This window comes from Streptomyces sp. NBC_01116, assembly GCF_041435495.1.
Lineage (GTDB): Bacteria > Actinomycetota > Actinomycetes > Streptomycetales > Streptomycetaceae > Streptomyces.
In genome coordinates this window covers 7,552,886-7,666,369 of sequence record NZ_CP108644.1, presented here as the reverse complement: position 1 = coordinate 7,666,369, position 113,484 = coordinate 7,552,886, and the positions used below count along the sequence as shown (strand labels likewise).

Annotated in this window: 100 protein-coding genes and 2 pseudogenes (2 of these 102 only partly in view); 35 read left to right on the top strand and 67 right to left on the bottom strand. The window is 72.1% G+C overall.

Annotated features, from left to right (window positions below):
• From OG245_RS33620 to OG245_RS33560, 13 genes are all read right to left on the bottom strand, one after another.
• On the bottom strand, window positions 1-607 hold the 5' portion of the coding sequence (locus OG245_RS33620) for a 1-hydroxy-2-methyl-2-butenyl 4-diphosphate reductase (protein ID WP_371627108.1). 41 nt of this gene lie to the left of the window's left edge; only the first 607 of its 648 coding nucleotides appear in the window; it begins with the start codon at window positions 605-607; its stop codon lies beyond the left edge, outside the window.
• Window positions 607-2,607: a squalene--hopene cyclase gene (gene shc, locus OG245_RS33615; RefSeq protein WP_371627107.1), complete on the bottom strand. Its 2,001-nt coding sequence runs from the start codon at window positions 2,605-2,607 to the stop codon at window positions 607-609. Before shc ends, OG245_RS33620 begins: the two co-directional genes overlap by 1 nt.
• A 107-nt stretch (window positions 2,608-2,714) precedes the next feature.
• A complete protein-coding gene (locus OG245_RS33610) occupies window positions 2,715-3,818 on the bottom strand; it encodes a polyprenyl synthetase family protein (RefSeq protein ID WP_219613151.1) in 1,104 nt (367 codons plus the stop codon).
• On the bottom strand, window positions 3,815-5,200 hold the full coding sequence (gene hpnE / locus OG245_RS33605) for a hydroxysqualene dehydroxylase HpnE (RefSeq protein WP_371627106.1): 1,386 nt from the start codon (window positions 5,198-5,200) through the stop codon (window positions 3,815-3,817). Before hpnE ends, OG245_RS33610 begins: the two co-directional genes overlap by 4 nt.
• Window positions 5,201-5,318: 118 nt before the next feature.
• Window positions 5,319-6,239: a presqualene diphosphate synthase HpnD gene (gene hpnD / locus OG245_RS33600; protein WP_371628059.1), complete on the bottom strand. Its 921-nt coding sequence runs from the start codon at window positions 6,237-6,239 to the stop codon at window positions 5,319-5,321.
• 29 nt (window positions 6,240-6,268) lie between these two features.
• A complete protein-coding gene (hpnC, locus tag OG245_RS33595; protein ID WP_371627105.1) occupies window positions 6,269-7,180 on the bottom strand; it encodes a squalene synthase HpnC in 912 nt (303 codons plus the stop codon).
• Window positions 7,181-7,593: 413 nt separating this feature from the next.
• Window positions 7,594-8,379, bottom strand: coding sequence for an ABC transporter ATP-binding protein (locus OG245_RS33590; protein ID WP_371627104.1), 786 nt, complete (start codon window positions 8,377-8,379; stop codon window positions 7,594-7,596).
• Window positions 8,372-9,301 (bottom strand): ABC transporter permease, encoded by a 930-nt coding sequence (locus OG245_RS33585; RefSeq protein WP_371627103.1) that lies wholly within the window; start codon window positions 9,299-9,301, stop codon window positions 8,372-8,374. Before OG245_RS33585 ends, OG245_RS33590 begins: the two co-directional genes overlap by 8 nt.
• Window positions 9,302-9,402: 101 nt before the next feature.
• Window positions 9,403-10,275: a glycosyltransferase family 2 protein gene (locus tag OG245_RS33580; protein WP_371628058.1), complete on the bottom strand. Its 873-nt coding sequence runs from the start codon at window positions 10,273-10,275 to the stop codon at window positions 9,403-9,405.
• A gap of 8 nt (window positions 10,276-10,283) precedes the next feature.
• Complete coding sequence (locus OG245_RS33575) at window positions 10,284-11,063, bottom strand: CDP-alcohol phosphatidyltransferase family protein (protein WP_371627102.1); 780 nt, start codon at window positions 11,061-11,063, stop codon at window positions 10,284-10,286.
• Window positions 11,041-12,102 (bottom strand): iron-containing alcohol dehydrogenase family protein, encoded by a 1,062-nt coding sequence (locus OG245_RS33570; protein WP_361327158.1) that lies wholly within the window; start codon window positions 12,100-12,102, stop codon window positions 11,041-11,043. Before OG245_RS33570 ends, OG245_RS33575 begins: the two co-directional genes overlap by 23 nt.
• Window positions 12,090-12,827: a sugar phosphate nucleotidyltransferase gene (locus tag OG245_RS33565; protein WP_371627101.1), complete on the bottom strand. Its 738-nt coding sequence runs from the start codon at window positions 12,825-12,827 to the stop codon at window positions 12,090-12,092. The genes OG245_RS33570 and OG245_RS33565 overlap by 13 nt, the downstream gene beginning before the upstream one ends.
• Window positions 12,824-14,584: a DUF5941 domain-containing protein gene (locus OG245_RS33560; protein ID WP_371627100.1), complete on the bottom strand. Its 1,761-nt coding sequence runs from the start codon at window positions 14,582-14,584 to the stop codon at window positions 12,824-12,826. Before OG245_RS33560 ends, OG245_RS33565 begins: the two co-directional genes overlap by 4 nt.
• A gap of 315 nt (window positions 14,585-14,899) precedes the next feature.
• On the opposite strand from OG245_RS33560, the gene galE reads away from it, so the two are divergent.
• The 4 genes and pseudogenes from galE (at window position 14,900) to idi (ending at window position 18,552) form a co-directional block, all read left to right on the top strand.
• Window positions 14,900-15,877, top strand: coding sequence for a UDP-glucose 4-epimerase GalE (gene galE, locus OG245_RS33555; protein ID WP_371627099.1), 978 nt, complete (start codon window positions 14,900-14,902; stop codon window positions 15,875-15,877).
• A 180-nt stretch (window positions 15,878-16,057) separates the two neighbouring features.
• Complete coding sequence (locus OG245_RS33550; protein ID WP_371627098.1) at window positions 16,058-16,999, top strand: cation diffusion facilitator family transporter; 942 nt, start codon at window positions 16,058-16,060, stop codon at window positions 16,997-16,999.
• A 329-nt stretch (window positions 17,000-17,328) separates the two neighbouring features.
• Window positions 17,329-17,853 (top strand): annotated as a pseudogene (locus OG245_RS33545) (GNAT family N-acetyltransferase); the annotation flags it as partial.
• A 105-nt stretch (window positions 17,854-17,958) separates the two neighbouring features.
• A complete protein-coding gene (gene idi, locus OG245_RS33540) occupies window positions 17,959-18,552 on the top strand; it encodes an isopentenyl-diphosphate Delta-isomerase (protein ID WP_371627097.1) in 594 nt (197 codons plus the stop codon).
• A 27-nt stretch (window positions 18,553-18,579) separates the two neighbouring features.
• Here idi and OG245_RS33535 read toward each other — a convergent pair whose 3' ends face one another.
• Together OG245_RS33535 and OG245_RS33530 are read right to left on the bottom strand one after the other, a co-directional pair.
• Complete coding sequence (locus tag OG245_RS33535; RefSeq protein WP_371627096.1) at window positions 18,580-19,035, bottom strand: ATP-binding protein; 456 nt, start codon at window positions 19,033-19,035, stop codon at window positions 18,580-18,582.
• 146 nt (window positions 19,036-19,181) lie between these two features.
• The gene (locus OG245_RS33530; protein ID WP_371627095.1) at window positions 19,182-19,805 is read right to left on the bottom strand and encodes an HdeD family acid-resistance protein; all 624 of its coding nucleotides are present in this window, start codon (window positions 19,803-19,805) and stop codon (window positions 19,182-19,184) included.
• A gap of 80 nt (window positions 19,806-19,885) precedes the next feature.
• On the opposite strand from OG245_RS33530, the gene OG245_RS33525 reads away from it, so the two are divergent.
• Complete coding sequence (locus OG245_RS33525) at window positions 19,886-20,668, top strand: enoyl-CoA hydratase/isomerase family protein (RefSeq protein WP_371627094.1); 783 nt, start codon at window positions 19,886-19,888, stop codon at window positions 20,666-20,668.
• Here the strand turns inward: OG245_RS33525 and OG245_RS33520 are convergent.
• Window positions 20,658-21,293 (bottom strand): DJ-1/PfpI family protein, encoded by a 636-nt coding sequence (locus tag OG245_RS33520; protein ID WP_371627093.1) that lies wholly within the window; start codon window positions 21,291-21,293, stop codon window positions 20,658-20,660. The genes OG245_RS33525 and OG245_RS33520 overlap by 11 nt on opposite strands.
• Window positions 21,294-21,456: 163 nt before the next feature.
• Entirely contained in the window at window positions 21,457-22,428 is a 972-nt protein-coding gene (locus OG245_RS33515; protein WP_371627092.1) for a GlxA family transcriptional regulator, read from the bottom strand.
• 170 nt (window positions 22,429-22,598) lie between these two features.
• Between OG245_RS33515 and OG245_RS33510 the strand changes: the two genes are divergently transcribed.
• Window positions 22,599-23,468 carry a hypothetical protein gene (locus OG245_RS33510; RefSeq protein ID WP_371627091.1) on the top strand — a complete coding sequence of 290 codons (870 nt, stop codon included), beginning with the start codon at window positions 22,599-22,601 and terminating at the stop codon, window positions 23,466-23,468.
• 180 nt (window positions 23,469-23,648) lie between these two features.
• Window positions 23,649-26,105 (top strand): Tex family protein, encoded by a 2,457-nt coding sequence (locus OG245_RS33505; protein WP_371627090.1) that lies wholly within the window; start codon window positions 23,649-23,651, stop codon window positions 26,103-26,105.
• 56 nt (window positions 26,106-26,161) lie between these two features.
• Here the strand turns inward: OG245_RS33505 and OG245_RS33500 are convergent, their stop codons facing one another.
• Entirely contained in the window at window positions 26,162-27,799 is a 1,638-nt protein-coding gene (locus tag OG245_RS33500) for an ABC-F family ATP-binding cassette domain-containing protein (protein ID WP_371627089.1), read from the bottom strand.
• Between the two features lie 125 nt (window positions 27,800-27,924).
• Between OG245_RS33500 and OG245_RS33495 the strand changes: the two genes are divergently transcribed.
• Entirely contained in the window at window positions 27,925-28,848 is a 924-nt protein-coding gene (locus tag OG245_RS33495) for an FAD-dependent oxidoreductase (protein ID WP_371627088.1), read from the top strand.
• Window positions 28,849-29,010: 162 nt separating this feature from the next.
• On the opposite strand, the gene OG245_RS33490 is transcribed toward OG245_RS33495, so the two are convergent.
• Both OG245_RS33490 and OG245_RS33485 read right to left on the bottom strand, forming a co-directional pair.
• Window positions 29,011-30,777 (bottom strand): BCCT family transporter, encoded by a 1,767-nt coding sequence (locus OG245_RS33490; RefSeq protein ID WP_371627087.1) that lies wholly within the window; start codon window positions 30,775-30,777, stop codon window positions 29,011-29,013.
• Between the two features lie 73 nt (window positions 30,778-30,850).
• Window positions 30,851-32,236, bottom strand: a complete 1,386-nt coding sequence (locus OG245_RS33485) for a M14 family metallocarboxypeptidase (RefSeq protein ID WP_371627086.1) — start codon at window positions 32,234-32,236, stop codon at window positions 30,851-30,853.
• A 260-nt stretch (window positions 32,237-32,496) separates the two neighbouring features.
• On the opposite strand from OG245_RS33485, the gene OG245_RS33480 reads away from it, so the two are divergent.
• The gene (locus OG245_RS33480; protein WP_371627085.1) at window positions 32,497-34,056 is read left to right on the top strand and encodes a M1 family metallopeptidase; all 1,560 of its coding nucleotides are present in this window, start codon (window positions 32,497-32,499) and stop codon (window positions 34,054-34,056) included.
• Between the two features lie 30 nt (window positions 34,057-34,086).
• Here the strand turns inward: OG245_RS33480 and OG245_RS33475 are convergent, their stop codons facing one another.
• Together OG245_RS33475 and OG245_RS33470 are read right to left on the bottom strand one after the other, a co-directional pair.
• Window positions 34,087-34,986, bottom strand: a complete 900-nt coding sequence (locus OG245_RS33475; protein WP_371627084.1) for an oxygenase MpaB family protein — start codon at window positions 34,984-34,986, stop codon at window positions 34,087-34,089.
• A 119-nt stretch (window positions 34,987-35,105) separates the two neighbouring features.
• The gene (locus OG245_RS33470; protein ID WP_371627083.1) at window positions 35,106-35,582 is read right to left on the bottom strand and encodes a macro domain-containing protein; all 477 of its coding nucleotides are present in this window, start codon (window positions 35,580-35,582) and stop codon (window positions 35,106-35,108) included.
• A gap of 131 nt (window positions 35,583-35,713) precedes the next feature.
• On the opposite strand from OG245_RS33470, the gene OG245_RS33465 reads away from it, so the two are divergent.
• Complete coding sequence (locus tag OG245_RS33465) at window positions 35,714-36,445, top strand: MerR family transcriptional regulator (protein WP_371627082.1); 732 nt, start codon at window positions 35,714-35,716, stop codon at window positions 36,443-36,445.
• Between the two features lie 36 nt (window positions 36,446-36,481).
• On the opposite strand, the gene OG245_RS33460 is transcribed toward OG245_RS33465, so the two are convergent.
• Genes OG245_RS33460 through OG245_RS33445 form a run of 4 tightly spaced genes read right to left on the bottom strand, consistent with a single transcriptional unit; the run spans window position 36,482 to window position 42,260 of the window.
• On the bottom strand, window positions 36,482-38,653 hold the full coding sequence (locus OG245_RS33460; RefSeq protein WP_371627081.1) for a 3-hydroxyacyl-CoA dehydrogenase NAD-binding domain-containing protein: 2,172 nt from the start codon (window positions 38,651-38,653) through the stop codon (window positions 36,482-36,484).
• A gap of 46 nt (window positions 38,654-38,699) precedes the next feature.
• Window positions 38,700-39,914 carry an acetyl-CoA C-acetyltransferase gene (locus OG245_RS33455; RefSeq protein WP_371627080.1) on the bottom strand — a complete coding sequence of 405 codons (1,215 nt, stop codon included), beginning with the start codon at window positions 39,912-39,914 and terminating at the stop codon, window positions 38,700-38,702.
• A 46-nt stretch (window positions 39,915-39,960) separates the two neighbouring features.
• Entirely contained in the window at window positions 39,961-41,103 is a 1,143-nt protein-coding gene (locus OG245_RS33450) for an acyl-CoA dehydrogenase family protein (protein ID WP_371627079.1), read from the bottom strand.
• Between the two features lie 8 nt (window positions 41,104-41,111).
• A complete protein-coding gene (locus OG245_RS33445) occupies window positions 41,112-42,260 on the bottom strand; it encodes a CaiB/BaiF CoA transferase family protein (RefSeq protein ID WP_371627078.1) in 1,149 nt (382 codons plus the stop codon).
• 209 nt (window positions 42,261-42,469) lie between these two features.
• Here OG245_RS33445 and OG245_RS33440 point away from each other — a divergent pair, with 209 nt between their 5' ends.
• Window positions 42,470-43,660: a trans-acting enoyl reductase family protein gene (locus tag OG245_RS33440; RefSeq protein ID WP_371627077.1), complete on the top strand. Its 1,191-nt coding sequence runs from the start codon at window positions 42,470-42,472 to the stop codon at window positions 43,658-43,660.
• A gap of 28 nt (window positions 43,661-43,688) precedes the next feature.
• On the opposite strand, the gene mmpA is transcribed toward OG245_RS33440, so the two are convergent.
• Entirely contained in the window at window positions 43,689-43,832 is a 144-nt protein-coding gene (mmpA, locus tag OG245_RS33435; RefSeq protein ID WP_371627076.1) for a morphogenic membrane protein MmpA, read from the bottom strand.
• A gap of 122 nt (window positions 43,833-43,954) precedes the next feature.
• Window positions 43,955-44,647, bottom strand: a complete 693-nt coding sequence (locus tag OG245_RS33430) for an endonuclease V (RefSeq protein ID WP_371627075.1) — start codon at window positions 44,645-44,647, stop codon at window positions 43,955-43,957.
• A 96-nt stretch (window positions 44,648-44,743) separates the two neighbouring features.
• Here OG245_RS33430 and OG245_RS33425 point away from each other — a divergent pair, with 96 nt between their 5' ends.
• From OG245_RS33425 to OG245_RS33400, 6 genes and pseudogenes are all read left to right on the top strand, one after another.
• Complete coding sequence (locus tag OG245_RS33425; RefSeq protein ID WP_371627074.1) at window positions 44,744-45,040, top strand: YciI family protein; 297 nt, start codon at window positions 44,744-44,746, stop codon at window positions 45,038-45,040.
• A gap of 71 nt (window positions 45,041-45,111) precedes the next feature.
• Window positions 45,112-45,978, top strand: coding sequence for an alpha/beta fold hydrolase (locus OG245_RS33420; protein WP_371627073.1), 867 nt, complete (start codon window positions 45,112-45,114; stop codon window positions 45,976-45,978).
• Window positions 45,979-46,103: 125 nt separating this feature from the next.
• Complete coding sequence (locus OG245_RS33415; protein ID WP_371627072.1) at window positions 46,104-47,333, top strand: Rieske 2Fe-2S domain-containing protein; 1,230 nt, start codon at window positions 46,104-46,106, stop codon at window positions 47,331-47,333.
• A 133-nt stretch (window positions 47,334-47,466) separates the two neighbouring features.
• Window positions 47,467-47,874: a thiol-disulfide oxidoreductase DCC family protein gene (locus OG245_RS33410; protein WP_371627071.1), complete on the top strand. Its 408-nt coding sequence runs from the start codon at window positions 47,467-47,469 to the stop codon at window positions 47,872-47,874.
• 196 nt (window positions 47,875-48,070) lie between these two features.
• Window positions 48,071-48,487, top strand: a complete 417-nt coding sequence (locus OG245_RS33405; protein ID WP_371627070.1) for an SsgA family sporulation/cell division regulator — start codon at window positions 48,071-48,073, stop codon at window positions 48,485-48,487.
• Window positions 48,488-48,697: 210 nt separating this feature from the next.
• A pseudogene (locus OG245_RS33400) lies at window positions 48,698-49,318 on the top strand (ATP-binding cassette domain-containing protein); the annotation flags it as partial.
• A gap of 124 nt (window positions 49,319-49,442) precedes the next feature.
• Here the strand turns inward: OG245_RS33400 and OG245_RS33395 are convergent.
• Complete coding sequence (locus OG245_RS33395) at window positions 49,443-49,895, bottom strand: MarR family winged helix-turn-helix transcriptional regulator (RefSeq protein ID WP_371627069.1); 453 nt, start codon at window positions 49,893-49,895, stop codon at window positions 49,443-49,445.
• Between the two features lie 52 nt (window positions 49,896-49,947).
• Between OG245_RS33395 and OG245_RS33390 the strand changes: the two genes are divergently transcribed.
• From OG245_RS33390 to OG245_RS33380, 3 genes are all read left to right on the top strand, one after another.
• A complete protein-coding gene (locus OG245_RS33390) occupies window positions 49,948-50,355 on the top strand; it encodes a hypothetical protein (RefSeq protein ID WP_371627068.1) in 408 nt (135 codons plus the stop codon).
• Between the two features lie 76 nt (window positions 50,356-50,431).
• Window positions 50,432-52,813 carry an ATP-binding cassette domain-containing protein gene (locus tag OG245_RS33385; RefSeq protein WP_371627067.1) on the top strand — a complete coding sequence of 794 codons (2,382 nt, stop codon included), beginning with the start codon at window positions 50,432-50,434 and terminating at the stop codon, window positions 52,811-52,813.
• 210 nt (window positions 52,814-53,023) lie between these two features.
• The gene (locus OG245_RS33380) at window positions 53,024-53,998 is read left to right on the top strand and encodes an acyl-ACP desaturase (protein ID WP_371627066.1); all 975 of its coding nucleotides are present in this window, start codon (window positions 53,024-53,026) and stop codon (window positions 53,996-53,998) included.
• 83 nt (window positions 53,999-54,081) lie between these two features.
• Here the strand turns inward: OG245_RS33380 and OG245_RS33375 are convergent, their stop codons facing one another.
• From OG245_RS33375 to OG245_RS33330, 10 genes are all read right to left on the bottom strand, one after another.
• Complete coding sequence (locus OG245_RS33375) at window positions 54,082-57,462, bottom strand: hypothetical protein (RefSeq protein ID WP_371627065.1); 3,381 nt, start codon at window positions 57,460-57,462, stop codon at window positions 54,082-54,084.
• A gap of 158 nt (window positions 57,463-57,620) precedes the next feature.
• A complete protein-coding gene (locus tag OG245_RS33370; protein ID WP_371627064.1) occupies window positions 57,621-57,875 on the bottom strand; it encodes a WhiB family transcriptional regulator in 255 nt (84 codons plus the stop codon).
• Between the two features lie 117 nt (window positions 57,876-57,992).
• On the bottom strand, window positions 57,993-58,787 hold the full coding sequence (locus OG245_RS33365) for a VOC family protein (protein ID WP_371627063.1): 795 nt from the start codon (window positions 58,785-58,787) through the stop codon (window positions 57,993-57,995).
• Window positions 58,788-59,100: 313 nt separating this feature from the next.
• Entirely contained in the window at window positions 59,101-60,174 is a 1,074-nt protein-coding gene (locus OG245_RS33360; protein ID WP_371627062.1) for an LLM class flavin-dependent oxidoreductase, read from the bottom strand.
• Window positions 60,175-60,178: 4 nt separating this feature from the next.
• Window positions 60,179-61,072, bottom strand: a complete 894-nt coding sequence (locus OG245_RS33355; protein WP_371627061.1) for an ABC transporter substrate-binding protein — start codon at window positions 61,070-61,072, stop codon at window positions 60,179-60,181.
• Entirely contained in the window at window positions 61,073-61,855 is a 783-nt protein-coding gene (locus tag OG245_RS33350) for an ABC transporter ATP-binding protein (protein WP_371627060.1), read from the bottom strand. It abuts the gene before it with no gap.
• Window positions 61,852-62,736 carry an ABC transporter permease gene (locus tag OG245_RS33345; protein ID WP_371627059.1) on the bottom strand — a complete coding sequence of 295 codons (885 nt, stop codon included), beginning with the start codon at window positions 62,734-62,736 and terminating at the stop codon, window positions 61,852-61,854. Before OG245_RS33345 ends, OG245_RS33350 begins: the two co-directional genes overlap by 4 nt.
• Window positions 62,733-63,752 (bottom strand): NrtA/SsuA/CpmA family ABC transporter substrate-binding protein, encoded by a 1,020-nt coding sequence (locus OG245_RS33340; RefSeq protein ID WP_371627058.1) that lies wholly within the window; start codon window positions 63,750-63,752, stop codon window positions 62,733-62,735. The genes OG245_RS33345 and OG245_RS33340 overlap by 4 nt, the downstream gene beginning before the upstream one ends.
• Window positions 63,753-63,769: 17 nt before the next feature.
• Entirely contained in the window at window positions 63,770-64,792 is a 1,023-nt protein-coding gene (locus OG245_RS33335; RefSeq protein WP_371627057.1) for an ABC transporter substrate-binding protein, read from the bottom strand.
• A gap of 382 nt (window positions 64,793-65,174) precedes the next feature.
• Window positions 65,175-65,291: a putative leader peptide gene (locus tag OG245_RS33330; protein WP_371627056.1), complete on the bottom strand. Its 117-nt coding sequence runs from the start codon at window positions 65,289-65,291 to the stop codon at window positions 65,175-65,177.
• 202 nt (window positions 65,292-65,493) lie between these two features.
• On the opposite strand from OG245_RS33330, the gene OG245_RS33325 reads away from it, so the two are divergent.
• Complete coding sequence (locus OG245_RS33325) at window positions 65,494-66,279, top strand: IclR family transcriptional regulator (RefSeq protein ID WP_371627055.1); 786 nt, start codon at window positions 65,494-65,496, stop codon at window positions 66,277-66,279.
• A gap of 183 nt (window positions 66,280-66,462) precedes the next feature.
• Window positions 66,463-68,691, top strand: coding sequence for a DEAD/DEAH box helicase (locus tag OG245_RS33320; RefSeq protein ID WP_371627054.1), 2,229 nt, complete (start codon window positions 66,463-66,465; stop codon window positions 68,689-68,691).
• 74 nt (window positions 68,692-68,765) lie between these two features.
• Here OG245_RS33320 and OG245_RS33315 read toward each other — a convergent pair whose 3' ends face one another.
• Window positions 68,766-69,839 (bottom strand): multicopper oxidase domain-containing protein, encoded by a 1,074-nt coding sequence (locus OG245_RS33315; protein WP_371627053.1) that lies wholly within the window; start codon window positions 69,837-69,839, stop codon window positions 68,766-68,768.
• Between the two features lie 272 nt (window positions 69,840-70,111).
• Between OG245_RS33315 and OG245_RS33310 the strand changes: the two genes are divergently transcribed.
• Together OG245_RS33310 and OG245_RS33305 are read left to right on the top strand one after the other, a co-directional pair.
• Window positions 70,112-72,616, top strand: coding sequence for a ThuA domain-containing protein (locus tag OG245_RS33310; RefSeq protein ID WP_371627052.1), 2,505 nt, complete (start codon window positions 70,112-70,114; stop codon window positions 72,614-72,616).
• Window positions 72,617-72,666: 50 nt separating this feature from the next.
• Window positions 72,667-74,850 (top strand): OmpL47-type beta-barrel domain-containing protein, encoded by a 2,184-nt coding sequence (locus OG245_RS33305; protein ID WP_371628057.1) that lies wholly within the window; start codon window positions 72,667-72,669, stop codon window positions 74,848-74,850.
• Window positions 74,851-74,865: 15 nt separating this feature from the next.
• Here OG245_RS33305 and OG245_RS33300 read toward each other — a convergent pair whose 3' ends face one another.
• Window positions 74,866-75,933, bottom strand: a complete 1,068-nt coding sequence (locus OG245_RS33300; protein ID WP_371627051.1) for an ABC transporter permease — start codon at window positions 75,931-75,933, stop codon at window positions 74,866-74,868.
• Window positions 75,930-76,973, bottom strand: coding sequence for a non-homologous end-joining DNA ligase (gene ligD, locus OG245_RS33295; protein WP_371627050.1), 1,044 nt, complete (start codon window positions 76,971-76,973; stop codon window positions 75,930-75,932). The genes OG245_RS33300 and ligD overlap by 4 nt, the downstream gene beginning before the upstream one ends.
• 76 nt (window positions 76,974-77,049) lie before the next feature.
• On the opposite strand from ligD, the gene OG245_RS33290 reads away from it, so the two are divergent.
• On the top strand, window positions 77,050-78,111 hold the full coding sequence (locus OG245_RS33290; RefSeq protein WP_371627049.1) for an ATP-dependent DNA ligase: 1,062 nt from the start codon (window positions 77,050-77,052) through the stop codon (window positions 78,109-78,111).
• Window positions 78,112-78,245: 134 nt separating this feature from the next.
• Window positions 78,246-79,214, top strand: a complete 969-nt coding sequence (gene ppk2 / locus OG245_RS33285; RefSeq protein WP_371627048.1) for a polyphosphate kinase 2 — start codon at window positions 78,246-78,248, stop codon at window positions 79,212-79,214.
• A 136-nt stretch (window positions 79,215-79,350) separates the two neighbouring features.
• Here ppk2 and OG245_RS33280 read toward each other — a convergent pair whose 3' ends face one another.
• The 18 genes from OG245_RS33280 to OG245_RS33195 all read right to left on the bottom strand — a co-directional run bounded on the left by OG245_RS33280 (window position 79,351) and on the right by OG245_RS33195 (window position 98,216).
• Entirely contained in the window at window positions 79,351-80,076 is a 726-nt protein-coding gene (locus tag OG245_RS33280) for a hypothetical protein (protein ID WP_371627047.1), read from the bottom strand.
• A 185-nt stretch (window positions 80,077-80,261) separates the two neighbouring features.
• Window positions 80,262-81,536 carry a lytic transglycosylase domain-containing protein gene (locus tag OG245_RS33275; protein WP_371627046.1) on the bottom strand — a complete coding sequence of 425 codons (1,275 nt, stop codon included), beginning with the start codon at window positions 81,534-81,536 and terminating at the stop codon, window positions 80,262-80,264.
• A gap of 26 nt (window positions 81,537-81,562) precedes the next feature.
• A complete protein-coding gene (locus OG245_RS33270) occupies window positions 81,563-82,342 on the bottom strand; it encodes a hypothetical protein (RefSeq protein WP_371627045.1) in 780 nt (259 codons plus the stop codon).
• 56 nt (window positions 82,343-82,398) lie between these two features.
• Window positions 82,399-82,896, bottom strand: a complete 498-nt coding sequence (locus OG245_RS33265; protein WP_371628056.1) for a nuclear transport factor 2 family protein — start codon at window positions 82,894-82,896, stop codon at window positions 82,399-82,401.
• A 194-nt stretch (window positions 82,897-83,090) separates the two neighbouring features.
• Window positions 83,091-83,681 carry a hypothetical protein gene (locus tag OG245_RS33260; protein WP_371627044.1) on the bottom strand — a complete coding sequence of 197 codons (591 nt, stop codon included), beginning with the start codon at window positions 83,679-83,681 and terminating at the stop codon, window positions 83,091-83,093.
• A 23-nt stretch (window positions 83,682-83,704) separates the two neighbouring features.
• Complete coding sequence (locus OG245_RS33255) at window positions 83,705-84,226, bottom strand: hypothetical protein (RefSeq protein WP_371627043.1); 522 nt, start codon at window positions 84,224-84,226, stop codon at window positions 83,705-83,707.
• Complete coding sequence (locus OG245_RS33250) at window positions 84,223-85,458, bottom strand: MCE family protein (protein WP_371627042.1); 1,236 nt, start codon at window positions 85,456-85,458, stop codon at window positions 84,223-84,225. Before OG245_RS33250 ends, OG245_RS33255 begins: the two co-directional genes overlap by 4 nt.
• Window positions 85,455-86,711, bottom strand: coding sequence for an MCE family protein (locus OG245_RS33245; protein ID WP_371627041.1), 1,257 nt, complete (start codon window positions 86,709-86,711; stop codon window positions 85,455-85,457). The genes OG245_RS33250 and OG245_RS33245 overlap by 4 nt, the downstream gene beginning before the upstream one ends.
• Window positions 86,708-87,874, bottom strand: coding sequence for an MCE family protein (locus OG245_RS33240; protein WP_371627040.1), 1,167 nt, complete (start codon window positions 87,872-87,874; stop codon window positions 86,708-86,710). Before OG245_RS33240 ends, OG245_RS33245 begins: the two co-directional genes overlap by 4 nt.
• A 1-nt stretch (window position 87,875) precedes the next feature.
• A complete protein-coding gene (locus OG245_RS33235) occupies window positions 87,876-88,895 on the bottom strand; it encodes an MCE family protein (RefSeq protein WP_371627039.1) in 1,020 nt (339 codons plus the stop codon).
• Window positions 88,892-89,923: an MCE family protein gene (locus OG245_RS33230; protein WP_371627038.1), complete on the bottom strand. Its 1,032-nt coding sequence runs from the start codon at window positions 89,921-89,923 to the stop codon at window positions 88,892-88,894. The genes OG245_RS33235 and OG245_RS33230 overlap by 4 nt, the downstream gene beginning before the upstream one ends.
• Window positions 89,920-91,209, bottom strand: a complete 1,290-nt coding sequence (locus OG245_RS33225; protein ID WP_371627037.1) for an MCE family protein — start codon at window positions 91,207-91,209, stop codon at window positions 89,920-89,922. The genes OG245_RS33230 and OG245_RS33225 overlap by 4 nt, the downstream gene beginning before the upstream one ends.
• On the bottom strand, window positions 91,209-92,012 hold the full coding sequence (locus OG245_RS33220) for an MlaE family ABC transporter permease (protein WP_371627036.1): 804 nt from the start codon (window positions 92,010-92,012) through the stop codon (window positions 91,209-91,211). Before OG245_RS33220 ends, OG245_RS33225 begins: the two co-directional genes overlap by 1 nt.
• Window positions 92,013-92,015: 3 nt before the next feature.
• Window positions 92,016-92,891, bottom strand: coding sequence for an MlaE family ABC transporter permease (locus OG245_RS33215; RefSeq protein ID WP_371627035.1), 876 nt, complete (start codon window positions 92,889-92,891; stop codon window positions 92,016-92,018).
• On the bottom strand, window positions 92,888-93,871 hold the full coding sequence (locus OG245_RS33210; RefSeq protein ID WP_371627034.1) for an ABC transporter ATP-binding protein: 984 nt from the start codon (window positions 93,869-93,871) through the stop codon (window positions 92,888-92,890). The genes OG245_RS33215 and OG245_RS33210 overlap by 4 nt, the downstream gene beginning before the upstream one ends.
• A gap of 541 nt (window positions 93,872-94,412) precedes the next feature.
• Window positions 94,413-95,909: a DUF6801 domain-containing protein gene (locus OG245_RS33205; protein WP_371627033.1), complete on the bottom strand. Its 1,497-nt coding sequence runs from the start codon at window positions 95,907-95,909 to the stop codon at window positions 94,413-94,415.
• Between the two features lie 504 nt (window positions 95,910-96,413).
• Complete coding sequence (locus OG245_RS33200) at window positions 96,414-97,070, bottom strand: hypothetical protein (RefSeq protein WP_371627032.1); 657 nt, start codon at window positions 97,068-97,070, stop codon at window positions 96,414-96,416.
• A 210-nt stretch (window positions 97,071-97,280) separates the two neighbouring features.
• Window positions 97,281-98,216, bottom strand: coding sequence for a hypothetical protein (locus tag OG245_RS33195; protein ID WP_371627031.1), 936 nt, complete (start codon window positions 98,214-98,216; stop codon window positions 97,281-97,283).
• 810 nt (window positions 98,217-99,026) lie between these two features.
• Between OG245_RS33195 and OG245_RS33190 the strand changes: the two genes are divergently transcribed.
• From OG245_RS33190 to OG245_RS33160, 7 genes are all read left to right on the top strand, one after another.
• Window positions 99,027-100,241: a helix-turn-helix domain-containing protein gene (locus tag OG245_RS33190; RefSeq protein WP_371627030.1), complete on the top strand. Its 1,215-nt coding sequence runs from the start codon at window positions 99,027-99,029 to the stop codon at window positions 100,239-100,241.
• 200 nt (window positions 100,242-100,441) lie between these two features.
• Entirely contained in the window at window positions 100,442-100,705 is a 264-nt protein-coding gene (locus OG245_RS33185; protein ID WP_371627029.1) for a hypothetical protein, read from the top strand.
• Window positions 100,706-100,831: 126 nt separating this feature from the next.
• The gene (locus OG245_RS33180; RefSeq protein WP_371627028.1) at window positions 100,832-101,305 is read left to right on the top strand and encodes an SCP2 sterol-binding domain-containing protein; all 474 of its coding nucleotides are present in this window, start codon (window positions 100,832-100,834) and stop codon (window positions 101,303-101,305) included.
• 4 nt (window positions 101,306-101,309) lie between these two features.
• Window positions 101,310-102,524 carry an acyl-CoA dehydrogenase family protein gene (locus OG245_RS33175; protein ID WP_371627027.1) on the top strand — a complete coding sequence of 405 codons (1,215 nt, stop codon included), beginning with the start codon at window positions 101,310-101,312 and terminating at the stop codon, window positions 102,522-102,524.
• 493 nt (window positions 102,525-103,017) lie between these two features.
• The gene (locus OG245_RS33170) at window positions 103,018-103,194 is read left to right on the top strand and encodes a hypothetical protein (RefSeq protein ID WP_371627026.1); all 177 of its coding nucleotides are present in this window, start codon (window positions 103,018-103,020) and stop codon (window positions 103,192-103,194) included.
• A gap of 186 nt (window positions 103,195-103,380) precedes the next feature.
• The gene (locus OG245_RS33165) at window positions 103,381-104,235 is read left to right on the top strand and encodes a hypothetical protein (RefSeq protein ID WP_371627025.1); all 855 of its coding nucleotides are present in this window, start codon (window positions 103,381-103,383) and stop codon (window positions 104,233-104,235) included.
• Window positions 104,236-104,295: 60 nt separating this feature from the next.
• Complete coding sequence (locus OG245_RS33160) at window positions 104,296-106,389, top strand: MDR family MFS transporter (RefSeq protein ID WP_371627024.1); 2,094 nt, start codon at window positions 104,296-104,298, stop codon at window positions 106,387-106,389.
• Window positions 106,390-106,439: 50 nt separating this feature from the next.
• Here OG245_RS33160 and OG245_RS33155 read toward each other — a convergent pair whose 3' ends face one another.
• The 5 genes from OG245_RS33155 to OG245_RS33135 all read right to left on the bottom strand — a co-directional run bounded on the left by OG245_RS33155 (window position 106,440) and on the right by OG245_RS33135 (window position 109,544).
• On the bottom strand, window positions 106,440-107,027 hold the full coding sequence (locus OG245_RS33155) for a GNAT family N-acetyltransferase (RefSeq protein WP_371627023.1): 588 nt from the start codon (window positions 107,025-107,027) through the stop codon (window positions 106,440-106,442).
• A 77-nt stretch (window positions 107,028-107,104) separates the two neighbouring features.
• The gene (locus OG245_RS33150) at window positions 107,105-107,539 is read right to left on the bottom strand and encodes a YchJ family protein (protein ID WP_371627022.1); all 435 of its coding nucleotides are present in this window, start codon (window positions 107,537-107,539) and stop codon (window positions 107,105-107,107) included.
• A gap of 28 nt (window positions 107,540-107,567) precedes the next feature.
• Window positions 107,568-108,377 carry an SAM-dependent methyltransferase gene (locus tag OG245_RS33145; RefSeq protein ID WP_371627021.1) on the bottom strand — a complete coding sequence of 270 codons (810 nt, stop codon included), beginning with the start codon at window positions 108,375-108,377 and terminating at the stop codon, window positions 107,568-107,570.
• A 70-nt stretch (window positions 108,378-108,447) separates the two neighbouring features.
• On the bottom strand, window positions 108,448-108,684 hold the full coding sequence (locus OG245_RS33140) for a DUF397 domain-containing protein (RefSeq protein WP_010058136.1): 237 nt from the start codon (window positions 108,682-108,684) through the stop codon (window positions 108,448-108,450).
• Entirely contained in the window at window positions 108,684-109,544 is an 861-nt protein-coding gene (locus tag OG245_RS33135) for a helix-turn-helix domain-containing protein (RefSeq protein WP_371627020.1), read from the bottom strand. Before OG245_RS33135 ends, OG245_RS33140 begins: the two co-directional genes overlap by 1 nt.
• 208 nt (window positions 109,545-109,752) lie before the next feature.
• On the opposite strand from OG245_RS33135, the gene OG245_RS33130 reads away from it, so the two are divergent.
• A complete protein-coding gene (locus OG245_RS33130; RefSeq protein WP_371627019.1) occupies window positions 109,753-110,229 on the top strand; it encodes an ATP-binding protein in 477 nt (158 codons plus the stop codon).
• Window positions 110,223-110,660 (top strand): hypothetical protein, encoded by a 438-nt coding sequence (locus OG245_RS33125; RefSeq protein ID WP_371627018.1) that lies wholly within the window; start codon window positions 110,223-110,225, stop codon window positions 110,658-110,660. Before OG245_RS33130 ends, OG245_RS33125 begins: the two co-directional genes overlap by 7 nt.
• Before the next feature lie 92 nt (window positions 110,661-110,752).
• Here the strand turns inward: OG245_RS33125 and OG245_RS33120 are convergent, their stop codons facing one another.
• Entirely contained in the window at window positions 110,753-112,099 is a 1,347-nt protein-coding gene (locus OG245_RS33120; protein ID WP_371627017.1) for a 6-phospho-beta-glucosidase, read from the bottom strand.
• A 158-nt stretch (window positions 112,100-112,257) separates the two neighbouring features.
• Window positions 112,258-113,484: the 3' portion of a cytochrome P450 gene (locus tag OG245_RS33115; protein WP_371627016.1), read on the bottom strand. The gene runs 369 nt beyond the window's last position; the window shows 1,227 of its 1,596 coding nt (coding positions 370-1,596); the start codon falls outside the window, past its right edge; the stop codon is at window positions 112,258-112,260.

Genomic DNA, 113,484 nt, shown 5'->3' with positions numbered 1-113,484 from the left:
AAGCCGGAAGTACGGCACGAAGAACGAGGAACGCCGATATTCCACCGCGTACGGTGCCGATGCGGACGAGCTCATGCTCTGGAGCGTCCACGACCACCCGGACGGCCGCAACCGGGCGCGGCCCGTGGCACAGGGCGGTACGCAGTGTCGCGGCGGACTCCATGTCCACCGCGATGGCCCCGCCGGCCCGCAGCGCGGCCCGCTCCGAGCCCCGTACGACGTGGTCGGAGCCGGTCAGCGGGCCGGTGTGGACCCTGCGGCCCGGAACGGCCCTGGCGAGCGAGGCGACCAGGACGCCGGTGCCCGTGCAGGGCGTGGTGCCGTCCGCGTCCCGGGTCTCCTCGGCGACGACCAGGTCCCCTGGGTGCATCCCCGGGGCGAGGCCGGCGCAGAAGCCGGAGGCGATGACGGCGGCCTCGGGGATCCCGCCGGGGCCCAGGAGGCGCGCCACGGCCGCTTCGGCCGCCCGGGGGCCCATTCCGGTGCGCAGGACCCGGACCGGGCCCGGGGCGCCCCTGCCGCTGCGCAGGGCCACCTGCTCGATGCCGAGGGCGCAGGCGACCAGCAGCGGGGGCACGGGGCTCCCGGGCCCTCTCGGATCGCCCATCAGGCCCCCTCGGAGGTGTCCGCGCGGTCGGCGAACGGGTCGCCGTACACATAACGCCCGAGTGCGGTGAGAGGGAAGACCTGGCGGTAGAGGTGGTAGTTGATGGAGAAGTCCCAGGGGAAGCCGGTGCCGGTGAAGTACGGCTCGTCCCAGGAGCCGTCGGCCTGCTGCGCCCCGGTCAGCCAGGTGACCCCGCGGGCGACCGGGCCGGTGTCCCGGCGGCCGGCGGCGAGGAGGGCGAGCAGCGCCCAGGCGGTCTGGGAGGCGGTGGACTCACCGTGCCCGATCCACTTCTCCTCCTGGTAGGAGCGCAGGTCCTCGCCCCAGCCGCCGTCGTCGTTCTGGACGGACTCCAGCCAGGCGACGGCCCGGCGGATCGCGGGATGCCCGGCGGGCAGTCCGGCGGTGATCAGGGCGGGCACCACGGAGCCGGTGCCGTAGACGTAGTTGACGCCCCACCGGCCGAACCACGCCCCGCACGCCTCCTGTTCGGCCAGCAGCCACGCGATTCCCTCGCGGGTACGGGGGTGGTGGGCGAGGCCCTCGACGGCGAGCATCTCCACGACGTGGCCGGTGACGTCGGCCGACGGCGGGTCGATGACCTCGCCGAAGTCGCAGAAGGGCAGGCGGTTGGGGAAGGGGCTGGTGTTGTCGGCGTCGAACGCGCCCCAGGCCCCGTTGCGGGACTGCATCCCGAGGTTCCAGCGGACCCCGCGGTCGATGGCCGCCTGCATGCGGGCGGGGTCGGGGTGGCGCACCCGGCGCAGTGCCAGGACGACTTCGGCGGTGTCGTCGATGTCCGGGTAGTTGTCGTTGTGGAACTCGAACGCCCATCCTCCTGGGGCGAGTTCGGGCTTGCGCACCGACCAGTCACCGGGTCTGGTGATCTCCTCGGCCAGCATCCAGTCGGCGGCCTTCACCAGAGCGGGGTGGTCGGGTCTGAGTCCGGCGTCGGCCAGCGCGATGGTGGCGAGGCAGGTGTCCCAGACGGGCGACTGGCAGGCCTCGACCATACGGGCGCCGTCCTCGCGCCGGACGGCGAACCGGTCGAGCGAGGCCAGGCCCGCCCTCATCACCGGGTGGTCGAGGTCGTAGCCCAGCAGGTGCAGGGCGATGATGGAGTAGACGGCGGGCGGCTGGATGCCGCCCCAGCAGCCGTCGTTCTCCTGCCGCTCGATGATCCAGCGCGCGGCCAGGTTCATCGCGATGCGGCGCAGTGGGCGCGGGGCGACCTTGTGGTAGAGGTGCAGCCCTTTGTCGAGGCGCTGGAAGAGCCCGTCCCAACTGGCGGGCGGGGCGAGCTTCCTGGCCGGGTTGGGGTGGTCGGGGTCGGTGTGCAGCTCGTCCAGGGCGAAGGGGGCGGGGCGCACCGGGCGCTTCGCGGAGACGACGGTGAGCGGCACGATGGTCTGCCGGGCCCAGCAGCCGAAGTCGTAGATGTTGAGCGGGACCCACTTGGGGAAGAACATCAGCTCGGGCGGCAGTTCGGGGAGGTCGTCCCATTTCCACCAGCCGAACAGGGCCAGCCAGATGCGGGTGAAGACGCGGGCGGCCGCGATGCCGCCCTGCTCCCTGATCCAGCCGGAGGCGCGTGCCATGTGCGGTTCGTCGGGGCGGTCCCCGGCCAGTCGCAGGGCGACGTACGCCTCGATCGTGGCGGAGAGGTCGCCCGGTCCGCCGTAGAAGGTGTTCCAGGTGCCGTCGCCGAGCTGTTCGCCGCGGATGAAGAGGGCGGCGGCCCTGGTGGTCGCGGGGTCCTGGATGCCGAGGAACTGACGCAGGAGCAGGTCCTCGGCATCCATCGTGACGTTGGTGGCGAGGTCGCCCTTCCACCAGCCCTGCTCGTCCTGTCTGCCGAGGAGGTGCTCCACCGAGCGTTCCGCGGCCCGCCGCGCGGCGACGGTCACGTCGTCCATGGCGATGGTCGTGTCGGTCGGATCGGCTGCCGGGGCCCCGGAGAGGTTCGCGGCCCCGGTCGATCCGTCGGTCGTCGCTGTCATGAGCTTCCCCTTCGTGCAGTGGTTTCTCTGCTGTGCTGGGGTCTCCGTCGGCCGGCGCCCGGTCAAGGGGCGCCGGCCGGCGACTGCGAGTCATATGCGAAGAGTGGTCATCTCTTTCGTACCACCACGAAGTCGGCGAGCTCGGTGAGCTGCTCCCGCACCCGGTGGGGCATGTCGACGGCGTGCAGCGCCTCGATGGCGACCGCGTGCTGGCGACGTGCTTCCTGGGCGGTCCACTCGCGGCCGCCCGCCTCCTCGATGAGTGCCGCACGGGCGGCGAACTCCTCTTCGGAGAAGCTGTCGAAGTCGTTGCTCTTCGCGTCGGCGGCGAGCAGTTCGCCCAGCCGCTCGGAGGCCTCGCCGCCCGCGGCGAGCGCCGCGACGACGGGCAGGGACTTCTTGCGCTGGCGCAGGTCGCTCCAGGTCTGCTTGCCGGTGGCCTCCGGGTCGCCCCAGATGCCGAGGAGGTCGTCGACGGCCTGGAAGGCGAGACCGAGGTGGTAGCCGTACGCCTCCAGAGTGTCGGCGGTGCGGTCGTCCGCACCGCCGAGCACCGCGCCGATGGAGACGGCGCAGGCCAGCAGGGCGCCGGTCTTGTTGCCCTCCATCTCCAGGCACTCCTCGACCGTGACCCGCTCGCGGTGCTCGTAGGAGATGTCCTGGGCCTGCCCGTCGATGAGCTTGCGGGTGGCGGTGGTCAGCCTGCGGGCCGCCCGGCCCGCCTCGACCGTGCCGAGCTCCAGCAGCAGGTCGTAGGCGAGCGCGAAGAGCGCGTCGCCGACCAGGATCGCCTGGGCCGGGCCGTGCACCTTCCAGACGGTGTCGCGGTGACGGCGCTGCTCGTCGCCGTCCATCAGGTCGTCGTGCAGCAGCGAGAAGTTGTGCACGAGTTCGACGGCCACCGCGCCGGGGATGCCGGCCTCGGCGGGGGCGCCCGCCGCCTCGGCGGACAGCAGGGCGAGCGCGGGGCGCACGGCCTTGCCGCCGTCGCCGTCCGAGGGCCGCCCCTCGGCGTCGATCCAGCCGAAGTGGTAGGCGGCGACGGTGTCCATGGGCGGCGCGAGCCGGCCCACGGCAGCCCGCAGGACCGGCGCTGACAGGGCTCGTCCGCGCTCCAGAAGCGCGGTGACGTCCGCGGTGTCCGCCACGGTGTCGAAAGCCGGATTCGCCGGGGTCACAGACTCTCCTCTTGTTCCGGTGGTACTGCTCATGCCGCCTCCTGCAGCGGATGTCCTGGGGTGCGGCCGAGGTCGTGGAGCGCCGCGTCGGCGGCGTCGGCGCCGCTGCGCACGGCGCCCTCCATCGTCGCGGGCCAGCCGGTGTCGGTCCAGGCCCCCGCCAGCTGGAGACCGGGCAGCCTGGTGCGGGGGCCGGGGCGCAGCCGCCCGACGCCCGGGGCGGGCGCGAAGGTGGCGGTGCGCTCCCGGGTGACGAAGAAGTCGCGGATGCCCGCGCCGCGGGCGGCGGGGAGCAGCCGCTCCAGCTCGGGCAGGTAGCGGGCGCGCAGTTCGGCGACGGGGAGGTCGATCTCGTCCTGGGCGGCCGACTGCGAGACGGCCAGATACTGGCCGGGTCCCTTGAGGCCCGAGGAGTGGGTGCGGTCGAAGACCCACTGGACCGGGGAGCCGATGGCGGCGAAGAACGGCCTGCGCAGGACCTTGCGGTCGTAGACGACGTGCACGTTGAGGATGGGTGCGCAGGCGATGTCGAGCAGCAGGTCCGGCTCGTCCAGCGCGCCCTCGGGCAGCAGGTCGTGGGTCTCGGTCTGCGGCACGGCCAGGACGACGGTGTCGGCGGTGATCCGCTCCCCCGCCGTCTCGACGTGCCAGCGGCCGTCCTCGGTACGGGTGACGGAGCCGGCCCTGGCGCGCAGTTCGGTGCGGACGCCCGCGGTGTCCAGGGCCTTGCGTGCGAGGGTGTCGTGCAGTTCGCCGAGCGGCACGCCGGCCCAGCCGATGTCGGCGGCGCCGGGCTCGGAGAGCAGGCCGGTCTTGAAGACCTTCGCCGCGAGCGCCATGGAGGCGTTCGGGGCGGTGGCGTTGAGCGTGGCGACGCCGACGAGGTCCCAGAGGGCCTCGATGGCGCGCTCCGACTGGCCGTGCCGCCGCAGCCAGGTCGCGAAGTCGACGCGGTCGAGCTCGGGGTCTGCGGGGTCCAGGCGGCCGAGCGCGAGGGCGGCGCGGCCCACGCTCGCCTTCTCGGCGAGCGAGAGGTGCGGGTAGGCGGCGAGTCCGCCGGCGAGGTGCAGCGGTACGGGCAGGCCGGTGCGCCGCAGCCGTCCCAGGCGCGGCCCCGCGGCCCGGCCGACGTCCAGCACGGGCACGTCCAGGCGGTCCTGGATCGGGGCCAGGTGGGCGGCGTCGATCCGGTCGAGGAACCAGCGGTAGCCGGTGCAGCAGCGCAGGTAGACGTGCTGGCCGTTGTCGACGGTGAGGTCGCCGCGCTGGAAGGAGAAGGCGAGTCCGCCGAGGCGGGGCCGCCCTTCCAGGAGGGTCACGTCGAGTCCGGCGTCGGCGAGGCGGAGGGCCGCCGTGACGCCGGCGAGTCCGCCGCCGACGACGACGGCGACGGGGCGTGGGCTCTCGTCGTTCATGCGTGCCCCTCTCGCCGGGCCGGTGCGCATCGCCGGGTCCTCACCCTGGAGATCGTCGCAGTCAGTGACGCGTCGGGCCACTGGAGGGTTGCCCGGGAGCCGGAGCGGCGGGGGCGCATCAGGCTCGCCCCCTGGCGGTGAGCTTCGAGATGTGGCGGGCGTCCAGGCCGGACAGCCCGCGCACCGCGACGTAGGCCTTCTCGTGGCCGGGCAGCGAGACCCGTCCGCGCAGTACGGCCTCGGGGTCGCGCTCGATCCGGTCGAGGAGGCGGCGGTAGATCCCGGCCATCGCCGCGACGCAGGCGCCGCTGCGGCGGTCGAGCATCGGCAGCAGCCGGTACCCCTCGGCGAACAGGGCGCGGGCGCGGCGGACCTCGAAGTGGATGAGGCCCGCGAAGTCGGACCCGGGGGGCGGGGTGGTCCGGTGGAAGCCGGCCGAGCAGCCGAATTTGGCCAGGTCGTCGGCGGGCAGGTAGGTGCGCCCGTTGCCGGCGTCCTCGCGGACGTCGCGCAGGATGTTGGTGAGCTGGAGGGCGAGGCCGAGGGTGTCGGCGTACTCCGCGGCGCGCTCGGCCCCGCGGGCGCCCGGCGCGGTGCCGAAGACGCCGAGGCTGAGGCGTCCGATGGCTCCGGCGACGCACCGGCAGTAGGACTTCAGGTCGTCCCAGGTCTCGTAGGTGGCGCCCCGGACGTCCATCAGGACGCCGTCGATCAGCTCGTCGAGCCCGCCGAGCGGGAGCGGGAACCGCTGGGCGGCGTCGGCGAGCGCGACGGCCACCGGGTCGGTGTCGTCCTCGTCGACCGCGTCCTTGCGGATCCGCTCCAGCAGTTCGCGGGTGCTCTCCAGCCGGGCCCGCTTGGTCTCCGGGGCCAGCTCCCCGTCGCCGATGTCGTCGACACGACGGGAGAAGGCGTACAGCGCCGACATGGCCTGCCGCTTCTCGTACGGCAGCAGTCTGATGCCGTAGGCGAAGTTACGGGCCTGCTGTCCGGTGACGGCCTCGCAGTAACTGTATGCGGCCTGCACCGGCGGCGACATGTACGTCGTCTGTCCCTCCACGGTCCGGCTCACCTCTCTCCACGCGCTCTTCGCAAGACGATTCCCACTTCGCGCAGCAGGCTGGGCTTGGTGGGCTTGGGCGGTCCGGGCAGTACGTCGAACCCGGCGGCCGAGATCGCCGTGAGCGCGCTGCGGCCGCCCCCGACGAATCCGGCGAGGAGCAGTCTGAGCCTGCCGTCGACGCTGCCCACCAGCGGGGGGCCTTCGTCCAGCAGCTCGCTCGCGCGCTGGGCCTCGTACGCGATCAGGGCGCGCACCGAGGCTCCGGCGGAGGGCGCGGCCAGGTCGGATGCGGTGACCCGGAAGCGTTCCATGTCCTCGGCGGGCAGATAGATCCGGTCGCGTTCCAGGTCCTCGGCCACGTCCTGCAGGTGCTCGACGATCTGGAGCGCGGTGCAGACCGCGTCGGAGCGGCGGACGCGTTCCGGGCTCGCGGTGCCGGTGAGGGCGAGGACCAGGCGGCCGACCGGGTTCGCCGAGAGCTCGCAGTAGGCGGCGAGGTCGGCGTAGGTGCCGTAGCGGCGGATCTTCTGGTCCTGGCGGTTGGCCTCGATCAGGCCGAGGAAGGGCTCGGGGGTGAGTGCCCGGCGCCGCACGGTGGGGCGCAGACCGCGCAGCAGCGGGTGGTGCGGCTCCTCGCCGGTGGTGGCGAAGACCCGGTGGAGATCGGTCTCGAAGGCATCGAGCATGGCGAGGCGGTCGTCGCTCTGCTCCGGCTCCAGCCCGAGGTGTCGGGCGTCGGCGCCGCCGGGGGCGAGGTCGCCGTCGCCGATGTCGTCGACGAGCCGGGCGAAGCCGTAGACCGCCATCAGGTCGTCGCGCCAGGCCCGGGGCAGGAAGAAGGGCGCCACGGGGAAGTTCTCGTCCGCGGCCTTGCGGAGGGTGGCGTCACCGATGCGCGTGTCGGGGGTCGAGGTCACTGCGGACCGCCCGGCGCGGGGACGGCGAAACCACGCCGGAGCTGGAGATCTTCCGTCATTGCCGTCACATCTCCCGTTCTACACTGCCGATTCAAAACAACCCTTTTCGGACACGCCGCTCAGCCTTCCGAGTGCACTGCGACAGAGCGGCCGGTGCCGGGGCGTATCGCCCTACTTGCCATGAATCAGCACCGCTACAGCTTACGTTGTACAGCTCACAGGGGATCGGCGGGGTGGAGCGCCCGCCACCGCTTCCCGGCCGTTCCCGTCAACCTTCCCCGCGCGTGGCGGAATTGACGTCATCCGCCGGGAGGAGATCGCCCCGGGGCCCTGCCGCGGACGGTCCGCACGGGGCCGGGCACCGCGCGGCCCCCGCCGGACCGGTCCGGCGGGGGCCGCGGAGAACAACCGGGCTACTTGCCCGTTTCGCGCTCGTACGCCTTGAGGACTTCCTCGGTGGGGCCGTCCATCAGGAGTTCGCCCTTCTCCAGCCAGAGCGCGCGGTCGCAGGTGTCCCTGATCGACTTGTTGTTGTGGCTGACCAGGAAGACGGTGCCCGCCTCCTTGCGCAGCTCGCGGATCCGCTCCTCGGAGCGGACGCGGAACTTGCGGTCACCGGTGGCCAGCGCCTCGTCGATCATGAGGACGTCGTGGTTCTTGGCGGCGGCGATGGAGAAGCGCAGCCGGGCGGCCATGCCGGAGGAGTACGTCCGCATCGGCAGGGTGATGAAGTCGCCCTTCTCGTTGATGCCGGAGAACTCCACGATGTCCTGGTAGCGCTGCCGGATCTCGTCCTGGCTCATACCCATCGCCAGTCCGCCGAGCACGACGTTGCGCTCACCGGTCAGGTCGCTCATCAGCGCGGCGTTCACGCCGAGCAGCGAGGGCTGACCGTCCGTGTACACCTGGCCGGATTCGGTCGGCAGCAGGCCGGCGATGGCGCGGAGCAGCGTCGACTTGCCGGAGCCGTTGGTGCCGATGAGGCCGATGGCCTCGCCGCGGTAGGCGGTGAAGGAGACACCGCGCACGGCGTGCACCTTCCGGACGCCGCGCGGCTCGCCCTTGCCCCGCCGCATCATGCGGCTCAGCGCGGCGGTGGCGCTGCCCCGTCCGCCGCCCGTTCCGTTGACCCGGTACACGATGTGCACGTCGTCGGCGATCACGGTGGGGATGCGCCCCTGCGCGTTGTCGTCAGCCACGGCCGTACCGTTCCTCTGCCTTCCAGAAGTACACGAATCCCACGACCCCCAGCAGCGCGGCCCAGCCCAGGCCGACGGCCCAGACGTGGTCCGGCAGGTTCTCGGAGCCGTATCCGTCGATCAGGGCGAAGCGGACCAGGTCCATGTAGATCGCCGCCGGGTTGTACTGCAGTACGTCCGCGATCCAGGCCGGCTTGTCCTTGAGCATCACCGGGATGGAGAACATGACGCCCGACGCGTACATCCAGGTCCGCATGACGAACGGCATCAGCTGCGCGAGGTCGGGGGTCTTGGAGCCGAGCCGCGCCATGACGAGGGCCAGGCCCGTGTTGAAGAAGAACTGGAGGATCAGGGCGGGGATCACCAGCAGCCACGACAGCGAGGGGTAGCTGCCGAAGATGATGGCGACCGCGACCAGCACGATCATCGAGAACAGCAGCTGCTGGAGCTGCTGGAGCGAGAAGGAGATGGGCAGTGAGGCCCGGGGGAAGTGGAGGGCCCGGACCAGTCCGAGGTTGCCGGAGATCGCGCGGACGCCCGCCATCACCGAGCTCTGGGTGAAGGTGAAGACGAAGACGCCGGTGACCAGGAACGGCACGAAGACGTCGTGGGGAATCCCCTCCCTGGTCCCCAGGATCAGCCCGAAGATCAGGTAGTAGACACAGGCGTTCAGCAAAGGTGTGACCACTTGCCACAGCTGGCCCAGTTTGGCCTGGCTGTACTGCGCGGTCAGCTTCGCCCGGGAGAAGGCCAGGATGAAGTGGCGTCGTCCCCAGAGCTGTCGCATGTACGCGATCAGCCCCGGCCTGGCGCCGCTCACGGTCAGGCCGTACTTGGCGGCCAGCTGGGCCGCGTCGAGGCCCTCGTCGGCGGACGGCGGGGTCCCGAGGGCTACCCCACCGTCGTGGGTCGTGTCACTCACAAGTTGAAACTCTCGTCTTCACGCGCAGCCAGTCGCGGGCGCGGCTCAGGCGGACAGGTTCCGGAAAGAAAATACGCCTCATGCTCTCAGAGGAAAGCCTCTCAGATGACCGGAGGTCGGCCCAGCCTCGTCAGCCGCCACACCGTACGCCACTTCATCGGGCGCCGAGGCCCGCAGGGAGTGGACCAGCCTTCCCTGAATCCGCCGAACCAGGCCTTCAGCGCGGGCGCCGATGGACGCCTGACCAGGGTCAGCAGCAGCCAGACCCCCAGATAGAGCGGGACCAGCGGGGCGGGCAGGTTGCGGCGGGCGAGCCAGACCCGGTTGCGGGCGACCATGCGGTGGTAGACCGCGTGCCGGGACGGGGCGGTGGTGGGGTGGTTCAGCACCATGTCCGCGCGGTAGTCGATCATCCACCCGGCGTCCAGCGCCCGCCAGGCCAGGTCCGTCTCCTCGTGGGCGTAGAAGAAGTCCTCCGGCAGCGGGCCCACCTCGGCGATCACCCGGGTGCGTACGGCGTTGGCGCCGCCCAGGAACGTCGTCACGCGCGAGGAGCGCATCGGGTCGGCGGCCCGCAGCCGGGGCACGTGCCGCCGCTGGGTGGCGCCGGTGTCCGGGTCGGCGATCCGGAAGGTGATGATCCCGAGCTTCGGGTCCGCCGCGAACGCCTGGCGGCACAGCTCGGCGGTGTCCCGGCCGGGGAGCAGCCCGTCGTCGTCCAGGAAGAGCAGCGCGTCCACGTCCGCCCCGCGGGGGCCGAACGCCTCGATGCCGACATTGCGGCCGCCGGGGATGCCCAGGTTCTCGGGCAGTTCCACCGTGCGCACCCCGGGAGGCACGTCGGGGACCGGGGCTCCGTTGCCGACCACCACGACCTCGATCCGGTCACCGTGCTGGGCGGTGACCGAATCGAGGAGGGCGCGGAGCTCGTCCGGGCGGTTGCCCATGGTGATGATCACCGCGCCCAGTTTCATGGGAAGGGTCACTTCAGCCTGCTGGACGCCAGGACGGACACCAGGTGCAGCAGGGTCTGCAGCAGCGCGATGCCGGCCATCACCGCGACGGTGAGGCGGGTGTAGAAGAGGTCGCCGCCGAACGCGTCGATCACGGCCACCACCAGGATCACCAGCGAGGCCTCGATCCCGAGGATCAGCCGGTGGAACTTGAGTGCCGCCGCCGCCCTGCGGGCCAGGGCCATGCCGGAGGAGCGCGGCTCGGACGCCGCCTCCTTCACCGGGGGCATCCCGCCCTGGTGACGGGCCACGCCGACCAGGTCGGTCTCCGCCTTGATGAGGATCGCACCGAGGGCGGCGAGGGTGCCGAGGAACGCCCAGAGCCAGTCGATCCGGCCCTCGCCCCAGATGTCGGCGGCGCGCAGGCCGAGGCCGACGAGCACCGCCGCGTCGCACAGATAGGCGGCGACCCGGTCCAGGTAGACCCCGCTGAGCGAGTACTGCTTCTTCCAGCGGGCCAGCTCGCCGTCCACGCAGTCGAACAGGAGGTAGAGCTGGACCATCACCACGCCGAGCACGGCGCCCCAGACGCCCGGCACCAGCAGCGCCGGTGCGGCCAGGGCCCCGGCCAGCGTCATCACGTACGTGACCTGGTTCGGCGTGACGCGGGTGTTGACCAGGTAGCGGTCCACGCGGAGCGAGATCTCGCGCATGTACATGCGCCCGGCCCAGTGCTCGCCGCTGCGCCGGTCCTTCACCCCCGGAGGGTGGACGACCGGACGGAGTTCAGCTACTGATGGTCGTCGCATAGTCGGCGTACGCGTCCCTGATCTGGTCGGTGGACAGGTTGAGGTGCTCCAGGACCGTGAAGCGTCCCGGACGCGTCTGCGGCGCGTAGTCGACGGCCTTCACGAACTCGTCGACGCTGAACCCGATCTCCTCCGGCATGACCGGCAGACCGTGGCGGCGCAGTATCGATGCCATCAGGAGGGACTCCTGGCGGGCACCGCGCAGATGCATGGCGAAGCAGGCGCCGAGGCCGACCTGCTCACCGTGGCTGGCCGCGCGCTGGGGGTAGAGCAGGTCGAAGGCGTGGTTGATCTCGTGGCAGGCGCCGGACGCCGGGCGGGAGTCGCCCGCGACCGACATCGAGATGCCGGTCAGCACGAGCCCCTCGGCCAGCACCTTCAGGAAGGCGTCGTCGCCCACTCCGCCGGGGTGGCGCAGCACGGCCTCGCCCGCCTGGCGGGCCATCGCGGCCGCCAGGCCGTCGATCTCCTCGCCGTTGACCTCGTGGGCCAGCTCCCAGTCGGCGACGCAGGAGATGTTCGAGATCGCGTCGCCGATGCCGGAACGGACGTAACGGGCGGGCGCCTCACGGATCACGTCGAGGTCGATGACGACGGCGATCGGGGTGGGGACCCCGTAGGAGCCGCGGCCGTTGTCGTTGTCCAGCGTGGCGACCGGCGAGCACAGGCCATCGTGCGAGAGGTTCGTCGCGACGGCGACCATGGGCAGCCCGACCCGCGCCGCGGCGTACTTCGCCACGTCGATGATCTTGCCGCCGCCGAGGCCGACGACGGCGTCGTACCGGTTGCCCTTGATGCCGTCGGCGAGCTTCACCGCCGAGTCGATCGTGCCGTCGGACACCGGATACCAGTCGGCACCCGGCAGGACCGGGGCGAGCCTCTCCCGCAGGGCGCGCCCGGAGCCGTCGCTGATCGCGATGGCGAGCTTGCCCGAGGAGGAGATCCGCTGATCGGCCAGGAGACCCGCCAGATCGTCCATGGCGCCGCGCCGGATGTCGACGACGACCGGGGACGGAATGAGCCGGGTCAGTACTGGCACGCGATCTCACGGCCCTTCTTGAGGTCGTCGTGGTTGTCGATCTCCACCCAGGTCACGGTGCCGATGGGGGCGACGTCGACGGTGAAGCCGCGGTTGACGAGCTCCTGGTAGCCGTCCTCGTAGTAGAGGTCGGGGTCGCGCTCGAAGGTGGTCTTCAGCGCGTCCGCCAGTTCCTCGGCCGCCTCGGCCTCGATGAGGGTGACGCCGATGTACTCGCCGGTCGCGGTGGCCGGGTCCATCAGCTTCGTGATGCGCTGGACGCCCTTGCCGTCCTCCGTGATGACCTTCATCTCCTCGTCGGCGAGGACCTTCTCGGTGTCCAGGGCGAGGATGATCTTCTGGCCCTTGCCGCGGGCGTCCAGGAGGGTCTTCTCGACGGAGACCGGGTGCACGGTGTCGCTGTTGGCGAGGATCACGCCGCGCTTGATGACGTCACGGGCGCACCAGAGGGAGTAGGCGTTGTTCCACTCCTCGGCCTTGTCGTTGTCGATGAGCGTGAGGGTGACGCCGTAGGTCGCCTCCAGCTCGGCCTTGCGGGCGTAGACGGCCTCCTTGCGGTAGCCGACGACGATCGCGACCTCGGTGAGGCCGACCTCGGCGAAGTTGGCGAGCGTGAGGTCGAGGACCGTCTTGTCGCCGTCGACAGGGACGAGCGCCTTGGGAAGCGTGTCCGTGTAGGGGCGCAGACGTCGTCCTGCACCGGCTGCCAGTACGAGGCCGATCATGCGAGTTCTCCTTCGTCGTGTACGGCGGGGGCCGAGGAGGACACCCAGAAGCGGATGGACTCCACGAGCACCACGAGAGCCACGGCGACCGCGAGCGCGGTCAGGGCCGTGGTGAAATCCGAGGTGTGGGTGAGTACGGCGGCGAGGACGGCCACCAGCGCGGTCCGGCCCTCGTGTCCACCGATCGTCCGCACCAGCCACTGGGGCGGCGCGCCGGTGCCTCCGCGAATGCGGTACACCGTGTCGTAGTGATGGTAGGCGACGGCCGAGATCAGCCCGAAGGCCGCCGGAACGGCGTGCGGGGCGTCGCTGCGGGCCGCCAGCACCAGGATCGTGACGTACTCCGCGGCCCGGAAGAACGGCGGCACCAGCCAGTCCAGCGCCCCCTTCAGCGGGCGGGCGACGGCGAGGCCGGAGAGGAGCACGTACACCACGGCCGCGGCGACGGTGAGCGGGCTGCCGTACGGCAGGAAGAGGGCACCGCCGACCATGACCAGGGTGCCGAGCAGGGCCACCGCCGGGGCCGTGAACGCGCCCCGGAGGCCGGGGGCGACGGCCGCGACGGCCTGCGCCAGGGGGCCGGAGTCGGCGAGGTCCGCGAGGGCCCGCGCGGCGCGGTCGGTGCGGTCGGCCCTGCGGGTCAGCGAGCGCAGCAGGCGGCCGGCCGTGGTGTAGCAGGCGGCCAGGGAGCAGCCGACGAGCAGGGCGTAGAAGACGATGCGCGGGGTGGTGAGCGCCGTGAGCACGGCGATCATGGCCCAGCGCTCGCCGATCGGCAGCACGATCATCCGCCGTACCCAGACCGTCCAGCCGACGCTGTCGAGCTTGTCGGAGAGGGCGGCGGTGGGGCTGGTGTTGGCGACCGCGTCGTGGTTGGCCTCGTTGAACGAGAAGTCCACGACATGGCGGCAGGCCTGGAGGACCATCGCGCCGAGCGCGAGGACCCATACATCGTCACCTCCGCCGCCGCGTACGGCGCCGATGGCGAGCCCGGCGTAGTACGCGTACTCCTTGGCCCGGTCGAAGGTGGCGTCCAGCCAGGCGCCCATCGTGGAGTACTGCAGCGAGTAGCGGGCGAGCTGCCCGTCGGTGCAGTCCAGCACGAAGGAGACCAGGAGCAGGATCCCGGCGGCGACGTAGCCGCCCCGGGTTCCGGTGGCCGCCGCGCCCGCCGCGATGAGCGCGGTGATCAGGGAGGCGGTGGTGACCTGGTTCGGGGTGAGGTTGCGGCGGGCGCACCAGCGGGCGATGTAGCGGGAGTAGGGGCTGACGCAGTAGGTGGTGAAGAACCCGTCGTGGGCCTTCACCGCGTTGCGCAGCCGTACCGCCTCGTCGTCGACCGAGGTGAGCCCGGCCACGGCGGCGGCCTCCTGCTCGGGGTCCGTGGGGACGGCCGCGACGAGCGAGCCGAGCGCGGGGCGCTGTACGGGAGTGCCCTCGGCCTCCAGCGCGACGGCGATCCGGCCGGGGACGGTGCGGTCCTCGGGCGCGGGGTCCGCCTCCGGCTCGACGACCGGGGCGCCCGCGCCGACGGCGGCGGCGGTGCGGTGCAGGGCGCGCAGCAGGGCGCCGCGCGCCTCGGGCTGGGCGGTGAGCGCGCCGGGGACGGTGGCGGCGGGGAAGCGCGGGTCGGTCAGCCCGAGCCGCAGCGCGTGGACGTGGCCCACGAAACGCGGGTCGACGAGGGCGACCCGGCGGCCGGCCGGGACGGCGGCGAGGAGGGCCGCGGCGTCAGCGGCGTCGGTGGCGCTCTGCACGTCGAAGCCCAGGGACCGCAGATCGTCCGCGAGCGACGACCCGGGCGCCGGCGTACCGGTGAGGATGGCGGTCGACAGACGAACTCACTCCTTGGCACTGACGTGGACGACACACGGCGGCACCGCCATGAGGCGGGCCGGCGGCGTGTCGGCTGAGGCTATCGGATGAACGGAAGGCCGAGTTCACCGCCCGTTTGTGCGCTGTACGGGTGGACCTGCATGCCCGGGCGGCGTCGACGATCATCATCATCGATCGGAGGCCCGGCCCACAAACCGCGCCCGGACCAGGTGAGCGGGACGCTTAGGCTGGCGCTCATGACATGGCTGATCACAGGCGGGGCGGGATACATCGGGGCACACGTGGCGCGGGCCATGGTCGCGGCGGGCGAGCGGGTCGTGGTGCTCGACGACCGCTCCAGCGGCATCGTGGACCGGCTGCCGGACGCCGTCACGGTGGTGGAGGGCTCGACCTCCGACCGGGCCCTGCTGGACCGGGTGCTGGCCGACCACGCGGTGGGCGGTGTGGTGCATCTCGCGGCTAAGAAGCAGGTCGGCGAGTCCGTGGAGAAACCGCTGCTGTACTACCGGGAGAACGTGGCGGCGCTCGCCGTCCTGCTGGAGGCCGTGGTCGCGGCAGGGGTGTCGCGCTTCCTCTTCTCGTCCTCGGCGGCCGTCTACGGCGTACCGGACGTGGACCTCATCACGGAGGAGACACCCTGTCTCCCGATCAACCCGTACGGCGAGACCAAGCTCACCGGCGAGTGGCTGGTGCGGGCCGCCGGGAAGGCCCACGGGCTCTCGACCGCCTGCCTGCGGTACTTCAACGTGGCGGGCGCCGCCGCACCGGAGCTCGCGGACACCGGGGTCTTCAACATCGTGCCGATGATGTTCGAGCGGCTGACGCGCGGCGAGGCCCCGCGGATCTTCGGTGACGACTATCCGACGCCGGACGGCACCTGTGTCCGTGACTACATCCACGTGGCCGATCTGGCGGAGGCGCATCTCGCCGTCGCGCGGCGGCTGGACGGAGCGGGCGCCGGCGACCTGACGCTGAACGTCGGCCGGGGCGAGGGCGTCTCGGTCCGGGAGCTGGCCGAGGTGATCGGCGAGGTGACGGGCCACGGCCTGAAGCCGGTGGTCGAGCCGCGCCGGGCCGGTGACGCGCCGACGGCCGTGGCGTCGGCCGCGCGGATCTCCGAGGAGCTGGGCTGGACGGCACGACGGGACGTGCGCGCGATGGTGGAGTCGGCCTGGGAGGGCTGGTGCCTGCGCCACCCCGAGGCGCGTTCGTGATCGGTGGCGGCTCGCGTCGCCCCTCGTGTCAACGCTCTGACCTGCGGAACGTTTCCGCAGGTCAGAGCAGATGACAACGGTGTTCAGTGCCGTGTTGCCCATACCCCCCGCCCGTAGTTCACTGGCCATGTCGGGGCGGTTCCGCCCCGGTGCCGTCGCATGGACCTGGAGGCGTTTCGCATGGGGGCTGGCCACGATCACGGGCATACGCACGGCGGTCCGCCACCGACGGGCACGGCGGCCGCCGCGTACCGGGGCAGGCTCCGGGTGGCCCTGGCGATCACGCTGAGCGTGATGGTCATGGAGATCGTCGGCGGGGTGCTCTCCGACTCGCTGGCCCTGATCGCGGACGCCGCCCACATGGCCACCGACGCCCTGGGACTCGGGATGGCGCTGCTCGCCATCCACTTCGCCAACCGTCCGGCCGGGCCGAACCGCACCTTCGGTTTCGCCCGCGCGGAGATCCTGGCGGCGCTCGCGAACTGCCTGCTGCTGCTGGGGGTCGGCGGCTATCTGGTCTTCGAGGCGGTCGAGCGGTTCATCACCCCGGCCGAGACGAAGGGCGGACTGGCCATCGCGTTCGCCGCCGTCGGCCTGGTGGCCAACATCGTCTCCCTCTCCCTGCTGATGCGCGGGCAGCGGGAGAGCCTGAATGTGCGGGGCGCCTATCTGGAGGTGCTGGCCGACACCCTGGGCTCGCTCGCCGTGATCATCTCGGCCGCCGTCATCATGGCGACCGGCTGGCAGCCCGCCGACCCGATCGCCTCCCTGGTGATCGGCCTGATGATCGTCCCGCGGACCGTGAAGCTGCTGCGGGAGACCCTGAACGTGCTCCTGGAGGCGGCGCCCAAGGGTGTGGACATGGCGGAGGTACGGGCCCACATCACGGAGCTGCCCGGGGTCCTGGACGTCCACGACCTGCACGCCTGGACGATCACCTCGGGCATGCCGGTGCTCTCCGCCCACGTGGTGGTCCGCCAGGAGATGCTCGACTCGATAGGGCACGAGAAGGTGCTGCACGAGCTTCAGGGCTGCCTCGGGGACCATTTCGACGTGGAGCACTGCACCTTCCAGCTGGAGCCGAGCGGCCACGCGGAGCACGAGGCACGGCTCTGCCACTGAGACAGCCCTTGGGCGGACCGAGGCGGTACCGGGCGGTGCTAGGGTGATGTCGCTGAGACGTTCGAGTCTCGCCGTGGAGCGGAACCCGGTGACACCGGGACCTTTCGAGAGGAGCTGAGGTTGATGACGGTCGCGACGACGCCTTACGGGCGCGGCAATCGATCCTTTCTCATCTCCCGGGTTTCCGGCTAGGTCCCGTCTCGTCCCGGATCAGGTCGGAGCCCTCACACCCAAGGGTTCCCACGTTGACCGACCACACCGACCACACTGACAACGCCTCGCGCGGCGAGGCCTTCTTCACGCCCGACGAGCCCGGCCACGGCGCCCCTGTGCCGCACCCCGCCGGTCCCCGGTGGACCACCCGCCCGGAGACGCCCGCGGACCGTGCGGCCGTGCACGCGGTCAACACGGCCGCGTTCCCGACGCGGGACGAGGCGGACCTCGTGGACGCCCTGCGGGCCGACGCCGAGGCCTGGCTGCCGGAGCTCGGCCACATCGCCGAGGCCCCGGACGGTTCCCCTGCGGCGTACGCGCTGCTGACCCGCTGCCGGGTGGGCGACGCCCCGGCGCTCGCCCTGGCCCCGGTGGCCACCTCTCCCGCGTACCAGCGGCAGGGTGCGGGACAGGCCGTGGTGCGGGCGGTGCTGGACGCCGCCCGCCTGCGCGGCGAGACGCTGGTGCTGGTGCTAGGGCATCCCGAGTACTACCCGCGCTTCGGTTTCGTACCGGCCTCGCGGTACGGCATCCGGCCGGGTTTCGAGGTCCCGGACGAGGCGATGATGGCCCTGGTGCTGGACCACTCCGTCCCCGTTCCGGCGGGCGTGATCCGTTACCCGGCGGCCTTCGGGGTCTGACGGTCCGTCCGGCCCGAAGTGCGGACAAGCGGCTTTTGTACGGCAGACTTGACCGGACTCCAGGGGTCCGGCGCACGAGGCCGGGGACCAAAGCGAAGGATGGGTATGCCGACCACACCAGCCACCGCGACGCACAGCTCGTCGAACGGCACCGCAGAAGCGATCATGCTCGAACTGGTCGACGAGAACGGCACCACCATCGGCACCGCGGAGAAGCTGGCGGCCCACCAGGCCCCCGGACAGCTGCACCGCGCGTTCTCCGTCTTCCTCTTCGACGAGCAGGGGCGGCTCCTGCTCCAGCGCCGGGCGCTCGGCAAGTACCACTCCCCCGGCGTCTGGTCGAACACCTGCTGCGGGCACCCCTACCCCGGTGAGGCCCCGTTCGCGGCCGCCGCCCGGCGTACGTACGAGGAGCTGGGGCTCTCCCCCTCGCTGCTGGCCGAGGCCGGAACGGTCCGCTACAACCACCCGGATCCCGCATCGGGACTGGTGGAGCAGGAGTTCAACCACCTGTTCGTGGGAATGGCGCAGACGGCGCTGAAGCCCGACCCCGAAGAGGTCGGGGAGACCGCCTTCGTGACGGCCGCGGAGCTGGCGGAGCGGCACGCGCGGGCGCCGTTCTCGGCGTGGTTCATGACGGTGCTGGACGCGGCACGGCCGGCGATCCGTGAGCTGGCGGGTCCCTCCGCGGGCTGGTGAACCCTCGCTCGTATCCGTACGGGGCGGTCAGAGCTGCGTCTTCAACGGCAGCGCCGCCCAGATGATCTTCCCGCCGCTCGCGGTGTGCTCGACGTCGCAGGTGCCGCCCGCCTCCTCGGTGATCACCTTGACCAGCAGCAGGCCCCGGCCGCCGGTCTGCGCGTAGTCCGTCTCCAGGGCGGTGGGGCGGTAGGGGTGGTTGTCCTCGACCGAGACTCTGACCCGGTCGGCGGCGATGGCCACCTCGACGGCCAGCTCCGGCGAGAGCAGCGCCGCGTGCTTGACGGCGTTGGTGACCAGCTCCGAGACGATCAGCAGGAGTCCCTGGAGGATGTCGTCCTCGACCGGCACGCCCTGCCGGTCGAGGAGGTCGCGTACGGCGTGCCGGGCGCTCGGCACGGACGCGTCCACGGCCGAGGCGGTGAAGCGCCACACCCCCTCGTACGACACGGGATCGGCAGGGGCACTCCCGAGGCTCTCCATCGTCCGGCACCAGCTCTCACTCGCACTGCACTGACCGTCGAGTAAAGAGTGTTGGGAAAGGCCTGGTCAGGACCGTGCCACTGACCGGAAGTAGCCAGGTATCGGCGCTATTTGACCAAACACGCGCGTTCCCGGCAGCCCAGCGACTACTTCCGCTCGTCTTCCGGTGGATTGATCGGCTCGTCCGCGGTCGGAGGAGTTTCATCGCGCCGCTCCGAGACCATGCTGACGATGCGCCGGCCGCCGACGCCGACGGCGATCAGGCCGAGCCCGTCGAACAGCAGGGCCAGCGAGAAGAAGCAGCCGAGGACGTAGAGGCTGCTGTGCGGCCAGTCGAACAGCACCAGCAGGCCCAGGAGCAGGCCGAAGGCTCCTTGCAGCAGCGTCCAGCCCATCTGCGGACCGCGCACCACGACGCTGCCGACCAGCCGGAAGACCCCGCCGGTCAGGAAGAGCAGGGCGGCGAACATGGTCAGCGCCTCGGCCGTGCCCTCGGGGTGCTTGATGACGACGACACCCGCGGCGATGTTGAGGGCCGCGACCACCACGCCCAGCCAGAAGTAGTTCGTACCGCGTGACTCGATCGCGTGCAGCAGCCCGACCAGACCGCCGACGAGCAGCAGCCAGCCGAAGAGCAGCATCGAGGTGAGCGTGGCGAGGCCGGTGTAGACGAGGCCGATGACGCCCGCGATCACCAGCAGCGTGCCGAGCAGCGCGAGCCAGCCGAAACTTCGGCTGAGTTTCCGGCCCTCGGCGGTGGGCTCGTTCATCGACGACTCCTTACGGTGCGTACCCGCCCCGCGACCCCTTCTTGATCATAGGTTCGAACCCTCCGGATAGCATCCGGCGCATGGACCGTACGGAACCCCGCCTGACCGCGTCCGTCGAGCGCGGCGTCGCCACCGTCGTGATCACGAACCCCGCCAAGCGCAACGCGATGACCACCGCGATGTGGCGGAGTCTGCCGGAGCTGCTGGAGCGGCTCGCGGCCGACCCGGCGGTCCGGGTGCTGGTGCTGACCGGAGCCGGGGACACCTTCTGCGCCGGGGCCGACATCTCCACGCTGGTGGAGGACCCGGAGTCCGCCCAGGGCCTGACGGTGGCGGCCGAGGAGGCGCTCGCCGCGCTCCCCCTGCCGACGCTGGCCGCGGTGCGCGGCTACTGCGTGGGCGGCGGCAGCCAGCTCGCGGCCGCCTGCGACCTGCGGTTCGCGGAGGAGGGGGCCTCCTTCGGGGTCACCCCGGCCAAACTCGGCATCGTCTATCCCGCCTCCTCGACCCGGCGGCTGGTCTCCCTGGTCGGCCCGGCCACGGCCAAGCACCTGCTGTTCTCCGGTGAGCTGATCGGCACGGAACGGGCGCTGCGCACCGGCCTGGCCGACGAGGTGCTGCCCGTGGGCGGACTGGACCAGCGGGTCGAGGAGTACGCACAGGTCCTGGCGTCCCGGTCCCGGCTCACCCAGGCCGCGGCGAAGGAGTTCGCCGCGGGGCGGACGGACCGGGACGCCCACTGGGCCGGTGAGGCGCGGGCCGGCGGGGACACGGCGGAGGGCGTCGCCGCCTTCCTGGAGCGGCGCGCGCCCCGCTTCACCTGGACCGCGGCCTCTACGGGATCTACGGGATCTACCGGGTGATGTGACGGCTCTTGGCCCGCCATTCCTCGACGAGGGCCGCGGGCGCCTTCTCCGGTGACCCGCAGTCGTAGGGCGGCTGCGGGTCGTACTCCGTGAGCAGCTGCACCGAGCGCGCCACGTCGTCACCCGCGATCCGTCCGAGCAGCGTAAGGCCCATGTCGATGCCGGAGGAGACCCCGGCGGCGGTGACGTATTTGCCGTCCAGGACGACGCGCTCCCCGGTGGGCTCGACGCCGAACCGCCTCAGCGCCTCCAGCGCCAGCCAGTGCGAGGTGGCCCGCCGGTCCTTCAGGAGCCCGGCCGCGGCCAGCAGCAGCGAACCGGTGCAGACGGACGTCGTCCAGGTGCTGGTGGCGTCGGCCGAGCACAGCCAGCCGAGCAGGGTCTCGTTCTCCATCTGGTCACCCTGCCCGGGACCGCCGGGGACGATCACCAGGTCCGGGGAGGGCACCTCGGCGAGCGTCTTCTCCGCGACGAGCGCGAGGCTCCCGCTGTCATTGCGGACGGGGCCGGTCCGTTCGGCGACGAAGACGGTCTCGGCGCCGGGCGCACGGCTGAGGATCTCGTAGGGCCCCACCGCGTCCAGGGCGGTGAAACGGTCGAAGAGCAGGATGGCGATCTGCACGGGAGCTGCCTCTCGGTTCGGTCGGAAGGTCGGACGGACAGACGGACGGACGGACAGACGGACAGACGGACGGACGGACGGACGGACGGACGGACGGACGCGCAGGCTGACGCGCGGATGCACCGAAGGCCGGGGGGAAGGCCGGACGGACGGAAGGTGCGGTTCAGGTGCTGGACGCGGGGGTGCGGAAGCGGCGGCGGTACTCCGCCGGCGCCGTCGCGAGCGCCTTCACGAAAGCGCGGCGCATGGCTTCCGGGGTGCCGTAGCCGCTGGCACGGGCGACCCGCTCGACACCGTCGGCGGTGTCCTCCAGGAGCCGGCGGGCGTGCTCCAGGCGGACGCGCTCGACGTACCGCCCCGGGGTCGTTCCGGTCTCCGCCCGGAACGCCCGGGCGAAGTGCCGGGGCGAGAGCCGGGCGCGGGCCGCGAGGGCGTCGACCCCGAGGTCGCCGTCGGGGTGCTGGGTGATCCAGTGCTGGACCTCGCGCAACGGTTCCCGCCGGGCGGTCTGGGCGCTGAGCTGGGCACTGAACTGGGCCTGGTTCCCGGGACGGCGCAGGAACACCACGAGGTGCCGGGCGATGTCCAGGGCGAGGTCCCGCCCGTGGTCCTCCTCGACGAGCGCGAGGGCGAGGTCGATGCCCGCGGTCACGCCCGCCGAGGTGGCCAGCCGCCCGTCCCGCACGAAGATCGGTTCGGGGTCGACCCGGACGGCCGGGTAGTCACGGGCCAGCCGCTCGCAGTAGTTCCAGTGGGTGGTGACCCGGCGACCGTCCAGCAGGCCCGCCCCGGCCAGGAGCAGCGCCCCGGTGCACACGGAGACGAGCCGCTCCGCCCGCGGCGCGTACTCGCGCAGCCAGTCGGTCAGCTCCGGCTGCGGGCCCCGGGTGCCGTGTCCGCCGGGCACCAGCAGGGTGTGCGGTGCGGGCGCGTCGGCGAGGCTGCTGTCGGGCACCAGGGTCAGGCCGCTGGTGCAGCGGACGGGGCCGCCGTCGAGCGAGGCGGTCCGCAGGTCGTAGGAGACGCCCGGAGCCCGGGAGGCTCCGGCGAAGACCTCCATCGGGCCGGTGGCGTCGAGGCTCTGGACGCCGTCGAAGAGGACGACGAGCACGGTTCGCTGCTTCACGTCCGCCATCCTGGGCGGTGGTCGACGATGGCCGCAATGACGAATACCCCACCTTTTCTGCCAACGGCCCGGCCCCGACCTGCGCCGGACCAACCCTGGACCTGCGTGGGACCCGTCCCGGTGAATCGTTCCCTCCCCCGGGGTTCCACCCCGTACCGACCAGTCGGTAACGTGCCGGTATGAGTACTCTCCCGGCCCGCGCGGAGCGCCGCTGCCACAACGCCGTCAATCCACTGCACTCCTCCCTCTTCTTCTCCCCCGACCTGGGCGAGGAGATGGCGAAGATCGGCATCGAGGACCATCGCGCCGCCTACTTCGCGACCCGGGCCGCCGCGCTCGGCGCGGTCGGGGCGGGGACCGTCACCGCCACCTTCTACAACTTCAACCCCGTGCTGGTGGCCCGCCACGTGCCCGCCGTCTGGGAGACCGCCTCCCCCGCCGTGGTCCTCGACGCCCGGCTGCGGGCGGCGGACGCGACGCTGCGCCGCCTGCTCGGCGAGGAGGCCATCGCCTCCGACGCGATGGCGGAGGCGGCCCGGCTCGCGCTGCGCGCCACCGAGGCCTGCACCGCGCACGCCCGCCCGCTGTACGCCGCGCACGCGGATCTTCCGGTGCCCGAGGAACCGCATCTGGCGTTCTGGCACGCCGCGACCCTGCTGCGCGAGCACCGGGGGGACGCGCATCTCGCGGCCCTGCTCGCGGCCGGCCTGGACCCGCTCGAATCACTCGTCAGCCACACGGCCACCGGCAAGGGCATGGCCATCCGCTGGCTCCTGTCCACCCGGGGCTGGCGCCGCACCGACTGGGAGGCGGCGTCCGACCGGCTGCGGGAGCGCGGGCTGCTGGCCGACGGCGAGGAGTTGGCGCTGACCGAGGCGGGCACAGCACTGCGCGCGGAGGTCGAGGAGGCGACGGACCGCATGGACAGCGCCCCGTACGAGCACCTGGGCTCGGAAGGTGTGGAACGGCTCACCGAGCTGGGGCGCGGCTTCCTCTTCACGGCCGCCGCCGCGGGAGCGTTCCCGGCGTCGGCGACCGGTCAGGGCTGACCCCGCGCCGCCCGGAGCCCCGCACCCGGCGCGGGGGCTCCGGGCGTGTTCGCCGAGGTCACGCGACACGGCCCCCGGCCACCCGGCACAATGCAGGCCAGGGGGGATACCCCCGGCAAGCAAGAACGTGCTCATCGCGACACGAGCACAGCCAGTACGAGAAGGCGAGTCGGGAAAACCGTGACGACGTCCATCGAAGGCAGGATCGCCGAGGAGCTCGGCGTACGTGAGCGACAGGTCAGGGCGGCCGTCGAGCTGCTCGACGGCGGATCGACCGTGCCGTTCATCGCGCGCTACCGCAAGGAGGCGACCGAATCCCTCGACGATGCGCAGCTGCGCACGCTGGAGGAACGGCTGCGCTATCTGCGGGAGCTGGAGGAGCGGCGCACGTCGATCCTCGACTCCGTACGCGAACAGGGCAAGCTCGACGCCGCGCTGGAGGCGAGCATCCGGGCCGCCGAGACCAAGGCGCGCCTGGAGGACATCTATCTGCCGTTCAAGCCGAAGCGGCGGACGAAGGCGCAGGTCGCCCGGGAGGCGGGGCTCGAACCGCTGGCGGACGGCCTGCTCGGCGACCCGTCGGTCGATCCGCTCGCGGCGGCCGCCGCGTTCGTGGACGGCGACAAGGGCGTCGCGGACGCGGCCGCGGCCCTGGACGGGGCCCGGTCGATCCTCACCGAGCGGTTCTCCGAGGACGCCGACCTGACCGGCGAGCTGCGCGAACGCATGTGGACGCGCGGGCGGCTGGCGGCGAAGGTCCGCGAGGGCCAGGAGGAGGCCGGCGCGAAGTTCGCCGACTACTTCGCCTTCGCCGAGCCGTTCACCGCGCTGCCCTCGCACCGGGTGCTCGCGATGCTGCGCGGCGAGAAGGAGAACGTGCTCGATCTGGTCCTGGAACCGGAGGAGCCGGAGGCCGCCGAGCGGCCGGGCCCGTCCCGTTACGAGAACATGATCGCCCGCCGCTTCGAGATCGCCGACCGGGGCCGCCCCGGCGACAAGTGGCTCGGCGACACGGTGCGTTGGGCGTGGCGGACCCGGATCCAGGTGCATCTGGGCATCGACCTGCGGCTGCGGCTGCGCACGGCGGCGGAGGACGAGGCGGTGCGGGTCTTCGCCTCGAACCTGCGCGATCTGCTGCTCGCCGCCCCGGCCGGGACGCGGGCCACCCTGGGCCTGGACCCCGGTTTCCGTACGGGGGTGAAGGTCGCCGTCGTCGACGCCACCGGCAAGGTCGTGGCCACCGATGTGATCCACCCGCATGTGCCCGCGAACAAGTGGGACCAGGCGCTGGCGAAGCTCGCGCACCTCGCGAAGGAGCACGCGGTCGACCTGATCGCGATCGGCAACGGCACGGCGTCCCGTGAGACGGACAAGCTCGCCGGTGAACTGATCGACAAGCACCCGGAGTTGAAGCTCACGAAGGTGATGGTCTCGGAGGCGGGCGCCTCGGTGTACTCCGCGTCCGCGTTCGCGTCGCAGGAACTGCCCGACATGGACGTGTCGTTGCGCGGCGCGGTCTCCATCGCCCGGCGGCTCCAGGACCCGCTGGCCGAGCTGGTGAAGATCGACCCCCGGTCGATCGGCGTCGGGCAGTACCAGCACGACCTGTCCGAGGTGAAGCTGTCCCGTTCACTGGACGCGGTCGTCGAGGACTGTGTGAACGGGGTCGGTGTGGACGTCAACACCGCGTCCGCTCCGCTGCTCTCCCGGGTGTCGGGCATCAGCTCGGGGCTGGCCGAGAACATCGTCGCGCACCGGGACTCCAACGGCCCCTTCCGGTCCAGGAAATCCCTCAAGGACGTGGCGCGGCTCGGGCCGAAGGCGTACGAGCAGTGCGCGGGCTTCCTGCGGATCCGGGGCGGTGACGACCCGCTCGACGGTTCCAGCGTGCATCCCGAGGCCTACCCGGTGGTGCGGCGGATGGGGAGGACGGCGGGCGGCGAGGTGGCCTCGCTGATCGGTAACGCGGAGGCCCTGCGCGCCCTGCGGGCCGCGGACTTCGTGGACGACATGTTCGGGCTGCCGACCGTGACGGACATCCTCAAGGAGTTGGAGAAGCCGGGGCGCGACCCGCGTCCGGCGTTCAGGACGGCGACCTTCAAGGAGGGCGTCGAGAGGCTCGGCGACCTGGAGCCCGGCATGGTGCTGGAGGGCGTCGTCACCAACGTGGCCGCGTTCGGCGCGTTCGTCGACGTCGGCGTGCACCAGGACGGCCTGGTGCACGTCTCGGCGCTGTCGAGGACGTTCGTGAAGGACCCGCGCGAGGTCGTGAAGCCCGGGGACATCGTGAAGGTCAAGGTCATGGACGTCGACGTGCCGCGCAAGCGGATCTCGCTGACGCTGCGTCTCGACGACGAGCCGGGCGCGGGCGGTGGTTCCGGCGGCGGGCAGCAGGGCCGCGGCGAGCGCGGCGGCCGTCCCCCGAAGCAGCGCCAGGGGCAGGGCCAGGGCCAGGGCCAGCCGTCCGGCGGCGGCCAGGGCCGGCAGGGCGGCGGCGGCCGGGACCGGCGCGGCGGTGGCGGCGGTGCGTCGCGGCAGGGCCAGGGCGCCCCGGCTCCGGCGAACAGCGCGATGGCGGACGCGCTGCGGCGGGCCGGGCTGACCGACCCGAAGCAGGGCGGCGGCCGGGGACGCTGAACGGAGCGGGTGGGGCGGGCCGCCGTGTGCGGCCCGCCCCACGTCCGCAACCGCGCTCAGACTTCCTTGACCTGGCCGTCGGCCACCTCGACGCGCCGGGTCGTGCGGACCGCCTCCAGCATCCGCCGGTCGTGGGTGACCAGCAGCAGGGTGCCCGTGTACGTCTCCAGGGCAGCCTCCAACTGCTCGATGGCGGGCAGGTCCAGGTGGTTCGTCGGCTCGTCGAGCACCAGGAGGTTGACGCCCCGGCCCTGGAGCAGGGCGAGGGCGGCGCGGGTGCGCTCGCCCGGGGACAGGCTGGTCGCCGGGCGCATCACATGGTCGGCGCGGAGGCCGAACTTGGCGAGCAGGGTGCGGACTTCGGCCGGTTCCGTGTCGGGCACGGCCGCGCAGAACGCGTCCAGCAGGGACTGCGCGCCGAGGAACAGCTTGCGGGCCTGGTCCACCTCACCGACGACGACGCCCGAACCGAGCGTGGCGTTCCCGGAGTCCAGCGGCAGCCGTTCCAGCAGTGCGGCCAGCAGCGTGGACTTGCCGGCGCCGTTGGCCCCGGTGATGGCGACCCGGTCCGCCCAGTCGATCTGGAGCGAGGCGGGGCCGAAGGAGAAGTCGCCGCGCGCCACTCGGGCCTCGCGCAGGGTCGCGACGACGGATCCGGAGCGCGGGGCGGAGGCGATCTCCATGCGCAGCTCCCACTCCTTGCGCGGCTCCTCGACGACGTCGAGGCGTTCGACCATGCGCTGGGTCTGCCGAGCCTTCGCGGCCTGCTTCTCGCTGGCCTCGCTGCGGGCGTTGCGGCCGAGCTTGTCGCCGTCGGTGGCCTTGCGGCGGGCGTTCTTGACGCCCTTGTCCATCCAGGAGCGCTGCATATGGCCGCGCGCTTCGAGGGACGCCTTCTTGTCGGCGTACTCCTCGTAGCCCTCCCGGGCGTGCCGGCGGGCGGTCTCCCGCTCCTCCAGATAAGCCGCGTAGCCACCTCCGTACAGGTTGATCTGCTGCTGGGCGAGGTCCAGTTCCAGCACCTTGGTGACCGTGCGCATCAGGAACTCGCGGTCGTGGCTGATGACGACCGTGCCCGCGCGCAGGCCGGACACGAAGCGCTCCAGGCGCTCCAGTCCGTCGAGATCGAGGTCGTTGGTGGGCTCGTCGAGCAGGAAGACGTCGTAGCGGGAGAGGAGCAGCGAGGCGAGTCCGGCGCGGGCGGCCTGTCCGCCGGAGAGCGCGGTCATGGGCCGGTCGAGGCCCACGGTCAGGCCCAGCTCGGCGGCGACCTGCTCGGCCCGCTCCTCCAGGTCCGCGCCGCCGAGCGCGAGCCAGCGCTCCAGGGACTCGGAGTACGCGTCGTCCGCGCCCGGGGCGCCCGCGACCAGGGCCTCGGTCGCCTCGTCCATTGTGCGCTGGGCGTCGGCGACGCCGGTGCGGCGGGCCAGGAACGCGGACACCGTCTCGCCGTCGCGGCGCTCGGGCTCCTGCGGGAGGTGGCCGACGGTGGCGGTGGGCGGGGAGAGCCGCAGCTCGCCCTCCTCCGGGCGGTCGAGTCCGGCGAGCAGCCGGAGCAGGGAGGATTTTCCGGCGCCGTTGACTCCGACGAGACCGATCACGTCACCGGGGGCGACGACGAGGTCGAGTCCGGCGAAGAGCGTGCGGTCGCCGTGTCCGGCGGCGAGGTCCTTGGCGACGAGGGTGGCAGTCATCAGGGTGCTGATCCTAGTCTCCGGCGCTTCATGCCCGTCGCCCTGTGCCCCTGGCCTCGGGTTTCCCGTTTCGGTTAGCGTCCGGACAGCGACGGACGCGCACCGAGGCGACAGGAGTGACCGTGATGACGGATGTGATCGTGGTGGGCGGCGGGGTCATCGGCCTGACCACCGCCGTGACGCTGGCGGAGCGCGGGCTGAAGGTGCGGGTCTGGTCGCGCGACGCGGCCGGGGCGACGACGTCCGCGGTGGCGGGGGCCCTGTGGTGGCCCTACCGGATCGAGCCGGCGGAGCGGGTGGGCGACTGGTCCCTGGCGACGCTGGCGGTCTACGAGGAGTTGTCGGGCGCCCCGGAGGAGACCGGCGTACGGCGGGTGGCGGGGCTGCACCGCGGGGAGCGGCTGGCGGCGCTGGGCGACTGGTCGGCCGGGCTGAAGGACGCCGTCGAGGTGCCCGAAGGGCTGCGGGTGACGCTGCCGCTGCTGGACATGCCCGTCCACCTGGCCTGGCTGGAGCGGCGGCTCCGTGCGGCCGGCGGTGCGGTGGAGCGGCGGGCGGTGACCGGGTTCGGCGAGGCGGCGGAGCGGAGCCCGGTGGTGGTGAACTGCACGGGGCTCGGGGCGCGGGAGCTGGTGCCCGACGCCGGGGTGCGACCGGTGCGGGGGCAGTTGGTGGCGGTGGAGAACCCGGGGATCGAGGAGTGGTACACCGAGGCGGATCCGGCGTCGGCCGCGACGACGTACTTCTTCCCGCAGCCGGGCCGCCTGGTGCTGGGCGGTACGGCCGAGGAGGACGACGCGCGCACCGGGCCCGACCCGGGGACGGCACGGGCGATCGTGGCACGGTGTGCGCGGATCCGGCCGGAGATCGCGGGCGCGCGGGTGCTCGGGCACCGGGTGGGGCTGCGGCCGGCGCGGGAGGCCGGGGTGCGGATCGGGGCGGAGGCGCTGCCGGACGGCGGTCTGCTGGTGCACAACTACGGGCACGGCGGCGCGGGCGTGACCGTGGCCTGGGGCTGCGCGCGGGCGGCGGCGGCGCTGGTGGGCTGACCCCACCCCGGCGGCCCCCGGGTGGTGCGCCGGGTGGCGCGCGGATACCTGCCGGACACGGGCCCGCCCGGTGGTGCGCGGGGGCACGACGTACCGGAGCCCGCGGCCTGTGGGCGGTCGCGGGCTCCGGTACGGGTACGGAACGGGTGGGCGGTCGCCCGGTCAGTCGGAGGGGCGCTTCTCCGCGGCCGTGGAGCCCGAGCCGGTGGGGCCGGGTCCGTGGCGCTCGTCCGTGATGGTCGTGGTCCCGGGGCCGATGCGGATCTCGAAGTCGCCGTCGTACTTGGCGTGGCCCTCGATCACCGCGGACTCGACCGCTTCCACTCCGAACTCCTGGCGGACGATCTGCGGGTCCTTGCGCAGGTCGCGCATCAGGGCCACGCACATGCCGATCATGACGAGGGCGAAGGGGGCGGCGACCAGGATGGTGAGGTTCTGGAGCCCTTGGAGCGCGTTGTCCTCGCCGTCGCCGATGAGCAGCATGATCGCGGCCACGGCGCCGGTCACGACGCCCCAGAAGATCACGACCCACTTGCCCGGTTCGAGGACGCCCTTCTGGGAGAGGGTGCCCATGACGATGGAGGCGGCGTCGGCTCCGGAGACGAAGAAGATGCCGACCAGGACCATCACCAGAATGCTGGTCAACGTGGCGATCGGGAACTCCTGGAGGACGCCGAACAACTGCGCCTCCGGGGTCTCGGCGCCGCCGAGCTTCCCGTCCTCGGCGAGCTTCATGCCCGAGCCGCCGAAGACGGCGAACCAGACCAGGCTGACGGTGCTGGGCACCAGGATGACGCCGCCGACGAACTGACGGATCGTGCGGCCGCGGCTGATCCTGGCGATGAACATGCCGACGAAGGGCGTCCAGGAGATCCACCAGGCCCAGTAGAAGACGGTCCAGCTGCCGAGCCAGTCGGCCACGTCACCGCCGCCGGTCGCCTCGGTGCGTCCGGCGAGCTGCCCCAGGTCGGTGATGTACGCGCCGAGGGAGGTGGGCACCAGGTCGAGCACGAAGATCGTGGGACCGGCGATGAAGACGAAGACGATGAGCAGCAGGGCCAGCACCATGTTGATGTTGGACAGCCACTGGATGCCCTTCTCGACGCCGGAGACCGCGGAGGCGACGAAGGCGACGGTCAGCACGGCGATGACGGTGACGAGAAGGCCGGTGCCCGCCTTCTCCAGCCAGTCCAGTTCCTGGATGCCGCTGCCGATCTGGAGCGCGCCGAGGCCCAGGGAGGCGGCCGACCCGAACAGGGTGGCGAAGATGGCCAGGATGTCGATGACGCGGCCGACGCCGCCGTAGGCGTGGCGCTTGCCGATCAGCGGTTCGAAGACCGCGCTGATCGTCTGCCGCCGACGCATCCGGTAGGCGCTGTAGGCGATGGCGAGCCCGACCACGGCGTAGATGGCCCAGGGGTGCAGCGTCCAGTGGAAGAGCGTGGTGGCCATCGCCGTCTGCATGGCCTCGGCCGAGTCGGCGGGGTCGGTGCCCGGCGGCGGGGTCCGGAAGTGCGCGAGGGGCTCGGCCACGCCCCAGAACATCAGCCCGATGCCCATACCGGCGCTGAACATCATCGCGATCCAGGAGATGGTCCGGAACTCCGGCTTCTCCCCCTCCTGGCCGAGGCAGATCTTTCCGTACCGGCTGACGGCCAGCCAGAGGGCGAAGATGACGAAGCCCGACGCGGCCAGCATGAAGGCCCAGCCGCCGTTGTGGATCAGCCCGGTGAGCAGCTTGCCGGACACCGTCTCCAGGGAATCGGTGGCGGTCGCACCCCAGACGACGAAGGCAAGCGTGAGGACCGCCGTGACGCCGAACACCACCCGGTCGGTGGTCGGAGCCCTGGTACTGAGCGGTTCGGGGGGAAGGTCCGCCGTGACCGACAGCGCTTCCCTCCCATCCGTTGTCCGGTCGTCCTGGGACACTCGTGGCACCTTTCATCGAGTCTGAAAATCGCTCCCCGTAGGCCTTACCACATCTGCCCCGGATCTCGAAGGATCAACAAACGGTTCTGGCTTGACCGTTTGCGAGGTGATATGTCGCCCGCTGATCGAGGAGCAGCGGAATCAGGCGTCGAGCCGACTGGCGCAAAGGCACAAACACGCCACCCTCCTCCGACCGGGCGGTGACGCCGTGCAGGGCCAGCTCGTCCTTCACCGCCGCGTACTGGGACCCGTCGAGCCGGTAGCCGCACGGCGGGTCGGCGATGATCTCGGCGGGCTCGGCCGGGTCGTTGTCGGCGCCGCCGAGGTACACGGGCCCCCGGTCGGCGAGGCCGCCGAGGCGCGCGAGGGCGGTGGCCGTCCGGAGCCGGGCGCGCTGCTCGTCGGTGAAGGTGAGGAGACCGCCGAGCGCGGTCCGCTGGGAGTGGACCCTGCGCCGGTGGTTGAGGGCCTGATCCGCCTTCTCCGCGTCGCTCAGCGCGTCGATCCGGGATTCGATGAGCAGGCCGACGGCGTGCTTGAGGCCGGAGGTGTTGCGCAGGATGCGTTCCTGGCCGTCGCCGGCGACCTGCTTGACCGGCTCCCCGGTGGCCGGGTCGGTCCAGATGCCGTAGTGGCCGTTGCTGTAGCCGCCCGCCGTCGCGGCGGGGCGGACGTACCGCTCGGAGAGGGTGCGCGAGACGTCGTGGACCCCGTCGTCGACGTTGAGGTTCCGCGGCCACAGTGCGAACAGGTCCTTCTCGTAGTACGGCGGGGTGGCGCCGTACTCGTGCAAGTCGTAGATGACCTGGGGCCGTTCGTCGCGTACGACCGTGGCGACGGCCCGCGCCTCGGCGGTCTCCAGGGCGATGTGGTCGCGGTTGACGTCGACCCCGTCGGCGTTGCCGCGGGTGTCGGCGGCGCGTCCGTCGGGGTTGGCCGTGGGCAGCACCAGCAGGGTCGTACGGGCCAGGAAGGCGCGGGTCGCCCGGTCCTGGGCGAACGCCAGGTCACGGATGGTCGTCAGACAGGCCTCGCGCCCGGCGGGCTCGTCCCCGTGCTGGCTGCAGATCAGCAGCACCGTGGTGGCCCCGGGGCGCTCCTGGCCGACGCGTACGAGCCGCAGGGGGCGGCCCTGACCGGTCGTGCCGACGCGGTCCACGGAGACCCGGTCGCTCCCCCGGTCCAGCGCGGCGAGGAACGAGCGCTCCTCCGCCTCGCCGGTCCAGCGGGCCCCCTCGCTCGTCTCGAACCCGGTGCGCGGCGGACGGTGCGCGGCCTCGGCCGGTGCGATGGCGAACGGGAGGGCCAGCCCGGCGACCGTCGCCGCCACGGCCGTCCGGCGCATCGCCTTCGCCTCGCGGCGCGGGGGCGCGGACCGCGGCCGGGCGGGCCCGGCCGCCGGCGCGAGCCACGGGTGCGGGCTGAGCATGCGGAGCGCGTGGGCGATGCGAGGGGTCATCAGCGGCTGCCTCCGGAACATGGGGGCGGGCGCCGTGACGCCCGTCCGGCTGTCGGCGATGTGCGGACGTTACCCCGGTCAACTCCTGTGCAACAGGGGGCGATCACCGCTGTCCTTACGGCCGTCGGTACGGCCGTCCGTGACGACGGAATGGCGATCGTGTGACAGGTGTGCCCGGAACGGCCCGCCCCGCTCCGACCGGTGCATAGCCTCGTGACGACCGGTCGGAAGATCATCCGACCCGACCATGTGGAGTTTGCGTGCACCGCAGATTCATCGTCCCCAGCGCACTGGCGGCCACCCTTCTGCTGGCGATCCCGGCAGCGGCCTCACCGGGCACCGTGGGCGCCCCGGGTATCGGCGACCCCTACTACCCGGCCAGCGGAAACGGTGGCTACGACGTGTCCCACTACGACCTGCGGCTGAAGTACCGGCCGACGACCGACCTGCTGGAGGGCACGGCGACGATCCTCGCCACCACCACGCAGGAGCTGTCCCGCTTCAACCTCGACTTCGGACTCGACGTCTCCGAGGTGCGGGTGAACGGCAGGAAGGCCCGGTTCGCCACGAGCGGCGACCACGAACTGGAAGTCACCCCGGCGGCTCCCCTGGCGAAGGGCAAGGACGTCTCCGTCGTCGTCCGGTACGCCGGAAAGCCCTCCGAGCTGAAGATCGACGGCTGGACCGCGTGGGCGCGCACCCCGGACGGCGGTGTCGCGGCGCAGGAGCCGGAGTCGGCCGTGTGGTGGTACCCGAGCAACGACCACCCGCTGGACAAGGCGACGTACGACGTGTCGGTCTCGGTCCCGGACGGCACCCAGGCGATCAGCAACGGGGTGCTCCAGTCGCAGAGTTCCAAGCTCGGCTGGACCCGCTTCAACTGGCGCTCCGACAAGCCGCAGGCGTCCTATCTCACGACGCTCGCCATCGGCAGGTTCGACATCACGACCGACCGGACCGCCGACGGCCTGCCGGTGCTGAACGCCTACAGCAAGGACCTGGGCGCCAACGCCGGTGCGGCCCGCGCCAGCATCGAGCGGACCACCGAGGTCGCCGAGTGGCTGACCGAGGTGTTCGGCCCCTACCCGTTCAACGCGCTGGGCGGATACGTGCCGAACGTGACGAGCGGCTTCGCCCTGGAGACCCAGACCCGGCCCTTCTACAGCCCGAGGCAGTTCGCGAACGGCGCCAACATCTCGGTCGTCGTCCACGAGATCGCGCACCAGTGGTACGGCGACAGCGTCTCGGTCGACGGCTGGAAGGACATCTGGATCAACGAGGGCTTCGCCCGCTACAGCCAGTGGCTCTGGTCGGAGAAGGAGGGCGAGGGCACCACGCAGGAGCTGGCGGACTACACCTACGCCCTGCACCCGGCCGACGACCCGTTCTGGAAGGTGAAGCCGGGCGACCCGGGCCCGGACGACCAGTTCGACATCGCCGTCTACGACCGGGGCGCGCTGGCGCTCCAGGCGCTGCGCAACGAGATCGGCGACACCGCCTTCTTCGAGCTGCTGAAGGGCTGGCCGGCCGAGCACGCGTACGGCAACGCAGCTGTCGGCGACTTCGTGCGGTACGCGGAGCGGGTCTCGGGCAAGCCGCTCGCCGCGCTCTTCGACACCTGGCTCTACCAGCCCTCGCGCCCCGCGCTTCCGGCGGCGGCCGACGCGGGTGTCGCCGAGGACGCGCTGTCGGCGCGGACGGCGGCGCGGGTCGAGCGCCCCGCCTCCTGGCAGAAGATCGCGGCGACGAACACCGTGCACGACCACGGCGACCGCGGTGACGGGACCGACCGGGGGCAGGAGGGGCACGACCACCGCTGAGGTGCCCCGGGGCGTCGGAGCGGCGGGCGTTCAGCCGTTCCGACGCGTCCCGGCGGCGCGGGCGCCCCGTCCCGCCGTACGCGCAGCGGCGCGGGCCGCCCGTACCCGGGGCAGATAGCGCAGCCGCTCCGGGAGGACGGGGGCGACGACCCGCAGCACCGCGCACATCCGGCGCAGCCGCTTCTCCTGGTCAGGGGTCCACGGCAGGCCGATGGCCATGCGGGCGTCGGGCGGCATGAGCCCGATGGTGACGAAGCGGCGGAAGCGGGCCAGCGGCGGCAGCAGCACCGGCCACAGCGCCCGCAGCAGCAGCCGGAGCGGCCACGGCCCCCGGTCCGGCGGCGGGACGGACTGGTCGGTGGCGACGAGCTCCCGGACGACGGAGGTCGCCTCGATCTCCCCCGCGAGCGTCTTCTCCCAGTACGGCCGGAAGTCCTCGATGGTCCGGGGCATGTCCCGGTCGTGGATGCCCAGGATCCGGCCGACCTGGAGCCACTCCGCGTACAGGGCGCGCTCCTGGGCGGGACTCATGGGGCGGATCAGATACCGGGCCGCGTGCTGGTACACGGGGAAGCCGGTGGCGTGCACCCAGGCGTAGTTGGCGGGCGTCAGGGCGTGGTAGCGCCGGCCGCGGGTGTCGGTCCCCCGGATCGTGCGGTGCAGCACCCGCAGCCTGCGGCCCTCCGCCGCGGCCTCCGCGCCGCCGTAGACCCGGAGCTGGAGCGAGCGCAGCGAGCGTTCACCGCGCCCCCAGGGATCCGTACGGAACACGGAGTGCTCGTCGACGCCGGCGCCGACGGCCGGGTGGGCGACCTGGAGGGTGAGGGCGGCGGGCAGCATCAGCAGGGCGCGGATGTCCCCGGACAGGCTCCAGAGCACCCCGCCGGGCGGAGGCGGCTCGGGGTTCGTCGCGTCGGTCGCGCCGCTCATCCGTGCTCCCGCGGTCCCGGCGGGCCTGCCGTGCGCTGCCCGTGCCCTGTTTCCTCTCCTCCATGATCCCGCGTCCCCGGGAGAGCCCCCGGGCGGGGTCGGGACGCCAGGGGGTCCGGTCAGTCGTGGTCGTAGACCGTCACCGACAGGCCGGCGGATATCAGGCGTCGCTCGATCAGCGGCTCGATCATGGCCCACGTGCCGCCCGCGAGGCCGCAGCCGATCCGGGGCATATGGACCGAGGCCCCCAGCTCGCCCGCCTTGAGAGCCACCGCGCCGAGCGCCGCGTCGATCGCCTCGTACCGCACGGGAACCCCCTTGCTGCCGGTGCGCATGCCCCGCTGGCCTACCAGGTTGGCCACCCAGAGATAGGGCCCCACCCGCACGAACTGCGCCGCACCCAGGGCGAAGTCGTTGCCCGCGCGCTCGCGGTGCCAGCGCCGGTAGGCGGCTTCGGGCTCGGGCCAGCGGCGGGAGAGGGCCAGGACGAAGCCCTTGCCCCAGCCGCCCAGGTCGTTGCAGACGTGGACGATCAGCTTGACGCCCTTGCCCTGCGGCGCGGTGGCGTCACCCCGTACGTAAGTGATCTCCGACATGACCTCACCGTACGGGCCGCCACGGACAACGGGTCCGGGGTGGACGGCGGGGCGATGGTGCCGGAGACTTTCACAGTAATGGTGAGACAGCGGCACTGTCCGATGCGAGGGTCCGACGACGGGGAGCAGAGATGGCGACGGGGACCGACGAGCCGACGCTCACGGTGGACGAGCTGGCGGCCCGCGCCGGGGTCACCGTGCGCACCGTGCGGTTCTACAGCACCCGGGGCCTGCTGCCGCCCCCGGTCATCGGGCCGCGCCGGGTCGGGCACTACGGGCCGGACCACCTCTCGCGGCTCGCGCTGATCGAGGAGCTCCAGCGGCAGGGTATGACGCTGGCGGCGATCGAACGTTATCTGGAACAGCTGCCGCCCGATCTGAGCGCCCACGATCTGGCGATCCACCGGGCGCTGGTCGCCTCCTGGGCGCCGGACCGGACCGAGGAGCTGTCCCGGGCCGAGCTGGAGCGGCGGGCCGGGCGGGCGCTGTCGGAGGCGGATGTGGAGCGGCTGGCGGCGATGGGGGTGCTGGTCCGGCCGCAGGAGGACGGCGGGGCGTACCGGGTGGATCCGGGACTGCTGCGGCTCGGGGTGGAGCTGCTGGACGTGCCGATCGCGCACGAGACGATCCTGGCGGCGCGGACCGTTCTGCTGGAGCACACCCGTTCGGCCGCCCAGGAGATGACCCGGCTGTTCCGGGACGAGGTGTGGAACCCCTACCGGGAGCGCGAGGGCGATCCGGAGCATGTGGCGGCGATGAAGTCGCTGTCCGCCGATATGCAACCGATCGTGGTGCAGGCGCTGGTGACGGCGTTTCAGCGATCGTTGAAGGAGGAGCTGCGGGCCGCGTTCACCGCCGAGTGACGGTGAACGCGGGCCGCGGCGGCGCCTGGCGGCGGATCAGTCGTGGAAGGTCTCGCCCTTCTCCGCCTTCTCCACCAGCAGGGCGGGCGGCAGGAATCGGTCGCCGTAGCGCTCGGCGAGTTCCCGGGCACGGGCCACGAAGCCGGGCAGGCCGCCCTCGTACCCGTTGATGTACTGGAGGACGCCGCCGGTCCACGGCGGGAAGCCGATGCCCATGATGGAGCCGATGTTGGCGTCGGCGACGGAGATGAGGACGTTCTCCTCCAGGCAGCGGACGCTGTCCAGTGCCTCGGAGAAGAGCATCCGCTCCTTCATGTCCTCGAAGGGCACATCGGCGTCGGGGTTCGCGAAGTGCTCGCGCAGTCCGGGCCAGAGTCCGGCGCGCCCGCCGTCCTCGTCGTAGTCGTAGAAGCCCGCTCCCCCGCTGCGCCCCGGGCGGCCGAACTCGTCGACCATGCGGTCGATGACCTCGTCGGAGGGGTGCCCGGGCCAGGTGCCGCCGGCCTCCTCCACCGCGCGCTTCGTCTCGTCGCGGATCCTGCGCGGCAGGGTCAGGGTCAGCTCGTCCATCAGGGAGAGCACCTTGGCCGGGTAGCCGGACTGGGCCGCGGCCTGTTCGACCGACGCGGGCTCGACGCCCTCGCCGACCATGGCGACGCCCTCGTTGATGAACTGGCCGATGACGCGCGAGGTGAAGAAGCCGCGGGAGTCGTTGACGACGATCGGCGTCTTCTTGATGCGTCGTACGAGGTCGAAGGCGCGGGCGAGCGCCTCGTCGCCGGTGCGCTCACCCTTGATGATCTCGACCAGCGGCATCTTGTCGACGGGCGAGAAGAAGTGCAGCCCGATGAAGTCGACGGGGCGGGAGACGCCTTCGGCGAGGACCGTGATCGGGAGGGTGGAGGTGTTGGAGCAGAGCAGGGCGTCGGGCTCGATGACGTCCTGGATCTCCTGGAACACCTTGTGCTTGAGGGCGGTGTCCTCGAAGACGGCCTCGATCACGGCGTCGCAGCCCGCGAGGTCGGCCGCGTCGCCGGTCGGGGTGATCCGGGCCAGCAGCTCGTCCCGCTCGGCCTCGGTCGTACGGCCCCGGGAAAGCGCCTTGGCGAGCAGTTTCCCGCTGTACGCCTTGCCCTTGGCGGCCGCCTCGGTGGAGACGTCCTTGAGGACGACCTCGATGCCGGCCTTGGCGCAGGAGTAGGCGATGCCGGCGCCCATCATCCCGGCGCCGAGGACGGCGACCTTGCGGACGGGGCGCTCGGGGATGTCCTTGGGGCGGTTGGCGCCGGAGTTGACGGCCTGGAGGTCGAAGAAGAACGCCTGGATCATGTTCTTGGAGACCTGGCCGGTGACCAGCTCGGTGAAGTACCGGGCCTCGATGGTCAGGGCGGTCTCGAAGTCGACCTGGGAGCCCTCGACGGCCGCCGCCAGGATGTTGCGCGGCGCGGGCATCGGAGCGCCCGCGAGCTGCTTCTTCAGGTTGGCCGGGAAGGCGGGCAGGTTGGCGGCGAAGCGCGGGTTGGACGGGGTGCCGCCGGGGATCTTGTAGCCCTTGACGTCCCAGGGCTGCTGGGACTCCGGGTTGGCGTCGATGAAGGCGCGGGCCTTCTCCAGCATCTCCTCGCGGGTGGCGGCGACTTCGTGGACGAGCCCGTTCTCCAGGGCGCGCCGCGGCGTGTACTGGGTGCCCTGGAGCAGCACCTTGAGCAGGGCGTCGGCGATGCCCATGAGGCGTACGGTCCGGGTGACGCCGCCGCCTGCCGGGAGCAGGCCGAGGGTGACCTCGGGCAGGCCGATGCGGGAGCCGGGCGCGTCGAGGGCGACGCGGTGGTGGCAGGCGAGCGCGATCTCGTAACCGCCGCCGAGGGCCGCCCCGTTGATGGCGGCGACGACGGGCTTGCCGAGGGTCTCGATGCGGCGGAGCGATGCCTTGATGGCGTTGCCGGCGTCGAAGGCGTCCTGGGCGTTCTCCGGGCCGACCCTGATCATGTCCTTGAGGTCGCCGCCGGCGAAGAAGGTCTTCTTGGCGGAGGCGAAGATGATGCCGCGGATGGAGTCCTTCTCGGCCTCGGCGCGGTCGGCGACGGCCGCGATGGAGTCCTTGAAGGCCTGGTTCATCGTGTTGGCCGACTGGTTCGGGTCGTCGAGGACGAGGGTGACGACGCCGGTCTCGTCCTGTTCCCAGCGGATGGTCGTGCTCTCGGTCATGTCGGTGTCTTCTCCGTAAGCGGGGGTGGCCGGGGCGGGGAACAGGTCAGATGCGTTCGACGATCGTCGCGACGCCCATGCCGCCGCCGACGCAGAGGGTGACCAGGCCGAACCGCTGGTCGCGACGCTCCAGTTCGTCGATGACGGTGCCGAGGATCATCGCGCCGGTCGCGCCGAGGGGGTGGCCGAGGGCGATCGCCCCGCCGTTGACGTTGACCTTGTCCAGGTTCAGGCCCATGTCCTTGACGAAGCGCAGGACGACTCCGGCGAAGGCTTCGTTGATCTCGACGAGGTCGATGTCGTCGATGGTCAGCCCGGCCTTGGCGAGCGCCTTGCGGGTCGCGGGCGCGGGACCGGTGAGCATGATGGTGGGCTCGGAGCCGGAGACGGCCGCGGAGACGATGCGGGCGCGCGGGGTCATGCCGTAGCGCTCGCCGACCTCCTTGGAGCCGATGGCGACGAGCGACGCGCCGTCCACGATGCCGGAGGAGTTGCCCGCGTGGTGGACGTGGTCGATCTTCTCGACCCAGTGGTACTTCTGGAGGGCCACGGCGTCGAAGCCGCCCATCTCCCCGATGCCCGCGAAGGAGGGCTTGAGACCGGCGAGGGAGTCCGCGGTGGTGCCGGGGCGCAGGTGCTCGTCGTGGTCGAGGACGAGGAGGCCGTTGCGGTCCTTCACCGGAACGACCGAGCGGGCGAACCGGCCGTCCTTCCAGGCCGCGGCGGCGCGTTCCTGGGAGAGCGCGGCGTACTCGTCGACGTCGCGGCGGCTGAAGCCCTCGATGGTGGCGATGAGGTCGGCGCCGATGCCCTGCGGGGCGAAGCCGGTCTCGAAGCTGGTCATCGGGTCCATGGCCCAGGCCCCGCCGTCGGAGCCCATCGGGACACGGGACATCGACTCGACGCCGCCCGCCAGGACGAGGTCCTCCCAGCCGGAGCGGACCTTGGCTGCGGCCAGGTTGACCGCTTCCAGGCCCGAGGCACAGAAGCGGTTCTCCTGGACCCCGGCGACCGAGTCGGGCAGGCCGGCCGCGATGGCGGCGATACGGGCGATGTCGGAACCCTGGTCGCCGAGCGGGCTGACCACGCCGAGGACGATGTCGTCGATGGCGGCCGGGTCGAGGCCGGGGAAGCGGCCCCGGATCTCGTGGATGAGGCCGACGACCAGGTCGATCGGCTTGGTCCCGTGCAGGGCGCCGTTGGCCTTGCCTCGGCCGCGCGGGGTGCGGATCGCGTCGTAGACGAATGCTTCGGTACTCAAGACAGCTGCCTTTCGAGGGTGGTTGTCGGCCCGGGTGAGGGGCGGCTCAGGCGAGCAGCGAGCGGCCGATGATCTCCTTCATGATCTCGGTCGTGCCGCCGTAGATGGTCTGGATACGGCCGTCGGTGAACGCCTTGGCGACCTTGTACTCGCTCATGTAGCCGTAGCCTCCGTGGAGTTGGAGGCAGCGGTCGGCGACGCGCTTCTGCAGTTCGGTGGCCCACCACTTGGCCATGGAGGCGTGGACGGCGTCCAGGACGCCGTCGGAGTGGTCGACGATGCAGCGGTCGAGAAAGGTCCGGGTGACGGCGCACTCGGTGGCCATCTCGGCAATCTCGAAGCGGATGTGCTGGAGCTTGGAGAGCGGGCGTCCGAAGGCCTCGCGCTCCTTCACGTACCGGGTGGTGATCTCCAGCAGGTGTTCGGCGGCGGCGATCCCCGCGACCGCTATGCCCATGCGTTCCTGGGCCAGATTGGTCATCAGGTGGATGAACGCGCCGTCGAGTTCGCCGAGGAGGTTCTCCTTGGGGACGCGGACGTCGTCGAAGAACAGTTCGGCGGTGTCCTGGGACTTCTGGCCGATCTTGTCGAGGTTGCGGCCGCGCTCGAAGCCCTCCGCCCCGCGCTCGACGACGATCAGCGAGAGGCCCTTGGCCCCGCCGTCGGGGGTGGTCTTCGCGACGACGACGACCAGGTCGGCGAGGATGCCGTTGGAGATGAAGGTCTTGGAGCCGTTGAGCAGCCAGTGGTCGCCCTTGTCCTCGGCGGTGGTGCGGATGGCCTGGAGGTCGGAGCCCGCGCCCGGCTCGGTCATCGCGATCGCGGTGATGGTCTCCCCGGAGCAGAAGCCGGGGAGCCAGCGCCGCTTCTGCTCGTCGGTGGCCAGCCCGGTGAGGTAGGGGCCGATGATGTCGTTGTGCAGGCCGATCGCGAGGCCGGGGGCGCCGGCCCGGGTGAACTCCTCGGCGAGGACGGCGCTGTAGCGGAAGTCGTCGCTGCCGCCGCCTCCGTACTCCTCCGGGACGGCGAGGCCCAGCAGTCCCGCGCGTCCGGCGGCGAGCCAGGCGTCGCGGGAGACGATGCCGTCCTGCTCCCACTGCTCGTAGTACGGGAGGACCTCCTTGGCCAGGAAGGCCCGGACGGTCTCGCGGAAGGCGTCGTGCTCCTCGGTGAAGATCTGCCGTTGCACGGGGGCTCCTAGTAGGTGTCGGTCGATGCGGCGGGGCGCAGCGCGGGGATGTCCCAGTCGGCGGCGACGGCGGCCGTGTCGGCGCCGGGCAGGGCGGGCCCGCCGCGTACGGAGACGGGGGTGGCCGAGAAGCGCGGGGCGGGGGCGGGCTGGGTGAGTCCGCTGTGCTCGACGAAGGTGGAGCGGGCGGCGAGGTGCGGGTGGTGCGGTGCCTCGGTGAGCGAGAGCACGGGGGCGACGCAGGCGTCGGTGCCGTCGAACACCTCGGTCCACTCGGCGCGCGTACGGGTCGAGAAGCGCTCGGCGACGGCGGCGCGCAGCTCGTCCCAGCGGGCCAGGTCCCACCGGTCGGGGAAATCGTCCGCGATGCCGAGGAGGCCGGCGAACTCCGCGTAGAACTTCTCCTCCAGCGGGCCGACCGCCATGTGGCCGCCGTCGGACGTGGCGTAGGCGCCGTAGAACGGGCAGCCGCCGTCGAGGAGGTTCGTGCCGCGCCGGTCCTGCCAGCTCCCGGCGGCCAGCATGCCGTGGATCATCGTGGCGAGATGGGCGGCGCCGTCCACGATGGCGGCGTCGACGACCTGCCCCTCACCGCGGGCGCGGGCGTGCTGGAGGGCGGCGAGGACGCCGACGACGAGGTAGAGCGAGCCGCCCGCGTAGTCGCCGAGCAGGTTGGCGGGGGCCACGGGCGGTTCGTCCGGCTTGCCGATCATGGACAGGGTGCCGGTGAGCGCGAGGTAGGCGATGTCGTGTCCGGCGCGCTCGGCGAGCGGCCCGTCCTGGCCCCAGCCGGTCATCCGGCCGTAGACGAGCCGCGGATTGCGGGCGAGGCAGGCGTCGGGCCCGACGCCGAGGCGTTCGGCGACGCCGGGGCGGAAGCCCTCGATGAGGATGTCGGCGCGTTCGACGAGGTCCAGGACGCGGGCCGGTCCCTCGTCGCCCTTGAGGTCCAGGAGGACGGAGCGCTTGTTGCGGTTGGTGAGGTCGGACGCGGGATCGATGCCGAGCCCCGCGCCGCCCGGCCGGTCGACGCGTACGACGTCGGCCCCGAGGTCCGCCAGCAGCATCGCGGCGAACGGTCCGGGTCCGATGCCCGCCAGCTCGACGACCCGGACACCGGTCAGCGGACCGTGGGCGGGTGCTGGGCCTTGCGCCATCTGTGAGCCCCCAGGGGTGTGACACAACCGATGTAACACCTGTGATGCTAAGAAGCCGCCGGGCTCCGCACAACCCCTCGGGCCGAGCAAGCGCTTAGCTCTGGCCTCCGATCCTCTCGCACGGGGCCCGCCCGGCCGCACGCCGCCACGTCGCTCTCCGCTACCCTCTGCCTGCCACGTCGGCACCCGTCTCCCAGCCGGAGGTACTCGTGAACAGGCAGAACGACACGACTCGCCCCTTGGACGTCGTCCTCTTCGGTGCCACCGGCTTCGTGGGGGCGCTCACCGCCGAATACCTGGCGGCGCACGCCCCCGCCGGCCTCCGCTGGGCCCTGGCCGGGCGCAGCCGGACCAAGCTGGAGGCGCTGCGCGAACGGCTCACCGCGATCGATCCGGGCTGCGCGGACCTGCCGCTGCGGGAGACCGACGCGGACGACGCGGAGGCGCTGGCCGAACTGGCCGCCTCCACACGGGTGGTGGCCACGACGGTCGGGCCCTACATCCGTTACGGCGAGAAGCTCGTCGCCGCGTGCGCGGAGGCCGGGACGGACTACGCGGACCTCACGGGCGAGCCGGAGTTCATCGACCGGATGTATCTGGGGCACGACGCGCGGGCCCGCGAGACGGGGGCGCGCATCGTGCACGCCTGCGGCTTCGACTCCGTCCCCCACGACCTGGGGGCCTGGTTCACCGTCAAGCAGCTGCCCGAGGACGTGCCCCTGACCGTCGACGGCTTCGTCCGCACCGACGCGGTGTTCTCCGGCGGGACGTTCGCCTCGGCGCTGACCGCGATGGGCCGGGGCCCGCAGATGCTGGCCGCCGCCCGGGAACGCCGGCTGCACGAGCCGCGCCTGGTGGGCCGGCGGGTACGCACCCCGGCGGGCTCCCCGCACTTCAGCGGGCCCACCGGCACCTGGGCGCTGCCGCTGCCGACGGTGGACCCGACGATCGTGGGCCGCTCCGCGCGGTCCCTGGAGCGGTACGGCCCCGACTTCCGCTACCGGCACTTCGCCTCGGTCAAGACCCTGCCGATGGCCCTCGGCGCCCCGGTGGCGATCGGCGCGCTGGTGGCCGCCGCGCAGGTGGAGGGCGCCCGGGAGTGGCTGATGGGGCGTTACGAGCCGGGGCAGGGGCCGGACGCGGAACGCCGCGGGCGGAGCTGGTTCACCGTCCGCTTCGTCGGCGAGGGCGGCGGGCGGCGCGTCTTCACCGAGGTGTCGGGCGGCGATCCGGGTTACGGCGAGACGGCGAAGATCCTCGCCGAATCGGCGGTGTGCCTGGCCCTGGACGAGCTGCCGGAGACCTCCGGGCAGGTCACCACGGCGGTGGCCATGGGCGACGCGCTGCTGGAGCGGCTGACGGCGGCGGGGCTGCGGTTCCGGGTGGCGGCGGTGCGGTAGCCGGCGCCCCGGGAGCGGGCCGGGGCGCCTACAGGATCCAGTCGGCCAGCGTGTAGAGCATCGCGCCCAGCCAGACGAGCCCGGCGGCGCTCCCGAGGAGCATGCCGAGGGCCATACGGCGCTGAGCGGGGTCGAAGGGCGCTGTGCGGACAGCTGCGCGAGAGGCGTTCATGCGTTCTAGCCTGCCCAGCTGTACAGATCTATGCCATCCGTACACCTACTCAGTTGCAGGACTGTTCCACGCCCGGGACCGTCACGCGGCGGGCGCGGGCCGCCCGCCCGGGACCGCCCGCGTCAGGCGGTCGCTTCCCGCAGCGTCTGCCGGCACAGGGCGTCCGCCCGGCGGGTGCTCTCCGGCTGGCGGAAGCGGCCGGCGAGGCGGAGCGTGTGGGCGCAGGCGTTGTCGAGGCTGACGCGGTGGCCCACCGAGACGAACACCGGGTTGGTGTTCTCCTGGGTGCGCAGCGCCCGGCCGACCACCTCCTCGCCGTCCAGCAGCGGGGAGAAGTCGCCGCGCCGGGGGCCGGGGGCCTCGTACGTGAAAGTGAACGGGTTCTTGCCGACGCCGATCACCGGCAGGCCGGTGAGCACGCCCAGGTGGCTGGCGAGTCCGAAGCGGCGCGGGTGCGCCAGACCGTAGCCGTCGCAGATGACGAGGCCCGGGTCGACGCTCAGCCCCTCCAGCGCCTCCAGCGCCGTCGGGATCTCCCGGAAGGCCAGCAGCCCGGGGACGTACGGGAAGGTGATCCGGCCGACGGCGGTGGCCTCGTCGACCGTCTCCAGGGTCGCGGCGTCCAGCACCACGGCCGCCGCGACGACGACGTCCTTCACATCGTCGTAGGCCACGTCCACCCCGGTGACCAGCCCGGTTCCGGGCTCCGGTCCCGCCTCGTCCAGGATCACCCGGCCGCGCAGCCGGTCCTGGATCTCCCGGCCCTCGGCTTCGTCGGCGGGGGTCTCGTGGGCGGGGGTGGGGGAGGTCGTCATGTCCCGAAGCTTATGCCGTGACGGGTCGGCGCCCGCTACGCGGTGTGCGGTGGGGCCCACCGGAGCGGGCTGCCGGAATCCCGTAGCCTGACGATCATGTTCGTACTCGAATTGACCTACACGGCTCCGGTCGAACGCGTCGACGCCCTGATGCGGGAGCACATCGCCTGGCTCGACGAGGGTTACGCGGCGGGCGTCTTCATCGCCTCGGGGCGCAAGAACCCCCGGGACGGCGGAGTGATCCTGGCCGTCGGGGAGGACCGGGCGGCGATCGAGAGGATCGCGGCGGCCGATCCGTTCGCGGAGCACGGTGTGTGCGCGTACCGGATCACCGAGTTCATCGCGACCCGGACGGCGCCCGGACTCGCCCCGTACCAGCAGCAGTTGCCGTAGTCGGCGGGCCCGCTCCCTACCGGTGCGGGCGCGGCCGATGAGTTTCCGGGCCGGGGCCGGTCTGCACCCGTATGGAAACGCACACACTCAAGACAGCCGGCGCCGACCTCGTCCACGACGTCCGCGGGCCCCTGCCGACGGCTGACGGCCGCCCGCCGTTGTTCATGATCGGGCAGCCCATGGACGCCACCGGATTCGTCGCGCTCGCCGCACGCTTCCCCGAGCGGACCGTCGTCACCTACGACCCGCGGGGGCTCGGCCGCAGCATCCGCAAGGACGGGCGGACCGACCACACGCCCGAGACCCAGGCCGACGACGTGCACGCCGTCGTCGAGGCGCTCGGGGCCGGGCCGGTCGAGATGTTCGCCAGCAGCGGCGGAGCGGTCACCGCCCTCGCCCTCGTGGCCCGCCACCCGGGCGATGTGACCACCCTCGTCGCGCACGAGCCGCCGCTCATCACCCTCACCCCGGACGGTCCTGCGGCCGTCCGGGCACGGGCCGGGGTCCGGGACGCGTACGAGAAGCGCGGGTGGGGAGCCGGGATGGCCGCGTTCGTCGCCATGACCTCGTGGGAGGGCGAGTTCACCGACGCGTACTTCGCACAGCCCGCGCCCGACCCCGCCGCGTTCGGCATGCCCACCGAGGACGACGGCACGCGCGGCGACCCGCTGCTGTCCGACCTGTCCTGGGCGATCAGCGACTACCGGCCGGACGTCGACGCCCTCGCCGCGGCCGGCACGCGCGTGGTGATCGCCGTGGGCGAGGAGTCCCGGAGCGTGCAGACCGGGCGGACGTCCGCCGCGACCGCCGAACTGCTCGGGCAGCGGGTGACCGTCTTCCCGAGCCATCACGCCGGCTTCGTCGACGGGGAGTTCGGCTATCCGGGCAAGCCGGACGAGTTCGGGCGGCGCTTGCGGGAGGTGCTCGACGCCTCGTGAGGCTCCGGTAGCCCGGCCGGGCACCCGTGAGTTCAGGGATTGCACCCGTCCGGACGCCCCGGGCGGGCGCTCGTCCGTGGTCGGCGGCCAGGATGGAGGGCGTCTACCACGGACGAGGGAGAGCCATGACCGAGAACGGCTCGGACGACATCCCGCGCGGCCGGCCCGCGGAGCGTCGCGATCCGCGCTCCGGCCCGCCCGACCTGCGGCGGGTCGGGGTGAACCCGGACTTCTGGTACCCCGTGGCCCTGTCACGGAACGTGCGCGCCGGAGGCGTGGCCGCGACCGCGTTCGCCGGGGAGCGCATCGTCCTCTTTCGTGGTCGCGGCGGTGCCGTGCACGCGCTGGAGGACCGATGCGCCCACCGGCAGGTGCCCCTGAGCATGGGCGTCGTGGACGGCGAGACACTCCGCTGCTGCTATCACGCCTGGGCCTACCGCGGCGACGGCCGCATCTCGCAGATCCCGTACCTGTCCAAGGGCGACGGCCGCCCGCCGCGCGGCGTGCGCGGCTACCCGGTCCGCGAGGCGTACGGGCTGGTGTTCGTCTTTCCGGGCGACCCGGAGAAGGCGGCGGCCACCGCGCTGCCCGAGGTCCCCGGCTTCGCCTCTCCGGCGTACCGGACCATGACCTTCTCCCGGACCGTGCGCTGCCACTACTCGTTCATGCACGAGAACCTGCTCGACATGAACCACCAGTTCCTCCACCGGGGCGTCGTCGGCAGACTCCAGCCGCGACTGCTGGGATACCGGAGCGGTCCGCTCTCGGTGGAGGCTCGCTACCTGTTCACCCACACCGGGGGCAGACGCAACCGCAGCGCCCGGCTGCTGGCCGCCGAGGGCATCGGCGGCCGGCCCTCCAGCGACGTCATGACCATCCGCACCGAGTACCCCTACCAGACCCTGGACCTGGTCCCGGAGAAGGCCGACCGGCCGGTCCTGCGTCTCTGGGCCGTGTACGTGCCCGAGGACACGGAGCAACGCAGGTGCCACGCCTACGGGCTGCTCATGATCGAGAAGCCCAGGATTCCCGCCGCCCTGCATGTGGCCTGGCCGTTCATCCGGCACTTCACCGAACGGGTCTTCGCCGAGGACCGCATGGCCGTCGAAGCCGAACAACGGGCGTGGGACGAGCAGGGCGAGGACCGCAACCACGAGGTCTTCCCCCTGATCCTGGACGTCCGTGACGTGCTGCGCGCCAACGGCGTCCCGCTCCGCCCCCGCCCCGCCCCCGCCGGCGGCACCCCGGCGTGCGACGGCAGGGTGTGCGAGGACCTGGTGCCCGGGTCCGGTCCGCCCGCCGCGGAACCGGGCGCTCCGGCCGGCCCGGGGGCTCCCGCACCGCCGGGAAGGTGACCTGTGGCCGGGAGGGCGACCCATGGCCCGGGAGGCGCCGGCGACCCGACCGGATGTCGCCCCTGATGCGACAGCCGAACATACGCTGGCCTTTCCACGCCCATGGGAACGGCACAGCGACGGAGGGCTCGACATGAACGACACCGTGACCGGTAGCGCACAGGGACGCGCCGTGCTCGCCTTCGACGGTGACTGCGGCTTCTGCCAGGCCGCTGTCCGGCAGATCCAGCTGCGGGCCCGCCCCCGCACGGCGGCGGTCGCCTGGCAGACCCTTCCGCCGGAGCTGACCGAACCTCACCTGGAGCGTCTGGACCGGGAGGTTCTCCTCTTCGACGGAGACCGGGTGCGCGCCGGCGGGGTCGCCGCCCTGGCCGCTCTTCTCGGATCCTCGCCGGTCCGCGTCCTCCGGGGCGTCGGACGGTTCCTGCGGCTGCCCCCGATCCGCCCGGCGGCGAACCTCGTCTACCGCTGGGTGGCCAGGAACCGGCAGCGGATGCCGGGCGGCACTGCGGCCTGCGCGGTGCCCCGCCGCCACGGCTGAGAGCACCGGCTCCCGCCTCCCGGCCCCCCGTCCGCCCACGCGGCGAAAGCGGCAGGACCTCAAACCGGTCCGGGCGGGGCCGCCGGGAGCCGGTGACGCAGCTCACGCCTCGCGCCGGTGCACGAAACGGGGAGTTCCGTCGTCTACTCCAATGCCGGGAACCGTTCACCCGGCCGCGCGTGAGAGGGAGCAGGTCTTGTCCAGCGTCATCGAGCAGTCCGTGCAGGCCCGCATGGTCGCGTCCGCACCGCGGATGGAGACCCTGCCCGCCACTCTTCAGTACGACCGCCAGTACCCCTTCGCCGTACGCATGGCGTTCCCGGCCCCGGCGACCCTGGAGGGCACCGAGGTGTCCTGGGAGTTCTCCCGCGAACTGCTGACCACCGGGGTGGACTCCCCCGCCGGGCAGGGAGACGTACGCGTGCGTCCGTTCGGGTACGAGCGGACCGTGCTGGAGTTCCACGCCCCCGAGGGCATCGCCATGGTCCATGTGCGCACCGAGGAAGTGCGGCGTTTCCTCCAGCGGGCGCAGGAGCTGGTTCCGGTGGGCGACGAGTACCGGTATCTGGACCTGGACCGGAGTCTGGCCGACCTGCTCGGCGGTCCTCGCTGACCCCGTAAATCCGGTTGCCGGGCCCGCACCCCCGGCCCTACCTTCGTGACGGTTCCTGTTGTCGTCGATCGGAGTGGGACGTTGCTGATCTGAGGTCCTGTGCACATCGTGCAGCGCCCGCCGCGCCTTGCCGCGGCTCGGAGCGCCCGTGTGCGATCTCAGCTTCTTTCAGCCGTCCTCGTCGTCCCCGACGCCCAACGGGAGATCCCTGTGCCTGCCACCGACACCCACGTCAGCTGTACTTCCCTCACCTTCTCCTGGCCCGACGGCACTGAGGTCTTCACCGGTCTCGATCTGGCCGTGGGGCCCGGCCGCACCGGTCTCATCGGCCTCAACGGCTGCGGCAAATCGACCCTGTTGCGCCTGATCGCCGGTGAACTCGCCCCGCGGTCCGGTGTGATCAGGACCCGCGGCGGGCTCGGCCACCTCCCTCAGACCCTGGTCCTGGACACCGCGCTGCGGGTCGACGAGGTGCTCGGCGTCGCGGACCGGCGCGCGGCGCTCGACGCGGTCGAGTCCGGCGACGTCCGGCCCGAGCACTTCGCGGTGATCGGCGACGACTGGGACATCGAGGAACGCGCCCACGCCACCCTGGACGGGCTCGGCCTCGGACACATCGGGCTCGACCGCGCCATCGGGGAGGTGTCCGGCGGCGAGTGCGTCCTGCTGCGGCTGGCCACGCTGCTGCTGGAGCGGCCCGGGGTACTGCTGCTCGACGAGCCGACGAACAGCCTCGACCTGGCGAGCGTACGACGGCTGACCGAGGCGCTGGAGGCGTACGAGGGGGCGTTGATCGTGGCGAGCCACGACGTGCCGTTCCTGGAGTCGATCGGGATCACCCGCTGGCTCCGGCTCGACGGCGGGCTGCGGGACACGACGGCCCGGGCGGTGCGCGAGGGCCGCTGAGACCGGCGGGGCGGTGGAGCCGGGGCACGGAGCCGGGTGGCGCGGGCGGCTACCCTTCCGGGCTCCGGCGGATCGCGTCGGAGAGCGTGCGCAGGCTCCGCAGGAAGGTCTCCCGGTCGAGGTCCGCCAGCCGCCCCAGCCAGACCTCCTCGCCCCGTTGGATCTCGTCCCTCACGACGTCCCGGAGCCGACGGCCCTCGGGGGTCAGGGAGAGCAGTCGGGCCCGGCGGTCCTCCGGGTCGGGCCTGCGGACGAGCAGGTCGCGCGACTCCAGGTCGTCCAGCACGGTGATGATGCGGGTCTTGTCGGCGTTGATGGCGGCCGCCAGTGCGGCCTGGGTGCGCAGGGGCTCCTCACCGAGGGCCGACAGCACCACGTATCCCCACATGCTCAGCCCATGGGCGTCCAGCACGGGTTGCTCGGCGGCCAGCAGCGCCCGGCCGAAGGGGACGACCATCGCGGCGAGGTCGGGGCGGGGCTCGTTCTCTGCGGTGGCGTTCACGGTGCCGAATCTAAGCGTTGACAGGTGATAAGCGCAAGCAGATCATCTGCATATGCCTACGAAAATCCTGAGGTCCTCCTGGACGGCCGGACAGCTGGACGGCCTGCCCGGCCCGGTCCTGGTCAGCATCACCGACTTCGCACCCCGCAGACGCAGGGATCTGCCCGGGATACACCGGGCGGCACGCCGCCTGTCCGCCGGCTGGCAGGAGCTGGAGGGGGCGCACGGCATGTGGCTGTGGGCGGAGCGGACCGGCCGTCGGTGCGGGGCCGTGGCCGTCTGGCGCGATCACCGGGCCCTGCGCGGTTTCGTCGGCTGGCCGCCGCACGTGGAGATCATGGGGGCCTACCGCGGCCGGGGCCGGCTGACCTCGACCACCTGGGACGCCGAGTCCTTCGAACTGGGAGACGTCTGGGCGCGCTCCCGTGCCCGTCTGATGAGCGCGGCCGCGGACGGATGACTTCGGATCGCCCTCCAAAAAGTCCCCCGGAAAAAGGGGACAGAAGCTGTCGGGTATCCCGCCTAGCGTCGCGCTCATGGATCGCTTCCCCCAGCTCCCCGAGCACGACGCGCACGACGCGCACGACGCGCAGCCGTACGCCGCCCCTGGCTCCGCCCACCGCGACATCGTCATCACCGGCGCGCGCGAGAACAATCTGCGCGACGTCTCCCTCCGGATCCCCAAGGGCCGCATCACCGTCTTCACCGGCGTGTCCGGTTCGGGCAAGTCGTCGGTCGTCTTCGACACGATCGCCGTGGAGTCGCAGCGGCAGCTGAACGAGACCTTCACCTCGTTCCTCCGCAACCGGCTGCCGAAGTACGAGCGGCCGCACGTCGAGTCCGTCGAGGACCTGTCGGTGGCCATCGTGATCGACCAGAAGCCGCTGGGCGGCAACGTCCGCTCCACGGTGGGCACGGCGACCGACATCTGGTCGGTGCTCCGGGTGCTGTTCTCCCGGTGCGGGACCCCGAGCGCGGGCGGGGCGACCGCGTACTCGTTCAACGACCCCGGCGGGATGTGCCCGGAGTGCGACGGGGTGGGGCGCACGGTCCAGCTCGACCTCGACCGGGCGATCGACCGGTCGAAGTCGCTGAACGAGGGGGCGCTGCTGCTGCCGGGCCTGACGGTGGGCAGCTGGGAGTGGAATCTGTACGGGGGTTCGGGGCGGTTCGACAACGATCTGCCCCTGTCCGAGTTCGGCGAGGAGGAGCTGCGGACCCTGCTGCACGGTTCGGGTTTCAGCGTCCGCATCGACATGCGGACCGGCTCGGCCGACATGAAGTTCGAGGGGGTCGTGACGCGGTTCGAGCGGCTGTACCTCAAGCGCGACACCGCCTCGCTGTCCGAGAAGCGGCGCGAGGCGGCCGCCCGGTTCACCGTGGAGCGGGTGTGCGGGGCCTGCGGCGGGGCACGGCTGAACGCGGCGGCGCTCGCCACCCGGATCGACGGACTGTCGCCCGCCGACTACGGGCGGATGGAGGTCTCCGAACTCGTCGGCGTCCTGGCCCGGATCGTCGATCCGGTCGGCGGGCCCATCGCCGCCGCGGCCCGGGAACGGCTGGAGCGGCTGGTCGGCATCGGGCTCGGGTATCTGAGCCTGGACCGGGAGACCACGACCCTGTCGGGGGGCGAGGGCCAGCGGCTCAAGATGGTGCGGCACCTGGGCAGTTCGCTGACGGGGCTGACGTTCGTCTTCGACGAGCCCAGCGTCGGCCTGCATCCGCGCGACGTCGGGCGGCTGGGCGATCTGCTGGTGCGGCTGCGCGACAAGGGCAACACAGTGCTGGTCGTCGAGCACGACCCGGACGTGATGGCCGTCGCCGACCATGTCGTCGACATGGGGCCGCGGGCCGGGGCGGACGGCGGTCACATCGTCTTCGAGGGGACCTTCGAGCGGCTGCGCGAGGCCGACACGCTCACCGGCCGGTCGTTGCGTGCCCGCACCCCGCTCAAGGAGTCCGTCCGCTCCCCCACCGGCCGGCTCCCGGTGCACGGGGCCGACCTGCACAACCTCAAGGGCCTGGACGTGTCGTTCCCCGCCGGGGTGCTGACCGCGGTGACGGGGGTGGCGGGATCCGGGAAGTCGACCCTGGTGTCGCGGGTGTTCACGGCGGCGCACCCGGAGGCGGTGGTGATCGACCAGAGCGCGATCACGGCCTCGTCACGCTCCACCCCCGCCTCGTACGTCGGCGCGCTGGACGCCATCCGCAAGGCGTTCGCCCGGGAGAACGGCGTGGACGCGGGACTGTTCAGCTTCAACTCCGCCGGGGCCTGCGCGGGTTGCTCGGGTCGCGGCGAGATCTCGACGGACCTGGCGTTCATGGATCCGATCACCACGACGTGCCCGGAGTGCGAGGGCCGCCGCTTCCATGACGACGTCCTGAAGCACCGGGTCGGCGGCCGGTCGATCGTGGACGTCCTGGACATGACGGCGGCGCGGGCGGCCGGGCTGTTCGAGGATCCGGTGCTGCTGCGGAAGCTGCGCACCCTCGACGCGGTCGGTCTCACCTATCTCACCCTGGGGCAGCCGCTCTCCTCCCTGTCGGGCGGCGAGCGTCAGCGGATCAAGCTCGCCACCCAACTGCACCGCACCTCCAGCGTGTACGTGCTGGACGAGCCGACGACCGGGCTGCACCTGGCGGACACGGGCACGCTGGTGGAGCTGCTGGACCGGCTGGTCGACGCGGGGAACACGGTGATCTGCGTGGAGCACAACCTGGACGTGGTCAAACGGGCGGACTGGGTGATCGACCTCGGTCCGGACGGCGGCAAGGGCGGCGGGCAGCTGGTCTTCGAGGGAACGCCGGCGGATCTGCTCGCGCATCCGACGTCCGTCACGGGACGGTATCTGCGGCGGGACGCGGGGGTGGCCGGGCCTGCGGACACAGCGGTGGAGCGACCTGTTCCGGAGCGGTGAGACGGGCCTCGGAGGGGCCCTCGCCAGGGCCCAGGAAGGGTCCCGAAAGCGCCCCGCGAAGGCTCTCGCACCCACCTTCACCTGGCCATATGACTCCGCGTATCCAGGCGCTCCCGGGGACAGGCTTGGTTTTGGACTTACGGTCGCCTTAACCTACGGTCACGTAACCTACGAAGCCGTAGGTAATTCTCCCGTCCCCAGGAGCTCCCCGTGACGATCACCTCTCCCCACCTCGGCAGTTCGAAGGCGTGGACCGACGCCCAACTGCTGTACGCGCTGGAAGAGGTGGTGGAGAAGGAACTCAACCGCCATCTCAAGGTCGCCAAGGACTGGATGCCCCACGAGTACGTCCCCTTCTCCGACGGCCGGAACTTCCCCGGGATCTTCGAGGACGGCGAGGCGTGGTCGGCCGACCAGTCCAAGGTCACCGACATCGGCAAGATCGCCCTCGTGGTGAACCTCCTCACCGAGGACAACCTCCCCAGCTACCACCACGAGATCGCCTCCCTGTTCGGCCGCGACGGCGCCTGGGGCACCTGGGTGCACCGCTGGACCGCCGAGGAGGGCCGCCACGGCATCGTGATGCGCGACTACCTGCTCACCTCGCGCGCCGTCGACCCGGACAAGCTGGAGCAGTTCCGCATGGCGCACATGGCGGAGGGCTTCGAGTCGGACAACCGGCACTCGATGCTGCACTCCGTCGCGTACGTCGCCTTCCAGGAGCTGGCCACCCGCGTCTCGCACCGCAACACCGGCCACCAGTCCGGCGACCCCGTCTGCGACCGGATGCTGGCCCGCATCGCGACCGACGAGAACCTCCACATGGTCTTCTACCGCAATCTCCTGGGCGCCGCCTTCGAGCTGGCCCCGGACCTGACCATGCAGGCCGTGCGCGACGTCGTCGTCAACTTCCGGATGCCCGGACACGGCATGCCGGGCTTCGAGCGGGCCGCCGCGCAGATGGCGATCGGCGAGATCTACAACATGCGCATCCACCACGACGACGTGATCCAGCCCGTGCTGCGCTTCCTGAAGGTCATGGACATCGACGGGCTCGGCCCGGAGGGCGCGAAGGCACAGGAGGAGCTCGGTCTGTACATGGGCGGGCTGGACAGCGAGGCGTCGAAGTTCGACGAGAAGCTCGCCACCCGCAAGGCCCGGATGGCGGCGCGCGGCCGCGCCTGACCCGTCCCGACCGTCCGGACCCGGCTGATCCGTCAGGAGCCCCGGGTCGGGGGGGCAGGACTGTCGCTCCCCGACCGTGGCTGTCACTCCTCGGCGGTCGCCTCGGCGTACGCCACGTCGCGTACGTCGTCCGAGGTGTGCTGGCGGAGCATCCGCAGCTGGGTGCGCCAGGGCCCGGTCCAGCCGGTGCGCAGGCCGCACGCCACGGTCAGTTCCGCGGCGAGGAGCCCCTCGGCCGGATCGCCCGTCCCCGCCAGCCGTGCGACGACGAGCAGCAGAGTGTCCGGGTCGCCGGTCTCCGCACCCCGGTATCCGACGACCCGCCTGCCGACCGTGGCGGCGGTCCTGGCGGCGAGTGCGGGGCGGCCTGCGTGCAGCGCCGCCAGCGCGACCAGTTCGGTGTGCAGGGTGTCCGGGTCCCCCGCCAGGTCCAGGGAGCGCGCGAGCAGGGCGACGGCGTCCGGCACGAGGTCCCGGTGGGCGGCCAGGGTACGGCCCGCGGTGGCGAGCACCGCCGAGGCGGGCCGGTTGTTCGGACCGGCCCGCAGCGACAGCGTCCGGGCCAGATGGCCGAGCCGCCGGCGGGCGGGCCGGTCGCGCTCCACCCCGGCGTCGTCGGCGGTCTCGCCGGTGGCCAGCAGCGACAGGGCGCGGTTCAGCGCCCCGACCGCCTCCGGCGTGGTCAGGGCAGCGTCCACGAGGGCGTCGGCGGCCGGACGCCACCTCCCCCGCCGGTCCAGGTCGGTGACCGCGTCGACCAGGACAGCCGCCGCGTGCGGGGCCCAGGGCAGCCAGGGGACCAGCGCGGTGTGGGCGAGGGCGGCCAGCGTGTCGTCGTCGGTGCGGCACACGTCCTGGATCAGCCGGGCGTACCGCGGCCGCAGGACGGGGTCCAGCTCCGTCGGGTGCGCCCGCGCCACCGCCACCCGCAGCGCGCGTTCGCCGCCCGCCGCGTCCTCGGTCATCCCCCACACGCGGACGTCGGTGAGCAGCGGCGTACCGGCGGCCACACAGGCGGCCCGCACGTCGAGGTGCTGGCCGGGCTGCCCGTACGCGTCGGCGAGAAGACCGGCCGCCTCGGCGCGGGGCAGCAGGGCGGCGGCCAGGCGCACCATCTCCTTGCGGCTCGTCACCTTGCCGGTGCCGGGGCCCGTGCGGGCGGCGAGCAGAGGGGCCAGCCGGGAGGGCCGGGTGTGCGCGGCGGCGCGGCCCGCCGTGTACACCGCGACGCGCGCCCGGTCGTCGCCCGCGTGGGCGAGCAGTTCGGGCAGCGAATCGGCGGGCCGGTCGGTGTGGGCGAGCGCGGCGAGCGCGGCCTCCGCGAGCACCACGTCCCGGTCGTCGGTCCAGGCGCGTACGGCGTCGGCGCCCCGCCCGGGTATCCCGGCGAGCTGCGCCAGGGCGGCGGTGCGCAGATACAGCGGCAGCCGCTCGTCCGTGATCGTCTGCTCCACCGCGCGCTGTGCGGCCCGCTGCTGACGGGGCGTCCAGCGCTCGGCCCCGGCGACCTCGACGGCCCAGGGCGCTCCGGGCGGGAGGAACCGGCCCCGGGGCGGTGTCCCGTCGAGGTACGCCTCCAGCAGGTCCGTCCGCCGGTGGGTCACGACGCGCCGGACGTCGGGGAGCGCGATGGCCGAGGGGTGCCGGGCGAGCAGCGATTCGACCCGCTCGTCCCGGCCCTCGGGAGACTGGAGCCAGAGGGCGGCGGCGCTGCGGGCGGCCGCGGCGTCCCCGTAGTTCACGGCCTGCCACAGCAGGTCCTGGAGGCCGGGCATGGCGTCGGCGCGACGGCCCACGGCACGGGCCAGGGCGAGGACGAGGCCGTAGTCGGAGCGTTGCGCGCCCGCTTCCAGCCAGGGCCGCAGCGCGTCGAGGACGGTGTGTTCCTGGCCCCGGCGCAAGGTCCGGTCGAGCCGGCCGAAGTCGGCGCTGCCGCTGGTGCCGGTGATCCGGACCAGGGTGCGCAGCGCCCAGTTGAGCAGGTCGCGCTGTCCGGTCACCGCGTGTTCGCGCAGCGCACCGACGGCCAGGGAGCCGAGGGCGGAGCGGGTGGCCGGGGAGGAGTCACGGGCCTCCACGGCGTCGGCGGCGATGCGGTCGAGCAGCGGTTCCACGGCGTCGGTGAGGAGGGCGGGCCGCACCCCGGCCAGGGCGGTGAGTGCGGCGGAGCGGACGGGGTCCTGTTCGTTGCGCAGCCGCAGCAGGTCCTCCAGCACGGCGGCGACGGGGGCCGGGTCGCCGGAGCGGCCCGCGCTGCCGACGAGCAGCGCCCAGGCCCTGGCGCGGTCGTCGGCGGCGGGCCGGCGGGTGGCGGCCAGGAGCTGTTCGCGTCCCTCGTCGAAGGGGAGGTGCGACACGGCGTCGAGGACGGCTGCGTCGTCACCGCGGACACGGGCCCGGTCCGCCGCACGCCGGGCCACGGCCGCGACCCGGTTGCGGGGCAGTGCGTCCAGGAGCCCGGTGTCGACGGAGACGGTCGATGCCTCCCCGCCCCTGTTCCCGGTGACCGCCTCGTGGAACGCGGCACGACGGCCGGGCGGCAGGGCGCGGAGGATCCGCCCCGGGCCCGTCGGGTCCGGGACGCTGCGGCCCAGTTCGACGAGCAGGGTGTCGGGCAGGGCGCGGACGAGGCGGCGCAGCTGGGTCCCGCTGAGTGCGTGGAGCAGCCGCGCGCAGCCGTCCGGCCCGATGGCGAGGCGGGCGAGCCCGACCGGGTCGGCGGCGACGAGGTGCCCGAGCGAGCCGTGCAGCACGGCCGGGAGCCGGGTGGGGCCGAACCGTTCGAGGAGGTCGAGCACCCGGTGCGGAAGGGCCCGGGTCGCGGCGGCGAGGCCCCGGGGGTGTCCGTACCCGTGCCACCAGGCGTCCCGGGCCGCCGCGGGGAGGCCGGACAGCTCCTCCTCGGCGGAGTCCAGGACCGGTCCGGGGTGGTGGTGGCCGAGCGAGGACCAGCAGGCTGTCGAGCGTCGCAGTTCGGGCAGCAGCTCCCTTACCGTCGTGGCCGAGCATCCGGGCAGCAGGCGGGCCGCCTCGATGTCGCCGCGGGTGGCGCGCCCGTCGAGCACCAGGCGGTCGGCGAGCGCGGTGCGGCGGTCGGCGACGATCGCCCGCGCGAGCTGGCGGCGCACGGCCGCGGACGCGTCGGCGAAGGCGCTCTCGTACGCCGTGTCGGGCACCCGGAGTGTCCGCGCCGCGCGCAGGGCGTGCCCGCGCACGACGGCGTCCTCGTCGGCGAGACGCGCTCCGATCCACTCGGCGTCCCGGCCGACCGCGGCGGCGATGACCGCGATCCGGCGCTCGTACGGATCGCCGTCCTCCAGTTCGTCCAGGACGGCGCGCAGCGACCCCTGGGCGGCCAGCCGACGCGCTCTGACCGCCAGTTCCCTCATGCGCCCGGTATGGGGCAGCGGTTCGAGGGCGTCGAGCAGGGCGGCGGCGAGGACGAGGGGCGGTGCGTCGGTCATGGCCCGATTGTGCCGGTCCCGCCCCGAACACCCCAGAGGTTTACGGTGCGTGAGTGCGGCCGGGCCTCTCGTTCACGTCAGCCCGGACCTCGTTCGTGAGCCCGGCGTGATCCGCACGGGCGCCCCGGGGGGCCGGAGGCCGACGTCCGACCCGGCGTTCAGGCCCGGTCGCGGCCTTCTCTGCGCAGCCGCTCGCGCTCCTTCTCCGACAGCCCGCCCCAGACGCCGAACCGCTCGTCGTTGGTGAGTGCGTACTCCAGGCAGGCCAGTCGGCCTTCGCAGGCGTTGCACAGCTGCTTGGCCTCGCGGGTCGAACTGCCCGGTGCCGGGAAGAAGAACTCGGGCCCGGCCTGAGCGCACAACGCGGTCTCCTGCCAGGCGAGCGCGTCGTCGGTCACGGTGTTGATCAGCATGGTGGACACGGTGCACCCCGGCGATAAACGACTGATCAACGATTCATCAATCCGCTGCGGGGGCGGCCGTGGAGTGGTCGCCGGAACCACCGGGGCGCGGGCGGGCTCCGCCCGTGGTTACTGCCTCGGCTCGGGCCTCATGACCGCGAAGGTCGCGCCGTACGGATCGGCGATGTTGGCCATCGTGCCGACGCCGGGCACGTCCATGGCGGCCAGGGTCTCCGTGCCGCCGAGCCGCTTCGCCGCGGCCACCGTGGCGTCCACGTCGGCCACGGCGAAATACGGCAGCCAGTGCGGACCGCGGGCGGCCTCGGACGGGACGTCGCCCATCCGGACCAGGCCGCCGAACGACGCGTCCGGGCCGGCGCCGGCCGGGTGGACGGTCGTGTAGGTGTAGTCGGTGCCCTCCACCGTCAGCTGGTCGGTCCCCCACCCGAAGACGGTTCCGAAGAACGCCGCCGCCGCCGGGACGTCGGAGGTGTACAGCTCGGCCCAGAGGAACGAGCCGGGCTCCTGGACCACGCCGAAGCCGGGGTGCTCCTTCGGCTGCCAGGCGCCGAAGTACGCTCCGGCCGAGTCCGTGAAGCCGCCCATGCTGCCGAAGTCCAGGACGTCCATCGGCTCGAACGCGGCGGCGCCGCCCGCCCGCTCCACCGCCGCGGCGGTGGCGGCGATGTCGGGCGACTGGAAGGAGACCGACCAGGCGCTCGGCGCTTCCTCCTCCGGCACCGTCATCACACCGCCGACGTTGCGGCCGCCCAGGGTGAGCATTCCGTAGCCGCCGACCTCGGGGCCGCCGGGGACCAGGCCCCACCCGAACAGCTCCCGGTAGAAGGCGGCGGCCGCGTCGAGGTCGGGGGTGCCGAGATCGACCCAGTTGGGCGCTCCGTCGAGGAAGGTGGGGCTGATCATGACGTGCTCCTCAGTGGATCCGGGTGGTCCTGCTCGTCCTGTGCTGCCGGGTGGTTCCTCTCGTTCCGAGTCTGGCACCGGGCACCGACGACCGCAGTCCGCGCGGGGCCGACCGGGGTGCGATCCACCGGCGGCGCCGAGTGGCCCCGGCTCCGGGCGGTCCGGTGGGAGCCTGGGCCGGTGGTGACCGCCGCTGTCATACGGCTCAGCGTAGACAGCACCGGGGGGCCGGGGCGAAGCGTTGGACCGGCGCGTCGTCCGGCAGCCGGGCGCTGCGTCCGGCTGCGTCGTCCCGGCCGTCGGGCGTGGTCCTTCAGCGCTGTACGTCGAGGGACGGGAGCACGGTCTCGGCGACGCGGTAGGCCTCCTCCAGCAGGGGGTTGCCCGACAGGATGAAGGTGTCGACGCCCAAGTCCTGGAATTCCCGCAGGCGTTCGACGACCTGGGCGGTGGAGCCCACGACCGCCGTGCCGGGACCGGGGCGGAAGAGGCTCATGCCCGGCCACATGTTGGGGTGGACCTCCAGCTCCCGTGCGCGGGCGGGCACCCTGCCGCCGTGCTGGCGGAACTGCCGCTGCCAGCCGACGCCGTCCTCGCCCGCCCGGTCTCCGAGCTGCCGGGCGTACGTGGCCTCGCTGGTGACGTCCAGCAGCCGGTCGGCCGCCGCCCAGGCCGCGTCCTCGGTGTCGCGGACGATGAGGTGCAGCCGCAGTCCGACGCGCAGGGTGCGCCCGTGGGCGGCGGCCCGTGCCCTGACCCGCTCCAGCTTCTCCTTCAGCAGGTGCGGCGGCTCGCCCCAGGTGAGGAAGACGTCGACGTGTTCGGCGGCCATCTCGATGCCGGGGTCGGAGGAGCCGCCGAACCAGAGCGGGATGTGCGGGTCCTGGACGGGCTTCAGCTCGCGGAAGGACGCGCCCGCGTCCCTCAGGTCGTAGAAGCGGCCCCGGTGGTCGAACACCTCGCCGGCGGTGAGCCGTTTCACGATCGACCAGTACTCGGCGCTCAGCTCGTACCGTTCGTCGTGCTCGACGTGGAGCCCGTACTCCTGGAGGGACTTGGTGGACCCGTTGACGACGTTGAAGCGGAGCCGCCCGCCGAAGAGGGTGTCGAAGCTGAGGGCCATCTTGGCGAGCAGGGTCGGGGAGACCAGGCCGGGGTGGACGGCGAGCAGCGGCTTGAACCGGGTGCTGGTGGACGCGGCCAGCGCGCTGCCGAGCGGCCATACGTCGTAGAGGTCGGTGGCGAGCAACGCACCGCTGTAGCCGAGCTGTTCGACGGTTCCGGCGAGCCTGCTGAGATAGCCGAGGTCGACGGGGCGCCGGCCGGCCGGCTCCCAGGGGTAGGCGCCTTCGCGCGGGATGATGTACCAGAGGACTTCGGTGGCCATGTCCTCAGCCCGCCTTCGCGGGGCTGCCGGCCGTGCGGGCGACGGCGTCCGCCACGGTGACCGGGCGCTCGATGAAGCCGGTGCGGTGGAAGATGTCGGCGGCCTCCTGCTGTTCGGCGAGGAAGGCGTCGCCGACCTCCTCGATCCGCCACGGCAGTGCGGTCAGGGCGCTCTCCCAGTCGTCGACCCTGCCGCCGAGGTCGGCGGAGGCGATCCGCGCGGCGTCGCGGGGGTGGGCGGCGGCCCAGTCGTCGGCCCGCCGGAGCGCGCGGGTGAGGGCCTCGATGATCTCGGGCCGCTGTTCGGCGAGGTCGCGCCGGGTGAAGAACACCGAGCGGTCGGTGATGACGTCGCCGGTACGGATCAGGGTGCGCAGCCCGCCGGTGCGGCGGGCTGCGGCGAGCTGCGGTCCCTGCGCGACCCAGGCGGCGACGGCTCCGGTGCGCAGGAGCTGTTCGCTGTCCTCGGTGGAGCGTTCGGCGGTGATGTCGTCGGCGTAGGAGAGTCCGGCGTCGTCGAGCGCCTTGGCGATCAGGTGCGTCTGCCAGGAGCCGATCGCCAGGTGGACCCTCGCGCCCTTGAGGTCGGCGGCCGTCCGCAGGGGGCTGTCCTCGGGGACCAGCAGGGCGCCGTGCTCGGGGCGGGGGGCGGAGACGGCGGTGTAGACGAGGTCGTGACCCTCGGCCTGGGCGGTGACGGGCGGGGTGGAGCCGGTTCCGCCGAAGTCGATGACGCCCCGGCTGAGCAGCTCCCCGGTGCGGACGCCGTTGCTGTACGGGTGGAAGGCGACGCTCTCCCCGAGGGGCTCCAGCTCCTGCTGGGCGAAGCCGTGCCGGGTCAGGTGGTAGAGGTGGTAGAGGGACGGGTTGCTGGCGTGGACACCGATGGTGACGGTCATTCAGATCACTCCGACGGAGAGCGGGGCGGGTGTGGTGGCGGGCCCGGTGGTGGGCCCGGTGGCGGCTCCCGGCGCGGCGGGGACGCCGAGGTCGTCCAGGAGGCGGCGGCGCAGTGCGGCGAAGGCCGGGTCCCCGGGGTCGCGGGGGCGGTCGACGGCGACGCGCTCGTCGGTGACGAGCCGTCCGTCGCGCAGGACGGCCACCCGGTCGGCGAGCCGTACGGCCTCGTCGACGTCATGGGTGACCAGGAGCACGGCGGGGCGGTGCCTGCGGCACAGTTCGTCGACCAGGTCGTGCATCTTCAGCCGGGTCAGCGCGTCCAGCGAGGCGAACGGCTCGTCCAGCAGCAGTAGTTCGGGCTCCCGCACCAGGGCGCGGGCGAGGGCGACCCGCTGGGCCTCGCCGCCGGAGAGGGTGGCGGGCCAGGCCTCGGCGTGCCCTTGCAGGCCCACTTCCGCGAGCGCCCGGAGCCCGTCCGGCGTCCGGGACCCGGGCAGGGCGACAGTCACGTTGGCAAGGACCTTCTTGGACGGTACGAGGCGGGGTTCCTGGAAGACGATCGTGCGGCTCTCGGGCACCAGCACCTCTCCCCCGTCGGCCCCGTCCAGCGCCCCGAGGATGCGCAGGAGCGTCGTCTTGCCGCTGCCGCTGGCGCCGAGGAGTGCGACGAACTCCCCACGAGCGATGTCGAGTTCGAGCCCGTCGAGCACGGCGCGGCGGCCGAAGACCCGGCGCAGCCCCCGTACCCGTACGGCGGTGGCCTGTTTCCTGTCGCCGGTCATCGGCGGGCTCCTTGCGGGGTGCGCCACGGCATCAGCGCGCGTTCCAGGAGCCGGACGAGGATGTCGGCGGTGAGGCCGAGGAGTCCGTACACGAGGATGCAGACGGCGAGGATGTCGGTGCGGGCGTAGCTCTGGGCCTGGGACATCAGGTAGCCGATGCCCGCGGTGGCGTTGATCTCCTCGGCGGCGATGAGGGCGATGACGCTGAGCGTCATGGAGAGCCGCAGCCCGGCGAGGAGCGAGGGCAGCGCGCCGGGCAGGACGACTTCGCGGACGATGCCGAGCCGGCTCATCCCGAACGAGCGCATCGCCTCGATCAGCTTCGGGTCGGTGGTGCGGACGCCGCTGGAGGTGGAGACGTACATGGGGAAGGTGGTGGCGACGGCGATGAGGAGGATCTTCGCGGTCTCGTTGATGCCGAACCAGACCATGAACAGCGGGACGAGGGAGAGGAAGGGGATGGTGCGCAGGGTCTGGAGGGAGGAGTCGAGGAGTTCGTCGCCGAGCCGGGTGAATCCGGTGACGATGCCGAGTGCGAGGCCGGCGGCGAGGCCGATGATCAGACCGAGGCCGGAGCGGGTCAGCGAGGTGGTGAGGGCGTCGGGCAGTTGCCCGTTGCCCCACAGCTCCCCCACCGCGCGGAACACCTCCGCCGGTGAGGCCAGGACGTCGGCGGTCAGCAGCCCGGTCGCGGAGGCCGCCCACCACAGGGCGAGCAGGACCACCGGGCCGAGCGCCCGGACCGTGACGGCGTAGGGACGGCTCCGGGGTCTGCGCAGTTGCGGGCGCGGGGCGACGAGGCCGGGGGGCGGAGCGCCGGTGGTGCCGGCGGCGTCCTCGCGGGGCGGGCTGCCCGTGCCGGCTGCCGGGGTCACGCTCATGTCAGCTTCTCCACGTCGAGGAGGTGGGCCGCCACGTCGACCTTCTCCTTGGTGACCTTCTGTTCGGCGTAGAAGGCGGCGACCGCTTCGAATCGGGCGATGTCCTCGGGGCCGATCGGGTCGATCGTGCCGCCCTGTGCGGTGAACTCGATCTGGACCTCCTTCGCCCTGCCGGTGACGGCGGTCGGACCTACGTCCGTGAAGACGTTGAGGTAGGCGGCGGGGTCCTTCTTCTCCTTGGCGCTGGCTTCGTGGAGGTAGTCGTAGAGGGCCCGGACGATCTCGGGATGCTGCTCGGCGAAGCCCGTACGCACGGCGTTGAGGCTGTAGTTGTCGGAGCCGATGGCCGCGCCGTCGGCGACGAAGTGCGCCTTGCCGCCGCCGATCTCGGCGACCGCGTAGGTGGCCCAGACGGCCCAGGCGTCGACCTGTCCGGCGTTGAGGACGGCGGCGGTCTGGTCGGGCCGGAGGTAGACCCGCTCCACCTTCTCCGCCGGGATCTTCGCCTTGGCCAGCGCCTTGAGCAGCAGGTACTCGCCGGTGCCGCCCTGGTTGACGGCGACCTTCTTCCCCACCAGGTCGGAGACGGATGCGATGCCGGAGCCGTCGCGGACGAGGATGCCCTCGCCCGCGGCGTCCGGGTCGACCGCGGTGAAGAACCGGAAGCCGGGGCGCTGCGCGAGGGAGGTGATGCCGGAGGTGATGGAACCGGTGGCGATGTCCAGCTGGTCGGCGTTCATCGCCTGGGCCGCCGGGGCGAAGGGCCCGGCGCTGCCGGTCCATTTCACCTTCGCGCCGACCTTGCCCAGCGCCTTGTCCAGGCTGCCGTCCTTCTTGCCGAGGGCGAGGACGCCGGAGTTGCCGGGGTCCGGGATGCGCACCTCGACGGTCCTGCCGGAACCGTCGGCGCCGGCGCTGTCCGCCTCGGAGGTGCCGCAGGCCGTCAGTGCGAGGAGTGCGGTGGCCGTGAGCAGGGCGGCCGGAGCGGTGGTACGGAGTGGTCGGGTGACCGTCATGGCGGTGGTCCTCGGGGTCAGGGAGTGACGGGTGGCGGGAGTACGGGCGTGCCGTTCAGCGCGGCGGCGCGGCGGAGCGGTGCGGGGTCGGCCCAGGAGTCGATGTCCACGGCCTCGGGGAGGAAGCCGTGGGCGCGCAGGGCCTTCTCCTGTGCGGCGAGCAGGGCGAGGCGGCGCGGCGAGAGGTCGGGGTGGAGGGTGCGGTGGGTGCCGGGGAGGTAGGCGCCCGCGACCCCTTCGGCCCCGGCCCCGGTCTCGGCGCCGAGGATCCGGTCGACCTCGTCCGGCCGGTCGGCGGCCCAGTCGGCGGCCCTGAGCAGGACGGCCAGGAAGCGGTCGACGAGGCCGGGGTGTTCGTCCAGGAGGTCCTGGTGGACGGTGATGGGCCTGGGTGTGCCGTTGTTGATCCGGAAGGCGGGGTCGGGCAGGTCGTCGAGGTCGACGGCCACCTCCGCGCCGGCCCGGCGGGCCGCTTCGACGGCGAGGGCTCCCTTGACGTACACCGCGTCGACGTCTCCCCGGCGCAGTGCGGCCAGTTCGGCCGACCACTGCTCCCGGGAGCCGTCGGCCGGCACGTCGACCGGGACGGCGTCCGCGAGGCCGAGGCCCGCGGAGGCGAGTGCCCCCTCGAAGCCTCTCAGGGCCATGGCCCGCCAGAAGTCGATGGCGATGGGGTGGACCGGGAGGGCGATCCGCGCTCCGCGCAGCGCGGCGGCTCCGCGCAGGCCGGAACCGGGGGCGACCAGGATGCTCTGGCGCTCCTCGATCCAGGTGAGGCCGACGAGCCGGGTCCGCTCGCCGCGTGAACGCGCCCAGAGGGCGGGGACGTTGCCGCCCTCGCGGAAGAGGCCGGGCAGGGCGTGGGTGTAGTGCGCGGCCGGGTCGGCGTCGGGTTCGGCGTCCTGGAGGGAGCGGACCGCGATGCCGTCCCGGGCGAACTCGTCGGTGAGCCACCGCCGGTCGGCGGCGATGCCGGTGGCCGTGGGCACGGGACAACGGGTGAACCAGAGGGTGCGGGGCAGGACGGCGGCATGCGTCATGGAGGTGTCTTCCCGGGAGGTTCGGCTGAGCGGGCGGTCGGGCGGAGGCCGGTGAACGGCGAGGGGTGAGGCGTGAGGCGTGAGGGATGAAGGGGGAGATGCGGTGCGCTGCTGCCGCGTACGCCCCGTTCGGCCCCGGTGACTCCGCTCACTCCGGTACGCCCGTGGAAGCGGGACGCGGAGGGCGGGACACGGGGTGGTGCGCGGCGAGGGGACGGTACGCACGGACACAGGGGGCGGAGCGTGCCGCGGATCGGCCGGGGTTACCGGAACGTGGAACGGGACCGGGACCGGGACCGGAACGTCGGTCCGAACCGGACCCGGGGTGTCGGACGGGGCCGGGCCGGAGGCCGGGGGCGCTGCGTGCGGTGTGCGGTGACGGTCAGCGACAGGCGGCGCTGGAGACGCGGGCCAGGTCTATGTGGCGGCGCGCGGTGAGAGCGAGCGGCACCGGGACGCCGGGGGCGGAGGCTGACGGCACGACGGTGCGTCCGAACATGGTCCACGGCTCCTTTCCGCTCGTCGGTGGGGATGGCCGAAGCCTGCCACGGATCCGGACGGGCCGACAACTCGCTTCCCATGATATGGGATTCCATGTGAACAGCGTGTTTCCCATGAGGGATGAGGCTCATCACCGCTCCCGTAATGTGGCAACGATGGAGCGCCCCTCACGTCACGTCACGAGCGGAGAGTGAACCGATATGACCGAGACCGCGGCAGCACGCGCCCCGGGCGGCGCCCAGGCGGTCCGGAGGGCCCTCGACGTCCTGCACTGTTTCCACGACAACGGCCCCGACCTCAGCGCGTCCGACCTGGCCCGCCGCCTCGGGCTGCCGGTGTCCACCGCCCACCGGCTCGCCCGGACCCTGCTCGCCGCCGGCTTCCTGGAGCAGGACCCGCGCACGTCGCGCTACCGCCTCGGCCCCGCCGTGACCGAGCTGGGCCGGCTGTCGTACCACCAGCGCGGGCTGCATCTGGCCGCGCCGGAGCTGGCCGACCTGGCGGAGCGGACCGGCGCGACGGCGGACCTCGCGCTGCGCGGCGGTCCGCACGCGGTGATCGTGGCCGGCGGCTCCGTCACCCCGAAGGTGGGGCTGCGCAGGCCGCTGCACTCCACGGCGCTGGGCAAGGTGCTGCTGGCCTGGGCCCGACCGGGCGAGGGCGGCCCCGGCTCGCTGCCGCCCCTGCCCGCCTTCACCGAGCGCACCATCGTCGATCCCGTGGCTCTGGAGCGGGAGTTGGCGCGCGTGCGGGCCGACGCGTACGCCCTGAACGACGGTGAGTCGGCGCTCGGGGTGCGGACCCTGGCGGTGCCGGTGCTCGACGGTGCGGGGCACGCCCGCTTCGCCCTCGCCGTACGGGCCACACCGGAGGTGATCACCCCCGAGCGCACCGAGTGGCTGCTGGCCGAGGCCCGCTCCTGCGCCCGCGCCCTGGAGGTGCTGCTGCTCTCCCCCGCCGAACGCCGCCCGCCCGCCGGACCGTAGCGCCGCCTGCCGCCCGCCGCCCGACGTTCCGCGCGGCCGTCACGGCGGGGCTCGGCGGAGCGGGACCGGAGCCTGTCGGCGGGGCGTGGCACGATGGCGGGAAAGCCTGGCGGAGCGGGTCCCGGGGCGATGAGACACCGGTCCCGGAGCGGTGAGGCACCCTCCGGGAGCAGAAGGACGCACATGAAGCAGAGCGGGGCGGCGGGCGGCACGGCCCTCGGGGCATTCGCCCACGGGGCCACCGCGAGCCCGGTGCCGACGGGCGGCGCGGTCCGGGAGCTGCTCGCGCGGGCGGAGCGGCTCCTGGAGAGCGCCCGCGCCGTGCCGGCGGACCGGAAGAACGCCGTGGACGCCGTGCGTGCCGTGCTCGATCCGCTGCTCGACTCCCTGGTGGACCGGGAGCTGGCCGCCATCCCCGTCTCCCGGCTCAAGGACGTCACCGAGGGGCGGCTGCGTCTCGGGGCGCTGGAACAGGCCGGGTTCGGCACGGTCGGGCAGGTCCACGGCACGAACCGCTACCAGCTCCGGCAGCTCCCCGGCGTCGGCGCGCACACCGCCGACCAGGCGCTGGCCGCCGCCGCGCAGATCGCCCACGCCGTGCGGGACACCGTCTCGGTGCGGATCGACGTGGACGCCCCGGACGACGCCACCACCGCGCTGGTCGTCGCCCTGCACCGGCTGGCCGAGGCGGGGGTGGACGCGCGGCGGGCGGTGGACGCGGCCCGCAGGCTCGCCGAGCGGCTCGGCCCCCCGGTGGCGGCGGCCGCACCGGCCGGGAGCCGGCTGCGCATGCTGTTCACGGGCCGGGAGGCGCGGGCGCGGGCCCGCGAGGCCGTCGGCTCGGTGCACGCGGCCGTGGCGGACGCCGTGGAGCGGGAGCTGCCGGTGCTCTTCGCGCAGGCGTCGGCCGACCTGCTGCGGTCACCGGCGTCGCCCGCCGCGGCCTGGGTGGACTTCGAGCTGCGGTCCGCCGAGTACTACAGCCTGCTCGCCGAGCTGTCCGGCACGGGCCCGGACCGGGACGCCGCCGAGGGGTTCCTGCCCGCCGGGATCGCGGACCGGGTACGCGCGCTCCGTCTGGACGACACGCACCTGCGGGTGTCCCTGCGCGGCTACCAGGCGTTCGGGGCGCGCTTCGCGCTGGCGCAGAAGCGGGTCGTCATCGGGGACGAGATGGGGCTCGGCAAGACCGTGCAGGCCATCGCGGCGCTCGCCCATCTCGCCGCCCACGGCGAGAGCCACTTCCTCGTGGTCTGCCCGGCGAGCGTGCTGATCAACTGGACCCGGGAGATCCGGGCGCGTTCCACCCTGCGCGCCGTGCCGGTGCACGGTGCGGAGCGGAGCGAGGCGTTCGCGGACTGGCGGGAGAACGGCGGGGTGGCGGTGACCACGTTCGACGCGCTGCACCTGCTCCCCGGGGCGGCGGCCCCGGTGCGGCCCGGGATGCTCGTCGTGGACGAGGCCCACTTCGTGAAGAACCCCGCGGCCCGCCGGTCGCGGGCGGTAGCCGGCTGGGCGGAGCACGTGGAGCGGGTGCTGTTCCTGACGGGCACCCCGATGGAGAACCGGGTCGAGGAGTTCCGCAGCCTGGTGCGCCAACTGCGCCCCGAACTCGCGCCGTCGGTCAGCGGCACGCACGGCGCCGCCGGTTCGCGGGCCTTCCGCCGGGCCGTGGCGCCCGCCTATCTGCGTCGCAACCAGGTCGACGTGCTGGCCGAACTCCCGGCGCTGGTGCAGGTGGACGAGTGGGAGGAGTTCGGCTGCGAGGACCGGGCCGCCTACCGGGAGGCGGTCGCCTCCGGGCGGTTCATGCGGATGCGCCGCGCCGCCTACGCCGCGCCCGGGTCCTCCGCCAAGCTGGGGCGGTTGCGCGAACTGGTCGACGAGGCGCGGGAGACCGGCCTGAAGGTGGTCGTCTTCTCCTACTTCCGCGAGGTCCTCGCGACGGTCGGCGAAGCCCTGGGCCCGGACGCCTTCGGGCCGCTCTCCGGGAGCGTCCCGCCGGCCCGGCGGCAGGAGCTGGTCGACGCCTTCTCCGCCGTGGACGGGCACGCGGTGCTGCTCAGCCAGATCCAGGCCGGGGGCACCGGCCTGAACATGCAGGCCGCCTCCGTGGTCATCCTGTGCGAGCCGCAGATCAAACCCACCCTGGAGCACCAGGCGGTCGCCCGCGCGCACCGGATGGGCCAGGTGCGTCCGGTCCAGGTGCACCGGCTGCTGGCCACGGACAGCGTCGACCAGCGCCTGGTGGAGCTGCTGGCCCGCAAGGACCGGCTCTTCGACGCGTACGCCCGGCGCAGCGACCTCGCGGAGACCACCCCGGACGCGGTGGACGTCTCCGACGCCGAACTGGCCCGGCGCATCGTCGAGGAGGAGCAGCGGCGACTCGCGGACGACGCCCGCCGCCCGTGACCGCGCCCGCCCGCCGCCCGTGACCGGGCCCGCCCCCTCCGCGGGCCCCGTGACGGACGGAGGAACGGACGGGGTCAGTGCTGGTGCTCCCCGGCGCTCTTCGCAGCGTCCTTGTCGGCACCCCTGCCGGCGTCCTTGCCGGCGCCCTTGCCGGCGTCCTTCGTCCCGGCCTTCTTCTCCGCGCCGCCCGCCACGTGGTGGGGTTCGTAGCCCGGAATGGTGCCGTCCGCCTTCTTGACCAGCAGGAGCCCGGCCATCCCCATGTCGGAGTGGCTCTGGACGTGACAGTGGTACATCCACGCGCCCGCGCCCACGCGTTCGCCCGCGATGATCTGGAGGCCGAAGGAGTCCGCGGGGCCGCAGATCTTGTTGTCGACGACCCGGCTCGGGTCGTCGGGGCCGGTGAGGATGCCGGTCCGGTTGTCCGCCCAGCGGTGACCGTGGATATGGAAGGTGTGGTAGTACTCACCGTGCGTGATCATCACGAATTCGAGCCGGTCACCCACCGTGGCCTCGAAGTTGACGCTGTTGTGGGCCGTCTTGTTGTTGATCATCATGTCGTTGAAGACGACCGTGCAGGTCTGGTCGGGCAGGATGTCGCCCTTGCGGCGCACGACGACCGGCCCGTACAGCCCCTTGCGGATGCCGCCGGTGCCGTGGTCCGTGCCGACGACGTGGTCGTGGTAGTGCCAGTAGCCGGCGCTGCCCGGCTCGTAGGTGCCGTCCTTGCGGCGGCCCGGGGCGTGGGTGCGCCAGGTGTACGTACGGGTGCCGCCGGGCTCGACGTGGCTCTTGTTCATCCGGGTGCCGTCGTTGGCGATGTCGTAGTCGACGCCGTGGACGTGGAGGCTGGCGTCGACGTCGGTGAGGTTCTCGAACTCGATGTGGACCGTGTCGCCCTCGTTCAGCTCGATGAGGGGGCCGGGGATCGAGGCCTTGCCCTTCTCGAAGCCGTAGCCCAGCTCGCCGTTCGGCAGCTTCTCGGCGTACATCTTCAGGCGGCGCACCACACCGCCCGCCGGGGCCGTACGCGGCGGATTCTCGGCCGAGCTGGCCTCCACCGCCCCGAGCGACAACGATGTCACCCCGGTCGCGGCCGCGGCTGCGCCACCGACCAGCATCCGCCGGCTGAAGGTCCTTCGGTCCATGTCGAACTCCCCACTGCGATACAGAGGACTGGCGATGCCGCCGAAACGGAACGGCGCTCACGGGATCCCGGAACGGGCCACACCGTAGCCGGGGCATCCTCGTTTATCCACACCCAGGACAAAGTTCACACGATTGCTGCCATAGCTATTGGCGGACCGCGAAAAGAGGTCTAGCTTCGTGCGCTGTCGCAGTGAATCAAGAGGTACTGACGAAGAGTGAGCAAGCCACAGTCACCGAGAGGTGCAGTGACCAGAGAGGGGTGGGTGACCACATGCAGCGCGCATCACATCACCGGTCCAGATCACGACGCGGCCTCGCGGCGGCCGTGGCGGCCGGCGCACTGACCGCGTCCATGCTGGGCAGCGGCGGCCCGGCCAGCGCGGACACGTCGCCGGACCGGGCCCTGGTGGAGAAGATGGCGACAACGTTGTCCCTGCCGTCTCCGCCGGGCGCCGCGAAGCAGGTGAAGGTACTGGTCTTCCACGCGTCGGCCGCCGACGAGGCGCCGTACACGGACGCCGGGATCGCGGCGATCGAGAAGATCGGGCTGAGCGGCCCGGAGGCCGGCCGGTTCACCACCGTGGCCACGGCCGACCCGAAGGTCTTCACCAACGGCAAGCGGCTCGGCTCCTTCCACGCCGTCGTCTTCCTGACCGGCGGGGGCGACGTCCTCGACCCGGAGCAGGAAGCGGGCCTGGAGGCCTACATGGAGGCGGGCGGCGGTTTCCTCGGCATCCATGACGCGGCGCGGACCGAACCGTACTCGGACTGGTTCACCGGACTGGTCGGAGCGCGTCCCGCGGCGAACAGCCCGGCGTCCGCGCAGCGGGCGACCGTGGAGATCGGCGACCGGGTCCACCCGGCCACCAAGAACCTGCCGCTGGAGTGGAAGCGCCCCGACAAGTGGCTGAACTGGACGAAGAACCCGTCCGGCGAGGTGCACACCGTGGCGCGGGTGCGGGAGTTGACGTACAAGCCGGGCGCGAGCGCCAACGGCTGGGACCACCCGGTCTCCTGGTGTCGCGACTACGACGGCGGCCGGTCCTTCTACACAGCGATGGGCGGCACGGCGGACAGCTTCGCGGAGACCGACTTCCGCGACCATCTGCGCGGCGCGCTCGCCTGGACGAACCGGACCTCGCAGGCGGACTGCAAGGCGACGATCACCTCCAACTACACCGCCGAGCGCCTGACCCAGCCCAACCAGCCGGGCCAGAACGACCAGATCGGCGAGCCGCACGGTCTGGTGACGGCGCCGGACGGCCGCGTGTTCTACATCGGGCGCGGCGGGGCCGACAGCTCCGCACCGGTCGTCATCGACTGGAACGACCCGGACATCGGCAAGGGCAAGGGCGAGATCCACGTCTACGACCCGAAGACGAAGAAGGTCACCCTGGCGGGTGCGCTGGACGTCTTCGGCAACAAGGGCGGCGGGGACGAACTGGTCAAGGTCGAGGAGGGTTTGCTCGGCATCGAGCTGGACCCGGACTTCGCGTCCAACGGGTGGGTGTACCTGCACTACACCCCGCACGCGAAGATCGACCGCGACAAGCGCATGGCGACCCGCCAGGTCTCCCGCTTCACCTTCGACTCCGCGACCGGCAAGCTGGACCTGGCCTCGGAGAAGGTGCTGCTCGGCTGGCCGGTGCAGATCAACAGCTGCTGCCACGCGGGCGGCGGCATGGCGTGGGACTCGAAGGACAACCTGTACATCGCGACCGGTGACAACAACTCCTCCGGTTTCAGCGGTGGTTACTCCGGCAACAACCCGGAGCCGAACTACAAGGGCGTCGGCTTCGCCGACGCGCGGCGCACCGCCGGCAACACCAACAACCTCAACGGGAAGATCCTGCGGATCCACCCGGAGGACGACGGCACGTACACCCTGCCGTCCGGCAACCTCTTCACCGGGGAGGAGCCGGACGAGGGCGGCGGCAAGACCCGCGGCGAGATCTACGTGATGGGCGTGCGCAACCCGGCCCGGATCTCGATCGACGCCGCGACGGACACGCTGTACGCGGGCTGGGTCGGCCCCGACGCGGGCGCCCCGTCCACCACCTGGGGTCCGGCGAAGTACGACACGTTCGCCGCGATCACCAAGGCGGGCAACCACGGCTGGCCGTACTGCATGGGCAACAACCAGCCCTACCGGGACCGTAATCTGCCCGACCCGAGCAAGCCGCTGGGCTGGTACGACTGCGACGCGCCGAAGAACGAGTCGCCGCACAACGACGGCCTGGTCAAGATCCCGCCGGTGACCCCGAACACCATCTGGTACTCCCCGCAGGGCGGCGGGGTCGACTACCCGCGCGACGAGAACGGCGTACCGAGCTACAAGGCGGAGGAGGGCAAGCAACTGCTCCCCTGGCTCAAGGGCGGCGGGCAGGCCACGATGAACGGCCCGCTCTACCGCTACGACGCGCAGAGCGGGTCCACCGCCAAGTGGCCCGCCTACTGGGACGGCAAGTGGTTCGTCGGCGACTTCTACGACGACACCCAGCCCCGGCACGCCGTGCTCACCGACCCGAAGACGGTCGGCAAGGGCGGACTGCCCACGCACGCCGAGTCGTTGAAGAAGATCATCCCGGTCGGGGCGGACGGCATCCGCAACCTGATGGACTGGAAGTTCGCGCCGGACGGCTCGCTGTACGTCCTGGACTACGGGCGCGGCTTCTTCACCTCCGACCCCAAGTCCGCGCTGTGGCGCGTGGCGTACAAGGGCGGCGCCGCGACCCCGGCCGCCAAGGATCTCGTCGGAAAGGCGGCAGCGAAGTGAGACCTCGACCGCACCTCGCACGCGGACGGCACCGTCCGCCGAGCTTCTGGGTGGCCCTGCTGGCCTCCCTCCTGATGGTCCTCGGACTGACCTCGACGGCCGCGTACGGCAAGGGGGACGACGCTCCCCGGGCGGCCGCCGCCGACCAGGTGCTGACCTGGACCGCGGGCGACCCGATCGACCGCTATCTGTCCGCGCCGAAGACGGCGGTGGCCGGCAAGGCGACCATCGTCTTCGAGAACAGCACGGCCACCGGGAACACGACGAGCATGCCGCACACGCTGACGTTCAGCGTGTCGGACCCGGAGTTCAACAACGACGTCCAGCTGAACATCCTGGCCAACCCGGGCGACGCCGAGGGCGGCAAGCACAGCGTGGAGGTCACGCTGTCGCCCGGCCGGTACTTCTACCACTGCACGATCCCCGGCCACGGCATGATGCAGGGCATCCTGACCGTCACCGAGGGCAGCGGCGAGGACACCGAGGCCCCCGCGACCTCGGCGAAGGTCGACGGCGACCAGAACGGTGACGGCGCGTACATCGGCCAGGCCACGGTGGGCATCGAGGCCACCGACGCGGGCTCCGGCGTCGACACCGTCGAGTTCGCCCTCGGGGCGGACGGCGAGTGGCAGCCCTACACCGCGCCCGTCGTGGTGAACGAGGTCGGCGACCACACGGTCCGCTACCGGGCCACCGACAAGGCGGGCAACGTGGCGGCGGAGAAGTCCGTCGACTTCGCGGTCGCCGCGCCGCCGACCGACGACGAGACGCCGCCGGAGACCTCGGCGACCGTCTCGGGCGAGAAGGACGACGCGGGCGCGTACCTGGGGATGGCCACGGTCACCGTGACCGCGTCCGACACCGGGTCCGGCGTCAACACCATCGAGTACGCGCTCGGCGCGGCCGGTGAGTGGAAGCCGTACACCGCACCGGTGATGGTCCACGAGGTGGGCGAGCACCAGGTCCGCTACCGGGCCACCGACCGGTCGGGCAACGTGGCGGACGAGAAGGCCGTCGACTTCACCGTGGTCGAGCCGCCGTCGCAGGACCGGACGGCTCCGGAGACCTCGGTGAAGGTCGAGGGCGACAAGAACAGCGACGGCGCGTTCATCACCAGCGCCAAGGCCACCGTCTCGGCGACCGACGACGACTCGGGCGTGGACAAGGTCGAGTACAGCCTCGACGGCGGTCCCTACCTCGCGTACACCACCCCGGTGATCGTCGACCGGGTCGGCCACCACTCCATCGCCCACCGGGCGACCGACAAGGCGGGCAACACCTCCGAGGCGAAGAAGGTGTCGTTCACCATCGCCCAGGGCGGCGGGGTCCCCGCGCCGAACTGCGCGGAGTTCGACGAGCGGCACACCGTCTTCGTCGGCACGGTCGACACGGGCGTGCCGAACCGGATCACCCGCAACCGCTGCACGATCAACGAGCTGATCGAGGACGAGAAGGACTGGTCCTCCCACGCGCTGTTCCTCAAGCACGTGACGAAGGTGCTCGACCAGCTGAAGGCCGACGGCGTCATCGACCAGCGCGAGCGCCGGGCGATCAACCAGGCCGCCAAGCAGTCGGGCATCGGGAAGCCGGGCCAGTCCGAGGGCTACACCAAGCTCTTCGACGGCACGGCGGCCTCGCTCGCCAAGTGGAGCCACGTGGGCGGCGGCAAGTTCGAGCTGAACGAGGAGGAGGGCTCCATCACCAGCTCCACCACGGTGGGCGGGATGGGCATGCTGTGGCTGCCGAACCGGGCCTACGGCGACTACTCGCTCAAGCTCCAGTGGCGGGACGACGCCCCCGGCGGCGGCAACGCCAACGGCGGGGTCTTCGTCCGCTTCCCGAAGGTCCACGACCACCCGGAGGAGTCGCGTCCGGAGTGGGTCGCCATCAAGTACGGCCATGAGATCCAGATCAACGACCGGCCGGACGGCGACATGTACAAGACCGGCTCCGTGTACGGCTTCGACCGGGTGGGGCTCGGCGGCGCCGGGGTCACCCCGAAGGGCACCTGGAACGACTACGAGATCAAGGTGGTGGACCAGCACTACGAGATCTACCGCAACGGTGTCCTGATCAACGAGTTCGACAACACCGGCGGTCAGCTCTTCGAGCCGCCGCGGGGCGACGACCCGGGCACCGACGGCCGGCGGTTCGCCTCCGGTTACATCGGGCTCCAGGTGCACGGCGTCACCGACGTCATCTCGTACCGCGACATCCGGATCAAGGAGCTGTAACCCGCTCCAACGGTCTCAGGTGGCCGCGTCCGCGTGCTCCGGCGTGCGGGCGCGGCCACCGGGGTGTCGGTGGCGCCACACCCAGAACACCGTGCAGGAGACCAGCGCCCAGCCGGCGAGGACCAGGTACGGGAAGACGAACTGGTGGCCCTGGTAGTAGACGGCGGTGTGCTGGGCGTTGACGGAGGCGCCCGGCGGCAGCCAGCGGCCGATGTGCCCGAGCGCCGAGGGCAGCAGCGGCCAGGACACCGCGCCGCCGGAGGACGGGTTGCCGAGCAGCACCATGACGCCCCAGGTGGGGATCATCGCCCAGCGGCCCATCAACGTGTTGAACATGGTGAAGACCATGCCGGAGGTGAACATCGTGAACGCCAGGATCAGCCAGGACTGGACGAACGGCAGGTCCACCGCCCCGAGCCACCAGTCCACGGCCGCCGCGATGGCGAACCCGCCGAGCAGGGCGTAGGCGACGGTGAAGGCGATGCGTTCGGCCGGGTTCAGCCCGTGGGCGTGCACGCTGAGCTGGATCGCGCCGAGGAAGCCCATGATCACGGCGGCCAGCGAGATGTAGAAGAGGGCGAGCCCGCGCGGGTCGCCCCGCTGGAGCGGCTTGATGTCCCGGACCGTGACCTCGACCCCGGTGGCCTCGCCCACCTCCAGGCCCGCCTTGCCGAGCAGCTCGGCCACGGAGGCTCCGGAGGCTCCGGCGACGTCGAGGGCCACTCCCCCGTCGGACGCGCGCACGATCGCGAAGACCTTCTGCTCGTCCATGGCGCGGCGGGCCTCGGCGACGTCGGGATAGTCGCGCAGTTCGAGCGAGGCGTCCAGGGCCTTCTCCATGCCGGCGACGAACGCCGCGCCGCGCGCCGGCTCCGGTCGGGTGACCAGGGCCGCGGGGATGCGGTGCGGAGTGGGGTCGGCCATCGCGTACGTGTAGGAGCCGGCGAAGAGACCGGCCGCGGCGGCGACGATCAGGACGAGGACGGTCGCGGGGAGGAACGGGCTGTGCTTGTACGCCTCCCAGCGCTCGCGGAGGGTCGGGGTCCGCCCGTGCGCGCCGCGCCGGTCACCGCTCCCGCTCACGCCGTCCCGCCGCCGCCGTCGCTGCCGTCGCCGTCTTCGTGGCGGGCCCGGCTGGGCTGGACGCGCTTGGGTTCGCCGGGCATCTTCGGATACTCCGGCGGATAGGGCATGTCGCCGAGCCCGCGCTCCTTCTCGTCCCGGTCGGCCAGCTCCAGCAGGGCGTCGAGCCGGAACGCCTCCTGGTCCATGTCGGCGTGGACGTCGCCGAGTTCGGCGTAGCGCGCCGGGAGCGTGACGATGTCGAAGTCGCGCGGTTCGGCGTCGTCGACCTCCTCCCAGCGCAGCGGTGCGGAGACCGGGGCGTGCGGGAAGGGACGTACGGAGTAGGCGGAGGCGATGGTGCGGTCGCGGGCGGTCTGGTTGAAGTCGACGAAGATCCGCTCACCGCGCTCCTCCTTCCACCAGGCGGTCGTCACCCGATCGGGCATCCGCCGCTCCAGCTCCCGCCCTACGGCGATGGTGGCGCGCCGGACCTCGGTGAAGGTCCAGGCCGGCTCGATGGGCACGAAGACGTGGATGCCCCGGCCGCCGGAGGTCTTGGGCCAGCCGCGTACGCCGTGGTCCTCCAGGACGGAACGCAGCTCATGGGCGGCGGTGACGGCGTCCGCGTAGTCGGTGCCGGGCTGCGGGTCCAGGTCGATGCGGAGTTCGTCCGGGTGGTCGGTGTCCCCGGCGCGGACCGGCCAGGGGTGGAAGGTGAGGGTGCCGAGGTTGGCGGCCCAGATCACGGCGGCGGGCTCGGTGGGGCAGATCTCGTCGGCGGGCCGGCCGCTCGGGAAGGCGATGCGGGCGGTGGGGATCCACTCGGGAAGGTTCTTCGGGGCGCGCTTCTGGTAGAAGAAGTCGCCCTCGACCCCGTCGACGAAGCGCTGGAGCGTGGTCGGCCGGTGGTTCAGGGCCCGGGTGATCCCCGGCCCCACCGCCAGGAAGTACTCGGCCACGTCCCTCTTGGTGTAGCCCTTCTCCGGGAAGTACACCTTGTCCGGGTTGGACAGCCTCACGGCCCGTCCGCCCGCGTCCAGCTCCACCGCTGCTCCCATGACGGCCACCGTAGGCCGGTCGCACATATGCCGCACATCGGGAGACACGGGCGGGGCCGCGGTCCAGAATCGGCGCATGGACCTGCCGGTGATGCCGCCCGTGAAGCCGATGCTCGCCAAGTCGGTCGCCAAGATCCCGCCGGGCATGAGCTACGAGGCGAAGTGGGACGGCTTCCGGGCGATCGTGTACCGGGACGGCGACGAGGTGGAGATCGGCAGCCGCACGGGCAAGTCCCTGACCCGCTACTTCCCCGACCTGGTCGACGTCGTACGGGAGAACCTCCCGCCGCGCTGTGTGATCGACGGGGAGATCGTCATCGCCCACGAGGGACGGCTCGACTTCGAGCGGCTCGGCGAGCGCATCCATCCGGCGGACTCCCGGGTGCGTCTGCTCGCCGAGCAGACCCCGGCGAGCCTGATCGCCTTCGACGTCCTCGCCGTCGACGACACCTCGCTTCTCCCCACCCGGCAGGCGGACCGGCGGGACGTGCTGAGGGCCGCGCTCTCGGAAGCGTCCGCGCCCGTGTTCCTCGCCCCGGCCACCACGGACATCGAGGTCGCCCGGGAGTGGTTCGACCGGTACGAGGGGGCCGGGCTCGACGGGGTCGTGGCGAAACCGCTCGATCTCCCCTACCGGCCGGACGCCCGGGCGATGTACAAGATCAAGCACGAGCGGACCGCCGACGTCGTGGTGGCGGGCTATCGCGAGCACAAGAGCGGCCCGGTCGTCGGTTCGCTCCTGCTCGGCCTGTACGACGCCGACGGCGTGCTCCAGCACGTCGGGGTCTGCGCGGCCTTCCCGATGAAGCGGCGCGCCGAACTGGCCGAGGAACTCGCTCCGCTGCGCGTCGGGTTCGCCGAGCACCCGTGGGGCGCCTGGGCGGAGGCGGCGGCGCACGAGCGGTCCCGGCTGCCGGGGACGCAGAACCGCTGGTCGGGCAGGAAGGACCAGTCCTGGGTGCCGCTGCGCCCGGAGCGGGTGTGCGAGGTGGCCTACGACCACATGGAGGGCGACCGGTTCCGGCACACCACCCAGTTCCGTCGGTGGCGGCCGGACCGGTCCCCCGCCGGCTGTACATACGCGCAGTTGGAGGAGGTCGTCTCCTTCGACCTGTCCGAGGTGCTGTCGGGCGGCTGACCCCGGATCAGCGCGCCGGCTCGGACATGCCCGGCGGCTTCCGGGGAAGATTCCCGTGCGGGAGAGGGCTCATCCGCGGCGGGTGGGCCCTCTCCCGCCGCACCGGACCATGCGAAGCGAACGGGGACACGACCATGACCGACGACGGCCGGAACACCGAACCCGCGGAGCTGCTGAAGGGGCTGACCGTCGACGGCCGGCGCCCCGAGCAGCCCGTGCTCCTCGACGAGCAGGGCCGTCCTCTGGAGACGTGGCGGGAGAACCATCCGTACGACCGGCGGGTGCGCCGCAGGGAGTACGAACGGGAGAAACGATTCCTCCAGATCGAGCTCCTGAAGCTCCAGCGGTGGGTCCGCGAGAGCGGGCAGCGGCTGGTGGTCCTGTGCGAGGGCCGCGACGCGGCGGGCAAGGGCGGAACGATCCAGCGGTTCACCGAGCGGCTCAATCCGCGTGGGGCGCGCGTGGTCGCCCTGGAGAAGCCCACCGAGCGGGAGAGCGGGCAGTGGTACTTCCAGCGGTATGTGGCGCATCTTCCGACCGCCGGCGAGATCGTCTTCTTCGACCGCTCCTGGTACAACCGGGCCGGGGTGGAGCGCGTGATGGACTTCTGCACACCGGAGCAGTACGAGCACTTCCTGAAGCAGGCCCCGCAGTTCGAGCGGATGCTGGTCGATGACGGCGTCCTGCTGGTGAAGTTCTGGTTCTCGGTCTCCCGCGGTGAGCAGCGGACCCGCTTCGCGATCCGGCAGGTCGACCCGGTACGCCAGTGGAAGCTGTCGCCGACCGACGTGGCCTCCCTGGATCTCTGGGACGAGTACACCGCCGCGAAGGTCGAGATGTTCCGGGCCACGGACACCGCGTGCGCGCCGTGGACCGTGGTCAAGAACAACGACAAGAAGCGCGGCCGGCTGGAGGCGATGCGCAGCCTGCTGTGGCGTTTCGACTACGACAGCAAGGACGAGAAGGCCGTGGGCGCCCCGGATCCGCTCATCGTCGGTCCCGCGGACACCTTGTTGGAGCCGGGTGAGGAGCGGACGGATCTCTCACCCACCCCCCTGACCGGCGGGGCCCACGGGCCGGGCGACCATCCCGGGCGGGCGTGACCCCGGAGCGTTCCTCCCCACGGCACCGGCCCCCTCCCTCTCGGGGGAAGGGAGAGGGGTTCCGCGTGCCGGGGTCGGAAACACACCCCACGAAAGGCGTCATGCGTCACGCCTCACGCGTCATTCGCTTTCCCGGTCAGGCAGTGATCTTCTTCGGGTCGACCACGTCGGCGTCGGCCGGCGCCTGCGCGTCGACCTTCTTGTTGTAATCGCTCAGCACGATCTCACCCGGTGCGTCTCCGCCCTCGGTGACCGCTTTGAGGATAAAGGGATCGCCCTCGGTGGCGACATACATGGTGATCTTCTCACCACCCGGCTGCTTCTTCTCCAGGGCCAGTACCGACTGCCCGTCGATTTCCGAGGTGTCCCCCTTCTTCAATCCCTTCCGCTCGGACTTGTCGCTGTCCAGCGAGGCCAGGAAAGCCTGCTTGTCACACATTCCCTCGGTGCCGGACTGTCCCGGTTCGGACTTCACCCACTTGTCCTGCAACTGCTCGATCGCCCCGTCGGTACCGGGCCTGCCCTGCAGGGAGTTCTGCCAGAACTTCTTGTCACCGCGCACATAGACCTGCTGGCCGACCTGGAGGACGTCGGCCTTGGCGCCCCGGCCGGTCATCGTGCCCGTACACCGGTCCTGATCGTCGACATGGAAATCGAGACCTATCTCGTTCCCGCCCTTCTGTCGCGCGTTGCCCGTGACGCGTAGGGATTTCGCGTCGCGCGTCGCCTTCACCGCGTCCGCCGCGATCGTATCCGCGCTCTTTCCGCCGAACGCCTCGTCGCCGCTCTTCTCTCCGCCGCATCCGACGAGTGCGGTCGCCCCCAGAGAAACCGAAACCACGGCCAGGAATACCTTCTTCATCACTGTTTCCCTCCCAGAATGGTGAAGGGCCGCTGCGGGCCTTCGCCATCCCGGGTACCCGCCGTAAACGGAATCCCACCTAAGTATTTCCGGCCTCAGCATTTCCGGCCATGCGCCTATCCGGGCCCCCGGAGCGCTTGTGCCGGGCCTGGTGCGAAACGCGCCGACCGTACCGGGCTCCGGGCTCAGCCACCGGCCCCTTCGCCCGGCGCACAGGGATCGCCGGGTTCGCCCTGGCCGCCCGGCGTCTCCTCGCTCGGAGAAGGCGCCGACGGGGACGGTGACGGGGTGCCGTCGGGGCAGCCCGGGCCCGTCTCGCCGGGGTCGGGCGAGGGGGTGGGGCCGGGGTCCGTGGGGCCGGGGTCCGTCGGGTCGGGGCTGGGGCTCGGGCCCGGGTCGGTGGGGCCCGGGTCGGTCGGGTCGGGGCTCGGGCTCGGGCCGGGGTCGGTGGGGCCGGAGTCCGTCGGGTCGGGGCTCGGGCTCGGTGAACCGGGGCCCGTGGGGCGAGGGGTGGGTGTCGGAGTCGGCGGCCGGGTGGGCTGCGGGCCGACGACGACGCCTCCGTCGCCCTTGCCGGGACGTTCCGGCGCGCCGGGCCCGCCGACCGGCGCCCTGGGCGGGGTCTTCCCGCCGGGGCCCGGGCTGGCCGGGAGGACGCCCTCGCCGTCGGCGACCGCATGGCTGCCGCCGCGGTAGAACTCCAGCCAGGACAGCACGGTCCGCAGGTAGGTGTCGGACCGGTTGTAGCTGAGGATCGCCCGGTCCAGGTCGGCGCGGCGGGTCAGATCGCGGGACCCGGCACAGAGGTAGCGCCCCGCGGCGAGCGCCGCGTCGTAGATGTTGTTCGGGTCCCGGCGGCCGTCGCCGTTGCCGTCCGCACCCCAGGACGCCCAGGTCGAGGGGATGAACTGCATCGGCCCGACAGCCCGGTCGTAGGCGCGGTCGCCGTCGTACGCCCCGTCGTCGGTGTCCCGGATCAGGGCGAAGCCGTTGCCGTCGAGCGCGGGGCCGAGGATCGGGGTGAGCGTCGTCCCCCGGGCGTCGATCCGCCCGCCGGACGCCTGGCCCGACTCGACCTTGCCGATCGCCGCCAGCAGGTGCCACGGCAGCCCGCAGCCCGGGTCGCCGCGGCGCAGCGCGCTCTCGGCCGTGCGGTAGGCGGCCAGCACGGTCGCCGGAATGCCCGCCTCGGACCAGGTGCGGGCCACGAGCGGATCGGGCTTCGCCCCGGGCTTCAGAGGTGCGGGCGGCTTCGGGGACCGCAGCGGGGGCAACTCCGTGTGGTAGACGTCGTCGCCCGGCACCTCGCTCCACACGACGTCGTCCGAGGACGCCGCCTTCCCCTGCCGGGGCACGGGTGGCGTGAACCCCGGGGCCTGGGACGCGGTGAGCGCGGTCATCGCGGCGACGGCGGTGGCCGTGGTGCCGAGCCGTCGGCGCACCGTGCGGTTGAAGCTCATCTGGACTCCACTCCCCTCTCCGGGGCTCAGCGGGTGAACGTGTCGATGGCGGCGATCAGCCAGGTGTCCCCGCGGCGGACGGCGTCCACGGCGAACATGGCCGCCGCGTACGTCGTCTCCTCGTCCTTGCCGGTACGGGTGTTGCTCTGGTCGGCGAAGATCAGCAGCCGGGCGCGGTCGCCGTCGAGGAACTCGACCCCGCTCTCGGTCACGGTGGTGGTCAGGACGAGCTTCTGCTTCGGCGCCTGCTCCCGTACGTCGGCGAGCATGTCCTTGTGCTGCTGCACGGCCCGGCCGGTCAGATAGGTGCTCGCGGCGCGGTCGGACCGGGCGGGCGAGGCGTAGTCGTAACTGAACACCGCGCCGACCGCCTCGCTGATCCGGCCCTTCACCTCACTGGTCCGGCCGATGTCGGTGAGCGCCGTGTTCTGCCGGGCGGGCTCGTCGCGGAGGCTGTCGGCCGAGGCGAACGCCCAGGCGGCGAAGGCTCCGAGGAGGACGGTGAGGGCGCAGAGCACGGCGGGGAGTCCGACCCGCAGGCGGGATGCCCGGGCGCGGGGGGCGTTGGCCGGGGCGTCGGGGGCGGTGTCGGAACCCGCGTCGGACCCGGCAGTGGTCTCCGTCTCGGTGTCGGTGTCGGTGTCGGTGTCGGTGTCGAGATCGGTAGCGGTGCTCTCCGCTGCTTGCGGTGGTTCGGTGGTGGCGGTGGCCTGTTCGGGTGCCGGATCGCTCTCGGCCCCCGGCGGGCGCGGTGGCGTCGTGGCCAGCCGGCGGCGGCGGTTCACGAGGTGACGGGTCGTCGACATGAGCGGGGTCCTCTCCGGGGCGTGCGGGCGGCGGGGGCGGGCGGGCGGGGGCGAGGTCAGCCGCCCGTGCCGCCGACGGGTGCCTGGCCCAGCGCGCTGAGCTTCCACCCGTCGGCGGTGCGGGTGAGGCTCCCGAGCAACCGGCTCTCCTTCACAGCCGGTTCGCTCTTCGGCGCGGTGACGGTGACCCGGATGGCCACCATCACCCCGGCCCGGCCCGCCCGTTGGTCGAGTTCGGTCACCGCGCCGGAGAGGACCTTCGCGGTGCTCACCGTCTTGGCCGCGGCGATCTGCTCGGCGAACGCGTCACGTCCGTCGACGAGTTGGCTGTGCAGATCGCCGGTGGTGGACTGCTCCCAGCTGTCGAGCCCCTTCTCCAGGGAGCGGTGGTCCAGGGTGTTCATGTTCTGCACCGCCTGCTCGCCCGCCGCGAGTGCGTCGTCCCGCGTCCGCGCGAAGGACGCCGCGTCGTCGTGCGTGGCCTCGTAGCGCAGCCGGCCGCCCCAGCCCGCCGCCCCGGCAGCGCAGACCGCCAGGGCCAGCGCGACGATCACCAGCGGATTCCTCGCCCCCGCCCGTACCGTCCCCGCCCGTACCGTCCCCGCCGGCGCCGTGCTCTCCCGTGCCGTGTCCCGCTGTGCCGTGTCCTGCCGTTCCGTGTCCTGCTGGGCCGTCCGCTGCCGTGCCATGTGCTGCCTCTCCCCTGCCTGCCGAACCGGACCGGTGCGCCATCGCCTCCGGCCCGCCGTCATATGGAGCCGATCCCGACGATCCACCAGCGTCCGTCGCGCAGTTCGGCGGTCACCGTGAGCTGAGCGGAGGCGGTGGTGGGGGCGCGGCCCCGGCGCTCGTACACCTGGTCGAGGAAGACCAGGAGGTGGGCGCTGCCGCCGGTCAGCCGCGTCACCCCGGCCCGGACGACCTCGGTGGTGAGCGTCAGCTTCTGGTCGGCGGACTGCCGCTCGACCTGGCCGAACAGCGCCGCGTACTGCTGGAGCGCCTTGCCCGCCAGGACCTCCTTCGCCGCCGACCTGGTGACGGCGGTGGCCCCGGGACCGTACGAGAAGATCTTCCCGAGCGCGCTGCTGACGTCACCGGTGACGCGGGTGGTCGCCTCCGCGTCGGTGAGTGCCCGGTTAGCCGTGGCCGGGGTGTCGCGCAGGTGGCGTCCCTCGGCGTACAGGACGCCGCCCGTGGCGATGAGCGCGACGGCCAGAAGTGCGCCGAGGACGCGCGGCCACCGGCGGCGGGGTACGTCCGCCGCTCCGTCCGGGTCAACCGTCTCCGCTGGTCCGGCTTCCTGGTCCACGTCGGGATCGAGGACCGTGTCGCTCTGCATCGTCGCCGTTCCTCCCCGCGGTCTCATCGGCCGCCGCCCGTTCCGATCGCTGTGAGCGCCTTGATCTTCCAGCCGTCGGCCGTACGGGCGAGGGTCGCCCCGAACCGCTTGCGCTGGGTGCCGGCCGCGCCGGAGCGCGGGGTGACCTCGACGTCCACGGTGGCGATCAGCTCCGCCGTGCCCGTGCGCTCGTCCAGTGCGGTGAGCGCCGCCGACGTGACCTTGCCCCGGGCCGTGTCGCCCGCGGTCGTGAGGGACTTCGCGTCGGCTCTCCGGGTCCGCTTCAGCTGGTCGTGCAGCGTCCCCGTGGCGGAGTCGAGCCAGGCCCGCAATCCGTCGTCGACCCGCTGCGCGTTCTCTCCGTCCAGGCTGTTCAGCGTCGCCAGGTGCCGTCTGCCGTCGGCCAGGGCCGTGTCGCGGGCCTTCGCGTAGGACAGAGTGCGGTCACCGCGCGCCTGCCCGTACGACCAGGCCCCCAGGCCGCAGAGCAGGGCGGCGACGAGCAGGACGGCCCAGCCGGCCCGGCGTCGGGCGCGGGGGGTCATGAGCCGGCTCCCAGACCCAGCAGCCCGGCCATGCCCTCGGTCGGCGGCTGTACGGTCGCGGACCCGCCGTTCATGGCGCCGGGCAGCTTCATCGAGCCCGGAACGGCCGGTTTCGGCACCGGGCCGCCCTTGGGGGCGTTGGCGCTGCCCCGGACGTTGATGCCGGTGCCGGGCGAGGAGGTGCAGCGGGCGGCGGTGTTCACGGCGGGTCCGTCCGAGGTGTCGAGGCCGTTGCGGTAGACCGTGCCTCCATAGCCCGCGGTGCACGGCAGCGGTTCGAAGAAGGTGACGGACATCCCGAACCGGGCGCCGTCGTCGTCGACCGCGCTCGACCCGGCGGCGACCACGGCGGGCAGCTTCACGAGGAGTTCCTCCAGGCCGCGTTGGCGGGTGACGGCGACCTCCGAGGTGGTGAGGAGGTTGGCGACGACGACGCCGAAGGCGGGATCCAGGTCGCGCAGCAGTACGCTGATCTGGACGGCGGCGTCCGGGGTGGTCGCGATGAGGCGGCGCAGATCGGCGTCGGAGCCCTTCAGTTCGGCGGCCAGCTCCCTGGCCCCCGAGGCGAAGCCCTTGAGCGCCCGTCCCTGTTCGGCCTGGGTCCGCAGGACGCGCTCGCCGTCGGCCATCAGCCGGGTGGTGACCGGCAGGGCCTGGTCGGCGGCCTCGATGAAGTCGCCGCTGGTGTCCAGCAGGACCTGGAGGTCGTCGCCGCGCCCCTCGAAGGCGGCCCCGAACTCCTCGACGACGGTCCGCAGGTTCTCCAGGTCCACGCTGCCCGCCAGGTCGTCGATGCTGGTGAGGACGTCGGTCGGGGGCGCGGGGATGGTGGTGTCGGCCTCGTCGATGACCGAGCCGTTGCCCAGGAAGGGTCCGTCCTCGCGGGTGGGCCGCAGATCGACGTACTGCTCGCCGACCGCCGAGAGGTTCGCGACGACGGCGGTGAGGCTGTCCGGGATCCGCGGTGCGTCCTTCTCGATCCGCAGTTCGGCCTCGACGCCGTCCTCGGTCAGCTCGATGGGGCCGACCCGGCCCACGGAGACGCCCCGGTAGGTGACGTTGGAGTGGGTGTACAGGCCGCCGGTCTGCGGGAGCTGGACCGTGACGGTGTAGTAGCCGCGCAGTCCGACGTAGTGGCCGAGATCGGCGTACCGCACACCCAGGTAGCCGAGCACCAGCGTGGCGATGACGAGGAAGGCGAGGTTCTTCAGCCGGATGGCGAGGGTGATCACGGTGTCGCCTCCTTCTCCGGCTTCGGCGTCCCGGAGGTGTCCGGCTCCGACGTTCCGGGCGCGTCGGGCTCGGATGATCCGGAGGCGCCGGGCTTCGGCGTTCCCGACACGGCGGGCAGCGGGAGCGGCAGGGGCAGCGCGCCCCGGGCCGCCGCGCCCTCGCCCTCGGCCGGGGGCAGCGGCGGGATTCCGGGAGGATCCGGGGTGAGCGCGGGGATGATCTGCGTACCGGGCAGGGCCGTGACGTCCAGGTAGACGTTGAGGTAGTCGCCCTTGACGCCGCGCAGCACCTCGTCCGTGAAGGGGTAGGTCAGCAGCACCTGGAGGGAGTTCGGGAGGTCCTGGCCGGAGTCGGCGAGCGCCTTGAGGGTCGGGGCGAGCGCCTTGAGGTCGGCGATCATGTCGGCTTTGCTCCGGTTGATCGTGTCGACGGCCACGGTGGAGAGGGTGTCCAGGGAGCGCAGCATGGTCAGCAGCGAGCCGCGCTGTTTCTCCAGGACCTTGAGTCCGGGGCTGAGCCCGGTGAGGACCGTGCCGACGTCCTGCTTGCGGGTGGCGAGGGTGGCGGCGAGGCGGTTGACGCCGTCCAGGGCCCTGGTGATGTCGCCCTTGTTCGCGTCCAGATCGGTCACGAGGGTGTCGACCCGGTCGAGCATGGACCGGACCTGCGGTTCCTGCCCGGCGAGCGCCTTGTTCAGTTCGGTCGTGATGGTCTTGAGCTGGTTGACGCCGCCTCCGTTGAGGAGCAGGGACAGGGCCCCGAAGACCTCTTCGACCTCCGGGTTCCGGTTGGTGCGGGAGTGCGGGATGCGGCCGCCGGCGGCGAGCGATCCGCGTGCGGTGCCCTCGGGGGGCGGGGCGAGCTGGATGAACTTCTCACCGAGCAGGCTGGACTGTTCGAGGCGTGCGTAGGAGTTCGCGGGGAGCTCGACCTTCCCGTTGACCCGCATGGTGACCCGGGCCCGCCAGCCGTCCGGGGCCAGCGCGATCCTGGTGACGCGTCCCACGGCCACGTCGTTGACCTTGACCGAGGACTGCGGCGCGAGGCTGAGGACGTCGCCGAACTCGGCGGTGACCTCGTACGGCCGGTCGCCGAGGTCCGCGCCGCCGGGCAGGGGGATCTGTTCGATGCCGGTGAAGGAGGGGCTGTCGGGGCGGACCGCGACCAGGGCGATCAGCGCGCCGGTGGCGAGCAGGGCCACGGCCGCGACGGCGGCCCGTACGACGGGTCTGCGCCGGTCGTCGTCGTTCATCGTCGCGCCCCCTTCTGCTCGCCGGACTGCTTGCCGGACTGCTTGCCGGGCTTTCCGCCGGGCTGCTTCTCGGGCGTGCCGTAGACCGTGCCGACCTCCGGGAGCGGCAGGACGGGCAGGGCCTTGCGGCGGGTCGCGTCGACGGGGGCGAGGCCGGTGAGCCGGCCGGTGGCGGAGGCGGCCCCGGGGTCGACGAGCGGTCCCCCCATGGACAGTTCGTTGAGGTTGGCGCGCCCGTTGAGGGTGCGGTGGGCGGGGTCGTAGGCGTTCAGGACGTTGCCCGCGGCGAGCGGGAGGGTGTCCATCGCCTCGGCGAGGGAGGCGCGCTGGTCGACGAGCGCCTGGGTGACGGGCACCAGGGCCTCGACGTTCTTCTTGAGCGCGCCGCGGTTCTTGGCGATGAACGCCTTGACCTGGCCGAGCGCGGTGCCGAGTTCCTTGAGGGCCGCGCTGAGGTTCTTCTTGTCGTCGGCGAGGAAGGAGGTGACCGTGTTCAGTTGCTGCTCGGCGCTGCGGACGTTGCCGTCGTTCTTCTTGAGCATGGTGGTGAAGGTCTGGAGGTGGGCCAGGGTGTCGAACAGGTCGCCGCTGCTCCTGTCGAGCGTCTTGGTGGCCTTGCCGAACTGTTCGATGGAGTCGCCGATGGCCTTGCCGTTGCCGTCGAGGTTCTTCGCCCCGGTGTCCAGGAGCCGGGCGAGCGCCCCGTCGGCGTTGGCGCCGTTCGGGCCGAGGGCGGTGGAGAGTTCGGTGATGGAGGCGTAGAGCTCGTCGACCTCGACGGGGGTGGCGTTGCGGGCGGCGGGCAGGACGGCGTCGTCGGCGAGCCGGGGGCCGCCGTCGTAGGCCGGGGCGAGCTGGACGTAGCGGTCGGCGACGAGGCTGGGGGCGACGACGACGGCGTGGGCGTCCTTGGGGACGTCGATGCCGCGGTCGAGGCGCAGCACGACCTTCACCTCCTTGCCGCGGGGCTCGACGGAGGCGACGGTTCCGACCTTGACGCCGAGGATGCGCAGGTCGGACCCGGCGTAGACGCCGGTCGCGCGTTCGAAGTAGGCGGTGACGGTGGTCTTCCCGTCCTCCTCCAGGGCGCTCACGCCGGTGGCGGCCGCGACGGCGACGAGGGCGAGTCCGGCGGTGATGCCGGTGATGCGGGTGCGTCTCATGTCAGCGGCCCCCTTGCTGCCGGGGTGGCATGCATCCGGTCGCCGGAGGTGTGCCGGCGGGGAGGTAGTTCCTGGGCACGACTCCGCAGACGTAGTTGTCGAACCAGCGGCCGCTGCCGAGGGTGTTGCCGATGAGCCGGCTGTAGGAGCCGGTCATGGCGAGGACCTTGTCGAGGCTCTTGCGGTTCTTGACCAGGACGGCGGTGACCCGGCCGAGGGACTCCAGGGTCGGCCCGAGCTGCTTGTCGTTGTCCCGGACGAGTCCGGTGAGCTGGGTGCCGAGGTCGCGGGTGCCGGTGAGCAGCAGGTGGATGGAGTCGCGGCGGGCCCGGATCTCGCCGAGCAGCAGGTTCCCGTCCTCCAGGAGCGTTTCGAAGCTGCTCTTCTTCCCGGCGAGGGTCTTGGTGAGCTTCGTGCTGTTGCGGAGCAGGGTGGCGAGCTGGGCGTCGCGTTCGGAGACCGTACGGGAGAGGGCGGAGAGCCCGTCCGCGGCGCTGCGGACGTGCGGCGGGGAGTCCTTGAAGGTGGCGGAGATCGTCTCGAAGCTCTTGGCGAGCTGTTCGGTGTCGATCTCCCCGATGGTCTCCCCGAGGCCGTTGAACGCCTGGGTGACGTCGTACGGGGAGGTGGTGCGGCTCGCGGTGATGCGGGAGCCGGGGTCCTGCGGGGCGTCGCCGAGGGGGTCGACGGCGAGGTACTTCTCGCCGAGGAGGGTCTTGACGGCGATGCCCACGGTGGAGGAGTCGCCGATCCAGGCGCCTCGCACCCGGAAGTCGACGCGGACCTCTCCGCCGTCGAGGGAGACGCCGGTGACCTCGCCGACCTTCACTCCGGCGATCCGCACCTCGTCGCCGTCGGTGAGTCCGGCGGATTCGGTGAAGTCGGCGCTGTAGGAGGTGCCGTCCTGGACGAAGGGCAGGGAGTCGGCGCGCCAGGCGGCGAGGCCGAGCAGGGTCAGGACGAGGAGCCCGACGACGGCGACGGCGACCGGGTTGCGTTCCCGGATGGGGGTGATGCTCATGCCAGGCACCTCGGTTGGGTGATCGCGATGCCGCCCGGCGGCTTGCTTCCGTCGTCGTGGGTGACGCCGCTGACCTTCGCTTCGCAGAGGTAGAGGTTGAGCCACGATCCGTAGGACGTCAGCCGGCTGATCGCCGCCATCTTGGCCGGGGTCTTCTCCAGGAATTTCTCGATCTGCGGAGCGCCCTTCTCCAACTGACCGCTGAGGCGTCCGAGTTGGCGGATGTCGTCCTTGAGCGGCTCTCTGCCGTCCTGGAAGAGGTCGGCGGTGACGGTGGTGAGCGCGCCCATCGCGGTGATGGCCTCGCCCAGCGGTTCGCGGTCGCCGGAGAATCCGGTGACGAGCTTCTCCAGGGTGACGACGAGGTCGTCGAAGCCGGCCTCCCGGTCGTTGACCGTCTTGAGGACCGTGTTGAGGTTCGTGATCACCTCGCCGATCACCTTGTCCTTCGCGGCGACGGTGGTGGTGAGCGAGCCGACGTGCCGCAGGATGCTGTCGACGGTGCCGCCCTCGCCCTGGAGGACCTGGACGATGGAGCCGGCGAGCTGGTTGACGTCGGGCGGCGACAGCCCTTCGAAGAGCGGCTGGAAACCGTTGAACAGTTCGGTGAGGTCGAGTGCCGGGGTGGTGCGGGAGAGCGGGATGGTGTCGCCGGGCGCGAAGGCCCGGCCGACGGTCCCGGGGCCCCGGTCGAGGTCGACGTACCGCTGGCCCACCATGTTGAGGTACTTGATGGACGCCGTCACCGAGGCGGGGAGGCTGCGCCCCTTGCGTACGGCGAAGGCGACCTCGGCGACCCGGCGGTCGGCGACCTTCACGGATTCGACCTGGCCGACCTTGACTCCGGCGATCCGGACGCTGTCGCCGGGGATGAGGCCGGTGGCGTCGGTGAACCGCGCCTTGTACGTGATGGTGTCCCCGACGCCCTTGTTGGCGATGGAGAGCCCGAGGACGGTGGTGGCCAGCACGGTGACGACGATGAAGACGAGGGACTTGGCGACCGGTCCCGCGAGCGAGCGGCGTTTCACTTGAGCTTCACCTCCGCACCGCGGAAGGCCGGGCCGATGAGCACGCTGCTCCAGTCGGCCAGCTCTCCCGGCCGGACCTTCAGCGAGGGCGCGACCAGTTCGTTGACGAGCCGGGACTCCTGCGGCGAGTTGGGCAGTCCGAGCCCGGTGCCGGCGTCGTCGCCCGGGTCCGCCGGGGGTGCGGTGACGTCGGCGGCCCGGCGGGTGTCGGCGGTCGGGGCGTGCTTGCCGACGTACGGCACCGAGTAGCAGGCCGGTCCGCCGCCCGCGTCGTAGACCGGGGTGTCCTTGCCGGGGAGGTATTTGCCCTTGGAGGGAACGGACTTGATCGACACGTGCAGTCCCGGCCGGTCGGTGCCCTTGCCCAGCGCCTTGTCCATGGCGGGCACGAAGCCGGCCATGGTGCGCAGGGTGCAGGGGAACGACTCGGCGTATGCGGCGAGGAGTTCGAGGGAGGGACGGCCGACGGCGGAGAGCCGGATGAGGTTGTCCTTGTTCTCCCGCAGGAAGGAGGTCGTGTCCTGCGCGGCGGCCGTGGTGCTGCCGTAGAGCCCGGCGAGCCGCGCCTCCTGGTCGGCGAGGGTGGAGCTGGTGACCGTGGCGTCGGTCAGCGCGTCGAGAACGTCCGGCGCGGCGTCCGCGTACAGCGTGCTCACCTTGACGAGTTCCTTGATGTCGGCGTTGAGGGTCGGGAGTTGGGGGTTGAACTTCTTCAGGTGGCCGTCCAGCGTGGTCAGCGTCTCGCCGAGGCGTTCACCGCGCCCCTCCAGCGCCTGGGAGACCGCGTTGAGGGTGGCGGAGAGCTTCTCCGGCTTCACCGCGGTCAGCAGCGGCAGGACGTCGTCCAGGACCTGTTCCAGCTCGATGGCGTTGCTGGAGCGGTCCTGCGGGATGACCGCCCCGGTCCGCAGGGTGGTGCCGGTGGGGATGCGGGGCGGGACGAGCGCGACGAACCGTGCGCCGAAGAGGGTGGTGGGCAGCATCTGGGCGGTGACGTCGGCGGGGACCTGGTCGAGCCTGTCCCGGTCGATGGCCAGGGTGAGGCGGGCGCCGTCGCCGTCGGTGGAGATGGAGCGGACCTGCCCGATGACGACGCCGCGCAGCTTCACGTCGGCGTTCCTGTGCATCTCGTTGCCGACCGCTCCGGTGCGGACGGTGACGGTGGCGTCGTCGGTGAAGTCCTTCTCGTACACGGAGACCGAGACCCACACCAGGACGGCGGGCACCAGCAGGAAGGTGACTCCGGCCAGCCGTCGGCGGACGGTGCGTGTGCTGGAGGTGCGCATCAGCCGGCCACCTTCACCGTCGTCGTGGCGCCCCAGATGGCGAGCGAGAGGAAGAAGTCGGTGACGCTGATGAGGACGATGGCGTTGCGCACCGAGCGGCCGACCGCCACGCCCACGCCGGCCGGCCCGCCGGTGGCGTGGAAGCCGTAGTAGCAGTGGGCGAGGATCACCAGCACGCTGAAGATCAGCACCTTGAGCACCGACAGCAGCACGTCCTGCGGGGAGAGGAAGAGATCGAAGTAGTGGTCGTAGGTGCCCGCCGACTGCCCGTTGAAGTAGATGGTGATGTAGCGGGAGGCGACGTACGAGGAGAGGAGCCCGATCGCGTACAGCGGGATGATCGCGACGACCCCGGCGATGATCCGGGTGGTGACGAGGTAGGGCATGGAGCGGACGCCCATCGCCTCCAGGGCGTCGACCTCCTCGTTGATCCGCATAGCGCCGAGCTGGGCGGTGAAGCCCGCGCCGACGGTGGCGGAGAGGGCGAGACCGGCGACCAGGGGGGCGATCTCCCGGGTGTTGAAGTAGGCGGAGATGAACCCGGTGAACGCCGAGGTGCCGATCTGGTTGAGGGCCGCGTAGCCCTGGAGTCCGACGACGGTGCCGGTGAACAGGGTCATGGCGATCATCACGCCGATGGTGCCGCCGATGACGCCGAGTCCGCCGCTGCCGAAGGCGACCTCGGCGAGCAGCCGCTGCACCTCGCGCAGATAGCGGCGCAGGGTGCGCGGGATCCAGACGAGTGCCTTGACGTAGAAGGTGAGTTGGTCGCCCGATCGGTCGAGCCAGCTGAGCATCGCCATGGGTCAGCTCCCCTTCGCGGGGACGATCTGGAGGTAGATCGCCGTGAGGACCATGTTCACGAAGAACAGCAGCATGAAGGTGATGACGACGGACTGGTTGACCGCGTCGCCGACGCCCTTGGGGCCGCCGCGCGGGTTGAGGCCCCGGTAGGCGGCGACGATGCCCGCGATGAAGCCGAAGACCAGGGCCTTGAACTCGCTGATGTAGAGGTCGGGCAGCTGGGCGAGGGCGGAGAAGCTCGCGAGGTACGCGCCCGGGGTGCCGTCCTGCATGATCACGTTGAAGAAGTAGCCGCCGAGCGTGCCGACCACCGAGATCAGGCCGTTGAGCAGGACGGCGACGAGCATGGTGGCGAGCACCCGGGGCACGACGAGGCGCTGGACGGGCGAGACGCCCATGACCTCCATCGCGTCCAGCTCCTCGCGGATCTTGCGGGAGCCGAGGTCGGCGCAGATGGCGGATCCGGCGGCCCCGGAGATCAGCAGGGCCACGATGATCGGGCTCGCCTGCTGGATCACCGCCAGCACGCTGGCGCCGCCGGTGAAGGACTGGGCGCCGAGCTGCTGGGTGAGGGAGCCGACCTGGAGGGCGATGACCGCGCCGAACGGGATGGAGACGAGGGCGGCGGGCAGGATCGTGACGCTCGCGACGAACCAGAACTGCTCGATGAACTCCCGCACCTGGAACGGTCTGCGGAAGATCGCCCGGGCCACCGCGACGGCGAGCGCGAACAGCTTGCCGGTCTCGCGGAGCGGGGCGAGCAGCCGGGAGGGCCGCCGCTGCTCGGGCGTGGACGGGGCGGTCGCCCCGGCGGGGCCGGTGGCCGGCGGGGGGTTCTCGGGCGGCTCGGGCGGCCGCACCGGCATCGGGGCGGTCACGCGCGCGCACCTCCCGCGGCCGGGGCGTAGCTGTTGACGATCGCCGTGCGGGCGGCCTCCGGCAGCTGGCCCATCATCGACATGACCCGCTCGCGGCGGCGCAGCGCGCCCTGGCGTACGGGCATCCCGGGTGAGGGCTCCAGCTGGGGGACGACGGTGCGGGGCCCGGTGCGCGCGGCGGTGTCGTCCCGCTGCTCGGCGGCGAGGGTGGCGGCGTCCTTCTCCTCGGACATGCCGATGGGGCCTTCGCGGCGTCCGGCGAGGAACTGGGAGACGACCGGGGTGTCGCTGGTGAGGAGCACCTCGCGCGGGCCGAAGGTGACGAGGTTGCGGCAGAACAGCATCCCCATGTTGTCGGGGACGGTCGCCGCGATGTCGAGGTTGTGGGTGACGATGAGCATCGTCGCGTCGATCTGCGCGTTGAGGTCGATCAGGAGCTGCGAGAGGTAGGCGGTGCGGACCGGGTCGAGTCCGGAGTCCGGCTCGTCGCAGAGGATGATCTGCGGGTCCAGGACCAGGGCGCGGGCGAGGCCGGCGCGCTTGCGCATGCCACCGGATATCTCGCCCGGCAGCTTTCCCTCGGCGCCGAGGAGTCCGACGATGTCGATGCGCTCCATGACGATGCGACGGATCTCGGATTCCTTCTTGCGGGTGTGCTCGCGCAACGGGAAGGCGATGTTGTCGAAGAGCGACATCGAGCCGAAAAGGGCCCCGTCCTGGAACATGAGGCCGAAGAGCTTCCGGGTCTCCATGATGTCGCGTTCGGAGCTGTTCACCATGTCGACGCCGTTGATGAGGACGCGTCCCTGTTCGGGCTTGAGCAGCCCGATGATGGATTTCAGGAAGACGGTCTTTCCCGTTCCGGAAGGACCGAGCATGACGCTCACTTCACCGGCGGGCAGGGTGAGGCTGACGTCCTGCCAGATGTTCTGCTTGCCGAAGGACTTCGTCAGGCCCTCGACGACTACTTCGATTCCCATCGACCCTCCCTCGAAGTGGCGGTGAACGTGTTCATCGATTGGCGCTCCGGCTCTGAGAAAGGCGATGGCGACTCGTCACACATGCACCAGGGGGCGCACGTTATGTCCGCCGAAACCGCCAGGGCAAGCCGTTGAACAGCGGAGATCGACGAACACGGGGCGGAGAATGGATCACTTGTCATTCGGTGACAAGGCCGGTTCCGGTCCTTGTCGAAATCTGCGCAAGCGGTGAGCGTTCCCTCCGGGCGCCCCTGGACCGGAGCGGAGCGAACCGGACCCGGGTGTGCCCGCCGAGCAGGTACGCAGGCGATTTCCTCGGCACGTCTGGGACGCTACGGGCCGGTAACCTGACTTCGCAATACTGGGTACAGACTTTCCTCGGCGAGAATTCACCCGGGGCGGAGGATTGTTCACGGGTGAGTAATCGGCGAACCAAACCTGTCGGATGGTGAGGAGTCGCAGGACGGCCGGCGGGCAGGAAAGAGCCCTTCCGGTCGGGAAACCGGAAGGGCTCGGGGGCAGGACTTCGGGGGTGTTCGGGTCAGCGCTCGGGGTCGGGCACCCTCGGCGGGCAGTCCGGCCCTTCCGGGTTGGTGGCCACGCACAGGGGCGCCTGCGTCATCTTGGTGTAGTTGTCGGCCTTCTTGCCCCGGCTGGAGATGGCCGAGGTGAAGATCGGGTCGAGGTCCTCCCCCACACCGCAGCCCTCGAACGGCGGGATGTGGGCGTAGCCGGTCAGGGTGCCGCCGTACGCCACGAGGTAGCCGGCCGGCGGATAGCTCTGCCCGTACCCTCTCAGCACCTGCTCGAAGGGCCGTTCCGTGCGGCAGTCGGGGCCCACGTCCAGCGGCACGCCGTTCACCTCGACGTCGGAGAGCCGCATCACGAGCTGGGCCGTGACGGTCGTCTCCTCCGGGTAGGTCGGCGTGTTGGTGACCGTGTGGGTGTGGATCGCGGCCGGGGGGCCCACCTGCTCCAGCGTCATGGTCGCGGTCGTCGGCATGAACCCGTAGCTGAGGAACGTGGCCTTCGTCGGGGGGAGTTGCCGGCGTCCCTGGTAGTCGAAGTCCACCTCCGAGCTGACGTCGACGGTCGAGGCGCAGGAGTCGTTGATGTAGCGCTTGTTGAGCACCACCTTCATGAACGCGGGCCCCAGCGCCGCCGCGCCGTCCAGCTTGGCGGCGTTGGCGTAGCCGGCGGCGTACGTCTCGGCGGTGGTCATCACCCACTCGGGCGGGATCTCGATCGGGCAGCTGCCCGGGTCCTCGCCGTCCAGGGCCGCGAGCCGTTCGTCGGCGAGGGCGTCGATCTTCTCCCGGGCGCCGGGCGACAGGCCCTCGGCCGGGCGGCTGGGGGTCGGATCCGGTGCGGGGTCGCTCTTCCCCGGCCGCGGAGCGGGGGCCGTGGGGGTGCTGTCGCCGCGGACGGTGATCGCGGCGAGTTCGGGTTCCTGGCCCGGGGCCGGTTCGCAGACGACGTCGAGTCCCGGAGGCGTGGTCGGCTCGCCCGCCCCGGTGAGCGAGGACAGCGAGAGGGCCAGCTCGGCGGGGGCGAGCGTCGCGCGCCCGGGGCTGCCGAAGGAGACCGTGGGCACGTCACCGGTCGCGGTCAGGGCCAGGCCGCCCCCGTCCGGTCCGGGCAGGGCGACGGGCGGAGCGGTCAGGTCCTGCCAGGAGGCGTCGGCGGACCGGTCGCCGACCGTGTTGCGGACGGTGAGCCGCGCGACGGCCGACAGGGTGGCGGCGTCCAGCTCCCCGAACCGGGCGAGCGCCGTGGGCTCCAGGTTCACCTCGACGGAGACCTGGGACGGGCGGATCTCCTCGCCCGTGCGGACCGAGGTGGGGAGCACCGCCGAGACGACGACGTCCACTTCCTCGGGCCCGGAGGGGAACGGGCAGTCGTAGCGGAGGGTGACCTCCGAGGTCTGTTCCGCGGCGGCCGACTCGGCGCTGGGGACGAGTGCGGTGGCGACGACGAGCGCCCCGCCCACGGCCCAGTGGATCGGTCGTCTCGCTGCGGCGCGTGCATCGACGGTCATACGGATGGGTCCTTCCGGCGCGCGTGGGCCCAGGGATGGCTGCGGAAAGCGGGTCCGCTTCCCGGCTGCGGCCTCTGCGGGCGGTCGTCGAGCGGACGTCGGGCGGGCTTCGGTGGTACGTCGGCCGGGCTCGGCCGTACGCCGGCCGGACCGGGTACAGCCCCTACCGACGGGTACGGTACGCACGCCGACGACGCCTGGGAAGGGCCGGGTTTCCGATCGGATCGGGGCTGTCCGGACTTTGGCAGTCGGTGACAATCCCGTGCCGCACCCTTGTCGGCGGGTGCGCCAAAACGGGGTGTGCCGGGCCGGTGCGGAGGGAGCGGCGCGGGCCCCTCCGGCCGACGCCGTCGGAGCGGCGCGGGCCCTCCAGCCGTCGGCGTCGGAGCGGATCGTGCGGCTCCGGCCGACACCCCGGAGCACACCCCGCTCGCCGTCGTGCCCGGCCGTCGGGTGCGCACGGCCGGGCACGACGCTCACGTACGGGACGTCATCGGCGGTGGGTCACCCGCTGATGACCGGGGACTTGCCCGAGGCCGTGTTCACGATGGTGTACAGCCCCTGGAAGCTGGCGGTGGTGCCGACGATGCCGCAGCCGCCGCCGACCTTGTTGGCGATGGTCAGGGTGAGCCCGCCGCCCGCGGTGTTGAGGGTGCCGTTGCTCCCGTTCAGGGTCGGATTGTTGTACTTGGCCGCGACCTTGCCGGTCACGTCGAAGGTGCAGGGACCGAGGACGCTGTTCCCGGACACCTTCGCCTTGATCGCTCTGATCTCACCGGTCACCTGGCCCGTGGAGTTGGTGCCGGCGCCCGCCGCGTAGTTCAGGCCCCAGATCTCCCACGGCGGCGTGGTGGTGACCGTCCACGTCGAGCTGAACGGCCCGGTGCACGGCGAGTTGAACGAGATCCCCGAGATGGACGCGAGCTTGGCCGGACTCCCGGCGACCGGGGAGGTCGGCGCCGAGCCCGAGGCGGCGGAGGTCGCACACTGGATCTTGTTGCCGTTGTTGTCGGTCAGGACGGTCACTCCGGCGCTGCCGGTGAAGGCGCCGGTCGGGCTGATCGTCCAGCTGGTCGGGGCGGCGACGGCCGACGGGGCCGCCAGGACGACGGATGCCGCGGCGGCACCGATCGCGGTCAGGAAACCGGTTCGCTTGAACATGGGGGTACTCCCTTTTCTCGTCCCGTTGGGGATGCGACTGAACGTGACTGGAGAGGCGCTGTGCTCGGTTGCCCGCCGTGCCGGACGGTGCGGCACTCGGCGGGTCCACGACACCGGTTCGTGCCGGGTGTGCGGACAAGGACGGGGGCGGGTCGCGCATCACCTCCTCGTATGCGGTTCGGGGCGGGTCCGGCGGGTCGGGACCGGGGCCTACCGCTTCGCGGAGTGCCAGAATTCGGACAGCTTCCTGCCCTCGTTCGGCGCGAGGCCGGCGGGGTCGTAGGGGCTGCCGAAGTAGGTGGTGGTGGCGTCGAGCGTCACGCTGTTCTTTCCGGCGGCGGAGGGGAGGCCGGTCTTGAGGTTCACCGCCCAGTCCAGGAGCCCGGCGCCGCAGCCGCCGGCCCCCGGAACGGCGAACGTGGCGTCACCCTGGTCGGCGCCGTCGAAGGTGTAGCGCCCCATCTCGCCCTCGTCGTCGTTCGGCGTGCCGTCGGCCGAGAACCGCTGGAGCGAGAGACTCGGCGCCGTCACGTTCTGCGGCTTCAGCAGCACCGGGTTGGACGTGGTTCCGATGTAGCACTTGTCACCGAGGAACGGATTCTTGAGGTGGATGCGGACCGGAATGGTGAGAATGGGCTCACCGGTGGAGAATGCCGCGCTCATATTGAAGTCGCGGGGCGCTCCGGCCGGTTCGATGGTGGCCGTCACACGGTTGAGATTGTTGTCCGTCAGCTGGCGGCAGATTCCCGATACGAGCGGAATTCCGCTGGGGCACATGAGCCCGATCAGCCCGCCGGGGATCTCCGCCGGGTCCGCGGTCAGCGCCCCCTCGGGAGGGGCCACCAGGGAGGCGGCGCCGTCGGGGCGCTGGATGACGCCGAGCTGCAGATCGGTGTTGCCGGTGGAGACCTTGGTCTTGCCCAGCGTGATGGTTCCGGTGGCCGAACTCGACGCTATGCAGGTCGCGATGGTGTTGACACCGTCAGCGGCCAGCATGGCGGGCGCGTCGACCGGGCAGCGGTCGAAGGGCGCCCAGTCGCCGTTGAGCTGGGTTGCGGCGGTGGCCGAGCCGCTGGAGAGCACAGCGCTGAATGCCGTGAACGCCGCGAGCAGACCTACGCGGGTTCGATTGGAAACGGATCTCATGTCGTCCCCTCTGTCGGCCGCCGTGGCGCGGCCTCGTGCACGAAGTTGACCGGTTCTGCAATGCGAGCCCGCACCGCGACGACTTCTCGGCGGTGATGGAGCCTCGGGCGGGCCCGGGGGCGGAGGATCGGAGCATCAAATTTCGGGCAGATTTCGTGACCGAATTGATCGAGGCGTGATGTTACTCGCGGGAAACAGGGCGACACAATCCGTCCGTCTAAGATTCTTTGCACCACACTCTTTTTGATCCGGAAATGAGCATCGGGGCACCGCTTCCTTGTCAAGGAATGCGCACTCCGGGGCATGGAATTACACACCGGCGACCGGAACCCCGCGCGCTGTGCGCACACGGCGCCGCGGGGGGCAGGAGCCGCGGAGGTTCCGCTTCCGCTCCCTCACGAATGGCGCGCGAATCAGCCATGCGGCCGAAAGTAGCCACCGAAGAGAGACCGCCCGCCCACATTCGCCGTGGTGAACCGCCTGCGAGCCCGACCACCGAGAGGTTCGATCGACGCCGCGCCCGCCTCTCCGGGAACACCTCGGGGCCGCACAACGGCTTTGTTGTCACCGCCGGAGCAGGCGGCCGAAATTCATTGTCCGAAAGCGCGCAGTACCGCCCGACCTGCACGGAAGTCGCACAGTGCGGCCGCGATGTGTGCCCCCTGCACTTCGATCTTGTCCAAGTGGTGTGCAGTGCCAGTTCGTTGGTCTATCTTCGTCGCGAACTTGGTACGCACCTGTCGGTTCGTGGGAGCGCTTTCCCCCACCGCCTCACCCCACCACCGGGCGCCGAGAGCAAGGGGACTTGTCATGTCACAACTCATACAGCCGCTGGATACCGAGGACCCGCTGGGGCCGCTCCCGCAGGAATTCGCGGCGATCATGCGACCCGAACTTCCCAGCCTCATCAAGGAAATAGGCGTCGAGGTCACCCGGGCGTATCCGGAATACGCCCGGCTCCTCGACGGCCCGAACGGGCAGGCCATCCGGGTGGGCGTGGAGCAGAGCCTCGCCTCCTTCGTCGACCTGGTGGCCGAGCCCTCCTCCCCCACCACGCTCCGGGACGACATGTGCCGGCGCTTCGGACGGTTCGAGGCGTACGAGGGCCGGAGCATGGACACCCTCCAGGGGGCCTACCGGCTGGGCGCACGGGTGGCCCTGCGGCGGGCGAAGAAGGTCGGGCAGAGCTACCACCTGTCCCCGACCCTGATGCTGAGCTTCGCCGACGCGCTCTTCGCCTACGTCGACGAACTGGAATCGCTTTCCCGCGAGGGGTTCCAGGAGGTGCAGTCCCAGTCGGGTGAGCACAGCGAGGCGCTGCGCCGCCGCCTGCTCCATCTCATCCTCGCCGGACGCCCGGCGCCCGGCAGCGCCATCGCCGATCTGTGCGAACAGGTCGGGTGGGCGCTGCCGGAGGAGGTCACGCTCGTCGCCGTCCGCGCCCCGGCGGAGCTGGACCGGCTCAGCGCGGACCGCGACCTCCTCGTCGATCTCAGCGCCCCGCAGCCGCACCTGCTGATCCCCGGAGCACTGGACGACGCGCGAAGATCGATGCTGGAACAGGCACTGCCGGCCGGCCGCGCGGCGATCGGGCTGACCGTTCCCGCGGCGCTGGCCTGCGAGTCGATCCGCTGGGCCCGCCGGGTCCTGGAGCTCGTCGACTCCGGCGTGATCGACGACGCGCCGTTGATCCGCTGCGAGGACCACCTCACCACCCTGTGGCTGCTGTCCGACCCCGCCCTGCTGGACCAGCTCGCCCAACGGGAACTGGCCGCCGTCGCCGGCATCAGCGCCACCCGACGCGACCGGCTGGTCGAGACGCTGCGGATCTGGCTCGACACCCGGGGCACCGCGGCCCAGATGGGCGCACTGCTGGACGTCCACCCGCAGACCGTCCGCTACCGCATGCGGAGCCTGGAGACCATCTTCGGTGACCAACTCGTCGACCCCGAGAGCCGTTTCGCCACCGAGGCGGTGCTGCGCGCGCTGCGGCTGCGCTCCCGCGCCACGGGCACATCCCCCTGATCCGGATCACGTTCGGCGCGCCGGGTCAACTTACCGGCGCGTAAGGCGAAATAGACGGTCAGTCCCAAACGGTTGCGACACGGAGACGTATCCGACGAGAAACCCGGAACCGCGTCCCGTACACAGGAAGGAACCTGCCGCCCATCAGGCGGCGGGCCCGTGCACCGCCTCCTGGCCAACCATCCGAGAGGGAACGTCCCATGACCGCCTCGCACCTCCTCGTCCCCGTGCCGATCCCGGACCGGGTCGCCGCGCTGATCGGTTCGTGCATTCCGCCGCACATCCTCCAGGCGGAGTTCGACGCCGACTGCGCGGCCCGCGAGGTACGCAGGTTCCGCGGCCCCCGGCTCGGCGTCGAGGACCGGGCCGACCGCGAACAGGCCCTGTCCGACCTGGCCCGCGCCAACAAGGTGCTGGCCGCACACCACCCCGGACTGGCCGTCCGGCCCGACTCGCCCTTCTGACCGCCCCTCACCCCCCGCCACCCGCCCGCCCCTCTCACCGCGACCGGCCGTGGACCGGCCTTGCGGGGCTCCGCGACTGCCCTTACCTTACTCCAAAGTAAGTTTACTTTGGAGTAAGGATCTGGCGTGGACGGAACCAGCAGCGGCAACCTCACCGACGACCTGTCCGGGCTCGACTTCGCGGCGGTCGCGCCCGAGGAGTTCGCCCGGATCGTCAAGAACCTGTCCGCGAAGCAGCTCGCCGAGGTCATGCGGGGCGAGCTGCGCACCCGGATACTCGGCGAGGTCTTCGGCCGGATGAGGCAGCAGTTCCGGCCCGGGGCGGCCGGCGGCCTCACCGCGCTGATCCGCTGGAAGATCACCGGGGAGAGCGACGCCGTCTACGAGACCGCGATCGCCGACGGAGCCTGCCGGGTCACCTCCGGCCGCTCGGACGCCGAACCGCGCACCACGCTCGTGATGGGCGACGCGGAGTTCCTCAAGCTCGTCTCCGGCAACGGCAATCCGGTCACCATGTTCATGACGCGCAAGCTCAAGGTCGCCGGTGACGTCGGCCTCGCCTCCGGCCTGACCCGCTACTTCGACATCCCGAAGGCGTGAGCTCATGAGCTTCTTCTCCCTCGCCCTGACCGAGGAGCAGCAGGACCTGCGCGACTGGGTGCACGGCTTCGCCGCCCAGGTGGTACGCCCGGCCGCCGCCGAGTGGGACGCCCGGGAGGAAACACCCTGGCCGGTGATCCAGGAGGCCGCCCGGATCGGGCTGTACGGATTCGAGTCGCTCGCCGACCTGTACGGCGACCCCACGGGGCTCTCCCTCCAGATCGCCAACGAGGAGCTGTTCTGGGGCGACGCGGGCATCGGCATGGCCCTGTTCGGCACCTCGCTCGCGGTCGCCGGAATCTTCGCCTCCGGCACCCCCGACCAGCTCGCCGAGTGGGTCCCGCAGTGTTACGGGGACGAGGACGACCCGAAGGTCGCCGCCTTCTGCGTCTCCGAACCGGGAGCCGGGTCGGACGTCTCCGCGATGACCACGAAGGCCCGTCATGTCGAGGCGAGCGACGAGTGGGTGATCTCCGGTCAGAAGGCGTGGATCACCAACGGCGGCATCGCCGAGGTCCACGTCGTCGTCGCCTCGGTCGATCCGGCGCTGGGTTCCCGCGGACAGGCCGCGTTCATCGTGCCGCCCGGCACGAAGGGCCTGACGGCGGGCCGTACGGTCAAGAAGCTGGGGCTGCGCGCCTCGCACACCGCGGATCTCTTCCTCGACGAGGTGACCGTACCGGGGCACTGCCTGCTGGGCGGGAAGGAGAAGCTGGACGCCCGCCTCGCCAGGGCACGCGAGGGCGGCCCCGCCAAGGGCCAGGCGGCGATGGCGACGTTCGAGGTCAGCCGCCCGACCGTGGCCGCGCAGGCACTCGGCATCGCCCGGGCCGCCTACGAGTACGCCCTGGAATACGCCGGTGAGCGCGAGGCGTTCGGCAGGCCGATCATCGAGAACCAGTCGATCGCCTTCGCTCTGGCCGATATCCGCACCGAGATCGAAGCCGTACGCCTGCTGATCTGGCAGGCCGCCTGGATGGCCCGCAACGACCGGGCCTTCGACGCCGGACAGGGCTCCATGTCGAAGCTGCGGGCCGGCGAACTCGCGGTCGCGGCCACCGAGAAGGCGGTCCAGATCCTCGGGGGCGCGGGCTACAGCCGGGAGCATCCGGTGGAGCGGATGTACCGCGACGCGAAGATCTACACCATTTTCGAGGGCACCAGCGAGATCCAGCGCCTCGTCATCGCGCGGGCGATCTCGGGCCGGCACATCCGCTGAGGAGGAGATGGGGCCGCGGTCACGGCGGCGGCGAAGGCCGGGTCCGGCGTCGCGACGGTCGGCGGGGGGATCGCCCCACCGACCGAGCCGCCGCCCGCCGCCCCGCCGAAGCGCCCGTCGATCCTGCTGAATCCGGGCCTGATCCGGGCCTGATCGGCTTTGAATCCGTGTGATTCTCGTCGCCCCGAACGCGTACGCCGGGGTGGAACGGAGCCCTGGAAATCTCCGTCGGGCCGGGCCGGACGGAGATCGTCACCGAGCGCGTCGAGGCGTGTACGCAACTGCGCGGAGGCCGGGCACCACCCCGCCGACGTGCGACAACAGGGTTCGGATCGCCCCCTCGTGACGATCCGCGGCGATCGGTGGCGACGGTGTGGAGGACGTCGCGGCACGGGACGAGCGCCGCTCCGGGACCGACGGCGAACGGCGCCCGTGGCGGGCCCCACACGTTTGACCGGTGCCTCTCCGCCCTCCCTGCCACTAGCCTCTTCACATGACCTCCACTTCGACCGAGCCGACGCCTGCCCGCCCGATGGTTGAACTCAACGCGGAGATCCGCGCTCTGGTCGCCGACGGTGGTGTGGTGTCGCCCGAGGGCCGCCGGGAGTACGAGCGGCTGCTCGTCGAGTGGGTGGCGGCCGTACGGGGCGGGTCCTCGGAAGCCGGCTGACGGCGGAGCGGCGGGGTCCTCCCGCGAGCGGTGAAGGCCCCCGGGAGCGAGGGGTACGGACACCGGGCACGAGTAGGACACCGGGAGCGAGAGGTACGGGCGGAAGGGGAGCCACCCCCTCCGCGAGGCCGTCCGGGCATCGGCGATAGTGATCGTCCGTCCGCGTCCTCATCCCGGGAGAACCTCATGACCGCCGCGTCACCCGTCGGCGCACGCCGCCCGTCGCTCCTCCTCGTCACCGATCTCGCGTACGAGGCCCGTGGCCGCCGCTACTGCGACGAGGACATCTACCTCGGCTCCCGGCTGCGCGAGTCGTTCGACGTCGCGCTCTGCCACCCCCGGGACGCGGCCGCGCTGCTGGAGGGCTTCGACACCGTGCTCATCCGCAACAGCGGGCCGGTGCTGCACTACCGGGAGGCCTACGACACGTTCTGCTCCCGGGCCGGGGAGCTGCGGACGCCGGTCTACAACCCGCTGGGCGGGCGCGGTGACATGGCGGGCAAGGAGTATCTGGTCGAGATGAGCCGGGCCGGCCTCCCCGTCATCCCCACGGTGGACCGGGCGGCGGATCTGCCGGAGCTGCCCGACGTCCCCGCCTACGTCGTCAAGCCGAAGCTGGGGGCGGACTCGGTCGGACTGCGGTTCGTCACGGCGGCGGAGGCGGCCAGCGAGCTGGAGCGGGCGGCCGAGGGCTCGCTCCTGGTCCAGCCGCGGATCGACTTCCGCCACGAGGTGTCCTTCTACTTCGTCGACGACGACTTCCAGTACGCGCTGTACGCGCCGGACCCGGAGCGGCGCTGGGTGCTGGAGCCGTACGCGGCGAGCGCGGAGGACCTGGAGTTCGCCCGGCGCTTCATCGCCTGGAACACGCTCGACCACGGGATCCAGCGGGTCGACGCCTGCCGGACGGCGGACGGCGCGCTGCTGCTCGTCGAGCTGGAGGACCTCAATCCGTATCTGTCGCTCGACCGGGTCGGCGAGGACGTCCGGGAGGCGTTCGTGGCGCGGCTGAAGACGTCGATCGCCTCGCTGCCCCGCTGACCACCCCCGTCCGGCCCGCCCCCGCATGCGGGGGTACGGGGCCGGTGTGAGGGTGCAGAGGTGACCACTGCCAGCGAGCAAGCTCCCGCCGCGCAGAGTGCCGCCGCGCCGCCGCCCGTCCTCGACCGGCGGCGGCGGAACATCGTCTTCGCGACGATCGTGCTGGGCATGCTGCTCGCGGCTCTGGACCAGACGATCGTGGGCACGGCCCTGCCGACGATCGTCTCGGACCTGGGCGGGGCCGCACACATGTCATGGGTGGTCACCGCCTATCTGCTGGCGGAGACGGTGGCCACCGTCCTGGTTGGCAAGTTCGGCGACCTGTTCGGGCGCAAGCTGGTCTTCCAGGTCTCGGCGATCATCTTCATCACGGGTTCGTTCCTGTGCGGCCTCGCGTCGGACATGCTGCTGCTGATCATCTGGCGCGGTATGCAGGGCATCGGCGCGGGCGGCCTCATGGTCACGTCGATGGCGCTGATCGCGGATGTGATCCCGTTGCGCGAACGGGGCAAGTACCAGGGCGCGATCGGGGCGGTCTTCGGCATCTCGACGGTGATCGGGCCGCTGCTCGGCGGACTCTTCACCGACCATCTGACCTGGCGCTGGGCGTTCTACGTCAATGTGCCGATCGCCATCGTGGTGGTGATCGCCGCCGCCCGGAACATTCCGTCGGTGAAGGCCGCCGGCCGGCCGGTCATCGACTACGCCGGGATCGCGCTGGTCACCGTCGGGGCGAGCGCGCTGATCCTGGCGACCAGCTGGGGCGGGAACGAGTACGCCTGGGGATCGCCCATGATCATCGGGCTGTTCGTCGGCGGGCTGATCGCCCTGGCGCTGTTCTGCGTGGTGGAGACGCGGGCGAGGGAACCGATGCTGCCGATGCGGCTGTTCCGGAACCCGGTGTTCACGGTCTGCTCGATCCTCAGCTTCATCGTGGGCTTCGCGATGCTCGGCTCGATGATCTTCCTGCCGACCTATCTCCAGTACGTGGACGGGGACTCGGCGACCCTGTCGGGGGTGCGGACGCTGCCGCTGGTCGTCGGTCTGCTGGTCGCCTCGATCTTCAGCGGCAACGTGGTGAGCAAGACGGGCCGCTACCGGGTCTTCCCGATCGTGGGGACCCTGGTCATGGCGGCCGGGCTGTTCCTCCTGTCCCGGATGGGGCCGGGGACCGGCGTCTGGCTGGAGTCGCTCTACATGGTGGTGCTGGGACTCGGCATCGGCCTGGCCATGCAGGTGCTGACGATCGCCGTGCAGAACACCGTCGACTACGAGGACCTGGGCACGGCCACGTCGGGCGTGACGTTCTTCCGCACCCTGGGCAGCGCCTTCGGCACCGCGGTGTTCGGCACCATCTACGCCAACGCGCTGAAGCCCAACCTCACCGACGGCGTCGCGCGGGCGGTGGCGGCGGGCGGTGACCCGGCGGCCCTGGCCCGTGCCTCGCAGAGCCCGCAGGCGCTGCACGCGCTGCCCGCCGCCCAGGCGGAACCGCTGGCCCATGCCTACGCGGACACCCTGCACACCGTGTTCCTGTGGACGGTGCCCGTCGCGCTGATCGGCTTCGTCGTCGCGCTGTTCCTGAAGGAGGTAAAGCTGCGGGACTCGGCCCGGCTCGGGTCGACGGACATGGGCGAGGGGTTCGCCCAGCCGGGCACCGGGGACTCGGCGAAGGTCCTGGAGTTCTCCGTGGCCACGATCCTGCACGGCGCGGGCCCGGACACCGCCCGGCGGATCACCGCCGAGTCCGACACCCGGCTCGACATGGCGGGGGCCTGGGCGGTGATGCAGGTGGACCTCTTCACCAGGATGGTCGGCCACGCGGGCCTCGGGCTGATCGCGGCCCGGCACCGCATCCCGCCGGAGGTGCTGGTGCCCGTCTTCGACCGGATGATCGAGGAGGGCTATCTGACGGGGGACGGCCGGATCTTCTCGCACACGGCGGCGGGCCGGCGCGAGGCCGCGGTGATCTCCGACGCCTGGGGCCGCTGGCTCAACGAGCGCCTGGCCGAGGACGGCGCGCGCCCCGACGACCGCCAACTCCGGGCCACGGTGGACGTGATCGCCAAACGGCTGCTGGCGGAGGACCTGGCCCAGGAGCTGTCCCCGGCGGCCGGCTCCGGCGGATCGTCGCGGGTGGGCGCCCCGGTCTGAGGCCCGGGGCCGGTCCCGGTCCCTTCCCGGGCCCTTCCCGCGCGGACGGCTCAGTGCTCCCAGGACCGGGGGCGGGCCAGCGCCTCCCACTCCGCGCGGAGCAGGCCGAGGACCGCGGTGTCGTGGCGGCGGCCGCGGTGCAGGCAGGAGGACCGGCGTACGCCCTCGTGGATGAACCCGGCTCCGCGCAGGGTGGCGAGGGCCGCCGTGTTGTCGGTGTGGGTGACGGCCTCGACGCGGTGGAGGGGCAGTTCGCCGAAGGCCAGATCGGTCAGGGCGTCGAGCGCGTCGGCTCCGATGCCCTTGCGGCGGTGCTCGGGGGCGAGGAGGAGGCACGCCTCGGCGGTGCCGTCGACGAAGTCCTCCTCGATGAGGGCGATGTGGCCGACCGGGGTGCCGTCCGGAAGGAGGACGAGGAAGTCGTCCCGGTCCCGGTCCTCCACGTTGGCCTCGATGCGATTGCGGAGTTCGTGGAGGGAGCCGGGCCAGACGCCGATCTCGTGGGCGGCCACCGGGTCGGCGCGCCAGCGGTGGACCAGTTCGGCGTCGTCGGGCTCCAGGGGGGTGAAGGCGACGTCACGGCCCCGCCAGAACCGTTCCCGCGTGGCGTGGGGCGTCGCTTCCTCGTCCTCGTTCATGCGCGGATCGTACGGTCGCGCACAGTCCGCCGGGAAACGGGTTTCGTGCGCTCGCGGCCCCTGCCGTACGGGAGGACTCAGTCGACGAAGACCGCCGTCGTGTAGACCCAGGCGCCCTCGTGCCGGACGAAGCGGCTCTTCTCGTGGAGGGAGTCGGGGCGGCCGTCGTCGGTGTAGTGGGCGCGGAAGGTGACCGTTCCGGTGGAGTGGAAGGCGCTGCCCTCGGTGGTCTCCAGGATGTCCAGCCCCGTCCAGCGCATCGCGGGGTCGAAGTCGACGCCGGGCGGCCGGGTCCCGGGGTGCCAGGTGCGCAGCAGGTACGCCGCGTCCTGGACGACGAAGGCCGCGTACCGGGAGCGCATCAGCGCCTCGCAGGTCGGTGCGGCGGCGCTGCCGGAGTGGAAGCGGCCGCAGCACTCGCCGTAGGCGGCGGGCAGGCCGCAGGGGCACGGGGAGGCGGGGGTGATCCGCGCGGCGGCGGGCCCCCGCGGCCGGGAGGTGCGTCGTGACATGGGTCCATTGTGACGCGTGGCGGCGGGCTCAGGGTTTGCGGGCCACTCCGGCGTATCCGGGGATCGGCTCGTCGCCCGGGACGTCGATGACCTCGCCGAGCTCCGGGTGCCAGTCGGCGGAGAGCGAGACGCCGGGCTCGACCAGGTCGAGACCGTCGAAGAACGCCGTCAGTTCGGCGCGGCTGCGGGGACGCAGTGTCATCCCGCGCGCCTTGTACATGGCCCGTGCCTGCGCGGCGCCCTCCGGGTTGAAGTCGCCGGTGGTGTGCGAGAGCACCAGATAGCTGCCGGAGGGGAGCTGGTCGACCAGCTTGTCGACCAGGTCGCCGGCGCCGTCCTCGTCGTCGATGAAGTGCAGCAGGGCCAGCAGCGACAGGGCGATCGGCTCGTCGAAGTCCAGGACCTCCGCGGCCTCGGCCAGGATGGCCTCCGGCTTGCGGGCGTCCGCCTGGATGTACTCGGTGGCGCCCTCGGGCGTGGAGCGCAGCAGCGCCGCCGCGTGGGCGAGCACGATCGGGTCGTTGTCGCAGTAGACGACGCGCGCGTCGGGGGCGGCCCGCTGGGCGATCTGGTGGAGGTTCGGCTCGGTGGGTATGCCGGTGCCGATGTCCAGGAACTGGTGCACGCCGTTCTCGGCGAGCCAGCGGGTGGCCCGGTGCATGAACGCCCGGTTGACCCGCGCCATGTCGCGGCCCCGCGCGTCCACGGCGAGCAGCTGTCGCGCCATCTGTTCGTCGACCGGGTAGTTGTCCTTGCCGCCGAGGAACCAGTCGTACATCCGGGCCGGATGCGGCTTGCTGGTGTCGATCTCGATGGAGTGGGGTTCTTGCCCGGTCATGGCGCGCTCCGTGGTCAGTGTCCGTACGTCGGCGATGGGGGAACGAGTGAAGGTGCTGCGGGGTGCGGTCTCAGGTGAGCAGGAAGTCGGCCTGGCCGGCCTTGGCGCCCTGGATGAAGGCGGCGATCTCGCCGTTGGAGTAGATGAGGGCGGGGCCGTCCGGGTCGGCGGACTGGCGTACGGCGACCCGGCCGTCGGCGAGCTTCATGGCCTCGATGCAGTTGCCGCCGTTCCCGCCGCTCCACGGCTTGTACCAGCCTTCGGAGCCGAGGTCACCGGCGGGCATGCCGTTGTATATGTGGTTCATCACAGCTCCTTGCGGAAGTCCCGGAGGATTTCCTTCGTGCGTTGTGCAGTCGCGGCCTGAGCCGCCATGCGGTCCATGACTTCGAGATAGGAGGCCACCTCGGGGCGGGCGTCGAAGTAGACGGCTCCGGTCAGGTACTCGCTGTAGACCATGTCGGGCAGTTCGGGGACGGCGAACCGGAAGAGGACGAACGGTCCGTAGGTTCCCGGGTGGTGGCCGGTGGCGAACTCCGCGATCTGCAGGGTGACGTGGGGCAGCTCCGTGGATGCGAGCAGCTTGTCGATCTGCCCGCGCATCACGTGGGCGCTGCCGACGGGCCGCCGCAGGACGGTCTCGTCCATGATCACCCATAGTCTGGGGGCGTCGTCCTTGGCCAGCAGGGACTGGCGCTCCATCCGCAGCGCCACATGGCGCTCGATGTCCTCCGGCCGGGTCTGGCCGACCGCTCCGGTCCGCATCACGGAACGTGCGTAGTCCTCGGTCTGGAGGAGCCCGGGCACGAAGTGCGGCTCGTACATGCGCAGCAGGCTCGCCGCGCCCTCCAGGCTGACGTACATGCTGAACCAGTCGGGCAGGACGTCGTGGAAACGCTGCCACCAGCCCGGTTTGTTCGCCTCCTCCGCCAGGTCGACGAAGGCGTCGGCCTCCTGGTCGGCGATGCCGTACGCCTTCAGCAGCAGCTGGACGTAGGGGATCTTCAGCCCGACCTCGGCCGTTTCCATTCTGCGTATCGTCGCCGGTGCGACCCGCAGCACCTTCGCCGCCTGGTCACGGGTCAGGCCGACACGCTCGCGCAGATCCTGCAGGCGCTTGCCGAGAACGACCTGGCCCACGGTCGGGGCGGACCGCGGTTCGCTCACTTCAGACCTCCCCATGCGCTGTTTTGCCAGCAGTGTGCCATGCGTGCGCCCCCGACGACACAGTCACTCTGGAAATTTCAGAGTGCCTCTTGCCAAGTGTCATCGTCAGGGGGAGAGTTGACTCCCGAACCAGTTCGCTCGGTCGCGCCTGCTTCCCGTTCACTCGGGAAACGAAGCGTGACGCAGCCCCCACTGTGAGGAATCGGTCGTGGCACCTGGCAGTGCGCTCATCCCCCGGCTCATGGACCTCAGCCCCGGGACGGAGACGCTCCGTTACTGCTTCGCGCTGCCGGCGCACCCCGAGTCGGTGGCCGGTGCGCGGGAGCTGACGCGAGCGCGGCTCGACAGCTGGGAGCTGGGCCGCGACGCCTGTGACGCGGCCGTCCTCATCGTCTCCGAGCTGGTGACCAACGCCGTCGTGCACACCGCGAGCACCCGGGTGGTGTGCGAGCTGAGCCGGATCGGCGGACGACTGCGGATAGCCGTGCAGGACCAGGGGCACCAGCCCGGCGGCCCGCGGCTGCGCCGCTCGTCCGACGACGAGCACGGCCGCGGTCTGCTCCTCGTCGACGCGATGAGCAGTGCCTGGGGTTCGCACGACGCCCAGAACGCCTCCGGGCGGATCGTCTGGGCGGAGCTGCCGCACGACGCGGAGCAGCTGCCCGGCACGGAGCAGCCATGCTGAGGAACGCGCTGACCAGGCTGCGCGCGGCGCACCGGGCCCGGACGCCCGAGCAGCCCCGTGGCGGCCGGGTGCGGCTGGTCCTGCCGGCCTCGATGTCGGCCAGCCTGGGCTGCGACGCGGTAGGGGTGCCCGCCCGGCACGGCTTCCGCCTCATGTCCCATCTGCCGCGCACGGGTTGCGTCTTCGCCGACGCGGACCGCTGGTGGTGGATCGTCCCGGCCGGTTCCGACCTGGACCTCGACTGGCCCGGACAGGTGACGTACGCGCATGACGCGGAGGTGCCCGGCGGGCGGCCCCGGCTGATCCACTCCCCGGACGGCCTCACTCCCTACACCCCGCCCATCCCGCTCTTCCTGATGGTCTGCCAGGTGACCGGGGTGGCGCCGAGCTGGGCCGCGGTCGGCAGGCCGAGCGTCGTGTCCGCGCCCTAGTCCTCCTGGCGACCGGGCGGCGGGGCCCGCGTCGGAACGAGCCGGGCCCGGTCAGGTCGGGCCCGTACCGTTCCCACGCGGGCCCCACGGAGTCAGGGCCGGCCGAGGTACGCGAGACCGGGGTGGACCTCGGCGTACCGGTCGAGCAGCCGCCGGGCCACTGCCACGGAGTCGACCAACGGGTGCAGCGCGAACGCCTGGACGGCCGCCGCGCGGGATCCGCTCTCCGCGGCCTCCAGCACCGCCCGCTCCACGGCCTTCACGGCGGTGACGAGGCCGACCGCGTGGTTCGGGAGAGGTGAGACGGCCACCGGGTGGGCCCCGTTGGCGTCGACGAGGCAGGGCACCTCGACGACGGCGTCCGCGTCCAGGGCCGAAAGGGTCGTGCGGTTGCGGACGTTGAGGATCAGGGAGGTGCGTTCGTTGCGCGCGACGGCCCTCATCAGGGCGAGCGCGACCTGTTCGTAGCCGCCGGACTCCAGATCGCTCTCCTCCCGCTCCCCCGCCCCGGCGACCTCCCGGTTCTCCGCCATGTACGTCGCCTCGCGTTCGGCGCGGGTGCGGTCCCAGGTGGCGAGGGCAGGGGTGCCGGGCTCCCGCATACGGGCGTAGAAGCCCTCCTGCTGGTCCCGGAGAAAGGCGCCCCGGGTCTGTTCGGCCTCCTGGTAGGCGCGTACGGCCTCACGGTTGAAGTAGTAGTAGTGCAGGTATTCGTTGGGGATCGCGCCCAGCGACCGGAGCAGCTCCGCGCCGAAGAGGCGGCCCTCCTCGAAGGATTCGAGGAGCTTCGGGTCGGTGAGCAGCCGGGGCAGCTCGTCCCGCCCGTCCACGTACAGCCCCCGCACCCACCCGAGGTGGTTGAGCCCGGCGTAGTCGATCCAGGCCCGGTCCGGGTCGGCGCCCAGGACGCGAGCGATGCGGCGTCCCAGCCCGACCGGCGAGTCGCAGATCCCGATGACCCGGTCGCCCAGGTGCCGGGACATCGCCTCGGTGACGAGGCCCGCCGGGTTGGTGAAGTTGATGACCCAGGCGTGCGGGGCGAGCCGGGCGACGCGGCGGGCGAGGTCGAGGGCGACGGGGACGGTGCGCAGCCCGTACGCGATGCCGCCTGCGCCGACGGTCTCCTGGCCGAGGACGCCCTCGTCGAGGGCCACCCGTTCGTCGGCCGCGCGTCCGGCCAGGCCGCCGACCCGGATGGCGGAGAAGACGAAGTCGGCGCCGCGCAACGCCTCGTCGAGTTCCGTGGTGGCGACGACGGCGGGGGCGTCCGCGATGTCCCGCCCCTGTTCCGCGAGGACGCGGGCGACGGCGGTGAGCCGGTCCGCGTCGGTGTCGTACAGCGTGACCCGGGAGACGCGGCCCTCGGCGTGATCGCCGAGGAGGGCCCCGTACACGAGAGGCACCCGGAATCCGCCACCGCCAAGAATTGTCAGCTTCACGCTGCTCGATGGTACGGGCAGGCCCGCTCTCACAGCCGTCGGCCGCGCGGGGCCGGCCCGCCCCGAGCCGCCCGTGTCGGGCCCGGAGCACGACGCGGCGGCCCCGGGCCCGTGGGCGTGATCCGGGGCCGCCGCGGCCGGACGGGAGCGACGACGGGTCAGTAGCCGCTCCACCAGCGGGTTACCGCCTGCCAGAGCCGGGCGGGGACGGCCGGGCGGCGCTGCTGCGGGATCGTCGCCACCGGAGCGGGTTCGGGGGAAGGGTCCGGCGCGGGCACGGAGGGTGCGGCCGGGGCGGGTGCGGGGCCCGGGGCGGGCGCGGCCCCCGGGGCGGGCGCGGCCCCCGGGGCGTGGGCGGGCTGCGCCACGGCTGCCTCGGGCCGGGGCTCGGGGACGGGCGTGGCCGGGGAGGAGATCTCCCAGGCGTCGGCCGGGCGGGCGGCGCGGGCCATCACCGAGAGCGGATCCGCGTCCAGCTTCTGCTGGGGGCTGGGAGCGAACTTCACCGGCAGCTCGACCAGGTGGCGGGACATGATGTTGCCGACCCAGCGCAGCTCGCTCTCCCCGACGCCGAGCTCCAGGTCCGGCAGGCGCATCAGGAGCGCGTCGACACCGACGTCGGCGATGGCCCGCCCGATGTCCTGCCCCGGGCACTCGTGGGGGCCGCCGCTGAAGGCGAGGTGGGCGCGGTTGCCGCTCATGTCGGCGCCCAGGTCCGGGCGGACGGTGGGGTCGGTGTTGGCCGGGGCGATCCCGACCAGCAGGGCGTCGCCCGCCTTGATCTGCTGGCCGCCCAGCTCGGTGTCGCCGACCGCCCAGCGGCCGAACACGGCGGTGAACGGCGGCTCGTCCCAGAGGGTCTGCTCGACCGCCTCGGGGACCGTCATGTGGCCGCCGCTGAGCCGGGCGCGGAAGCGCGGGTCGATCAGGACCATGCGCAGCACGTTGGCGATGAGGTTGGCGGTGGACTCGTAGGCGGCGATCATGATGAGGCGCAGATGCTCGATGACCTCGGTATCGGTCATCGTCGCGGGGTGCTCGACGAGCCAGGAGGCCAGGTCCGGCGCGGATTCGGCGCGGCGGTGCTCGACCAGGCGCGTCAGCACGGACACGATGTGCGCGTTGCTGGCGACGGCGGTCTCGGTGCCGCGTGTCATGTCCCGGGCCGCCTGGACGAGACGCTCGTCGTACTCCTCCGGCATGCCGAAGATCGCGCACACCACCATCATCGGCAGATGCTCCGCGAACTGGCTGACCAGGTCGGCGGTGCCCTTCTCGCAGAAGTCGTTGACGAGGCGGTTACTGAAGCGGTTGATGTGGCGGCGCACCCCGCGGGTGTCGATGCGCTCCATGCTGTCGGTGACCGCGCCGCGCTGCCGCTCGTG

Excerpts from the sequence above, each read along its gene's own strand:
- shc (WP_371627107.1), bottom strand. The coding sequence starts at position 2,607 with ATGACAGCGACGACCGACGGATCGACCGGGGCCGCGAACCTCTCCGGG.
- OG245_RS33610 (WP_219613151.1), bottom strand. The coding sequence starts at position 3,818 with ATGAGCAGTACCACCGGAACAAGAGGAGAGTCTGTGACCCCGGCGAAT.
- hpnE (WP_371627106.1), bottom strand. The coding sequence starts at position 5,200 with ATGAACGACGAGAGCCCACGCCCCGTCGCCGTCGTCGTCGGCGGCGGA.
- hpnD (WP_371628059.1), bottom strand. The coding sequence starts at position 6,239 with ATGTCGCCGCCGGTGCAGGCCGCATACAGTTACTGCGAGGCCGTCACC.
- OG245_RS33580 (WP_371628058.1), bottom strand. The coding sequence starts at position 10,275 with ATGAAACTGGGCGCGGTGATCATCACCATGGGCAACCGCCCGGACGAG.
- OG245_RS33575 (WP_371627102.1), bottom strand. The coding sequence starts at position 11,063 with ATGCGACGACCATCAGTAGCTGAACTCCGTCCGGTCGTCCACCCTCCG.
- OG245_RS33565 (WP_371627101.1), bottom strand. The coding sequence starts at position 12,827 with ATGATCGGCCTCGTACTGGCAGCCGGTGCAGGACGACGTCTGCGCCCC.
- galE (WP_371627099.1), top strand. The coding sequence starts at position 14,900 with ATGACATGGCTGATCACAGGCGGGGCGGGATACATCGGGGCACACGTG.
- OG245_RS33550 (WP_371627098.1), top strand. The coding sequence starts at position 16,058 with ATGGGGGCTGGCCACGATCACGGGCATACGCACGGCGGTCCGCCACCG.
- idi (WP_371627097.1), top strand. The coding sequence starts at position 17,959 with ATGCCGACCACACCAGCCACCGCGACGCACAGCTCGTCGAACGGCACC.
- OG245_RS33535 (WP_371627096.1), bottom strand. The coding sequence starts at position 19,035 with ATGGAGAGCCTCGGGAGTGCCCCTGCCGATCCCGTGTCGTACGAGGGG.
- OG245_RS33530 (WP_371627095.1), bottom strand. The coding sequence starts at position 19,805 with ATGAACGAGCCCACCGCCGAGGGCCGGAAACTCAGCCGAAGTTTCGGC.
- OG245_RS33525 (WP_371627094.1), top strand. The coding sequence starts at position 19,886 with ATGGACCGTACGGAACCCCGCCTGACCGCGTCCGTCGAGCGCGGCGTC.
- OG245_RS33515 (WP_371627092.1), bottom strand. The coding sequence starts at position 22,428 with ATGGCGGACGTGAAGCAGCGAACCGTGCTCGTCGTCCTCTTCGACGGC.
- OG245_RS33510 (WP_371627091.1), top strand. The coding sequence starts at position 22,599 with ATGAGTACTCTCCCGGCCCGCGCGGAGCGCCGCTGCCACAACGCCGTC.
- OG245_RS33500 (WP_371627089.1), bottom strand. The coding sequence starts at position 27,799 with ATGACTGCCACCCTCGTCGCCAAGGACCTCGCCGCCGGACACGGCGAC.
- OG245_RS33495 (WP_371627088.1), top strand. The coding sequence starts at position 27,925 with ATGACGGATGTGATCGTGGTGGGCGGCGGGGTCATCGGCCTGACCACC.
- OG245_RS33485 (WP_371627086.1), bottom strand. The coding sequence starts at position 32,236 with ATGACCCCTCGCATCGCCCACGCGCTCCGCATGCTCAGCCCGCACCCG.
- OG245_RS33475 (WP_371627084.1), bottom strand. The coding sequence starts at position 34,986 with ATGAGCGGCGCGACCGACGCGACGAACCCCGAGCCGCCTCCGCCCGGC.
- OG245_RS33470 (WP_371627083.1), bottom strand. The coding sequence starts at position 35,582 with ATGTCGGAGATCACTTACGTACGGGGTGACGCCACCGCGCCGCAGGGC.
- OG245_RS33465 (WP_371627082.1), top strand. The coding sequence starts at position 35,714 with ATGGCGACGGGGACCGACGAGCCGACGCTCACGGTGGACGAGCTGGCG.
- OG245_RS33460 (WP_371627081.1), bottom strand. The coding sequence starts at position 38,653 with ATGACCGAGAGCACGACCATCCGCTGGGAACAGGACGAGACCGGCGTC.
- OG245_RS33445 (WP_371627078.1), bottom strand. The coding sequence starts at position 42,260 with ATGGCGCAAGGCCCAGCACCCGCCCACGGTCCGCTGACCGGTGTCCGG.
- mmpA (WP_371627076.1), bottom strand. The coding sequence starts at position 43,832 with ATGAACGCCTCTCGCGCAGCTGTCCGCACAGCGCCCTTCGACCCCGCT.
- OG245_RS33430 (WP_371627075.1), bottom strand. The coding sequence starts at position 44,647 with ATGACGACCTCCCCCACCCCCGCCCACGAGACCCCCGCCGACGAAGCC.
- OG245_RS33425 (WP_371627074.1), top strand. The coding sequence starts at position 44,744 with ATGTTCGTACTCGAATTGACCTACACGGCTCCGGTCGAACGCGTCGAC.
- OG245_RS33420 (WP_371627073.1), top strand. The coding sequence starts at position 45,112 with ATGGAAACGCACACACTCAAGACAGCCGGCGCCGACCTCGTCCACGAC.
- OG245_RS33415 (WP_371627072.1), top strand. The coding sequence starts at position 46,104 with ATGACCGAGAACGGCTCGGACGACATCCCGCGCGGCCGGCCCGCGGAG.
- OG245_RS33410 (WP_371627071.1), top strand. The coding sequence starts at position 47,467 with ATGAACGACACCGTGACCGGTAGCGCACAGGGACGCGCCGTGCTCGCC.
- OG245_RS33390 (WP_371627068.1), top strand. The coding sequence starts at position 49,948 with ATGCCTACGAAAATCCTGAGGTCCTCCTGGACGGCCGGACAGCTGGAC.
- OG245_RS33385 (WP_371627067.1), top strand. The coding sequence starts at position 50,432 with ATGGATCGCTTCCCCCAGCTCCCCGAGCACGACGCGCACGACGCGCAC.
- OG245_RS33375 (WP_371627065.1), bottom strand. The coding sequence starts at position 57,462 with ATGACCGACGCACCGCCCCTCGTCCTCGCCGCCGCCCTGCTCGACGCC.
- OG245_RS33370 (WP_371627064.1), bottom strand. The coding sequence starts at position 57,875 with ATGCTGATCAACACCGTGACCGACGACGCGCTCGCCTGGCAGGAGACC.
- OG245_RS33365 (WP_371627063.1), bottom strand. The coding sequence starts at position 58,787 with ATGATCAGCCCCACCTTCCTCGACGGAGCGCCCAACTGGGTCGATCTC.
- OG245_RS33360 (WP_371627062.1), bottom strand. The coding sequence starts at position 60,174 with ATGGCCACCGAAGTCCTCTGGTACATCATCCCGCGCGAAGGCGCCTAC.
- OG245_RS33355 (WP_371627061.1), bottom strand. The coding sequence starts at position 61,072 with ATGACCGTCACCATCGGTGTCCACGCCAGCAACCCGTCCCTCTACCAC.
- OG245_RS33350 (WP_371627060.1), bottom strand. The coding sequence starts at position 61,855 with ATGACCGGCGACAGGAAACAGGCCACCGCCGTACGGGTACGGGGGCTG.
- OG245_RS33345 (WP_371627059.1), bottom strand. The coding sequence starts at position 62,736 with ATGAGCGTGACCCCGGCAGCCGGCACGGGCAGCCCGCCCCGCGAGGAC.
- OG245_RS33340 (WP_371627058.1), bottom strand. The coding sequence starts at position 63,752 with ATGACGGTCACCCGACCACTCCGTACCACCGCTCCGGCCGCCCTGCTC.
- OG245_RS33335 (WP_371627057.1), bottom strand. The coding sequence starts at position 64,792 with ATGACGCATGCCGCCGTCCTGCCCCGCACCCTCTGGTTCACCCGTTGT.
- OG245_RS33330 (WP_371627056.1), bottom strand. The coding sequence starts at position 65,291 with ATGTTCGGACGCACCGTCGTGCCGTCAGCCTCCGCCCCCGGCGTCCCG.
- OG245_RS33325 (WP_371627055.1), top strand. The coding sequence starts at position 65,494 with ATGACCGAGACCGCGGCAGCACGCGCCCCGGGCGGCGCCCAGGCGGTC.
- OG245_RS33320 (WP_371627054.1), top strand. The coding sequence starts at position 66,463 with ATGAAGCAGAGCGGGGCGGCGGGCGGCACGGCCCTCGGGGCATTCGCC.
- OG245_RS33315 (WP_371627053.1), bottom strand. The coding sequence starts at position 69,839 with ATGGACCGAAGGACCTTCAGCCGGCGGATGCTGGTCGGTGGCGCAGCC.
- OG245_RS33310 (WP_371627052.1), top strand. The coding sequence starts at position 70,112 with ATGCAGCGCGCATCACATCACCGGTCCAGATCACGACGCGGCCTCGCG.
- ligD (WP_371627050.1), bottom strand. The coding sequence starts at position 76,973 with ATGGGAGCAGCGGTGGAGCTGGACGCGGGCGGACGGGCCGTGAGGCTG.
- OG245_RS33290 (WP_371627049.1), top strand. The coding sequence starts at position 77,050 with ATGGACCTGCCGGTGATGCCGCCCGTGAAGCCGATGCTCGCCAAGTCG.
- ppk2 (WP_371627048.1), top strand. The coding sequence starts at position 78,246 with ATGACCGACGACGGCCGGAACACCGAACCCGCGGAGCTGCTGAAGGGG.
- OG245_RS33280 (WP_371627047.1), bottom strand. The coding sequence starts at position 80,076 with ATGAAGAAGGTATTCCTGGCCGTGGTTTCGGTTTCTCTGGGGGCGACC.
- OG245_RS33275 (WP_371627046.1), bottom strand. The coding sequence starts at position 81,536 with ATGAGCTTCAACCGCACGGTGCGCCGACGGCTCGGCACCACGGCCACC.
- OG245_RS33270 (WP_371627045.1), bottom strand. The coding sequence starts at position 82,342 with ATGTCGACGACCCGTCACCTCGTGAACCGCCGCCGCCGGCTGGCCACG.
- OG245_RS33260 (WP_371627044.1), bottom strand. The coding sequence starts at position 83,681 with ATGCAGAGCGACACGGTCCTCGATCCCGACGTGGACCAGGAAGCCGGA.
- OG245_RS33255 (WP_371627043.1), bottom strand. The coding sequence starts at position 84,226 with ATGACCCCCCGCGCCCGACGCCGGGCCGGCTGGGCCGTCCTGCTCGTC.
- OG245_RS33245 (WP_371627041.1), bottom strand. The coding sequence starts at position 86,711 with ATGAACGACGACGACCGGCGCAGACCCGTCGTACGGGCCGCCGTCGCG.
- OG245_RS33240 (WP_371627040.1), bottom strand. The coding sequence starts at position 87,874 with ATGAGACGCACCCGCATCACCGGCATCACCGCCGGACTCGCCCTCGTC.
- OG245_RS33235 (WP_371627039.1), bottom strand. The coding sequence starts at position 88,895 with ATGAGCATCACCCCCATCCGGGAACGCAACCCGGTCGCCGTCGCCGTC.
- OG245_RS33225 (WP_371627037.1), bottom strand. The coding sequence starts at position 91,209 with ATGCGCACCTCCAGCACACGCACCGTCCGCCGACGGCTGGCCGGAGTC.
- OG245_RS33220 (WP_371627036.1), bottom strand. The coding sequence starts at position 92,012 with ATGGCGATGCTCAGCTGGCTCGACCGATCGGGCGACCAACTCACCTTC.
- OG245_RS33210 (WP_371627034.1), bottom strand. The coding sequence starts at position 93,871 with ATGGGAATCGAAGTAGTCGTCGAGGGCCTGACGAAGTCCTTCGGCAAG.
- OG245_RS33205 (WP_371627033.1), bottom strand. The coding sequence starts at position 95,909 with ATGACCGTCGATGCACGCGCCGCAGCGAGACGACCGATCCACTGGGCC.
- OG245_RS33200 (WP_371627032.1), bottom strand. The coding sequence starts at position 97,070 with ATGTTCAAGCGAACCGGTTTCCTGACCGCGATCGGTGCCGCCGCGGCA.
- OG245_RS33195 (WP_371627031.1), bottom strand. The coding sequence starts at position 98,216 with ATGAGATCCGTTTCCAATCGAACCCGCGTAGGTCTGCTCGCGGCGTTC.
- OG245_RS33190 (WP_371627030.1), top strand. The coding sequence starts at position 99,027 with ATGTCACAACTCATACAGCCGCTGGATACCGAGGACCCGCTGGGGCCG.
- OG245_RS33185 (WP_371627029.1), top strand. The coding sequence starts at position 100,442 with ATGACCGCCTCGCACCTCCTCGTCCCCGTGCCGATCCCGGACCGGGTC.
- OG245_RS33175 (WP_371627027.1), top strand. The coding sequence starts at position 101,310 with ATGAGCTTCTTCTCCCTCGCCCTGACCGAGGAGCAGCAGGACCTGCGC.
- OG245_RS33170 (WP_371627026.1), top strand. The coding sequence starts at position 103,018 with ATGACCTCCACTTCGACCGAGCCGACGCCTGCCCGCCCGATGGTTGAA.
- OG245_RS33165 (WP_371627025.1), top strand. The coding sequence starts at position 103,381 with ATGACCGCCGCGTCACCCGTCGGCGCACGCCGCCCGTCGCTCCTCCTC.
- OG245_RS33155 (WP_371627023.1), bottom strand. The coding sequence starts at position 107,027 with ATGAACGAGGACGAGGAAGCGACGCCCCACGCCACGCGGGAACGGTTC.
- OG245_RS33150 (WP_371627022.1), bottom strand. The coding sequence starts at position 107,539 with ATGTCACGACGCACCTCCCGGCCGCGGGGGCCCGCCGCCGCGCGGATC.
- OG245_RS33145 (WP_371627021.1), bottom strand. The coding sequence starts at position 108,377 with ATGACCGGGCAAGAACCCCACTCCATCGAGATCGACACCAGCAAGCCG.
- OG245_RS33140 (WP_010058136.1), bottom strand. The coding sequence starts at position 108,684 with ATGAACCACATATACAACGGCATGCCCGCCGGTGACCTCGGCTCCGAA.
- OG245_RS33125 (WP_371627018.1), top strand. The coding sequence starts at position 110,223 with ATGCTGAGGAACGCGCTGACCAGGCTGCGCGCGGCGCACCGGGCCCGG.